Genomic DNA, 115343 nt, shown 5'->3' on the forward strand with positions numbered 1-115343 from the left:
TTTACTGAGAATTTTAAAAAGGTCAATATATTGTTGTTATGCAAAATGTGTTGGCTGTTCGTGTCAGTTCAGATCGGGCTAGGTAGGCTATATGTTATACCGTAAAAAAGGTTGAACGACACGATTTTATTCTCAGGAGTCTGAACAGTACTTAAGGCCATAACTAGGAGCCTGGATAAAACAAAAGGATAGACGAAGGGGAATTAAGTCGATACGATCTAAATTCTTGATTATGGCTATTACAAAACAATCAGTTGGGATAGATATCTCACAAGCTACATTTACAGTATGTCTGTGTCAGCGTGCAGAGAATGGCGAATTAGCGTTCTCAAAAGTAGTAACCTTTGGCAATGATACTAAAGGTTTTAACCAAATGCTTCGCTGGGCCAAGGGCGCTATCGCCATCGGACCAGAGCTTGTGTTTCTAATGGAAGCCACGGGTGTTTATTACGAAAATTTGGCACACCATTTACATAAAGTAAAGAAAAGGGTTCATGTGGTGCTTCCTAACACCTCTAAACACTACTTTTCGAGCTTAAACATCAAGACCAAGACAGATGCTGTTGATGCAAGGATCTTAAGTCAGCTTGGAGTAGAGCGGACTCATAAGCTTTGGACTCCACCTCCTGCCGCCTTATTACAGCTGAGGAATCTAACCAGATATTATGTTCAGCTACAAGAACAAAAAACTAGCCTTGGCAACATCAAGCACAGTAAGGACGCTTCGCACGATGTTCAAAGCTTCATTCTCAAGAGTAATAAAAAGTTGATTGAAGATATCGACAAAGAAATTGCAAAAACGTTAAAAGAGATAAAAAGGCTTATAGAAACAGACAGCAACCTGAAAGAAAGAATAACAAAGCTGCTCACCATAAAGGGAGTAGGTTTGATTACCATAGCTACTATCCTGGCCGAAACTATGGGATTTGAGCATTTCAGGAATGCTAAACAACTGGTAAGTTATTCAGGCTATGATGTCGTGCAAAGAGAATCAGGAACCTCCATAAAAGGCAAGACCAGAATCTCTAAAAAAGGCAATCGGTACATCAGAAATGCATTGTACTTCCCGGCAATGGTCGCTTGCAGATTCAATCCTGGTCTAAAAGAAATGTATACAAGAATCAATCAAAACAAACCCTCAAAGATGATTGGACAAGTTGCCATTCAAAGAAAGCTATTAATATTGATCTATACTTTATGGAAGAATGATACGGAGTTCATTGAGGGCTATAAACTAAGTAGTCCCAACCCGAAAGTTGAGACTACGCTAGATAGTTCCATAGTCGAACTTCTTTGAAATACAAAAATACTTTTTTGTCTAAAATGTTTGCAATTTATAACAGTACCTTTTATGTTTTATGTCGTTCAGGAGGTCTTATCGTACAACCACATCCTCTGCTTGCACCGTGTGAGCGCTGAAGTAACCCAGCGCACGGTTGCTCCAATTGCTTGGCGGATTGGAAGGGGTAGTAACATCATTAGGGTTACCTGAGGCATACTGTTGTTCCAAAGTTCGCCAGTACGTGTAGATTGGTTCATCAATACTTTGCATTTCTACAGTAACCGCATCTCCGCTTTCGATCTCCAGATCTTCATAGCCCGAAAGAAACAGATCCCGTCTTACGTAACGGCCGTCAGTAAAGAAATCACTGTCTGAAAAGATCTGCCCCACTTTTTTACCATTGAGCACCATCTTGAAAAGGTAAAAGTTCTTCACTTGTGGGGGATCCTGAAAGTTTACTGCAATAGTTTTTCGCACCTCGCTGCCGAAGGTTTGTTCTGTAGCGGAAAGCGAGTCTAAGGGCACATTAGCGGGCATGGTTGAGCTGGCTGTATATTCCTGTTCTTCAATGGCGACCTTCAGCGTGTACCGCTCCCCTGCTGCCCCTGCTAAATCATAGGCCTCGTAAATACCCGGGCCGGCTTCTGTAAAGAAGATCACATTCCCCTTGCTGTCCTGCAGGCTAACGGTGGCACCGGATACCGCCGGAAATTCGTTAGAAGCGTCGAAAGGTACCGTTCTGGAAATCTTCACCGTTTGCACACCCGTGATGTTGGTAAGATTTCCTTCAATGACCAGCTGTGGCTCTGCCTCTTCCAGGTCCAGATCAAGAATTTTCTTACAAGAGGAGCAAACCGCGAGGCACAGGATAAGCATTACAGGAATAAATGCACTGAATCTTTTCATGTGATTAGAATTTGAAGTTGTAGGTTACCGAAGGGATGATACCAAATAGCGCCGTTTGTTCGGCTACCGTTCTGGTGGGATCATTTTCAGCATCCCGGAAATTTATTACATAAGGGTTTTTGTGGTTGTAGGCATTGTATAGGCCAAAGTTCCAGCTGGACTGATAACGTTTGCGTTTTTTGCCTTCAAGCGTTGCGCCAATATCCAGGCGGTGGGTGGCAGGCATCCGGGAGCCATTGCGATCAGAATAATAAAAACGGGTGATGCCATCCAACTGGTACTTGCCGGTTGGGAAAGTAATTGCGTTTCCGGTGCCATAGATGAACGTACCGGAGAAACTCCATCGGTCGTTAAGCTTGTAGATCCCAACCAGGGAGATGTCGTGCGTGCGATCCTGTCTTGATGGAAAGTACCGGCCCTCGTTGATTTCAGCGAACTTCCTTTCTGTTCTGGAAAGCGTATAGCCGATCCAGCCATTAAACCGGCCGTATTTCTTTTTCAGGAACAACTCCATGCCATACGCGCGACCGCTACCATACACCAGTTGAGATTCTACGTTCTCATTAGCCAAAAGCTGGGCGCCGTTCTTATAATCAATTTGGTTTTGTAGCCACTTGTAATAGAGCTCTACGGATAACTCGAATGCATTGTCTTTAAAGTTCCTGAAATATCCTGCCGACACCTGATCCGCAATTTCCGGTTTAAGGTTGTTGCTGCTCATGATGTAAAGATCGGAAGGTGAACTTGCCGTGGAGTTGGAAAGCAGGTGAATATTCTGCGTGTTACGCCCATAGGAGGCTTTTACGGAATTTTCGGGATTGAAGACATAACTGGCGGAGATCCGAGGCTCCAGGTACATGTATGATTTTACAACCTTGCCAGATTCGTAAGTTCTGGAACTGGAAACATCGCCTGCGGCATTGTAGGTATTGAAGGTTCCAGGACCGAACAGGTCGAAGCGGCTTAAACGAAGGCCATAGAGCAAGTTTAGCTTTTCTCCAATACGCCACTCGTCAGAGATATAGGCTGCCGACTCGAGCCCCTTCCGGTCTTCCAGGACCTTCGGATTGAAGCTTGAGTTTGATGTAGCGGAGATGCGGCCTGGCGTGATGGTATGCTGAATAGCGTTGACACCGAAGCGCAAAGTGTGATTGCTGCTGATGTAGTATTGCAGATCTTCCTTGAAATTGAAGTCGCGAATCCTGGATAGCACCCGGAAATCATTTCCCACATCATAGCTCTGCACGGTATAATCGTAATCGCTATAGATCAGCGAGGTATTAGAAAATAAACGACTGTTGAAGATGTGGTTAAATCTTAATGTTGCTGTGGTGTTGCCCCAGTTGGTACCGAACAGGTTCTTCAGCCCGAGTACATCCTTTCCAAGATATCCCGAAAAATACAAAGTGTTCTTATCGTTGAAGTGGTAATTTACTTTTGCATTGAGGTCATAGAAGTACAGCGATGCCTGCTTCAAAGAGGTGTCTGATGAAAGCTTTAAAAAAGCGTCCGCATAGGTCCTCCGGCCACTGACCATGAATGATCCTTTTCCCGAATCTATGGGCCCTTCGACCTTCAACCGGGAGGCAATTAAACCAATCCCGCCCTGCACAGTGTAGTCTTTTGCATTCCCATCTAACATACTGATGTCCAGCGTGGAGGACAATCGGCCACCATACTGGGCAGGCATTCCGCCCTTGTATAAATTAACATCTTTAATGGCGTCTGAATTAAAGGTTGAAAAGAAGCCAAACAAGTGTGAGGCATTATAAACCACCGCTTCATCCAGGAGGATGAGGTTCTGATCGGAGGAGCCACCACGTACATAAAAGCCGGTGTTGCCTTCGCCAGCAGTTTTCACCCCTGGTAAAAGCTGTAAGGTTTTCACCATGTCCTTCTCGCCAAATAAAACCGGAACACTGTTGATCTGGGCCATGTTTAACTTCTCCAGGCCCATTTGTGGACTGCTTACATTCTCATCACGACGACCGCCTGCAGTAATTACAACCTCCTGCAAGTTATTGCCCCCTTTAAGTGAAACGGTAAGCTGCCGGTTCTGGGAAAGATCTATCTCCGTGCTGAAGGTTTCAAAACCTACATAGCCAACCTGCAGGGTGTATTTACCTGCCGGAGCACTAAGGGAATAAAATCCGTAGGAATTGGTCATTGTGCCATTTGCCCTGCCCTCCCCCAGTTTAACCGAAGCGCCGATCAATGTTTCGCCGGTTGCAGCATCTTTAACTAAACCACTGATTGTAAATCGGGTTTGTGACTGCGCAGCGATATAGTTGAGCAGAATACAAAAGAGGATAAGAGGAATCTTCAATTTGGCCATACCAGGCAAACATACGGCTTTATATGAAAGGGTTAGCAGCGGCGCCTGAAAAAATAATCTCTTGATATCCATCGCAAATTGTATTAACAAGGAAACTATTTTTAGAAATCTAAGTTGATAATTGTGTTTATTCCCTAAAATTGCCTTGATGAAATACTTGTCGTTAAAGATTGCAGAAATCAGCCAGCAGCCAGGAGATAACCTGGTCATTAAATTTGAAAAGACAGCCGAAAAAATTGACTATCTGGCCGGGCAGTTTCTGACATTCATTTTCAACATCAAAGACAAAGAGATCAGGCGGTCTTACTCCTTATTTAGCAGCCCAGGGACGGATGAGCCACTTAGCATTGCGGTGAAACTGGTGGAAAATGGAGAGATCTCCAGGCACCTTCACCATAAAACCAGTATTGGTGACGTGTTGACCGCGGTGGAGCCAAACGGAATTTTCACTTACGTTCCTTATCGGAACATTAAGCGCAGGGTGTTTCTTTTTGCCGCTGGCGTAGGGATCACCCCGATATTCTCCATCATGAAGACGGCCCTGCTCGAAGAAAACGACAGCAAGATCGTCCTTGTGTACAGTAATCGATCTATAAATGATACGTTGTTTTATGAGGAAATTCAGGACTGGGCGGCCCGCTATCCTGAGCGATTGAAGGTCATTTACTTCTTTAGTGACGCAAAAAATATCATGAAAGCAAGGCTGAACAAGTTCATGATTGAACAAATCGTTGTAGAGCATATGGAGTATGATCCGCAGCAGGCACTATTCTACACCTGCGGCCCGATCGACTACATGGTAAATTGCCGTATCGTGCTGCTATCCTTGAAATACAGCATTGACCAGATCAAACGCGAAACCTATTATATTCCGGAAGATGAGCTGGACGAAGATGATACTACAGAAAAAAAGATCGCCGATAAAAACACCTACAAAGTCATCCTGGACTGGAACAAAAACACGTATGAAATAGAGGTTCCCTATTATAAACGAATCCTGGAGGTCGCATTAGATCAGAACATCAACATTCCATACAGCTGCACTGGCGGGATCTGTAGCACTTGTACCTCGACCTGTGTGTCGGGTGGTGTTCGTATGGACTACAATGAGGTGCTCACTGATGAGGAGATTGCAAACGGACGTGTGTTACTTTGCACCGGGCATCCGACAGCGAATAACACGAAGATTATCATTGGCTAGTTGGAACTGGCCAGTGTAGGTTGCTAGAGCTGTATTTGGGCAAACCATTTTGCAAATAGTTGCTGATAGACACCATTTTTACGGATGTTATGTAGTACTGCATTGATTTTGCTTTTCAACTTCAGGTCCCCTTTTTTCATCGCGATCGCATACTGTGTATCTGTTTCCGGCAGGAAGGTTCCAATTTTCAGTGTTTTGTGCTTTTTAAGGAAACCTCCGGCAATTGGAGAATCATCGATGAGCAGATCAATGTCGCCAGCAAGCAGGGCATCGTACATTTCACGGTTGGTGTCTAAATGCTTAAGTGTATAAGCAGGATAATGCTTCATCATGTATTTCTCTGCTTCTGCCGCAGCCCTTACACCAATAACCTTGTTTTTAAGTCTGCTCAGATCATCCAGATGATCCCGCTGGTTGATCACGGCACAGAGCCGGAACTGAAGGTAAGGATCGCTAAATTCCAGAATGCGCATCCGGGTTGGCGTAACGGAAACAGCCGAACAGATCAGGTCCAGTTCTCCTTTGTACAATTGCTCCAGTATATCTTTCCAAAGTGATACTTCATACTGAATCTCCAGATCAAGACTTTTGGCAATTATTCTCAACAGATCAACTTCAAAGCCTTCAAAAACTTCGGATTGATAATCTGTATGCATTGGAAAGGGTGCTGCGGAATCTAAGCCGACCTTTAATAATTGCTTCATGCCAATAAAGTTATCAGTTTAGCAGGGAATAGAGAACAAAAAACAACTTTGACTATTATCTAGTATAAAAGAGCTGAAATTACACCTGAATTAAACCGGATCGGCAACCTATCAGAGCAATTATGTCCAAAATATTAATTCTAACGCTGATTATAAACAAAGATGCCGATGAATATTTCACAGCATTGCGAAAACAGCACTTTCCGCAGCATCTAAATTATCTTCGGGCGCATCTTACCTTGATTCATAACCTGCCTGAAAATAAGGAGGTGTATGAATCTGTTAAGGCGTTTTGTGACAACCAGCAAGGCTTTACCATGGAAGTTTCTGAAGTTCGTTCCATTGGGAATGGCGTTGCATTTAAAATTCAGAGTGACACCCTAATGGCCTTACACGCGAAATTGCAGGTCAGATTTAAACCTTTGCTCATCCCCCAGGATCAACAACGCCTCTGGCCCCATATCACCATCCAAAATAAAGTTTCGGTTGCACTGGCAAATAGCTTGACAACACAGTTAAAGGAAGACTTTGTGCCATTTACCATTGAGGCGGAGGGGATCGCAGTTTGGGAATATTTAAGTGATCCCTGGTCTTTATTGCACAACTATCCATTTCAAAAAAAGCACTAAAAAGAAAAGACCCGCTCATTAAGCAGGTCTTTTCAAATGTGATCCATTGATCAGCAATCTACATGCAGATTACCAGATTTTAACACGTTTTTCAGGTGCAAGATATAGGGAGTCACCTTGCTTAACATTGAAAGCAGCATAGAACTCCGGCACGTTACGTACCACGCCATTCACGCGGAAAGTTGCCGGTGAATGTGGATCTGTGCTTACCTGATTTCTCAATGCCTCTGCACGTGCCTTGTGTTGCCAAACTTGTCCCCATCCGATCAGCACCCTTTGCTCCCCAGTGAAACCATCAAGCGTTGGTGCAGGTTTTCCATTTAGACTCGCCTTATACGCTTTCAGCGCAATGCTTAAACCACCAAGGTCACCAATGTTTTCTCCCAGGGTAAAGGCACCGTTTACATTTAGATCTGGAAATACTTTAAAGGAACTGTATTGTGCGACAAGTGCATTCGTACGCTTTTTAAACTCCGATTGGTCTTTTTCCGTCCACCAATTACGCATTACGCCGTTCCCGTCGAACGTACTGCCTTGGTCATCAAAACCGTGTCCGATCTCATGACCAATTACCGCACCGATGCCGCCATAATTTACCGCATCTTCTGCTTTTAAATCAAAGAATGGCGGTTGAAGAATGGCCGCCGGGAATACAATTTCATTCATCGGTGGATTGTAGTAGGCATTCACCGTCTGTGGTGTCATGCCCCATTCCGAGCGGTCTACAGATTTACCAAGTTTGTCAATGTTACGTTTATACTCAAACTCCGTTGCACGCAGGGCATTTCCGAACAGGTCATTTTTTTTCACCTCTAGTTTGCCGTAATCCCTCCATTTATCAGGATACCCAATTTTAGGCGTAAACTTGCTGATCTTATCTAAGGCTTGCTTTTTAGTGTCCGGGCTCATCCAATCCAGTTCTTTGATGCTAGACTCATATGCTTTCAATAAGTTATCAACTAAAGCAAGCATTCTTTCTTTTGCTTCAGGCGGGAAATGTTTTTCAACGTAAAGTTTTCCAACCATTTCTCCTAATGCACCATTTACACTGTTTACCGCGCGGCGCCATTGCGGCATCTGCTCTTCTACACCGTTAAGTGTTTTGCTGTAAAAATTAAAATGTTCTTTGTCCAAAGCCGATGTTAGCAATGTTGCGGATCCATTTAAAGCAGCCCATTTCAGATAGGTTTTCCAATCTTCAAGCGCTGTGTTTTTGATAATGGCATTCAGATCTTTGGTATATTGAACTTGTGTTACCACCAAGCTGTCTGCCTTGCCTACACCTGCTTCATCAAGCATCACTTTCCAATCAAAATCAGGCATTAAAGTATTGAGTTTATTCACCGCATACTTATTGTACAAGGCGACTATATTCCTGGTATCTTCTTTTTTCATGTGTTTAGAAGCCAGTGCTGTTTCCAAGGACATAATCCTGGCAGCTTTGGCCTTTGCATCCGGTATACCTGCAAGTCCAAGCATGTTTTCTACATGGGTCAGATATTTACTTCTGATTTCCGCAGACTTAGCGTCCTTCAACATATAATATTCACGTTCAGGTAAGCCCAGGCCGCCCTGCCAGGTTCCTAACATATAGTTTTTTGGATCTTTAAAATCCTCAGATACGGATAGGCTGAAAGGAACGCTGAAGCCGAGTTTATTAGCACGGGCAAAATAAGCAGCCAGATCAGTTGCATTCGCAATTGCGTCAATCTTTTTGAACTCCTCCTGAAGCGGCGCAAGACCAATAGAATCGCGGCTTTTCTGATTCAGGTATGATGCATAATAATCGCCGATCTTTTGTTCGTCTGAACCATCTTTTGCCTGTGCTTTGGCCGCATTCTCAATGATTGCACGAACATCATCCTGTGCTTTTTCATGCAGAATATAGGCCGCTCCGAATGCAGATTTATCTGCTGGAATTTTTGTATTCTTAATCCAGTTTCCATTCACATATTGCATGAAATTGTCACCGGGATTGGCGGTGGTGTCCATATTGCTCAGGTAGATTCCGGATCCTAGTTTATCAGCGGTTTTGTTGCCGTTACAGGAACCGAGCACAAGCATCGCAGCAGCCAGTGCAGGAAATAAGTGTAGGTTTTTATTCATAATTTCGATTAATAATAAAAGTTTAAGATTTTGATGGCTTTAAATCCGTTTACCTATGACATTGCAAAAGATATATCGTTACAAATGAATTCGATTTTGTCAGGTTTCCTGAATAGTTTTTAAGATTTAACACAAAGTGTTTTTATTTACGTTTATAATATTAACGAATTTAATCAGAATACAAAAAGCAGAAGCCAGGTATTTTTAACCTGGCAGAATGAAGACTGAATAACTGCTAAAGAAAATACAAATGGAAAAAATTGAAAAGCTATATACGGCAACGGCAAGTGCTACCGGAGGGAGAAATGGACATGTTAAATCGTCAGATGGTGTGTTGGATCTGGACGTAAGAACGCCACGTGAATTGGGCGGCAGCGGAGGGGCGCATACGAACCCCGAGCAGCTTTTCGCAGCAGGTTACGCAGCTTGTTTCGACAGTGCTTTAAGTTTAGTTATTCGCACCGAAAAAATACCCGCAGGTGAAACTAAAGTGACTGCAAAAGTCAGCATCGGTAAAAACAGTCAGGGTGGCTTTGGATTGTCAGTAGTCCTGGAAGTTTCGATACCAGGGGTTACGCCAGAACAAGCTAAATCACTGACTGAAAAGGCACATCAGGTTTGCCCATATTCCAATGCAACCAGGAATAACATTGAGGTTGAACTGCTGAACGTATAATTTTTAAAAAAGCTAATTAATTTTGTAGTAAATTACATTGTAATCTAAAACGCATCCTCCTGTTTAAATACTAACTTTGTTTCATTAATCAAGAATTATGGCACGTCCTAAAGCAACACCCCCACCAACAATAGAGGATACTATTGCAAAAAAAATCGAAAGCATTAGAAACGAGATTCAGGCCTTGCAGGAGCAGCTAGACCACTGGGAAAAGATCTCCAACGATTACCAGATTAACAAGTCTACAATCGAGACCATCCTGTCCGTGCACCAGGCGCCAGATCTTTCTGCAGGACATGGTAAATCATCAAAAAAGGCATCTAAATAAGATGCCTTTTTTCTTTTAGTTCAGTGCCGCTTATTGCTTGGAGTGTTCTATGGAAATCACGCCATCACCTTCAATAAGAAAACACAACAACCCAATTAATACAAAACTGGACAACCAGATTTCTGAATATGGTCTTGCAATATCTTCACGTAAGTTGACAAAGAAAACTGCACCGAATAGAATCAACAAGTTCAGCAGACAGACGATTCTGGTTTGGGTACCAACAGCAATCATCAGCCCCCCGAGAATGTGTAGTACGATGATGACATGTGCCAGTAAACTGATGGTTGCAGCTTTACCGAGGCTGGCATCTTTCATTAATGCGGTAAATGCATCTAAATTCGTGGCAAACTGAATTCCTTTCCACATCAGGATCAGGCCAAGAAGAATCCTAAAATAATCAAGCCACTTCGGGTGATGACGATCACCCCATCTTTGGATTTTCGCTATAAGTTCCATACGCTTCACATTTTGGTTTACTTAAATTTAAACAATTGAAATTACAACGCAAGCATAATTTCAATTAAAGTATCTCAAAGACAAACGCTTAGTCTCCAACCATCATAACAAACATCCATCTTACTGGTAAGTTTTCCTGTATTTAGACGAGAAAAAAAATAAAACAATGATTGTGAATTTAATCTTATCTTAATACAATAGCTTCTCCCTTTCTACTCTGCCGGCCCCGCACATTTTTAGCCTCCAAATCATCTGGTACATCATGGAAACAACCTCTACCTTAAATACCTATAAGGCCGTATTTTATCAGATTCCAGCTGCTTGTATTCTGCTAAAGCCAGACCAACCAAGGTTTACAATTGTCGATGTTAATAAACAATTTACAAATCTTCTGAAGTGGCCGAAAGACAACTACATCGGATGTGGTTTTTTTGATGTCCTGTTTTGTAATCCCGAGGATGCTGAAACAAGGGATAGCAGAGCGCAACTGAGCAGTTACTTTCATCAGGCGCTAGACACCGGCCTTGCTATAGATCATGGGACCTTGATACTGGACATTAAAGTAGCTGACTCGGGAACGGCAGCACGTAAATACTGGAACATCACAACTACACCGATCGTAAATGTAAAAGGTAAGGTGGAGTACCTGCTTTGCGTTCCGGTTGATGTCACTGAAAAGCAGGAACTATTTAATCGCGGCATGAAGCTCGAGCGGGCGGCAAAGATTCAGCGTGACTTCTACGAATCGGTGTTTATGCAATCTCCTGTAGGCATTGGAATTTGGGAGGGACCCAGCTTTATTACCCGGATGATCAATCCGGCCTTGGCCCGGTTCTACCAACGTGACAGTGCCTCTTTGATCGGCAAACCCATATTTGAAACCTTTCCAGAATCCAAACTGCTTTGGGAGACCATTATGACAAGTGTTTTCGAAAGCGGGCAGCCTTACACCGGTGTAGAACTGGCGGTGGACCTCCCTAAAAACGGGCATATACAAAGGTCGTATGTGAACTTTGGCATTGTACCTTACTATGAACCCGATGGCAGCATGTCGGGCGTACTAGGCGTCAGTATAGATGCTACCCAGCAGGTTACCTTGCGTAAGGAGCTGGAGAAAAGCGAGCTGATCATGAAAATAGCGGTTGAATCCGCCGGCTTAGGTATCTGGGATTTGGATTTGAGAACACGGGGTGTATTCTCTTCAAGCCACATCTGGATTGCAGGTTTTCCAATGGAGCGGTCGGTTTACCAGCTTGACGAATTCCTCGAACACCTGATTCCTGAAGACCGGAAAAAGCTAGATGATGCACTTAATGGGCCCGACACACATTTCAGCACCGTTTTACGGGCAATTTGGACAGACAAATCCCTGCATTGGATTCAGCTGACCGGAAACATTCTCAAGGACGAAAACGAGCAGCCCATCCGTGTTGTGGGCACAACAATGGACATCACCGACCGGAAAGAACTGGAACAGCGTAAGGATGAGTTACTCAGCACCGTTAGCCATGAATTAAAAACGCCTGTGACCTCGATTAAAGCCATAGCACAACTGCTGGAGCGAAAATTCGAGCCGCTTGGCGACCGCATCACTATCGACCTGATCCATAAACTCGTTAACCAAATCAAGCGGCTAACCAATCTAATTCATGACCTGCTTGATGCCAGCTTAATTGAGGGTGGTAAACTCCAGTTGAATAAGCATCATTTTTTGTTCAATGAACTGCTTGAAGAGGTGATCTCAGATGTTCAGCGCACCACCAACACCCATCAGATTGTATTACAGCAATGTGCCACCATCCAGAGTTTCAGTGACAAGGAACGCATCCGTCAGGTTATTATAAACATGCTTACAAATGCAATAAAATACTCACCTAATGCCGACCAGGTTTTGGTTAGTCTTGAACTAAATGGGAAGTGTATACGCTGCTGTGTAGAGGATTTCGGTATCGGTATTCCCAAAGAAAAAGAATCTCAAATTTTTGAGCGCTTTTACCGGGTTATTGACGACAAACATTCAGGATTTCAGGGGATAGGCATTGGTTTGTATATTTCCAAGCAGATCATCACCCGTTTGGATGGCAAAATATGGTTTGAGGGCAAATCTGATGGCGGAACGATCTTCTGCTTTGAAGTACCGCAGTTTTAGAAAAAACTGCGGTATAGTAGTTTATTCGCCTTGATTGAGGTTTTTCAGCATTGCTTTGAGCCGTTTTACATGCACTTCCAACTGCTCCGCCCTTTCGGTTTTTCGTCCACTGCTATCATGAATTGACACTAATAAGTTGCGTCGCTCTTCCATCATCCGGATGGCTGTCCACAACGATTCTTCAAGGCTTTTTATCTGAAGATCTTCCAGACAAGCCGCGGTGAAGGCATGCCCTGTGAAACAGCGGAAGCGCGGTATCACATCGTGTTCAATCTGATGTAGCGTACCACCACAATCCGGACAGGTCAGGTCTACTGCAGGTCCAAGTTTCTGAAGGTCTTCCGGGCTACTGCTCATTCTTCTCGTGATTTCAGCCTCTATTTTTACGTCTTCAGGAATTTCACCCATGTTACAAGATCTTTTCATAAGCAGGTTATTCAGCAGCGGGCCCATTTCATTAACATTGAGTTGATGGTCCACTTGCATGTTGTTAATTACGCTGAAAGGCATGTTCGGGAACTCCGCTTCCTCCGGACTTTGAACGATGCAAATTCCGCCGCTTCTTTTTATGGCGTACATGCCTGAGGTGCCATCATCGAGCATGCCGGTCAGGATAATTCCAGTAACACAAGCGCCGTATGCCGCTGCAGCAGATCGAAAGAGCACATCAATGGAGGGGCGATAGTGGTTTTCGTAAGCGCCTTTTTGAACCAGGATCTTACCGGTATCAACCATCATGTGGTGATCCGCAGGTGCGATATATACCGCGTGCTTTTCGATAGTCTGGCCGTCAACCGCAACCTGGCAGTGTAGTCTGGTCTGTTTCTGCAGCATCTTGCCAACGATATCCGCATCAGAGTTTCTGGAGATGTGAATGACGATGAAAATGGCTGCATTCAGGTCATCATCAAAGGTTGCGAGCAGCCGTGATACCGCTGCAAACCCACCCGCTGATGCGCCTATAACGATTATATTTAGTTGGTTAGAATCCTGCATGTTTTATATACCCGCAAGCCCTTAAAATTGTTTGAATTACTGAGAACTTACAGCAACAGCTACCCGGGAATCTGCACAACCATAATACAGGAACCACTTCGATTTATAGTAGACCAGGCCTTCGATAAACACAGTTCCATTAGCATACTGGCCTGCTTTTTCATAGTCCATTTCGGGCTTGAAGAATGGTTTATCAAGTCTTTCTTTAACTTTTGTGGGATCCTGAGCGTCGAAGAGCACTTGTCCCGCGCTATACGTTTCAGGTTTAAGTTCCGGATCTCCCACACCTGCTACCCCATTTTTACCGTTGTACAATAATAAAATGCCCTTATCGGTAAGTAAGGCTGGAGGCCCGCATTCGGTTAGTGCACTGTCGAAATATCCATTTCTGGGGGAAATCAGTTCTAATAACTCACCTTTATCATTTAAAAGCGGCTCCCAGTCCACCAAGTTTGTAGAGGTGGCAGCGTAGACATGGTTTTCACCCCAATACATCCAGTACTTGCCATTGATTTTGGTGATCTGTATTTTGTCGTCAACAAGTTTAGTCACGATAGACCCTGACTTGTGGAAGATATCACGGAACCGGCCGTCATAGGCTTTTTCAAATGCGGGACCATGCTTTTTCCAGGTCAGCAAATCTTTGGAAGTTGCTACAGATAGTCGGGCTACTTTACGGTTCCAGGAGGTGTACATCATTACATAGGTGCCATCTGCGGCTACCGCTACTCTAGGATCCTCACAGCCTCCAGGCCAGTCATTCTCCTTCTGATCATCATTGCCGGGATAAAACACGGGTTTATCCCGACGCTTCATGGTCAGCCCATCCGTACTTTCAGCATATCCAATCCGGGAGGTTCTATAACCAATGCCGACGCCAGATTTATCCTCTGCGCGGTAGAGCACCACGATCTTACCATCTTTCACAACTGCAGCTGGATTAAAGGTGTCATTACTTTCCCAGGCTACATTCTTGTTGTCAAGCACGGAATAGAATGAGGTTGTCGAATCTGGAGAGATGATCGGGTTCTGATCCACCCGTTTAAATCCCGACATGGCCCAGTACGGGAGCTGGTCATGCTTCTGGGCAAAGCTGTCTATTCCAGTAAAAAGTGTAAATAAAATAGGCAAGACAATGCCTGATTTAGCGGTTAGTAACATAGTTTATATCGGTTAGATGGCTAGGAACCATCAAGATACAAATCTACTTGTTAATTTTGGACAACAATTTCAGCCTGCAACCTGCCCTTATTGAACTTTTTTGAAATAAATGCGCTCAGGTAACCCTTTAAAAACAAAATTGGTTACTTCGCAGAGCCACAAACGCAGTAAAGTTGTTTCGCCTTCAAAGTTGTGAAGCAGGTAATCGCCTCCCCCACCAAGGTTCAACTCGCGTGCGTGCTCCAAATCCAGCAACTCCGCATGGTCAAAGGGCACATCAGATAACTTAAGCAAACATTCATTGGCAGTTCCGCTAATCAGGTCTAACATGGTGTCGGCACCTTGCACCATTTCAAGGTCTTCCTTGGGGCCTTTCCATCCGGGAAGCTCTACATACCACCGCCCATTCAGTTCTTTATAAAATCTAAAGTTTTGCGTCATGCCCTAAATATAGAACTTGTAGGCATAAGTCAGACAAGCAAAAAAACAGCCCTGCCGGCATTGTAGCAGACAGGGCATAATTGAGGCTTAGTTGATTTATTCGTACCCAGAATTCTGTTTCATTTTAACAGGGTCAAGTTTCACCTCATCAAATGGAATTGGGTAATAACGATCTTTCGTTGAAATATTTGCAAGTTTGGCAATCCCGTAGGAGGCTTGCGGCTTTGCCTTGAAGTAAGCAACCAGTTCAGTCGGTGTAAAAGCCCTAAGCAAGTCGAACCAGCGATGGTGTTCAAAGGCAAGCTCTACCCGGCGTTCATGTAAAATCGCCAACTTCAGTGTAGGATATTCTGCGCTATACGCTGGATTTAAACGGGATGTTGCATAATCAGGCATGCCCGCCCGCTGTCTCACCATATCCAGGTACTGGATAGCAGCAGCATCATTGCCCATCAAGTTGTTCACTTCTGCAAGCATCAGGATCACATCTGCGTAGCGCATTAAGATCCAGTTGTTACCGCCGTAGCCATTAACACCCGCAGCTGCACTGGCGTCACGAAATTTGGTAATAAACCAATCTTTAACACTTGCAGCATTTGCATATTTAATCGAGTAGTCTTTGCGGAGATCCGCAAGCTCATAGTCATTTACAAGATCCAGCTTAACGTTACCCCCAATTCCGGTAGTCACTTTCAAAGAGTTGATCGTTTCCCCCACGGGCTGATTATTGGCGGCAATACTTGAACTGTAGTTCAGATCACCCTGCCTGTTTACGATTTCAAAAATCACCTCCCTGTTTGTGGATTTCTTTTCAACGTCGAAAACATCTGCATAAGGGATTTCCGACAGTGCGCCAAAGCTTTTCATGTTGTAAGCCGCGAGCAGGTAAGTATTCGCTTGTTGCAGGTGCTCCTGTTTGTTCTCCGCCAGGGTCGTTGCCATGGTCAGATAAACTTTACCTAAATAAGCATTAATGGCGGCTTTTGAAACACGTCCCGCGTTTGCAGCAGTTTGTAAGTTGGGAAGTGTGCTGTTCAGGCCGTCCTTCAAGTCGGCAACGATCTGCGCATAAACCTCAGCCTCAGGAACACGGAAGGTCCGTTCAGTCACTTCCTCTACGGTGTTCAACTGTTTGGTCACCATTGGTACATCTCCCCATTTCCGCACCAGCTCAAAGTACATGAGCGCTCGAATAAACTTCGCTTCAGCAGCATAATTTGCTTTGATATCGGGATTGCTGAAGGTGACCTCATCAATGTGGGACAATATCACGTTACACCGCGATATGGCTGCGTATAATGCCAGCCAATGGGTTCTGATATAGGAATTACTTGGCAGTAGAGAGAAGTCGTTGAACTGAAAAGGTTCACCTGCGTTAGACTGATTGTCGTTACGTCCAGTGTCATCAGATCTTTCGTCCGTAAACAACCCGCTGCCCTCGCCCAGCGTATTTCCACTACGTAAAGACTGGTAGGCGCCATTTACCGCAAGTAAAACGTCGTTTTCTGATTTAAAATATTCCCCAACAGCAATCGCATTTGGGTCTGTTTGTTCCAAAAACTCTTTCTTGCATGAGCCTGCAAGCAGGACAACACCCAATGCAAGAGTCGTAATGATATGCTTTTTCATTTTCTGATTCTTAAAAAGTAAGTTTAATACCCAGGTTATAGTTTCTGGCCAATGGATAATTTCCATAGTCTACACCAGGGGTCAGGTTTGAACCACCGTTGTAGTCTACCTCTGGATTGTATCCCTTATAGTTCGTAATGGTAAAAGCATTGTCTATACTTGCAAATACCCTGATGTTACTAACTTTCATCTTAGTGGTAAGTACCTTTGGCACATTATAGCCAAGCGTGATGTTTGTACAACGCAGGTAGGAACCATCCTGAATATAGAATGTGGATAAACGTGTGCTGTTACTCTGTGTCCCTGCTCTCGATGCCCGGTAAACCTCACCCGAACCTGGTTGTGCTGCTGAGCGGTACCGGTCTGCAGCTTCCGCATACTGGTTACCGGATCCTTCCATATTAAACAGGTAATAATCCTGTCCATCAAGCACCTGATTACCTTGCGAACCGTTGAACGATGCTCTAAGATCAAAAGATTTAAATGCCGCGTTCAAGCCAAATCCATAGGTAAAATCCGGATGTGGTGAACCAATTACCGTTTTGTCCGCATCATTCACGATGCCGTTACCATCCACGTCTTCAAAGTAAAGATCGCCCACCCTAAGCGGATTGGTTGAGGCGGAAGATGGTGCAACGGAACCGATATTCTCTTCGGTAACCAGCCCAAGTGCTTTAAATCCATAAAACATGCCCACCGGATAACCCTGCTGGGTAATATGCGTACGATAGGAACGTTCGGCACCATTGGTCAGGATGGTGCTCGCACCACCCATGTCCAGCACTTTGTTCCGGTTGATGGAAATATTTCCGCTCAGCCCTAAGCTAAAGTCAGCATTGTCAATGACGCGTCCGTCAAGCTGGAAGTCGAATCCGGCATTCCGGATCTTGCTGTCCTTTAAGTTTGTCAGGATCGAAGAAACCCCTGATACAGCTGAAATCGTTTGATTGAACAGCAGGTCATAAGAATGACTCAGGTAGTAATTTGCAATTACAGACAAACGGTTGTTAAATAAACCGATATCCGTTCCAAAGTTGAACTGCGAAGTTGATTCCCAACCCAGACGCTCATCCTTAATACCACCGCTCCAGATGGCAGTGGAAATTGCGTTTCCAAATACTACACCGCTTGGAGAATTCATAACCTGGATCGCATTGTAGTTACCAATGTTATTATTTCCGCTTAGCCCCCAGCTTGCACGCAATTTAACAGTTGATTTTTCCCCGATAAGATCGCGGTAAAAGCTTTCATCCGATACGTTCCATCCGGCAGCCAGGGAAGGGAAATTCCCCCACTTGTTCAAAGGCCCAAAGCGCGAAGAGCCATCCCGGCGCAAGGAACCTGTGAGGAAATATTTACCCGCGTAATTGTAACTCACCCGACCAAAATAAGACAATAATGTATTTGTTGACTTCGTAGCATCCTGCAGGGAGAAAAAGCTTGGATCGGCACCTTTGTCCGAAATCTCACCGATGTTATCGTTCTGAAATCCCCGTGCCTGAACTCTGATCAGGTCACTTTTCAACTGTTGAGCTGAGTAACCTGCCAGTACATTCAGGCTGTGCTCTCCAAAGGCTTTGTTATAATTTAAGGTGAATTCTGCAAGCTGATCCGTTTGATTCAATGTCTGTGCAATCGCATTTGCATCTGCAATCGCCTGTGCTGAATACGGCGCATTGTTTCCGCTGCTCAAGCTTGTGGGTTTGTAGTAGTCGTACTTCTCATTGTACGTCTGCATGCCTAAGTTGGTTTTAAAGTTCAGGCCTTCAAGAATCTTGTAAGTTCCATTGACGTTGTAGGTACTTCTATCGCCACGACGGTTTATCTTCATCTGTTCTACGGTTGCAAGGGGATTCTCGGGGTTTTGAACACCATATACGGCCGACATAGAAGCCATTCCAAACTGTATGGGATTACCGGCGGCATCACGGGCTGGAAGGTAAGGCAGATAAAGTAATGCCGACATCATCGGACTGAGGTTATATCGTCCTTCCTGCACTTCTTTATTGTTGTTTTGCGTATAGGAAAGGTTTGCACCAACAGACAATCGATCAGTTACTTTTCCATCAATGTTGCCTCTAAAGTTGATCACCTTTTGATTTGTATTGGTTACAATTCCATTGTTATCCTGATAACCGCCACTCAGGTAGTATTTCACATCCTTATTTCCATTGCTGAAAGAAAGTGTATGACGCTGAAATCCAGCATTTCGATATAGTTCATCTTGCCAGTCGGTGTTGTATTGTGCCGGACGAGCCTGCTGTGCGCCGAAATCGTAAATATCTTCCGGAATTACGACGCTGCTTCCATTTCCCACGTTGGCGATACGTGTGGCATTATTATCGGAGAACATGGCATCTGTCCAGGTCTTGCCACCATTAACCACAAGATCACGATAGGCATTATTCCTCCCATCGATCTGCAGCTGAATAAACTCATCAGCATTTAAAAGTTTAACCTTTTTAGCCAACTGGGACACGCCTCCCTGTACGTCATACTGGAATTTACCCTTACCTTCTACCCCACGTTTAGTAGTAATCATCACCACACCACCGGAAGCACGCGAACCATAAATCGCGGCGGAAGCCGCATCTTTAAGGATATCAATGGTCTCAATATCTTCAGGATTGATAGAAACATTGTTACCTGCAGGATATCCATCAATGACGTACAGCGGATCTGAACTTGCGTTAATAGATCCAATACCCCTTACACGTATTTTGGTTCCTGAATACGGTGCACCACTGGTCTGTGATACTTGTACCCCAGCTACTTTACCAACCAGTGCCTGCCCTACCGTAGGTGAAGTCAGGTTTAGCTCCGCAGCTTTTACGCTGCTGATCGCGCCAGTGACATCAGACTTTCTGATTTTCTGATATCCAATGACCACAACATCATCTAGGTCGTTGCTTTCAGAAGCAAGGGTAATGTTCAAAACCGTTTTATTTCCAACAGGAACCTCTTTGGTGGTAAAACCTACGTAGGAGAACATTAGGGTCGCATTATCCTGAACGGTAATCGAATAACGGCCGTTTGCATCCGTGACAACGCCCTTCTTTGTCTGCTTCTCATAGACGTTTACGCCTGGAAGCACTTGTCCCTGACTGTCGGTCACAATACCGCTAACGGTAATTACTGCCCGTACAGCATTAAAGTAGTTACCGGTGTCGCCTGTTGCATAAACAAGCAAAGGTGCATTTCCAATGGCAAGTATCCCCATTGGTAAAAGCAGCTTTTTGCAAATACGGTTAATATCTGCGGTTCGTAAAAGTGAAATCATCTTTGCATTGGATTTTATTATAACTGCGGCAAAACTAGCAGGCAAAGGTTAGGGGGATATTATTCAATGGTTAAGGCTCGGTAAGCTTACAGGGGGCTCATTGTTTAATTTTAATACAGGGATAACATTGAGCTGGCTACTTTGCATGCGTATGAAAAAAATGATGACACTGCTTTCAATGCTGCTGTTTTGCACGCAGTTGATGGCTCAGAAACCAGTTGCTAACTACCAGTTTGTTAAAGGAACCAATGTAGTACAATACAAAAACTACTATTTGCTAACGCTTTTTCAAGAGATTCCGGAGGTGCAGCGTATGCTCCGAAACGATAAAGAATTAAATGGGCTCTTAAGAACAAAGTTGGAGAAAGCCGCAGAGGCGATGAAGCAATGCGATCAGCGGATTTCATGCTACGCTGAAGCCATGACGATGAGTAATTTTGAAGTTACAACCGTGAGCCAACGACTTACTGAACTCTACAAACCAGATAATCCACTGGGTAAACTTGTTCAAGCGCATTTGATCCCCTCGGGGTGTTATGTATTATATGCAGATGCTGACCCCAGATCACTTCTTGTAAAAGCCTGGGAGCAGGACGCAGCAGCTTTGAATTTCGCTATTGGAGTTTATGTAGAAGGCAAAAAGCCCAACTATCCAAAGATTGACTCTGTAGGTTTTAACATTCACAGCAAGGGCTATACAGAGCTGGTGTCTGCAAACACCTACCTTACTTTAAACCAGGCACACAAGCTCTATTTTGAGCCCACGCTAACCTTTGCCCTGCAAGCAATGGAAATAGACGGGCGGAATAATGCCGCGGACTACGAGCCAATGGAATCTACAGTCAATAAAGCAGCATTTGATCAAGTGAAGAAAACCAATTGGAGTAAATATAAGTACAGCATTATCCTGGTACCAGGCGCAGGTCCGGATGATAAAGAAACGGAATTAAGTGCCGGCGGAATTTTACGTTGTCATCTTGCTGCACAGCAGTTTAAAAATGGAATGGCACCATTTATTGTTCTGTCTGGTGGGCGTGTTCATCCTTACAAGACCAAATTCAGCGAAGCTTATGAAATGAAGAAATTTATGATGAACACACTCATGATACCGGAGTCTGCTATCATCATGGAACCTCATGCAAGACATACCACTACAAACATGCGAAATGCCGCCCGGCTAATCTTTCGTTATGGTATGCCAATGGAAAAACCAGCCATAAGCTCCACCGTAAAATCCCAGAGTTTCTACATCAGTGACACCGTAGCTGAACGCTCCAGGAAAGAGTTGGGTTATTATCCTTACCGAAACGGAAAACGGTTAACTGAAACTGAAATAGAGTTCTATCCGCTGATCAGTTCTCTACAAATCGACTTTGATGAACCAATGGACCCATAATTAGCTTCGAGGCAAGTTCGATCAGGAATTGCGGCTGTACCGGATTAAAATATTCCTTGTTCAATAATGTAAATGCAGCCTTGGAATTACTAATAATATTAGCAATTTTGCAGATGAGAAGGAAATTTATGACAGGAAGCCGCAACAACAAGGACAGTGAAGCATACAAGATCAAGCGTGAGATTGCCATGAAAGCTTTCAATTTAGGCTGTGTGATCTTTTCGCATGATACCAAAAAAGTTTATACCCCAAGGGAATTTATGGAATCCGATGAGGTGGTCTCCGTGCAGAAGCTGGGTATGCAGGATTATAACAACTTCACCCTTCACTATGCAAAGTACGCGATCGCGAAAAAGCTGGAGGAACTTCGACACGCGCAGGAAGAATTTGATAAATTCATGCTGAAGATGCTGGATGCTTTTCAGCTGAATCCGCAACAAACAAAAAATAAAAAATAAGCCCTACTCTGGTTATGTATCCCTCAAGCAGTTTGAACACTGATCGGCCTGCCCGAAATCTAATCTATTAACTTTTACTCTTTGGTCTTTAGCAACAGGAGTTCTTTCAACTGCTGAAGTTCGCGCTTCAGCTGTTGAACTTCCGTCTTCAACTGGCTAATTTCTTCATCATGTTCCTGCCAGCCTTTTAACAGCGGTACAGTCATGGTCTGATAGTTCAGCGATAAGGTCTTGTTTGCATCGTTATCCACGCGAATTAAAGATGGAAAGTATTCTTGCACATTCTGGGCAATGAATCCAATCTGATGAAGGTTCATATCCTTACGATCATAGGACACGGCATGAAGTCTTCTGAGGCTCTCAGATACTGGCGGGATAGTCGCAATATTTTTCTTTAATCGTACATCCGAATTTGCAGTCACGTCACCTGTTGCGGTGATGTCACCAGAAACCATCACTTTGCCAGTCACCCGAAGTTCTGAATTCACATCCAGGATGGTAAACATACCTTCTGCAGGTGCCAACTTACCAATTAACGTTCCATCGATGGCTCCTTTTGTAATTTCCACGGCGTCTTTGTTTTGGATTGCCATTGTCCCGAGTCCAAGGTTAACCCTTGCTTCCTCTATTGTGGTAGCACCGGTTCCACCTTTATCGATGGTCACAACACCACCAGTGCTTCCGCCTGTCCCGGCGCCGAAAGCAATTTCAGCCCAGTTTGTATCTGCTACCCCGCCTTTTAGCTGGTACAGCTTTTCCTCGGAAATTACATAGACCAACATACCAACACTTCTTCTTGCCGGAGTAATACCATTCCGCGCAGCAATATCAGCAACGGAGCGAAAGCCTCCCTTACCATAAATTTCATTATGCGTCGGATATTTATCTGTCAGGTCATTCGGTTCTACAGCCCCGATCACCTTCACCTGCGCGGAGAGGCTGAAGCTGAAACCTGTTAATACGATTAACAATAGAGATGAAAGAATATTCTTCATTTGAATAGCTCTTATAATTGACATTTGTTTCTTTTTGAAATGAATTACTGTACCTGATTATTGAATACTGAAAGTCAGACCTGCAGCAGTGTTGTCCCGCTGCACGTAAATTACATAGGTTGTTGTGCCTCCACTTGCATTGGTAAATGATCGCGTTGTCCGCTCAAAAGCTCCAGTAGAATCGTTTACCCCAACAATAATCTTGTTTCCGCCCCAGGCAGCGGGATAGGCGATCACTAGCTTTTGCCTGCCGCTCGGGCTGGCTGACAAATTCGAAACGGCTGCAGAAGTTCCAAATGCACTGCCGGACAGCGCCAGGATCTGTGCGTCTGTTGGAGCAAACGTCTCGCCGTCCTCGCCGCCAGTAGCAAAACCCCAGTAGCGTTTTGATTGAAAATCAATGGTAGTGTTTGCGGTAGCTGTTTTATTATCTGCCGTCTTAACGGACATTGAAAACGTCGTTTTCTGATTGTTCGTTGCTGTTGCCGCCAGGGTTCCATTTACTGAGGCACCTGCGGCCGGTGTAGTTGTGAAAACATTGGTCCCATTTACCGTAATCCCGGTAATAGGCTCTGTTGCCGCAGCTCTTCCTGCAGTCCAGGCTAGGGTAATGCTCGTAGTTCCAGCAGATCCGAACTCTTGTACGCCCGATGGTGTTGCAGAAAGTGAGGCAGAAGGGCCAACAGAAGGATAAAATACGGCCTCGATCCATTTCGCCAGATCGTCAGTACCAGGATTAACATTTGTGTAATAAGCACCGGTTATGGGACGGTTACCATTGAAGGTCCCAACGGTACCGCCCGCCCCTGTACCCAAATCAGATTTATTGATCCAGGTTACCTGGCCTTCCACGTTGGTTGCCAGCACCTGATCGGCAGTACCCGGATTGATTTTTTCAACAGTAACGGCTTTTTCAGCAATTGATGGATTCGGAAAAGTACCGGTAAGGTCACCCGCAGCCGGGCCTGTAGGTGATGCTTGCAGCAGTAACACCGGCCAGGTGTCGTCCCCTTGTTTTGGACCATACAGCGTTTGTGTCGCGGTATGGACAAAGAAGTCGCCTGTTTTACCAGTGCTTGCATCAGGGACTGCGGCGCCATAGATCAGATTATTTCCCGCTGCTGTTCCCGACGAAAAAGCAACCCAGTTTGCATTTTCATTCAGTTCAGCAGGCACATCCTTGCAGATCAGCTGGAAGGTCTTAGCCTTCCCCGTACCATCGTCCATAACGGTACACAGCATACCTGGTTGACGCCGGTCAATACTGATGTTATTTCTTTCCGTAATTGTTGCTACCTGATGATGCCCACCTTTAGCGTCATTGGTATAAACGATCACTTTCCCTTCTTTAGGAATCAAGGGATTCCCAACAAACTGGGCTTTAGCATCCGTCGGATTAAAGCACCAGGTACTTAAAGCGAGCACCATAAACCTGATTAAATGGCTGCTCCATTTTTGTTTGATTATCATATGTCTTTATTTCTTAATCGTTTCCACCGAACCCTCTTCGGTAATTCTAAACACCACTTCGTTGCCATAGCTTACACCTGCTTGATTGATCGCGAAGGCCTTTACATGGTATTCTACGCCCACAATCAATCCACCCACAAGCACATGGCTGTCACCCGGGGTAGCAACATTAACTCTTGTATCTGCAATTGATGGATTTGAATCTGTGCTCCAGCAAACGCCACTTCCTGTAATCGCTGCACCACCTTTATTGAGTATTGTTATTCCTATGCTCACCTCGGTTTCATTTTTTAACGTTACCGCAGCAGTGTTCAGCAAGGCTTTCTTCAACGGTCCATACCCATACCAGTCGCTGAGCTTAAATGGTGCGGTCTTTCTGGTAAGATGACTGTTTTTGTTTAGTAGCGAAAGCGAAAACGGTGCTGCACGTTCTGCGGCACTCAATTCGTTTAAGTTTAACATGTAGTCCGCTATGGTACGCATGCTAAGCCCGCCCGAGTCAGGCAGTGAAGGTATCGTCCAGTCCGCATATAGAGTCATGGACTCGGTGATCGCATTGTCGAAATCAAATACTGTTTCCATACGCTGGTCGCTGAACCAGGTATAAAAGACCATTCCAGCTTTAGTTGTATTTACCATTGGCAGTTTAGTACCATCGGCCACTTGCACTGCAGCCAGAGCCGTTCCACCCATAGTTTCAAAGGTCACCGTATGGTTTAGATTGCTCACCCTTAGCAGCCCCGGTGCAAAGGTAAATTCATAGTTGTCAGCTTGCAGGGTCCCAGTGCTCAATGCTATCGGATATTCTCCCGCTGGGCTGCTTAAGTTTACACTTGTAGTGAAAGCCGGTTCCCCCTGCAACGTTCCCGCTGCGCGCTCCGTAGTATCTGTTTCACCGTATTTAAATCCACTGATCTGGTAGCTGAACTTTGGATTCTCTTTTCCGAAGTATCTCGCTAAGGTATCTCCCGAAAGGGTTAGCATTGCCTTGTTGATTTTGAAAGTCTGTTGTACTTCAACCGGAGCAAAAAAGGCGTTACCAGCCTGTGAAACCTTTAACACGACATCACCTGCACCTTCAATCGTCGCAAGGGTACCATTGAGATCGAGCTTGCCATCAAGCAGTTCAAACGTCAGGGGCAATCCGGAAGAAACCGTAGCGATCAAGGCAAATGGTTCATCACCGTAGTTTTTATCCGCTATAGGCGGGAAAGTGATGGACTGTGCAGCCTTTTCGATAATGATCTTAACTTTTGCCACTTGGTCAGTGGTATTAAAAGTATTTTCTGATAAGGCAAGCGCACCTGTAAGATCCAGCTCCCCAATCAGAGCTGCCGTATATGCTGCCTGATCCCAGTCGATGTTTAAAAACGCCTTTGTCCCATCATTATAAGTTACCTGTACTGCAGTTGGCAATTTCAGATCCGCAAATGGAGTTCCATAGGTAACCGTTACCGGTGCGATCTCCTCAACCGTCAGCAGATCTTTCCAAAGTGTTACCTGGATCTGCGCCTGCAGGTTTAATGCATTTCCTACATCATCAGTCAACTGAACTTCTCCATGAAGCAGCTGAGGACTTAAACTGCTATCGTCGTATTCTGCTTCATCCCATAAAACCGGAAGGTTGGCAGTGGTTTGATCGTCAAAGGTCACCATCACAGTTGACGGTAAGTCTAGTGTTGAGAAGGATTTACCAAACACGTCTATTAAGTCAGCAAGTTTCTCTATAGCAACCACGTTTTTATTATCGATGATCACCTCTACTTTCGCGGTAATATCATCAGGGTTTTCAGCCTTCCCCTCCATGTCAAGTAGTCCTGTGAAATTATAACTTCCAGGATTCTTGCCGTCGAACAATGGTGATTCCCAATTTACAACTACGCTGCCCGTAGAACCATCGCTGAAAATCGCGTTTAGCGATGTACCAAGCTTAGCAAGCACCTGGGCCTCCGTGGTACCATATGGAAAGTGTAAAGGGGTATTCACCAGAATAGAATCCAACACGAGCAGCTTAGGCAGCACGGTAACTTTAATCGCGGTAGACTTATTATCTTTATTTTCATCCGGCATTCCAGGGATCAACCGGCCAGGCAGTATATAATCTCCCGCAAGCATTCCATTATACGACTGCCCATCCCATTCTACTTGTAAAGACTCCTGTTCGTTGTTGTTGTAGGTCACCAAAACAGTATCAGGCAACATCAATGTTCCGAAGGTCGTTCCGTAAGGAACAGTTAAAGCAATTGGATCCGCTACAGCAACAATATAGCGCTGAGCCACATTCACGTAAATTACTGCCTTCAAAGAATCAGGATTCTCTGTCAACATAGGCATTTCGACTTCAGCATTAAACTCGTACACACCTGGGTTTGTCGGGTCATATGCTGCATTCTCCCAAGTCGTAATATTGAGCTGCATGGTACTGCCATCATCGAACAGGCCGGTTACGGTGTTAGGAAGCGATAGTGCTGTCACGAGCGTTCCATAACTAACCTCAGTGGTGTCCTTTGTGATAGACATAAGCTTTCTGATCCGCTCTGCGACTGTAACGTTGACCGTCGGCTGTAACCCTTTCGGATTATCAGCATCATCAGAAATGACCATGGTTCCTTGAAGGGTATACGATCCGCTGGTTGAGCCATCGTAGCTGCCTTTACTCCATGTTACCGAAAGCAGGGCCTCCGAGTCATCATTGTAAGTAACCTTGATAGCTTCCGGTAAGGTCAGTGCATCAAAATCGGTGTTGTAATCCACCGTGATCCCCGGAAAGGCCTCTATGCTTTCAATTTGTTTACGCGCGACCACTACCACAACTTGCGCCTTCAGATCATTGGTATTCAATAAGCCTTGAGGCACGACGATATCCGCTTCAAAAAGATAAGCACCCGCTACATCGCCATTATAAAGCGCAGACCTGAAGGAAGTGTCCTGTACAGTGATATCCATTTGAGTATCATCGTCAAGTGTCGCTTTGCTGATAAAAGGAAAAATTATGTTTTCTATTGAAGTGCCAAATGGGACACTAATGGTATCTGTAGCTAAAGAAACAATAACTTTCTCCCTTGCTGATACGACAACTACGATCGTTGGGTTAATTGGCTTAGGGTTCTCGACCTCATCCGTTAAGGTAAAGTTTCCATTTAACACATACGATCCCGGCATGGTCCCATTATAAGAAGAGAGATCCCAGCTTACCTCTAAATCTTCATTGCCGCCATCTTCAAACTGAGCATTCAGCTGCCCTGGCAGGGTAACAGCTTGGGCACTCGTGCCAAAAACAACGGTAATGGTATCCGGGTTGGTGTAGTTAGCAATGAGGTGTTTGCCCACAGTAACATTTAACACTGGTACTACCTCGTCCGGGTTAAGGATGTCTTCAGGAAGTTGTAAAACCCCTTGCAATTTATACACGCCAGGTAGATCATCAATATAATCACCTTCTTCCCAGATCACGTTCAGCTTACCTGTGGTGCCATTATCGAAAGTTACGTTTACCTGAGCCGGCAACGATGACTGGGCTGCGTTGAAACTCGTACCGAAAGGCACAAGGGCTGTGCTTTCCTCTACATTCACTACTTCAAGTGGTTTCGGCCCTACAGTCACGCTGATCGTTGCGGTCAAGCTATCCGGGTTGTCAATATCGTCACCGCTAACCAGTGTTCCTTTAAATTCATATACTCCTGAAATTTGTGCGTTGTAGGTGGTAGAACTCCAGACAACACCTTCGGTACCTGCAGACTGATCGTTGTAGGTCACCTGTACAGTTTCTGGGAATGGAATGTCTTCCGTTGGTGTTCCATATTTCACAGAAATACTTTCGGGATTTTGGACTTTAACAACCTTTTTATTGGCAACCTGTATGTTGATTTCCGCAGCTATTGCGTCTTTATTTACAACACCAGGGATAAGTTCCGGAATACCAGAAAAGGTGTAAACATCAGGGCTAGTGGAATCATAACCCTCGGTGTCCCATGACACCTTGAGGCTGCCGGTGCTACCATCATCATAATTGACGATCACTGCTGCGCTCAATTCAGGAATTGCAGACAGCAAGGTACCATAGCTTACCCTAACCGTATCCAGCAGGGCGATACTTACAATGTTTCTTGGTTTTGGAAGTACCGTAAGTGTCAGCTGTGCCTTAACGTTGTTCTTATTGTCAATGCTCTCGTTGTGAAGCAGGATTCCTGTAAGGATATAGTCGCCACTTTTCTGCTTGTTATAGCTTCCGGGTTCCCAGGCTATGCCTACCGTATCCTGGCTTCCATCATCGAAATTCACCTTTACCGTTTCTGGCAGTTCTACTTCGTCAAAAGGCGTATCAAACGCCGTACTGGCCACATAGGTTCCCTGTACAGAAAGGATATTCTTACGAATGATAACCTTATTGTTTGCAGATAACAGGTTTGTGTTGGATATAAGATCCTTCAGCTGTAGTGATCCGGCCAGTTCATATTCCCCACCTTTGTCTTGGATGTAAGGCGTTCGGTCCCAATCCACGTTTAGGTATCCTGTCGTCTGATCATGATAGGTTACCCGGACTGATGTCGGTAAAGGTAAATTAACTGCTGGGGTATTCAGATCGACCGTAACATCCGCGAGATCCTCGACTGCGATAATATTGAGTTGAGCATAAACATCTACACTTGCTTCAAATCCTGCAGGATTAGCATGTTCCTCCTTGATACCCAAGGTAGCGTAGAGTCGATATACCCCTAACTTCGGACTGTAATTTCCGATGTTCCAGGTTAAGTTTAACATCTCTTTGGTAATTCCATCATCGTAGGTAACCTGAGCCTGTTTAGGCAACAATGGCAATAGGTCTGCAAAGGAGGTTCCAGCCAATACCTTTACCGGCGCAAGTGGCGCAACAGCGATGATGTACGGATAAATTGGTGTAATCACTGCAACTTTCGCGGTTGCTGTGAGATTGTTCCTGTTTACTTCCATATCAGGAACTGTTATTATACCTGTAAGATCATATATACCTTCCGTATTACCATCATAGTTCCCCGGCTGCCAGATCACCGGGAACATGGCATGGCTGTTATCGCTCATGATTACTTCTACCTGTGTGACCAGATTTAGCTGCTCGAAAGGTGTTCCGGTGTCTTTTTTCACAGGAACAGGATATGGTTTTAAAACTTCAATGATGTACGGTAACCTTGGATTTACTTTCATCTTTACCTGCAGGGAACCGCAAACATCAGCACCCTGAACGGCTAACGTAAATTCATAGTCGCCAGCAACCGTTGGTTCACCGGAGATCAGTCCAGTACTGCTTATGCCTAATCCATCAGGCAGTAAACCCTGGCTCAAGAAATAAGTATATGATCCAGATTCTTTCAGCGCTAGCTGATGACTATAACTTGTCCACTGATCGGCTGCAGGAAGTTCTTGTTCTGCATTTTCCAGATATACACCCTGGAACTCATAAGCCCCAAGATCAACTGAGTTGTGTTTTATCCTGTCGTTACCTGCAAGGTCCTTTGTAATGCCGGCAATTTTAGTGTTATCACCCATGTTAATTACAGGTGAGCAAGGTGCCAATGAAAGATCATCTGCGGCAGCATTGGCCAGTTGAGGATCCTTCGTTGCAATTTTCGTCCCTGTAACATACCCGTTTTGCACGGTACTTGTTGAAACCAGAATGCCGGCATTAAGCTGATCCGGAACTGCATTCCCGCGTGTGTTACCCCAGAAGATGCTGTTCGCAACGTTTACAGTTCCTGTATTCCGATATAAGGCCCCGCCGAATTTGGTGGTTGATGAGGTATTAACATAAGTAGAACTATTGTTGCTGAATGTTGCATTGATTAGGTTTGTCGTTCCCGAATGATGATAATACGCACCTGCACGATAACCGTTCGTTGTCGTTCTGTTCCGGCTAAATGCCACATTGTTCAGGTTAAACGTACCAGAGTAATGGTAAATAGCCCCACCATGTTGTGCGGCACTGTTACCCACAAACAATCCACCCGTTATGGTAGGTTTACCATTGGTAGCGTTGTAAAATGCAGCTCCGCTGGCCGTCGCAATATTGTTTCTAAATACCACGTCTGTCATCTGCATTGCAGCGGTGATGTGGTACATACCAGCGCCTTGACTTGCTTTATTACTGATGAATTTAATATTTCTGAAGTCGGCTGCAGCATTGTTGTATATCCCACCGCCGGACCTTGTTACCGTATTATTTTCGAGGGTGATGTTATGGAAAGTTGCAGCTCCACTGTTAAAGATTCCACCACCAGTATAATAGGCGGTATTATCTTTTACCCAGAGGTTTTTAAAGACGACTTTTCCAAGCGCGTTATATATACCGCCACCATTATAAACATCCGAGGTGCTGTTACCCGTGGCTGTTTTACCTCCTGATATGGTAAATCCATCCAGTACCGTTTCAGCGGTTAAGGCTAGCTTGTTAAACACCACGTGGTAGCTACGGTTCGCACCACTAAGGATCGTTTCATTAGTGGTCATGATGGCCGTTGAATCCCGGTCGGCCAGGTCTTTCTCCGTACCTGCAAAACCGCCGTAGATCTTAACCCCCTCTTTTAAGGTGAAGTAGTTGTTAGCCTTCAAACCAGGCAGGTATGTACCCTTAGCCACGAAGATCGTATCTCCCGCCTTTGCGGAACTAAGCCCCTTTTGCAGGTCCAGGAAGGCATGCGCCCAGCTGGCACTGTTGTTCATGCCTGAAGTTGCGGCCTGGTTTACGTAGATTCTCACCTTTCCATTGCCAGCTTTTACTTCAAAGGTGTACAGTCTGTTTCCACATAAAGTACCATCGCTGGCTGTGATATTGAAAGTGTACAAACCTTCATTAACCGGCCTTCCGGTCAACTGCCCAGAAGAGCTAAGGAGAAGTCCGTCCGGCAGGGAACCATAGCTTACCGCGTAAGTATATTGCCCGGAACCACCCGAAGACACCAGTTGGTGTTCATAAATCACCCCCCTTGAACCTTCGGGCAATATTGCAGGACCGACAATGATGCGATCCTGCTGATTTTCATAAGCACCCAGATCTACAATTTCAGCCTTGATCCTTGGCTGTCCGGAAAGATCTTTCAGGATCGCTGTAGAAAGGGAATTATCACCCATATTGATCGCCGGAGAACATGCCGACAGGGAAAGATCATCTTCATCGCTCAGGTTGAACATTGGGTCTGCATCTAAGATTACCTTTCCTGCTGCATAACCGCCGCGAATCAGGGTATTCACCGCTTTGATATTCAAGTTAAGCTCGTCTACTACCCCATTGCCACGGTTATTACCCCAAACAATACTGTTATGAAGATTCAATGTTCCTGCATTTCTGTAAATGGCTCCGCCATACTTGTTCTGGCTAGCATTGACGTAAGCAATACTGTTGTTGCTCATGGTTACGTTCACCAGGTTCGCGGTGCCGGTATAATGATACATTGCACCACCATAATAGGCAGCCGTACTGGTGACCTTATTACGGCTGAATTTCGCCCCATTGATCGTCAGCGTTGATGACCACTGGTATAAGCCACCCCCATGCTGCGTTGCTGTGTTTCCAGTAAATACCGCATCATTTAGGGTAACCTTGCCAGAATAACTGTACAAACCGCCGCCAAGGGTCGCCTTATTATCTTTAAACACAACATCATTCATCGATACTGCAGCCGTGGCTTGATACATTCCACCACCATAAGCCGCGGTATTGTTGATGAACTTCAGCCCACGAAGTGTGGCTGCACCAATGTTGTATAGTCCACCACCATACCGGTAGGAACCTGCACTGCTCAACGTTCCATTGTTCTCAAAAATGATATTGCTGAGTTGCCCGGTTCCGCCGTTGTACATACCACCTCCATAAGTGTTGGAGTTGTTATTCTTGATCCAGAGCTGGTTGAAGGTTGCCGCACCCGTTCTGTTGTAAATACCGGCGCCGATATAAGCTTCTGAAGTGCTTGTACCAGTAGGAACTGATCGTCCATCACTTACACTAAATCCATCAAGTACCGTGGCAGCTGTCAGTGCAGCACTATTGTAAATCACGTGCCTGCTGGTATTATTCCCTGTCAGGATCGTTTCATTATCCGTTCTGATTTTTAGAGAGTCCCTATCACTAAGCGTCGACTCGGTAGCTGCAAAACCGCCGTAAAGTTTAACGCCCTCCTTAAGGGTAAAATAGGAAGTCACCAACGCCCCCGGACTGTATGTGCCTTTTGCCACCCATATTTGGTCTCCTGGCAGGGAAACCTTAAGTGCATTCTGCAAATCGAGGTAGGCATTCTCCCAGGTACTACCATTGTTCTGACCGCCTGTTGCTGCTTGATTTACCAAGATTCGAACAACACCTGTACCTGCAACGACATCCATGTTGTAAACACGATTTCCGCATAGGGTTCCATCAGAAATGTTAACCACGAACGTGTAACTGCCAAGTACAATTGGATTGCCGGTAATGAGTCCTGAGGCATCCATTGATAAGCCGTCAGGGAGCTTACCAGAAATCACTTTGAAGCTGTAATTACCATTTCCGCCAGTTCCTTGTAGCTGCTGGTTAAATGCCGCACCACGGGGCACCTGTGGCAGGATGGCAGGCGTTAAACTTATCACTTGCCCCTGGTATTCCATCGCCCCAAGATCAACCACTTCAGACTGAAGTCTTGTGTTTCCAATTCTGTCTAAGGTCCCGCCGATAACAAGATTATTATCTCCGGTGTTTATTGCCGGAGAGCAGTTGGTAAGTGCAAGATTATCTCGGTCAGCATCCACAAACGCCGGATCTGCATTCAGAATATTCAGTCCCGTAGGATAGCCTCCGCCAATGAGCGTATTACTTGCCTTGATGTTTAAATTAAGTTGATCGGCAATTCCGCTTCCACGGCTATTTCCCCACAGAATACTGTTGTTTAATAGCACTGTTCCGGAGTTCCTGTACAAGGCACCGCCATAATTCACTGTACCGGTTTTATAATAACCAATACTATTTTTACTGAAAGTAGTGTTGCTTAAGGTTGCTGTTCCCGAGTATACATACACGGCGCCTCCATAATACGCTGAGGTGCTGCTGACGGTGTTCCGGCTGAAGATGGTGTTGCTGATATTCAGCGTTGCACTGCTTCTGATGGCACCACCGTGTTGTACCGCGGTATTGTTGAGGAAGGAGGCGCGATCTATATTTAGTGTTCCCGCAGCGAAGATTGCTCCACCTGCAGCGGTCGCGCTGTTGCCGCTGAAGTTAACATTCGTTAATGTTGCCGTTCCATTTGCAAGGTATAAAGCCCCGCCGTTTGTCGCCTTACTTCCATCAAAACTTGCATTAGTCAAGTTAGTGATAGCACCTGAATTGACATAGATGGCGCCACCCTGACCATTGGTGACGGTGTTATCTTCAAATATCACGTCGTTCAACTCAGAAAGACCAGTACTAAACATCGCCGCCCCATAACCTGGGTAGCTTGAGCTCTCAATAATTCTGTTACTTCGGAATACGCCTTTGTTAATTTTAAAACCTTTAACATTATACACCGCAGAACCACGTGCATAATAGCCGGTAGACCGGTTACCACTAAAAATTATATCGGTATAAGTAGCGTCGCCGCTGTGATACAATCCGGCTCCGTATACACCAAGGTTATTCTTGATCCATAGGTTACGGAATGTTACGGCACCCAGCGAGTTGTAGATACCACCTCCATAATAGTTCACGCTGTTATTTGAAGTATTTACAACGGATCCTCCACCTTGAATGCTAAAACCATCCAGTACGGTTGCATTGGATAAAGCGGCATTATTGTACACCACATGGTAACTTGCAACGCCCAGACTACCATCCAGAATAGACTCCTGCGTAGTCCTGATCTTTGAGGTATCCCGGTGTTCGAGACTGCTCTCTGTACCTGCAAAACCACCATACATTTTCAATCCCTCCTTTAGTTTGAACGTCGAGGTTGCAAGTGGTCCTGTGTAGTAGGTCCCTTTAGCTACCCATATTTCGTCTCCGGCACTTGCCAGATCTAAAGCCGTCTGCAGGTCTTTGAAGGCATTTGTCCAATCGCTACCATTGTCAGCACCTGTTGCGTTCTGACGCACATACATCCTGCCGACCCCATTTTGAACCGTCACTTTGTACTGCCTGTTGCCACTTAAGGTTCCGTCTGTAGCACCAACGACAAAAGTATAGGTACCGACAAGATTGGGAACACCGGTAAGCTTTCCATCGGCAGACATTAATACGCCTGGTGGAAGTTTCCCTGCCTGAAGGCTCCAGGTAACCGGTAGATTTGTTCCGGTGTAGCTGAATGGAAGATCTACAGCCGTTCCTCTGGTTAACGCTTCGATCGTAACCGGAGTAATTACAAGTCTATCCGTACGCTCATTTTCATAAGCACCTAGATCAATTGTGTTGTTGATGATCCTTGCGCTGCCGGCTAAATCCTTATCATAAGCTTGCCAACTGTTCTCGCCGCCATCGATAGCCAATGAACCGCCCTGAAGTTGCAGGTTATCCCCCGCAGCATCCAGGAATAAAGGATCTCCAATTTTCACATCTGTTCCGGTGGCATAGTCATGCTGTACAATGGTATTGCCTACCACGATCCCGGCATTAAGCTGGTCTGCAATGGTTCCCATTCTGGTGTTACCCCAAAGTATACTGTTGTGTATCGTAACCGTACCTGAATTCCGGTAAAGCGCGCCGCCATAACTTAGCGTGGCAGTGCCTTTCACATAGCCAATATTGTTCTTGCTAAAACTGCTGTTGTTGATCAGCACGTCATTGGAGCTGATGTAAATAGCACCACCATAATATGCGCCAGTGGAAGTCACTTCATTGCGACTAAAAATACTGTTGTCAATCTTCAGGTTACTGTTCGACCAAATCGCTCCACCATGCTGCAGGGCGGTGTTATGAATGAACGATGCCCGGTTAAGCATCAATACACCACTTGCGTAAATTGCACCACCTGTAGTCGCCGTATTTTCTGAGAAGGTCACATCCTCAAGTACCGGACTTCCACTAGCGACGAACAATGCACCACCTGTTGTAGCTTTGTTTCCGGTAAATGCGCCTTTTTTGATATTAATTATAGCACTGGAATTGCTGTAGATGGCAGCACCTTGTCCATTTAAAATCGTGTTGTTATTAAATTCAACTTCAGAAAGATCCAGAAGACCTGTAGTAAAGATTCCTGCTCCATAACCAGGATAACTACTGGACTCCAAAATTTTGTTGTTTTCAAAAATTCCGTTAACCAACTTAAAGCCCTTGGCATTGTAAACTGCCGCACCTCTGGCATTGGTTCCTTTCGCCTGGTTATTGCTGAACAATAAGTTTGTATATGCCGCATCTCCATTGTGATAGATACCCCCACCGTAGGTTCCAATATTGTTCTTAATCCACAAATTCCTGAACTGCACTGCACCCAGGCTATTGTAAATACCGCCACCCTGATAATTGTTACCGCTCATCAGTGTTGCACTACCACCCTGAATACTGAAGCCATCAAGCACTGTAGCATCGCTTAATGCCAGCGTGTTCGAAACAACATGGTAGCTCGCTACACCCTGGCTGCCATCCAGTATGGTTTCATTCACCGTACGTAAGTCCGCGATATTCCTATCGGAAAGCGCCGCTTCTGTTCCGGCAAAGCCACCGAATATCTTTACACCTTCTTTTAATCTGAATGTTGAAGTTGCCAGTGGTCCCGAATAGTAGGTGCCTTTTGCAACCCAGATTTCATCTCCTGCTCCTGCAAGTTCTAAAGCATATTGTAGATCAGTAAAGGCGTTTACCCAGTTACTACCATTGTTTTCACCTGTTGCGGAAGCCTGAACAAACAGACGGCTGGCACCATTGGTAACTGTCACGGTGTATTGCTTGCTGCTTAGAAGCAGGCCGTCCGTAGCATTAATGACAAAGGTATAAGTACCCACTGCTGTAGGAACGCCTTTCAATCTTCCATCTTCTGAAAAGGATATACCCGAAGGTAGCTTACCCGTCTGCAAGGTCCATTTAACAAGCGCTGTATTGCCTGTTGCAAGTAATTGCAGATCCATGGCCGTCCCTCTCGCAATAGGATTGATCGCAGCCGGGCTGATTAATAACCGGCCCGTACCGTCTTGCTCGTAAGCACCTAGATCAACCTTCTCATTAACGACCCTGGGATTGCCAGACAAGTCTTTATCAAACACCTGCCAATTGTTATCCCCTGCATCAATCGCCAATGATCCTGCTTTCAGGCGCAGGTTATCTGCTCCTGCATCCTCAAATAAAGGATCTCCAATGATAATTCCCCTGCCCTCGGCATAGTTACCCTGAACAATGGAATTAGCGACAATATTGCCTGAATTTAGCTGATCCAGGATGTCATTACCGCGTTTATTGCCCCAAAAGATACTATTGTTGATCGTGGCCGTACCGCCTGATCGATACAGGGCAGCACCGTAACTTAAGCTGGCAGAACCTTTATTATACCCAATACTGTTGTTACTGAAACTCGTGTTATTGATCACTGCATTCCCGGAACTCAGGTAAATTGCGCCACCATAATAGGCTGCCACAGCGGTAATACTATTGCGACTAAAAATGGAGTTGTCAATCTTCATGGTGCTGGAAGACCATAGTGCGCCACCATGTTGGCCAGAGGTGTTGTTAATAAAAGAAGCCCTATTGATATTCACAACTCCTGCAGCATACATGGCGCCAGCGGTACCCGTAGACTTATTGTCCATGAACGAGACATCTGTAAAAGTGCTGGTGCCGTTTGTCAGATAGACAGCTGCCCCTGAAGTGGCCCTGTTACCGGTAAACTCCGCCTTACTGATGTCAACTACCGCACCCGAATTCGAATAAATTGCGCCACCCTGTCCATTGCTTATCAGGTTATTTTCGAACTTCACGTCGTTCAGCGTTAATGCGCCTGAGTTGAATATGGCTGCGCCATATGCAGTACCACTGCCGAATTCTACCAACGAGTTTTGCTGAAATAAACCCTTGGTCAAGTTGAAGCCCTTAGCATTGTAAACCGCAGCACCCCTTGCATTTGTTCCTTTCGACTGGTTATTGCTGAAGATGATGTCTGTATATGTTGCATCCCCAGAATGGTATAATCCACCGCCATAGGCTGCCACGTTATTTTTGATCCATAACTGTCGGAAGATCGCAGCACCGTTGGTATTGTAGATTCCACCGCCGTAGTAGCTGGCTCCCGTACTGTTTGTGGCCGCCCTTCCACCTTGAACACTGAAACCATCTAGTATGGTTGCACTTGTCAGTGCCGCGGTATTATACACCACGTGATAACTCAGGGTACCTTGACTACCATCAAGAATAGTCTCATTCAGCGAGCGTATATTATCCACATTCCTTTCGCTTAGGGATTCCTCTGATCCGGAAAACCCGCCGTACATCTTCACGCCCTCTTTTAAGGTGAAGTAAGAACTTGCCAGCGGACCAGTATAGTAGGTTCCCTTGGCCACCCAAATCTCATCTCCACTTTTGCTCTGCGCTAGTGCCACCTGAAGATCCCTGAAAGCATGCAACCAGCTACTACCATTATTATTCCCTGTGGCGGCCTGTCGAACATACAATCGTGATGGCCCATCGGTAATCACTACACTGAACTGCTTACTGCCGACAAATGTCCCATCTGTCACAGACACCACAAAAGTAAAAGCTCCAGGAACAGTAGGTCTGCCAGTTATTAGTCCATCGGCTGTTAACACCAGACCTGTCGGCAATGCGCCGGACTGCAAGGTCCAGGTATAGGTTCCACTACCGCCTGTTACAGTCATTTGGAAGTCCGGATCAAGGCCCCGCATAGAAGCTGGGAATACCACAGGCTGAATCTTCAGCCCATTTCCACCTAAACTTTCATACGCTCCAAGATCAATAACTTCATTGGTGATCCTTGGATTTCCAGCCAGATCTATGCTGGCAGTATTTCCTGAATTATCACCGGCATCAATCGCTGGTGATCCACCCTTCAGCTGTAGCGCATCTTGTTCCGCATTTGTAAACAAAGGATCACCAATAAAAATGTTAACGCCTGTTGCATATCCACCCTGAACGATCGAGTTACGAACATTCTGACCAGCATTAAGCTGGTCGGGTACCCCGTTCGCACGGGTATTACCCCAGAAAATACTGTTGTTTACGCTCGTTACGCCAGCAGAGCGGTATAATCCTGCACCACCGATGGTAGCTGTATGTGTGAACGCAATTGTATTATTGCTGAAAGTAACGTTATTCAAGTTGGTTGTAGCTGCCGAATACATACCACCGCCATAATAACCTGAGCCGGCACTTGTGACTGCATTTCTGCTGAAGATTACATTGACCAGGTTCGCCGTTCCGGAGCTATTGAACATTCCTCCTGCCTGCTGACCAGCAGTGTTGGCGATAAATGACGCACGTTCGATGTTTATGATACCCCCATTTTGGGAAAGTCCACCGGAGTTTACTTTAGCACTATTCCCACGGAAGGTCACGTCAGTCATCGTGATGTTTGCACTCAGATTGAAGAAACCACCTCCAATGGTGTTTGCCACGTTTCCTTCAAACAAGATCTTTTCATAGCTGGCTCCACCCCTGTTGTAGATACCCGCACCTCTTTCTGCTTTATTATTTACAACTTTCAGGTTGCTGAAAATCGCGTTTACCGATGCATAATTGTAGATACCCGCACCCCTGTTATTATCAGAGTCTGAACCTGCAAGTCCCTGACCTCCGCTGATGGTAAATCCATCTAATAATGTGGCATTACTTAATGCAATATTGTTGAAGATTACGTGTCTGCTGGCCACACCTTGACTACCATCAAGTACGGTCTCATTCAGGGTGTGCATACCAAGGATATCGCGGTCGCCAAGCGTTGCTTCGGTGCCAGCGAATCCGCCGTACATTTTTACGCCCTCTTTCATCGTGAACCAGCTTGTGGCAAGCAAACCGGGGCTGTAAGTACCTTTGGCGACCCAGATCTCATCGCCTGCCAGCGCTTTAATGATGGCTGTCTTTAAATCCGTATACCCGTTAACCCAGCTGCTGCCATCATTCCTGCCGGTAACAGCCGCAGCATTCACGAATAACTTAGTCGCAGCGGCCTCGATGGTAAGCGTATATTGTTTTCTACCCACAAGCGATCCATCGGTAACACCCACTACAAAAGTAAATGTTCCCGCTTCCAAGGGCCTGCCTTTTAATACGCCCGCCGAATCCAAGGTAAGCCCTGGGGGCAACAAGCCTGAAGTAACATTCCAAACAAGATCACCGGCAGCAGGCAGCACCGTAAACGGCAGCTCAATCAGGTCTCCACGCTTATAGTCCTGAAGACCTGCCGGGCTGATGTTCAGACTTGCGGTACCCTGATTTTCAAAGGCCCCCATGTCAACAACATCATTATATATCCTCGGATTTCCTTCAACATCGACTGATGTAGTTACTTTAGCATTGTCCCCCATGTCAATGCCCGGAGATCCGCCTTTTAAACGAAGGTTGTCTGTTGAAGCGTCCGTAAATAGCGGATTGCCAATGGCGATATTCGTTCCAGTAGCAAAGCCATTTTGTACATTACTCCGGTCGATGGTAACCACGCCCTGAATTTGATCGGATACGCCTTCTGCCCTGGTATTGCCCCAGAATATACTGTTGCTAATGACAACTGTACCGGCAGCACGGTACAAAGCGCCCCCACCTGCAGCAGTACGGGAAATGCTGTTATTGCTAAAGGTTACATTCGTCAGTGTTGCAGAGGTACCAGCATACATGGCCCCACCGTATGCCGCTGCAGTTGCTGCAGACACGATACGATTGCGGCTGAATACCACGTTAATCAACTTCGCTACACCGGTAGTCTGCAATGCTCCGGCATGTTGCACCGATTCATTATCAATAAAATACACCCGTTCAAAGACCGGAGTGCCGGCAGAGATTACCGCGCCACCAATTGCCCTGGCGCGGTTTGACCTAAAAGTAACATCCCTGAATTCGGGTGCGCCCGAATGAATATAAACTGCGCCACCATTAAGTGCCTGGTTCCCGATGAAACTAGTATTAGAGATCTTTACTGCTGCGCCGGTATTACTGTAGAATGCTCCACCATAGGCGTAACTTGTGCCGTTTGTGATGTTATTCTTAAAGGTGGAATTACTAATTGTAGCTGTACCGTTGTTGAAGATTGCGGCTCCATAAGTGCTGGATCCTGCGGAAATTTCATTTCCTTCAAAAAGGACCCTATCGATGTTAATGCCGCCGGTATGGTTATAGATCCCAGCACCTCGTCCAAGATTGCCAATGGTGCTGTTTGTAATAAATTTAGTATTGGTAAAAGTTGCCAGGCCTGACAATACAAATGCACCACCGCCATATAAAGCCGTGTTCCCGGTGATGACCAGGTTGTTAAATATTGGTCTTCCAAGACTCGTATATATGCCTGCCCCGTAATAGTTAGGGCTCAGATCACCTACATTGGAATTGCTGGTGCTGGTGGTGGTTAAGGTACGTCCTCCGGAAATGGTAAAACCATCCAGAATGGTTTCTGCAGTAACGGCAGTTGTACTGGAAACCACATGGTAACTGGAGACACCCTGGCTACCATCGAGAATACTTTTATTGGTGGTATGTATCAGACTGGTATCTCTTGCCGCAAGGTTTTCTTCAGTGCCCGCAAAACCACCGTAAATTTTCACGTTTTCCTTCAAGGAGAAGGTGGAAGTTGCAAGTAGCCCTGGACTATAACTGCCTTTGGCTACCCATATCTGATCTCCTGCCGTTGCCTGAGCAATTGCCAGTTGTAAATCCGTAAAAGCATTAGTCCAGCTGCTGCCATCCTTACCTCCTGTGGAAGCGCCCTCCCGTACATAGATGTTCGTTGCAGCCGGGCTCACCACAACGTTAAATTGTTTTGCACCGGCAAATTCGCCGTCAGTTACAGATATCACGAAAGTATAACTACCCGGGAACATGGCCCTCCCTGAAAGCAGTCCATCCGGACCGAGACTCAACCCGGTTGGCAAGGTTCCAGAAGTAACACTCCATTGCAGAGACGTGCCGCCCCCAGTAGCGCTAAACTGTATATTTGTATTTGTACCGCGGATTGTACCCGGCAAGGTTGCCGGGGTAATTTGTAAACTCTCGCCGCCTTGGTTTTCATAAGCACCCAGGTCAACCGTTCCATTAACAACCCTTGGTAAATTCGCCAGATCGAGCGCGGTTCCGCTCGCGGCGTTGTCACCCACATCTATCGCCGGAGATCCTGCTTTTAACCTGAGATTATCTACTGCAGCATCTGTGAACATCGGATTGCCGATGGAGATTTTCGTCCCGGAGGCGTAGCCATTTTCAACGATACTATTGCCAACTGCTGCCGCGCCCATGATTTGGTCGGACACACCATTGCCCCTCGTATTACCCCAGAAAATACTGTTGTTTATGGAAACAGAGCCAGTACGGTAATACAGTCCGGCTCCTGCGGTGGCGGTAGCATGGGTATAGGCACTAGTGTTATTACTGAATGTTGTATTGCTAATCACAGAAGTACCTGAATAATGATACATGCCGGCTCCATACCCGGAGGCTGAATTTGCAGTCGTATTATTCCTGCTGAACACAACATTGTCAAGCCTAACGGTTCCCGAGTTATAGAGACCTCCTCCGACGTTCGAAGAGGTATTGCTTAAAAAGGAAGCCCGGTTTAGCGTAAGTGTTCCGCTATTCATCATTCCGGCACCAGTGGAGGTCGAGGTATTATTTTTGAACACCAGATCTTCGGCATTTAGCCCCGAAGTGACGGTTAAACCGCCCCCGGTTCCTACGGAAATATTCCCATCGAACGTACTTCTTTTCAGATTTAGCATACCACTATTATGGTATAACCCACCGCCACTTGTACTGGCTCTATTGCTCAAAAAATTGAGGTTTTCTGTAGTCAGATCGGCTATTGCGTTGTACATTCCACCACCGTAAACGGCTTCATTTTCGACAAAAGTGATGTTCCGGATTATTGCGAAAGCATTACGGTTATACATACCACCCCCGTAGCCCTGGCCACCAGCAACGATGTTTTTTTCCAGACGAATGTTTTCGAAGGTAGATGGACCCAGGTTGTAAATACCCGCACCGTGTGTATAGGCATTATTGTTCTTAACCCAGAGATTTCTGAACACAGCTTCTCCAGCAGTATTATAAATACCGGCAGCACTGCTGGTTATAGCTGTCGTTCCTGTCACAGTTCTACCGCCCGAAATACTGAAGCCATCTACGACCGTCTGGTTTGTAGACTGCTCGGTGTTGGTTATTACGTGATAGCTTTTATTGTTACCCGAAAGAATGGTTTCATTAAGAGCGTACAACTTATTCGCATCTGCCACCCGCTCTGCTAAATCATTCTCCGTGCCGGCAAAGCCGCCATACCATTTTACGCCCGACTTCATATTGAAGGTGCTGGCCACATCCGGCCCCGGGAGGTATGTACCTTTCGCTACCCAGATCTCGTCACCCGCTAGTGCTAGGGCCAATGCGGGCTGCAAATCCGGAAAAGCATCTTTCCAACTTGCTCCAGTTGCTGCTCCTGCAGCATCTTGCTTAACATAGAAACGAACTGGTCCTGGTACGGCATCAATGGTGTACTGCTTACTTCCGATAAGTGTTGCATCTGAAACGGCAATCACGAAAGTATCACCGCCCGGAGTCGCTCTTGTTATCCGGCCCTGAATTCGACCGTCTGGACTAAGGGCTAATCCTAAAGGAAGTTCGCCGGATAAAACACTCCATGTATAAGGCGCTTTTCCGCCTGAAACCGCCAGTGGAATATCAACCAGTGCACCTCTGGTGATTGAACCAAGGGATGCCGGGCTAATCTTGAGTGATGCGCCGCCCTGATTTTCATAGGCGCCATGATCCACAATGGAATTGTAAATTCTGGGGTTACCTTCAAGATCCTGGCTGGTTCCAAGCGCGCCGTTATCACCTTTATCAATTGCGAGGGAACCCGTTTTTAGCGTCAGAACATCATTGTCCGGATCGGTGAATAAAGGATCTCCAACCAGAATGGCGGTCCCTGTGGCATAACCCTCTTCAATCGTGCTATTTGCAACAACGTTGACACCGGTATTCAGCTGGTCGGAAACTTCATTTCCGCGTTTGTTACCCCAGAATATACTGTTAGCCACATTTACTACACCTGCCGCGCGATATAAACCGCCACCAGCATTGGCAGCGATCTGCGCTACACTGTTATTACTGACGGTCGTATTTATGATATTGATGGTGCCGGTACCGATGTACATCCCACCACCATAATAAGCAGCCGTAGAGGTTACGGCATTGCGACTGAAAGCCAGGTTTGTAAAAGTGGAAGCAACATTACCACCCGTATAGATTGCCCCACCATGCTGTACCGAGGTATTAGCAATGAATCTTCCACGGTCAATAGTAAGCGCACCAGTACTTGAAATACCACCACCCGTCGTACCGGCACGGTTAGACCGGAAGGTCACATCTGTTAAGCTCGCTGCACCTGAGTGAGAAAATCCACCACCTAGCCCAGCAGACTCATTGCTTTCGAAAACAACATTATTCAAGATCAGACCAGTGCTGTTGTTTATCAGACCGCCGCCCGTGGAAGTCGCAGTATTGCGCTCAAAAGTTACATTGTTGAGGCTTACATTAGCTCCCGAGTTGTACATCCCCCCACCTTGAGCAGCCTGGTTATTGCGGAAGGTTACGTGATTTAATACTGCATTTGCGCCGCCATTGAACAAACCTCCCCCATACCGGTTAGAAAGCGAAGCGTTATTGTTCTCAAAAAGGACCTTTTCCATCCGGATCGCTGTCGCTAGATTGTACATTCCGGCACCCCGGGTTGATCCGGTATTATTTTTAATGATCAGGTTTTTGTAGGTCCCATTTACGGCAGCTGCAAGGATGTAAATTCCGCCTCCATAGGTGCCGGTAAGAGTAGTATTTGCGCCGGAAATGGTGAAGCCGTCTAGTAGTGTTTCAACCGACATCAAGGTCGTACTGGAGACTACGCGTTTGTTTATCAGGGAGCCATGAAGTTCTGAGTCGTTGATGCTGAATTTTCCATTTTCATCTGCTACACGTTGGGACAGGATCGTCTCTGTTCCGGCAAAGCCACCATATAATTTCACGCCCGACACCATGTTAAAGGTAGAATCTGCATGAAGAGCGGGTGTATAGACACCTTTTGCCACCCAGATTTCATCACCATCTCTGGCCATGCCAAGCGCTGACTGCAATTTCGTTAAACCATGGGTCCAGCTGGCACCGTTGTTTGCACCAGCGGCATCACCTTTAACATGCCAGCGAGCAGCGCCCTCATTCACCTGAAGATTATATTGTCTTGTCGCCATCGTTCCATTCTGAACGGCTTTAATGACAAAGGAAAAAGCGCCCGACTGCATTGGCACACCGCTAAGTTTTCCGGTTTGCTTGTCAAAGAGCAATCCCAGTGGGATTGTACCTGCAGTATGCTCCCAGGTAATGGCGCCAGTGTTTGCTGAGGTACTGAGCTGTTGGGTGTAAGCTGCACCCCGACGGGATACAGGCAGTGCGATTGGCAATATTGCCAAAGATTCGCCGCTGGCATTTAAATTTTCGTGAGCACCAAGATCAACAACGCCATTAATAATCCGGATATTTCCCCCTAGGTCATGCTGTGTACCGACATAAGCGTTGTTCCCGGCATCAATGGCTACGGAACCATTTTTCAAACGGAGATCATGCGTTAGTGGATTTTCGAATTCAGGGTCACCGATGAGATTGTCCGAACCATAAACATAACCATCTTGAATAAGGTTATTGGACAGGTTGGTTGCCGTTCCTCCAATTTGATCGGCGACGTCGTTGCCTCGTTTGTTGCCCCAAAAAATATTGTTGTAGATCCCGACCGCAGCTGGCGTTGCATATAAGCCCGCACCAACCGTTGCTGAACCGGGAGCCACAATGTAGTTCATCTTGTTATCGCTGAACGTACAGTTGGTAATAGTTGCAGTTCCATTGAAGTACATCCCGGCGCCGTTTGTTACCGTGCCAGATGATGCAGCTGTTATGCGGTTTGAACTAAATACAGAATTATTGATCGTTATAGTACCCGAACCATAAATACCAGCACCATGACTGATCGTACTGTTATTAATGAATGATGTCTGGTTAATGCTGATTGCACCAGTAGAATACAGTCCACCTCCTGTTGTTGCAGCATTCCCTTCAAAAAGAGCTTTGGTCATGGTGACACCAGCAGCATTGTTCCACATCCCGCCACCGTTTACGGCTTGGTTCCCCTTAAAAGTCACCTCCTGCAGGTCCAAATTAGCGCCGGTATTATAAAGTCCGCCACCACTTCTGCTAGATGTGACGATTATGTTATTTTCAAACAACAGATTCCGGAGGCGAATGCCGGCAGAAGCATTATACATACCTGCCCCATAAATGTTAGCGTTATTATTCTTGATTATAAGATTGCTATACGTTCCATTCGCAGCGGCGGCGGCAATATAAACACCAGCACCATATCCGCGGGTGCTGGTTGAACTAGCGGATCCAGCTGTGATCGTAAAGCCATCCAATGTTGATTCTACAGTTAGGGCAAGGGTGCTGGACACCACGTGGGCATTTACATTACTACCACTCAGAATGGATTCATTGATGGTATATCTTCCCTTTGCATCCGCAACGCGTTGACTTAACTCGGTTTCTGTACCAGCGAAGCCCCCGTAGATTTTTACGCCGGAAACCATATTAAAGGTAGAATCCAGGTGCTGAAAAGGCGCGTAGGTGCCTTTGGCAACCCAAATCTCATCACCACTTTTTGCGAGCTCCAGGGCAGACTGCAATCTGAGGTATGCGTTTGCCCATCCCGTACCCGTGTTTGTCCCGGAAGTAGAAGCGGCCCACACGTGTAACCTGGCCGGAGCAGCAATTACATTCATGGTGTACTGCCGACTGGTTGTTTGCCCCGATTTTGTTGCACGCAGCACAAAGGTATAGTCGCCGCTTACCATCGGAATTCCACTTAACACCCCTGTCTGGCTATTAAATTCGATTCCCGGAGGCAAGTTCCCATTGATTCGCTGGTAGGTTGCTGTCCCAGTCCCCGTTGTTGTTAGCTGTAGATGATAGGGTATTCCCCGGCTGATATTACCGATAGCCTTCGGTTCGAGTATGATGGACGCCGGGCCCCCGATCGGGTGTTCATAGGCGCCAAGATCCACTACACCATTGATCGTCCTGGTCGCACCAGTGACATCCTCGGCAAATTTAACCTGGGCATTTGTGCCGGCATCAATCGCTATAGATCCATTTTTAAGACGAAAATCATGATTCAGGGCATCTTCAAATTCCGGATCAGCGTCGATTGTATTTTCCGAATTTGCCATTCCGCCTTGAATGATATTATTGTATAAGCCCAGTCTTGTCGAAACATTAATTTGATCGAGCACCTCAGCACCGCGTTTATTATTCCAGAAAATGCTGTTATAAACATTAAAGGTCGTAACGGCGGAATAGAGCGCAGCGCCGTAGGAAGTTTCATTGTCTACTGCATAGGCGATGGAGTTGTTGCTGAAAGTTGAATTATATACATTTCCTGTACCCGAAGCAAAATGTATTCCCGCTCCGAGGTAGCCAGCATTTACAACGCTAATCACATTCTGGCTAAACACACTGTTACTTACGATAATCCCGGTTCCTGTTACACTGTATATACCTGCACCGCGCTGGCCGGCCACATTGCCGATAAACGATGCCCGGTTCATGGTGAAGGTACTGCCACTGTTATATACCCCTCCTCCGTTGGTAGTAACACTATGATTTTCGAACGTGACATCGGTAAGTGTGACATTGTTGGCTGTGTTGTAAAATCCCCCCCCCAAAGAGGCACCTTTATTGTTTCTAAAAACAAGTTTCTCGAAAGTTGCTCCCGCCGCCACATTGTAAATGCCCGCTCCTGCACTTAGGCGCTGAAGATTGTTATTCTCGACAAGTAAATTCTTAAATGCTGCGGAGGTTCCTCCATTGTAAATTGCCCCTCCGGCGTTTAAGGCCGTATTTTCTTTGAGCCAGATATTCTGGAATACTGCCGCACCACTGGACACATAGATTCCGGCGCCGATATAAGATGTGCCGAGAGACGTTGTAGTTCCACCAAGTGTTTGCCCGCCAGTTATAGTAAATCCGTCAAGTAAGGTAGTGTTGGTGTTTGCAGAAGTAACCACATGATAATTTACACCTTGCCCATGTAATATACTTTCATTCACCGTGAACAGATCGTTCCCCGCAACAAGGCGTTGGCTCAGTAGACTTTCATTCCCTGCAAAGCCTCCGTAGATCTTAACACCTGTTTTAAGGGTAAAGGTTCCGGAAGTTGTAGCCGCGGAAACATAGGTCCCTTTCGCAACCCAAATTTCATTGCCGCTTACAGATTTGGTGATCGCATCAGTCAGCGACGTAAAAGCATCCTGCCAGCTTGTACCAGTGCCAGACCCCGATGCAGAAGCATTTACATAATACCTGGTTTGAGCCTGAGTGCTGAAGGCAGCAGAAAAAATAAAAATTAGAAGTGTGAAAAAGCAGTTGAGAAAAATTCGGATCATGTTTTAAAAAGAGGTGCAGCAAGACTACTGGGATGGTCTTATATAGAGTAAATACAGGTGATTAAAATTGAGCGTACGAGGCATACAACTCAACATAGGTGGACTAGATCATCAGGACAGCATTCTTTTTTGATACATCATCTTCAGCATCAACTGTGAGATTCAAAGCATTTATGTAAACTTCTAAAGTAAACAGGAAGGGTATTTTGAGCATTATCATCTTCAATACGTAGCCGGCTCAACAAGTAAGCCTTATGTAATTTACTGCAAATATGGGGTTTTTCCCAGTAATTAACTCAACACTAATGACATCGACCGCAATAAATATGAGTATATCACGTACTTTACGCAGGATTTTTACGTTCCACTTGAGTTTCCGTCGAATAAATGTATTCAGCTATATTATCTTCAACATCCCAAAACTAAAAAGCCTTAAACTTGTAATTTGTCGAAATGTGCGCACGATATACACTAACCAGAGCTGAAAAAGAAATTCAAAAGCTGTACGAAGTACAGCTGAGAGAGGGCTTTGCACCGAATTACAATCTTGCCCCCACGCAAGAGGGATTGGTGATCACCGCAGATGAGCCGGGTATCGCACAAAAGATGCACTTTGGACTGGTGCCTTACTGGGCTGAAAGCACCAAACTCAATATCAGTACCTTAAATGCTAAAAGCGAGGAAGTTTTGGAAAAGAAAACCTACCGTCCGCTAATCCATAACCATAAAACTTGCCTGGTCCTTGCCGATGGATTTTATGAATGGGACAGAAAATCGGGCAAGTCTCTCCCCTATCGTTTTATTGTGAAAGACAGACCTGTGTTTGCATTTGCAGGGTTATGGAGTCAATGGAAAAGTGCTGATGGCTCAGTTATTTACCGCTCCTTTACCATCATGACTACCGCCGCGAATAAAACCGTTGGCAAGGTTCATGATCCTAAAAACAGGATGCCTGTAATTCTGCCTAAACACACGGAATCGGCTTGGCTTTCAAAAGACATCTCCCCTGCTGATCTGCTGAGCTTGTGTGTTCCTTATCCCGATGAAAATATGGATGCCTATCAGGTAAGTACTGCCGTTAATGCTGCGGCAGTTAAAGGTGTAATCAATAATAAACCCGAGTTGATGCTGCCCCTGAATAGTCAGTAGGCAGCATTATACCTTGAGTTTATAAATTTAATTTAAGGCGTCGACCTTTGTTTCAATGACATCTTGAACCGACTGCGGCAGATTAGAAAGCAAATTGTATCCAGTTGCTTTTTCGATATCACGAACCGATACGCGGTATCTTTTCCAATCTTTATCAACGGCATTGATGTTCGGCGTATTGACAGCGACCACTCTGGTTGTAGAAGTGATTCTGCTCAAATCGGCCTCACCTGCAGGTATAATTACGGCAATCTTCCAGACATTTGACGGCACCGCAATTTTACCACCCGCAATAGTTGCAGCACTGCCGTTGTTTCCTACACCGCCAGATCCATAGCTGCCCATGATCACATACACTTCGTTCCCTTCCAGCACTTTTGTACGCAGATAAGATTCTAACTGTTCCCAGGGGCCCTGATTATTTTGAGGTGCCTGAGGAATCATGTTTGTCATCAAGAAGGTCGCACTATTGGCCTCGGTAGAACTGGTACGATCTCCTGAAGGCACGTTGTGCCCTCTGTCAAAGCCAGAATTCTGATAACTCGTACTTTGAACAGCGAAGGCAGCTGATGGAAGACCTGAGAAAGCTGCAAAGTTATCTTGACGTTTAGCAACGCCTGTGATCGTAGTTGCATCTAAATGCCAGCTAACCCAGTTGGGCGTGCTGCGGGAAGTGCTATAGGATTCCACATAATAGCGCTGGTCCAGCAGATAATTCTCCGGAGTAAGTGTCGTAGCGTTGGATGGATTACCAAACAAGGAATTGCTATTATCGCCAGCAACCGGCTGCGCGTCAGGGCCTGCATTGATTCCCCTTGCAGCGCTTGGCGTTCCACCCGTTGACGTAGAATCTATGGGATCTGGCGCTGGTGTCTCTAATGAAATTCCAGGATCACCGGTGCCCTTAAAGGTAATATCATCGATATTGATCCTTGTTGTTCCAGCCTTTCTGAACTGAAAGCGTACTTTCGCATCCGTGGAGACCTTAAATGAATCCAGCTTTAAGGTGGTGTTGTCTTCAACAATGTCAGACCCCACCTGAGTGAAGGTTGATCCACCATCGGTAGACATTAATAACTGCCAGGTTGAGTTCGCATCTTTTCCAAACTTACCATGTTTAATATACAGCATATTGACACCAGCTACGTCAAAGTTCATGGTTAGCTTACCAGCTCTAAGTCTTACACTCTTTAGCCCATTTTTCAGGTCCGTATCTAAGTTACCGACCAGCGCATCGTCCAGATTCCAGGTTCCCGTTGGCATGCTCACTTCAGCTGCAACATAACTGGTTTTAGCAGCGGAATTCTCAAAATCTTCAATGATGGTATAAGTAACCGGGGGGAGGCCAGGTTCAAGATCCTGAGTGGTTTTCTTTGAACAGCCGGCAAGCACAACCAGGAGGTTGCAGAAAAGTAATAATTTTTTCATGGGGGATGATGTAAATAAATAGGGCTGCAAATATGAAGGTTCTATGTTAACTTCATATTAAAGTCTATATTATTTTGACGATTCACACCCGTTGAAATGTGCAACTTGCTTTTCCTTTCTTGACTTATCAGAAAATCTAAACGACCGATCATAGCCGGTTTATACCTGATGTTTGAGCTTGCCAAACCCTCTGAATTGTTTATTGAATCTTCAGTTTCGAAATAAAGGTGGATGGATTTTTCAGCCCATTAATATTACCCTCAGGAGAATTAAAGCATGGCAGGCTCCTTTCACAACTACTTATTCTGCAAGTTGGTACCGGATATTTGCTAAGGCTATTCCTTCGGGATTAATCAATGGATTCCCTTCACCTCTAGGATAAAAACTGATGGTGACAACGTTAAAGGAAGCATTTTTCCCTATTGGCTGCAAACTATAGAGCACTGCACCGCCAGGAGACTGTACAGGGTGGTCGAACGCCCCTCTAGAACCATCTCCTGCAAATTGCCCCCAGTAAACTACACAATTTAGCACCTCATTCTGCAAGTTGGGCGACAGCTCAAACCCGAATTTGATACATGGTTTAGATAAGACAATAATTATAGACTTTTCAAATCTAGATGTAAAGAGCACCTCTGGATGCTCATTTTCCACCAGGGGCAACGTATTCCAAATAGGTGTCCAACCATAGGGCGCTGGAGTTGTCGGCTTCAGCCTTCGAATAAACATGGGCTCCTGATCGCCGTCGCCACTATAAAAAGCCATATTGATGTTTTTATTATTGATTTGATGATAGGTACTTCCTTCTTCTAAATGAGAGATTTTCAATAAACAGGTACCATCTATGTAATCTGCACTCGGACCTCCCCAACTTACTGCATATCCATCAAAATCCGTCGGAGTTTTCGGAGGTGGAAAAGGAATCGGATTACCCGGCTCTATTGCCGGTTTAGGGGTGTACCCTGGAACATCAGGTATGGTCAAAGTTGCTGCAGCGATTTCTACTGCCGCAGTTTTGATATCCGTTTGAACTAACTCATGATCGTTTTTTGCACAGCTGGTAATTGCAGCAAAGTAAAAGATCGCCAGGTAGATAAGCTTTTTCATCAGATTTGCTCCTTCCAATTTAAGCAGGTAAATTAGGTAAGACACACGGGTCCATCAATAACTACCTATAGTGGTTTTTGCCGGATCGATTGTGGCACAAGGAGGATTGTAGTATGGCAACAAAAAACAAAACGGTCTATAATGAACTAAGCGTCATTGATTTTATAGATGCTTACGTCGATAATGATCAGAAGAAGCAGGATAGCTTGCAGCTCATTGAACTAATGGAGAAATGGTCCGGTTTCAAGCCGAGAATGTACGGCTCAACGATAGTGGGTTTTGGAACTTACCATTACAAGTACGCTAGTGGCCATGAAGGTGATGCACCGCTCATTGGCTTCTCACCCCGGAAAGCTGAATTTTCACTATATGTGTATGCACCGGAAGCTGAGGACAAAAAACTACTTAATGAATTAGGGAAATATAAGATGGGCAAAGCCTGTATTTACTTCAAGAAGTTGGCTGACCTTAACCTGGATGTACTGGAAAAGCTATGTAAAACGACAATTCGCTACCTGCAAACCATTACTAAGAAGATCTGAGACGCTCCATCTCCAAAAATCAATGAGCTCAAATTGCTCTTGCTGACCATCAACAAGTACACTTTCTTTTCTAGATTTTAATGTAGCAGGTACTTTATCAAAGGTATTTGTCGTATTCCGAATGCTGATTTATTCTCGGACACACAATCTCTCCTGGCTTTAAGGTATATCTCCTGGTTTTTGTAGCTGAAACATGTCAATCACTTTTTCTGTTATTGCATACAGGATCATAGTTTAACACTCGACTTTTAAGCACTTCGATCACAAGCAGGTGGCACTTAAATACAGCCGTCAAACACGAAATTTCAAGATTAAAAAATTAATCTATTGATTTAATTAATTATATTGAACTAACATAAATGTTAACACATGAAAACACGCTTCCTCATTGCTTGTTTAACGATTGGATTGTTAAACAGCACCCTCGCTCAAGAAAAAGATCTGATTTCTGATCTTATTAAATCCAGAAAGTTTGCCTTTGTAGTCACCAAGGTGGAAAACAAGCCAGGATTTAGAGGAACATCTGCTTTTGCAAATTCTGCTAATTTCGAGCTGATCAACCCGAGTACGGCAAGTATTGAAACGAGTAAACGGCTGACAACTGATGCGCCGGTAAGTTCATATTTCCTGAATCAATACTATCGCTTAGCTTTCGGAAGCGGAAGCTATTTCGAAGCTTATAATATCAGACAAAATGAATACAACCCGAGGGCTAAAGAAGTTAAAAGTTCCATATTTCTGGTTCAACAACCTGATGAATTGTTACTGAAAGGAGCAGAAGATCAATATAATTTCTTCAACATCGGGTCTGAGGAACTACATGCCTACACCATGGAAGACTACAAACTGGTATCCACAAAGAAAAAAGATAACCGCTGGCTCTTGAAGTATAAGGTTGGTAAGAATAAAGAAAAAAGAATATTTTATTTAGAGGTTGCAGAAAACGGAAATGCTATTTTACAAGATCAACCAAGCTTAGATAATACGTCCGTGATGTATGGAAACATCTTACGCACTTCAAATAAGGAAAGTATATAGTACTTCTGTTATTGTAATTGAAGTACACCATTGAAGAACCTGCTGAATAGCAGGTTTTTTTTTGACCTGAATTCAGTTAGTGAGAGGCTATGGATCGCTTTACCGCTGGCGTACAGTTAACGAATATTTTAGGAGAGTTGAAGAATCTTTAAAGAACTCCCAACGGCTTTTTCATAATAAATTTGCAACTCTTCCAAATTTAACTACTTTTGCGACCGATCGGGGGATTAGCTCAGCTGGCTAGAGCGCTTGCCTGGCAGGCAAGAGGTCAGCGGTTCGACTCCGCTATTCTCCACTCTGATTATGAAGCACTTACATTTAAACATGTAGGTGCTTTTTTCGTTTGCACGTACTTTAACACACAAATTATTTTTATTAGTCCTAGTCAGTCAAGATTGAAAACGGGACCTCTCCTAGGATTGTTCGTCATTTTCTGCAGCGATCAACCGAGAGTCTCTAAGCTCAAGGCAATGCTGATACCATGCTTTGAACTCTATTAGGTGTTTAAAGGAGTCGAAACCATTGCTGGTATCTTCCGACCAGGACCAAGAGCAAACCGCAAGCTTTCACGATATCTTTCTCGCTATCAACCAAAAGTAACGTTCAATGCAACAATAATTTACAGACACGATTAATCAACGGAATTTGGTTTCGAAGTTGCACCAAATCGCAAAAACAGCGATCACGAAATTACGGCGCAATATGGAGATTGGTTGTTTGATAATGCGAAGGGGGTCTTGAGTAGTTTCTAGAAGTCCGAATGGGGCTCAACTGATCGCAGTAAAAGCAACAAAGCCTTTTACTATGGTTATGGTTACCCTGGGTGATCCTCAAACGTAGGATATTCCGGAAAGAGGTATTGCTCTTGCAAACTTCAGATACAAGCTGGCAAAGTAAGTTCCAGCACCTCGCAGTGGTTTCACGATAATTTTCACAGTTATTTTCACAGGTAACAAGCAACGTAACAATAATTTACGCCTTGATATCACTCACATGATTATCTCCTACTTTCGCTGAATCAAAAACCAATATAAACATGAAAAAACATTTCCTTAAAGCTCTTGTCGCAGTAGGTCTGATCACAACATTAAACTCCTGTACCAAAGATGACGAAATCCAACCGAAAGAGAAAAACATCTTACAGACAAGTCTAAATGATGACTTGCCCCCATACAACCCATTAGATCCGAATGGCTTCGGATATATCCCTGGTGAAGATGGTGAGCTTTATTATTACAGAGATTCAGTAACAAGTTTCGGTCAAGCTGAAAACAGAAAATATCTTGCTTTCAAACCGCTAAGCTTGGCGAAATACAAGAATGGCGAACTACTGGATTCCGTCTGCAATAAAGATCTAGCACTTCGGTTTGAAAGTAAAGCCCGAAAAACTCACAATAAAGAAGTTAAATGGGGAAATAAACCAGTTGTAGCTGATGAGTTCGCGCCTATTATCACGTTAAGTATGGGAAACACCATGACCATCAAGTTTTCAAAAATGGTGACCGCTTTTGGCTTCGAATTTAATTCTCCATTTAAAGGTTTTGGATATGGGATAACTACGGCTTTTCGGAATTCAAAGCTTAATAAACAATTACGACCATCTTACACTAGTTACTTAACTGAAAGCTCAGTTACTAAGCCACTGATCGGAATGACAGGAGGAGCTACACTGCGAGCTAGCGAGAGTCAAACACCTTTTGATGAGATTACCATCACCTTTGGAACAGGTTTTTCAGCACCTACGCTAAATCCTCCATATGACATTTCTCTTGGTGGTTTTAGATATAAACTTGCTAAGTAAGGACGTTGACCAAGATTTATCGTTCTCAATCGGATAGTTCATGAAAACACCGACAATTCTCCACCAATAGAAAAAAGGCTTTTAGCATCATGCTGAAAGCCTTTTTATTTAACCCCATGATCTGCATTCTTAACCTCATGCTGGAAAGCTAAGGTCTTCTCATTTCCACTCTACACGCAATCTCGGTTCTTGAGCCTTAAAGACTTTCAAAGGCCATTACCCCAGCAAAAGGAAGTAAGGTCAGAAACCAGTTAAAAAGTGCTTCAGCCAAACCGATACTTCCACTACAAGTAGACTCGGAAAACAACCAGATCCAAGCCACAAGTAAATCACACCTGACAAAGACCATACACACACATTTCGTGTGTACGATGTGGGTGAGGTGTGGGCGAGGTCTGGATCAGGTGTGTCTAAGGTCCCTTGCTGAGGCGAAAAAATCCCGCAGCTTCCCCGACGCAGTATACCTGTACTTGTCGCGCATTGAACTTGAAATATTACTTTAAATTTTGATCATTCCTGTTGAGCTTCCACAGGTAATAATACGCCAGGCGATCATCGGAGATGACGTTGCATTTGAGGTTCTCCCTCAGAGACTATCCACGAGTTTTATATCTGCTAAATGAACATGCTCAGGAAGCTAAATGGCTTTAGCCAAAGTCCCATCTGAATTAACTTGTAGATTGTCATTATACTGCTCCAGCCAATGATAAAGTACTGGATTTTTCAATGTGATCTTGAGTTCCCTCATCTTACTTTCGGAAAAGCCACCTGCAGACTCGATTTCAACCAAAGCTTTCCTTGCTGCAATAAGTTCAAACACCAGGGTGCCGGGAATTACACCCAACCGTTTAAGAACAGGCTTCATATAGTCTGCCTCCTGCAGCTCGATGTGCTTCCTAAAGCCCACGTACATACTTTCAATGGCTTTTGCATCATTGATCTCCACGTCGGCATTGTGGCTGTGCCCCATTGATTCTGGCCCATGAACAAAAAGTACAACATTATCTCGCAGCATGGCTTCCTGCTCCGGTGTAAAGTTTTCTCCTTGGGATTTCGCAAGCTTGATAACCGAGTCAATTGTAGGTGCCTGAAGTACCAGATCTTCAGCAAACAACCCGCTACCCAGGTCCTTTAGCACTGATGAGTATGCAGTGGTTACCAGGCTAACTTCATCGTTCAATGGCAATGCTTTCAAAAAATCAAAATATTCAGGTTTGAGTTGTTGTTTGCCATTCGCCCACCGGTAACTTAACAATTCTTTAGCCGACTGATATCTGATAAAGGCGTTGAAATATTGACTAAACTTTTTGCCTGGATGATGGTGATGATTATAACTTTTTAGAGAATCCAGCATCTGATTCATGACCTTTAGTTTGTTCTTTTTATACGCGAACTGCTCCGTCTGCTTCGGATCTTCATCACCGCCCAAAAACTGCATCCTTCTTAACCGGTACTGAAAGTCATTGAAAGCCGTGTTAAACACTGCCTGATCTCCCATATACAGTCGATTTTGTTTGGTGATCATGTACTGTTGCTGTTCCACATTATCCAGCGGCTTGGTCCACAGATCTATACTTACCATCAGCTTTTGCCCTGGCCCCAAGTGCAGTTCTGTCAGCTCGTCTCCAAACCTGATCATGACTTCCTGAGGGTTTAACAGGGGAAAGTCTGTTTCAAACCGGCCCAGACTGTCGACCTTCACCGTAATTATTTTTTGTACATCTGCCAGTAACTGATTATACAGGATCATGATGTATCCGTAGCCAGTCCGCTTTGGATCATAACCATTTAACACACCTTTTAGCTGTACCGCTCCGGTTTTTAGAACCGGTTTAGCATAGCCAAGATCACTTCCTCCGTATTTGGGATTGCCGTTAACTGTTGTTGTAAACAAGGCCCGCGTGTTTTGGCTATACCCGATCAGTGCGGTTTTTGGACCTGCCGGCGTGATATATAAATTTTTTTTCTGGATTCCATCAGACATCGACAGCACGAGCAAGTCTGGCTTGTTACTTAATACTTCATATTCCCAAAAAGCTCCTTCTGCCACTACGTAGTGCTCCGTAATACCAAATTTCCAGGCATTCGTTTCCGGAACAAGCCAGTTTCCCAGAAGTCTCGCGGGTACTTGCTCTTTTGCAAATATGCTGATGGACGATATCAAGCTATAAAGAATGAATAACGTGATTTTTTTCATTTTACTTCTCAGTTAATTTACTAACTTACAACTACATACCAAATTACTAAAATACCGGAACCAACCTCATGAAAACCTTTAGCACTATGCTTCTTTTAGGTTTCGCTGCCACCCTTGGCACAGCCTGCAACAACACTTCCGCTACCAGCGACAACAACAACGCTTCCAAAGCATCACTCCCTTACACGAAAAATGCAAAGTACGACTGGCAGTTTAACCCGGACAAGAATAATGAGGTAATCGTATTAAACGTCTTTAAAGCCATGGAAAGTCTGGATCATGAAACCATAGGCAAATACACGGCCGACAGCATCGAATCTAATATAGATGGTGTGAAATTTAACGGTACGCGTGAAGAGATCATGCAGCTGAATAAGGATTTTTTCGCCAGCCTAAAAACCCTTAAAGTCGTACCCCAGGATTGGCGAAGCGTAATCAACAAAGACAAGTCTGAAGAATGGGTAAGTGTCTGGTTCAGCCAATATTGGGAGGACAGGAAAGGCAAGAAAGACAGCGTAAAAGTTTTCAACGACATCAGACTTTCCGACGGTAAAATAACCGCCTGGAACGAATACCTCCAACACTTCCCAAAGCCATAGTGCTCGAGTTGTACTGATATTTTTACCAAAGCAGCCTGGCCTGTTACCCACTCCTTCTTTTTTAATTCCTTATTATTGCATTTTTTTCAGGCTTTTCGGAGCTCAATTCATACCTAACACGCAATAATGGAAAGTATAATTTCGGGAATCAATGACATCGTTTGGAGTAACGCACTGGTTTTTTTATGTATGGCAGCAGGGATCTACTTTTCCGTGGTCACGCGGTTTCTCCAGATCCGGTACATCAAGGAAATGTGGCGATTACTCTTCGACGGAAAAAGTTCTGAGCAAGGTGTAAGTTCTTTCCAGGCGTTTGCCATTGCCATTTCTGGTCGTGTAGGAACGGGTAACATTGCCGGTGTAGCTACTGCCATTGCGATGGGTGGTCCGGGTGCTATTTTCTGGATGTGGCTGATCGCCTTTTTAGGTAGTGCATCTGCCTTCATCGAGGCAACATTGGGCCAGATCTATAAGCAGGTAAACAACGGACAATATCGAGGCGGGCCCGCTTACTATATCGAAAAAGGTTTAGGCATTAAATGGTATGCGACCCTGTTTTCAATAGCAACCATCATCAGCATGGCTTTTTTGTTACCAGGAACGCAGAGCAACAGTATTGCATTGAGCATGCAAAATGCTTTTCATGTACCAGTTGTTTATTCCGGAATAGGTGTTGCGATCCTTCTGGGTTTAATCATTTTTGGTGGTGTTAAACGCATTGGTAAAGTCGCTGAAATTGTTGTCCCTTTTATGGCTGGCGCTTATATCTTAATGGCCATCATCATCATGGCCTTAAACATTACTGAGATTCCGTCTGTGATTTCATTGATCATAAAATCAGCCTTCAATCTGGAGCCCGCATTTGCAGGTGTATTCGGTATGGCGATCGCCTGGGGCGTGAAACGCGGTATTTACTCCAATGAAGCAGGACAAGGAACGGCGCCACATGCTGCCGCAGCAGCAGAGGTTTCCCACCCGGTTAAACAAGGATTGGTACAAGCCTTTTCCGTTTACATCGATACCTTGTTTGTGTGTACAGCAACAGCTTTCATGATCTTGTTCACCGGCCAATATAATGTGGTGAACCCGGAAGGTGGCTTTTTGGTTGAAAATCTGCCTGGTGCGAAACTTGGTGCTGAATATACCCAATTAGCCGTGAGTGCGCACTTTCCTTCCATAGGAAGTGGTTTCGTTGCAGTATCCTTATTGTTCTTTGCGTTTACAACCATCATGGCTTACTACTATATCGCTGAAACTAACCTCAGTTATCTGGATAAAAAAGGCAATAAATGGCTGTTGAACTTGTTGCGTGTAGTGATGCTGGCGGCAACGATTTTGGGTGCCGTAAAAACGGCCGAAGCAGCATGGATGCTGGGAGACATTGGCGTTGGTGTAATGGCCTGGCTTAACGTAATCGCAATTCTTCTATTGCGTAAACCAGCGTTAAAAGCGCTGAAAGACTACCAGGAACAACGCCGTGCCGGCAAAGATCCGGTATTCGATGCGGAAGCATTGGGTATTAAAAACACCGATCAATGGGCAAATGGTAGTTCTTCTTCCAAATAGGTATAAGCATTCAACAATACTGCCCCTCCGCCCCTGTCTTGCTGAAAGGAATAGCCTGTTTTTGCGATAAAACTGGATTCAATTTCAAAGGATAGACAACTTTCGTGAAGATCAATAATGCGTTTCCCCGTTTCGGCAACAACCAGATCAACGAAGTAACTCCCTTTTGCGAGATATGGTGGATCCAGGCGAATCACCAGGTTATGTGTGCCGACCTCCAGTTCATGCTCCCGGTTGTGCATCAGTCCTACAGGTCCGAAGAGAATAGGCAGGCCATTCTGGTTCCTAATCTTCGCTTCTAATGATACCTTGATGGGAAAATTGCACTTTAAGCTGCAATGTATGTCGATCGCTGAATCATTAAAAAGATGGTTTGTCTCCAGCCCTTTTTGCTTCAGATGTGCTGAAGCCAGAAAGACCTCTTTGTTACCACTCAGATTACGGTTCGTAAACCTGCCACCTTCATCGCCCTGCCGCTGTTGCAAATAAATGTTTATGGCTTCCGAGAGATCCCGGCATTCGTGCATTCTTCCGTTTACCAGCAGTATTGCGGTGTTGCAAAGCGCCTTTACCGATTCCAGGTTGTGACTTACGAAAAGCACGGTGCGTCCGTTTTCTTTGGTCACCTGCCCCATTTTGCCCATACACTTCTTCTGAAACTCGGCATCTCCCACCGCGAGCACCTCGTCTACGATCAATATTTCTGCTTCCAAATGCGCCGCAACAGCAAAAGCGAGGCGTACATACATGCCAGAGCTGTACCTTTTCACCGGGGTATCAATATAGCGCTCCACGCCTGCAAAATCTACGATCTCATCAAAGCGCTTTTTGATCTCGGCTTTACGCATGCCCAGGATGGCTCCGTTGATGAAGATGTTTTCCCGGCCAGTAAGTTCCGGATGAAAACCAGTACCGACCTCCAGCAAGCTGGCAATGCGGCCACGACCTTTAATGATGCCCGAGGTTGGTGAGGTTACACGGCTGAGTAGTTTCAACAGGGTACTCTTGCCCGCGCCGTTTCTGCCGATGATGCCTACCGCAGAACCTTCTTCCACTTCAAAATTGATGTCTTTAAGACTCCAAACCAGCTTGCTATCTGACTTTTTAGTTCGGTCATTTACCTCACCGATCTTTAAGAAGGGATCCTCTTTGCCCCGCATCAATGCCCACCAGCGTTCCAGATCACGACTGATCGTGCCAGTACTAAACTCTCCCAACTCATAGGCTTTCGATATATTCTCGGCTTTAATTACAATATTGCTCATGGAAAGGGCTGCTGCTAAATGTACTATATACCTGATTTACTGTCAATTTGTTTTAACGGGACTTCCTCAAACCCAGATTCAGGTAGTCCTAGTTTTTTCTTCAAAAAGACTGTCAGATCCTTCGCAGCATGTCCATTGTAATTTCCCCAGAAACGCTCCCGGATCTCTTCCATATCGTTGATACTGTCCAGCGCTTCGCTGGAAGCCAGTGCGGCATAAAATGCTTCAAGATCTTTCACCAGATGTCCTGCTACATTTGGCAGGAAAGGATAGTTGAATTCGCGTTCAGACAGATATTTCTCCATATCATAGACAAACAGGATGACTGATTTAGCGGGTAAAAGTATGTAGTCGTACAACACGGAAGAATAATCTGTGATCAGCGTGTGGGTGTAGGGAAATATGGTGTAAACATCCAGGCACCAGGGCAGGATCCAGACGTTAGACAAGCCCTCTGCGGGAATGTTCGCCGTATTGACATGCATTTTCAGAATCATCACAGCATTTTTAGCTTGCATGAGCTGGTTAATCCGCGCAACGTCAAGTCCAAGATCAGCCAGGAAAGTTGGCGAATCCCTCCAGGTAGGCATATAAAGATATACCTGATCGAACTTACGCAGTTTATCGATATATGGGATCGTATCCGGATGTTCGTATTTGCGGATCAGCTGCAGTCGTACCTCCTCGGGCATCAGCATGACGTCATTACGAGGATATCCGATGTTCAGACAACGTTCTACAGGGATGCGGAAGGCTTTGGCGAAAGGAAGGGATTGGAAAGGACTTGAGGAAAGCAGGTAATCTGGCCGCTTGAAACGCCATGGCATATGAAGGCGATAACTCAGCTGTTTTTCTTGATAGCATGCCGCAAGGGTGCCACTGGTAATGCTGAACTCGATGGTCTTAAGGCCGACACCATGCCACATGTTGAGCAGCAACGCGCCACCTGATGTGAAATAATTAACGTCTTGAGGAAAGGTGTTGTAGATATATACTCCGGCAGTGAGGCAATGGTAAAAGCCGCGGATGCTGCACTTCTTGTGTACTTCCAATCCTTTTTGCCGAAGTTCCTCATAGATCTGGTTATCCTGGGTAATCCAAATGGCACGGAGATCGGGATGGTATCTTTTTACATATAGAAACAGGTATTTTGGATTATCACCAAATTGATCAATGATATAATTTCCAAATACCCACTTGCGCTTATTGCGTGGGAAAAGAAAAGAGAGGACGTATAAGAGATAGTTTAAGCAAAGTTTTATCTGTTGACGCATAAGCTAAGCCTCAAAGAGATTGGTTAAACCATGATCGTTAAGTTTTACATCGATAACCTGGCCGGAGAACCTGGCCTGCAGCGTGGAGAGTGTTACTTCCGCGACTTCTTCAGGTTTCAACAAGGTTGACGCTTCTTCGTTTCCGAAGTTGCGGCTGCGCATAGGCGTTCGCGTCCGTTCCGGGTTGATACAGTTTACCTTGATGTCGAACTTATCCCATTCCTGGGCTATCGCCTGAACGAAGTTGACCACTGCAGCCTTGGATGACGAATAAAGACTATAAAAGGCTCTGCCACGGGTGTAAGAACTGGAGGTGAAGAAAAGGAGGTGCCCCTGGCTTTCTTTAAGGTACTGAAAGCTCTCCAGCGCAATGTTGATGACGCCTATGTAGTTGGTGCGGATACTTTCTTCGATATCTGCAGCTTCCATATTGACCAGTGGTTCCTTCTTTAAGATCGCCGCGGTGTTAATGATGTAATCTATCGAGCCTTCCACACTGGCTACGCTCTGCATGGCCGCAGCAACCTGTTCCCGGCAACAAATGTCAATGCCGCTGCTCCTGGAGAAACTATATGTCTTCATCCCATACCTGTTTGCCAGTTCGATAATGCTCTCCCCAATGCCATAGCTGCCACCAAAAACCACCATGCCTTTCCCCTGTAAGGCTTCCCGGTTGGCGGAGCGTTTGCTTTTCATTTCAGCAGAGCGTAGTTGGAAAAGTTTATCCAGCAGGTAAAGGTCCTCCTTGTAGGTGAGCTTCATATTCGCTTCCTCCCCCCTGACAATGAAGATCGGTTCTTCTGGCAGGTATTTTTTAACAACGCCACAATCGTCAGTGGATTTAAAGTCCGGGTCATCAAAAGCGATCAGGTAGGCTTCCCGGATCAGCGACAGCCTGAAGCCTTGTGGCGTTTGTCCGCGCATGAGTGCTGCTCGGTTAGGGATCGAGCTGATCTCGTTCTTTGAGGCATCTACAGCAATGATGGTATCGGTAGCCGGCACGGCCACATCAATCGCCCGGTAGCGCCCTTGAAGATTGGCAATCACTTCATCAATGATCCGGTCGGAAACCAGAGGCCGAACAGCATCGTGAAAGATCAGGTTACAGTCGCCCAGATCTTCATAGGCCTTTATGGCGGTCCAGCTGGAAAGGTAACGTTCTGCACCACCAGCAAGGATCTTCTTTACCTTACTAAAACCATTCTCATTTACGCTGTCTTCAATCCTAGGGATGTAAGCGGCCAGGCTGACGATTGCGATCTCATCAATATTAACGTTCTTCTGAAAGGTACACAGCGTATGTTCCAGCACGGTCTTACCGGCGACCTTAAAAAACTGTTTGGGCAGTTCCAAACCCAATCTACTTCCAACTCCGCCGGCTAGTATTACTCCAATATTCTTCATAGCATCTGAAAATAAGGGGCAGCAAACATCCTCCCCTCCTATAAAATCAGGTTAAATGCTTGTTTTCTAATTGTTTAAATATCGTTAAAACTAACTGTAACAAAAAAGGTTTATTTAAAGGAACCGGATATTCTAATCTATTGTTTACAGATTTTACAATTATTAATAAGCTGATCATTAACATATAAAGCTAAAGAGGATGCTGTTTTCTAAAATGTTAACCAACATCAAAGCTCGTGTAAGCACAAAGGTCTTTGAAGCACTTTACCGCAGGATGGGCAGGTTTTACATTGAAGATTATCCGGAACTCAGCGGAACAGCCTTCAGCAGGATCTATCCGACACTGCTATGCCACAATATTGAGATCCTGAACTATGATGCCGGCGCTAACCTGGTGTATTTACAGAAAGATGGTCTTTGTTTCTGCAGCACGCCGGATTATCCCTGGATCTTAAGAGAGGTTTTTGCACAGCACATTTACTTCATCCATCCGAAGTACCTGAAAACACAGGAATATGTGGTGTTCGACTTCGGCATGAACCGGGGCTATGCGAGCCTCTATTTTGCGTCACAAAGCTGGTGTAAAGCCGTTCATGGTTTTGAATTGAATGAATATACCTTTGCACTGGCCCAGGAGAATGTTGAGCTAAACCCCAAGCTTGCAGAGAATATCAAACTTTATAACTATGGGCTTGGCAACAAAGACGAACAGCTGGAATGCTACTACCTGCCGCACCGGGATGGAATCTGTACAACCTCGTACGATTTCCTGAAAGATTATGCCCCCGAGGAACTGGATAAGGTGGTGAAAAAGGCCATCAGCATCCGGAAAGTCAGCACTGTGCTGGAAGGGATTTTAGAGGGCATGGACCCGGCGCAACGTATTGTGCTGAAGATCGATGTGGAAGGTGCGGAATATGATATCCTGGGGGATCTCACGACTACGCTTCCTGCCTTCATGGAGCGCGTGGATGTGATCATCGGAGAAGCACACATGGGCTTAAAGCCCATTACAGAAGCTCTTGCTCCATTCGGCTTCAAGGAGGTAAGCCAAAAGAACTACAATCCAAAGACACAGGACTTCCTGTTTATTAGCGCATAAGTTCCATTTAAACGGTATCTACAAAGCTTTTTTGTACCTTATTGAAGATGATCACGCCGAAGAACAGGACAATAACCGTGACCAGCGTGGTGTAGCCCAGCATTTCCCAGCTAAAGGTTCCGGTGCCAAGAAAACCTTTGCGGAAGGTTTCAATGATGGGCGTCATGGGGTTGAACTTAATAAGGTTTACAAAGCGCTCGGGTGCTGCCGACAAGGGGAACACGACCGTGGTGGCATACATCAACAAAGGCACACCAAAGGTGACCAGAAAAGCGAGATCGCGGTATTTAGTGGTTAGTGCGGAAACCACCATGCCCAGGCCAAGACCTAGACAGGCCATCAGCAGCATTAAAAAGGGAAACAGCAACACATACCAGGTAAGCTCAAAGTAATCACCTTTAAGCGCATAAAAGATCATCATGCCAAAGAAGAGCAGCAACTGTACACCGAATTTCACCAGGTTGGAGAAAACGATGCTTAAAGGCATGATCAGCCTGGGAAAATAAACCTTTCCGAAGATGTAAGCATTATCCCTGAACACCGAAGAGGTTTTGATGAAACAATCGGAGAAATAGTTCCAGGTCACAACACCTGCGAGATAAAACAGGGGTTTTGGCAGCCCATCGGTTGAGATGCCCGCCACATTGCCAAAAATGAGCGAATAGATCAGTACCGTAAAGATGGGCTGAATAAAGAACCATACCGGCCCCAGGATGGTCTGTTTATAGAAAGATATAAAGTCCCGCTTAACCAACAGCCAGAGTAGATCGCGATACTCATAGTTTTCCTTTAGTTTGACGTCAAGCAATGAAGTGTGCGGTTTGATCTCCCAGTACTTATCGGATTCGTGCATCATATAGGCTGGACAGTTAGTTACGTCTTAAGTTACGGCTTTTATATAATTTTAAGAAAACGTCGGGTAGACCAGCAGCTTTTGCTGTAGAAATCCTGCACTTCCGGCCGAACAGGTGTATGCACCAGTTGTTTGCGCAATTTAAAGAACTCGGTTAATGCCTGAAAATACCAGGGTAAGGACCTTAAGCCGAGCCGGTAAACACCTTTAAGGTTATTCAAATAAACCCGTGCAACATACTTTGTACGATCTTTTTTGTCGAAAAACTTGTACACGATCGCCATCTCATTGCGTACGGAAAAGACCTTTAATCTTCGTGAACTCCGGTTGATCACGCTGGTACGGTGGTCTACAAAGCAATTTGCGAAGTAACGGATGCGGTAGCCAGCATCGAGGCAACGGATGGCATATTCCCATTCGTGGGTGTATATAAACAACCATTCGGCGAAGCCACCGATCTTGTCGAACAATGTTTTTCGGATGATGGCACCACAGCCAATGAAGTCGATGTTGTCTTCCATATGGATCAGGTAATCTGTCGGGAACGCACCACCCGTAACGTTGAGCGCCAGAATGCCAATTTTACGATCGTCATCCAGCACAGCAATGGCCTCATCCAGCCCGCTTACAATGTTGCTGTCATCATCAAGCACCACCATATACTCGCCTTTAGCGACTGCAAAGCCATCGTTCCAGCCGGCGATGCCGTTGTTTTTGGTACGCTGGATGAGCCTGACCTGCGGAAAAGTTGTACTTACAGATGCGACCGACTGGTCTGACGAAGCATTGTCTACCACAATGATCTCATAGTCACTGCGCCCAGCCATAAGATCCAGGGTTTTTGCGATGGTGATCAGCAGTTCTTTTTCCCGGTTATAGTTCAGGATCACAAACGAGATTTTCATTTTCGACTACAGGTTTAGGTTTATTTAAGTTTGTTCTGCTGCTTTGGGCAGGTTTTTTGAATAAGCGGGTAAGATTAGAAAAGTCTCTTTTCAGGAAGGCGAAGACAGGTCTGGTGGCTTCAAAAAGTTCCAGGAACAGTTGCTGCGTATAGGGTGATACTGGTGTGTAGCGTAGTGTTTTTCTGTGTTTATAAAATTCTTTCATCCCTATGATATTGTACCAGGTATCTTTGAAATGTAACTGCCGAATGCCTTTGAGGTTATTTAGTGCCACCCGCCAGAGGTACTTACTGCGATCTTTAGCCAGGTACTTATAGACGATAGACAGCTCATGCCGGGTTACAAATACCCGCAATCGTTTGCTGCTGCGGTGCAGTGTACTGACGCGGTGGGTAACCTCACAGCCTGCGAAATACCGCACCTGATAGCCCGCATCAACAACTCGCAGGCCCAGATCCCATTCGTTAACATAAAGGAACATCCAATCTGCATAGCCTCCCACTTTGTCATACGCTGCCTTTCTGAAAATGGCGCCACAGCCGATAAAACCGACGATCTCTTGTCCGTCTTTCCATTTCCAGCCTTCGCTGGTATAGGGTCCGGACACCACGTTTAAAGCGAGAATACCAATGTTGGGGTGCCTGTCCAGGTGTTCAAGGGCTGCTTCCAGGCCAAAGTCGATATGGCTGTCATCATCCAGGATGATGAAATAATCGCCTTTGGCTTGTTTAAACCCCAGGTTCCAGGCAGGTGCTCCCGTGTTTACAGGATTTTCGATGAGCACAACATCTGGGTAATGTACCTTCACTGCCTCGGCACTGCCGTCTGTGGAGGCATTATCGACGATGACGAGTTCAAAGTCGGGACTGTTCTTAATGAGCGCTTTTGTTTTGGAGATGGTGATCAGCAGCTCAGCTTTTCTGTTGTAGTTTACGATGACGAAGGATGCGCGCATAGGGGTAAATCTTTAATCTTTAATTTCTTTCTCGGAGATCATCAGGGCCCTGGCAATGACCTGATCCATATTGTAATATTTGTAATCTGCAAGCCGGCCGCAGAAGATTACGTCTTCAAGCTGATCACCTTCCTGTTTATATCTTTTGAACAACTCATGGTTTACATCCCGTGGAATGGGATAGTACTTTTCCTGATTCGCTCCTGCCGCTACGGAATACTCGCGGGTAATGGTCGTCAGGTGACTTTTCTGCCCTGTTGCATGTTTCCATTCCACGATGCGCGTAAAGTCGTATTCATTCGGGTAATTAACCTGCTGATAGGGCTGGTAAAATTCCTGATTTAAGGTTTCATGTTCAAACCGGAGTGAGCGGTAGGGAAGTTTTCCAAACTTGTAATCAAAAAAGGAATCTATTGGCCCGGTATAGATCATTTTACGGTAGGACATGGTATCCAGGATTGAACGATAGTCGGTCTGCAGCATGATGGAGATGTTGGGATGATCAAGCATCTTCTTAAAAAGTGCTGTATAGCCCTGTTTCGGAATACCCTGATAAGTGTCGGTGAAGTAACGGTCGTCGCGGTTGGTTCTTACCGGTATCCTGGCAGTCACACTCGCTGCCAGATCACGGGGATGAATCTCCCATTGTTTGAGGGTATACCCTTTGAAAAACTTATTGTACAACTCCTCACCTACCTGGCTGATTACCATTTCTTCGGCATTTGCTGGATTTGGAATATCGGCTTTCACACTGTCGTAATAGCGTTGTACAGCTGCTGGTTCATTGAGTTCCAGTCCATACAGCAGGTTTAAGGTATCCCGGTTGATCGGTAGGGGTACCAGCATCCCGTCTACATAGGATCTTACGCGATGATAATGGTACCGCCATTCAGTGAATCTGGAGAGGTAATCAAATACTTTCTTGTCGTTGGTATGGAACCAATGTGGGCCATACTGATGGATCAATATGCCATGTTCGTTATGATAATCGTAGGCATTGCCGCCAATGTGATTGCGTTTATCTACAATCAACACCTTTTTGTTGTATTGGGAAGCAATACGCTCCGCCAAAACACTCCCGGAAAAACCTGCGCCTACTATCAGATAATCGAACATATATGCGTGCTAAAACTCCTGTATTTGTTGTATCACTTTCAGAGAATACCGCAAGGGCTATACCAACAATCTCCTAAATTACAGATAGTTACCAGCGAAGGTTTTAAAAAGTTGCAGTTGCCGTATAAAAACCTGCAAAAAGGAAAGCCCCTGCAATTTTAACGCAAGGGCTTTTCGGGCATTTTGATGTATTTAGCTTTGTCTTTGATGTTAATTACCTGCAAAAACGAGCAAATGCACTGTTGTACAGGTCATTACTTACCAAACATCGTTTTTAGTGAAGTTTAGGGAGTCTTTAACGAAAGTTGCAAGTTCATCATCTTCAGTCGCAGTTTGTACCCTTTGTTTTAAAGCTGCTTTCCAGGCTTCAATGGCGGCTTCAGCCGTGTCGCCTTTTCCGAGGATGCCCTGCTCCATGTTCGGACCCAGGTGACAGCAAAACTGTTCCCCTTCCTGGAATACCACGGGTTGCAGGGTCTTTAAGGTTCTATCTACATCAGCGGCGGTAAAATCAATGTCTACAATTGCCGCCTGATCAATTATCATTTGTTCCATATGTTGTTCATGTTTGGTTTATCTGTTAGCCATTATCTACAAAACCGGGATATAAGGTCATGCCGCCATCTACGTAGATCGTGGTTCCGGTAACGTAGTCACTATCATCGGAGCCTAGCCAAAGTGCAGCTTTGGCAATATCTTCCGGCTTCCCGATCCTTTTGTAAGGAATTAGCTTGAGCAATGCTTTCCGTTGTTCCTCATCGCTCCAGACTTCCTCATTGATGTCTGTTGCAATGGCTCCTGGCGATATTGCATTTACGCGGATCTTTTTGGGCGCTACTTCGAGTGCAAGGGATTTCATGAGCATCAGAATTCCACCTTTGGAAGAGGCATAATTCACGTGCCCTGCCCAAGGGATAATATCGTGTACGGAACTCATGAAGATGATATTGCCCTTAGCCATTTCCTCTGGTCCTGGCTGAGCCTGCTGCTCGAAATGCCGGATGGCTGCACGGGCGCAAAGGAACTGCCCAGTGAGGTTGGTATGTATGACTTTGTTCCATTGTTCAAGGCTCATGTCCGAAAAGCTGCTGTCCTGCTGTATACCAGCATTGTTGATCAGAATGTCGATCCGCCCAAAGCTTTCTTCTGCCTTGCGGTACATTTCCTCTACCTCGGCTTCATCACTAACGTCTGCTTTATGAATAAACCCTGAACCACCACCTTGTTTGATGCGGTCCAGGGTTTCATTTGCACCTTCTTCGTCGCTATGGTAGTTGACGACCACATTGGCAGCTTGCTGCCCAAATGCTATGGCGATACCTTGTCCAATACCAGAGCTTGCTCCGGTAACAACAACGGTCTTTTTCTTTGCTTCTGCTGACATCATTTTGAGTTTGAATGAACACTAAAAACAAATAATCAGGCTAAAGGTTTCCTTTTAGAGTAGCGTAGGCTTACGTCTGTAAGTATTGGACAGGTTGATTTTCAAATTCAATTCGATATCTGTTCCTGTAGACTGAAGTTTGCCTCCCATCTCGCTGGTGTAAAATAAGTTCAGTTGATATTTTTCAACATTAATCCCCAATCCAAGTGTAGAACTCTTATCGCTATGGTACATGCCCATTACGGAGAGAATATTGTCGAAGGTCCTTAGATTTGTTCCAATATCTACAATGCTCTTGATATCTTTAGCACCTCTAACACTTATTTTGGGTTCAAAAGCAAACATGTCGTTTGCTGCGCCCAGCTTATAGCTCATCGCCGCAAAGTATGTAGAGCCGTCGATCGTGTTTTGCTCGTCCTTTTGAAAGAATTTCTTTAGGTTAGGCAATGCACCCTGTAACGTTAGACCGTTACTTATAAAAGCGACACCAAAGTCGCCATCAAGAAATGTTTTGCGTGCATTGAACCGCTCGGGAAGCACATCAGTTGGATCTGCAATAATACTCGCATTATCCAGTTTCTGATTCATTGCTCCAAATGAAATACCGAAGTGTAAACTGCGGCCAAAATCATCAAGGGTTAAGTGGTAAGCGTATGTCCCAACGATACGTGTACGTCCGATCAGGCCAGCTTTTTCATTATAGATATTTAACCCCAACCCAATGTTTTCATATCGGTAGTCACCAGTTGCAGATACAGTAACAGGTGAACCTGGGATTGAACGCCATCTGTTTCTATAATTCATATTGAAGATAAAGCCTTCGGAGGCGCCTGCAAAAGCGGGATTACTGAGGTACTGATTGTCATAATATTGCATACCTGCGGATCTTATCTGAGCACTTACACTATGTCCGATAAGAATGTAGAATATGGTAAGCGCGTATTGCAGGATACAACGCCTGGATGGTAAAGTTGTCATTGTCTTGATATGTTATTGCTCTTTCACTATGGTTATAAAACCCTTTTTCACCAACTTCCCGGAGTCGAAGGTTAGAATGTAATAGTAGGTGTCTTCAGGCAGCGGATTGCCATTGTGTTTTCCGTCCCAGGAGTTGTCGTAACCGATCATAGAAAAGACCAGTCTACCATCACGGTCATAAATCTTCACTTCATTATTGTTGTACAAATGAATCTTTTTCACCAACCAGGTATCGTTTACTCCGTCTCCATTTGGCGTAATCATGTTGTTTATCTCTAACTCCTTGTAGATATCGGGGGTTACCTCAGGGGTCACAGCAGTTAGATCAGCGATTGTAACCGGACTTGTAAGAAATTGACCAACAAATCTGAGGTTTGGGTCAGCGACACTTTCCTTCATCAAAATGAAATCCTGATATTTATTGCTTGTGGCTTTAGAATATGCTAAAGTTAGTTTCTCCGGCTCGTTCCCATTTAATTCCGTGTTCATGTAATTTATGGACAATTCACCTTGAAATTCTACAGGGCTGCTGAATCTATACTTTCGAAGGATACTGTTATACTTTGGCCAAATCACGGTAGAATAATCTCTCGATATGGTCAGGTTTGACATGGCCCAATTATCAGCAGGAACAAGCATAAGCCCTTCCGTGAAAAACACGGTTTCTTTTTGAATAAAGATCCCTTCTGAACCAACCTTCATTTGTCCGCTGGATTCCTGGACATTGAAAAGGAGAATGGTTAGTAAAAGGTAAAGTGATATTTTTTTCATCAGTATTGACTGTTTTTACTGCATTTTTCTAAGGATACCATCGATCTGTTCCTGTTGCTTTTTCAACTGCAATTTAATTTCCGCCAGCTCTTCCTGCTGTTCTTTTACTGCCTGAATAAGCATTCCGGTAAGCTGCGTGTAATCAACTTTCAGATAGCCATCTTTGCCAGTGGTAACCATTTCTGGATATACCTTTTGCAACTCCTGAGCGATCACACCGATCTTTAATCCGGAGGCATATTTGTGCTCGTCTTTGTACGTAAACTTCACGCCCCTGATCTGATTGATTTTTTCAAGCACCCCGCTTAACGTAGCAATCCGGGTTTTTAGACGGTAGTCTGATGGTGTATAGAAGTTGCCATTGATTGTCACATCCTGAGCAAAACCGGCATTCCCAGAGAGGTCAAAGCTTAGACCTTTGCCTGCGAGCCCATCATTACTTATGGAATAAGTAGACATTTTAAGATTTGCATCTGCCTGATGATTACCAAGGTTATCCTTGCCAGCGGCAGTTGCCGTTGCCAAGCCTACATCAACATAGTTTTTTGTTGCTGCCTCTTGTCCCGAAGTGGGATCAGAAAGGTTGATCAGCTTGAAATTGCCCATGGAAACATCAGCCTGTGCAGATCCGAATCCGCTTAGTGGGACAACGTTTTTTGGGGTAGAAACCGCAACATTGGCGTTATTGCCGATGTACAAATGCCCATCCGAAAGTTTGTTGTCTAGCGGTACCCAGCTTGTCCCATTGTATACGTACAGACGGTTTTCCGAAGTGTTAAAGTAAGTGTCTCCAGCATTTGGGTTTGCAGGTGCCGTGGTCCCCGTTGGTGTTTTTGATGATTTTGAATCTACATATTTCTTTGTAGCGGCATCCTGCTCGTTTACTGGATCTGCAAGGTTGTTAATCGGAAAGTTTGTGGTACCATCACCCAAGGCTATTGCTGCTTTTGCAGCCCCGAAATCACTTAGCGCAAGTGCGTTTTTCGCTACAGCATAAGCTTTGTTCTGCGGGTCGCCAACCAATAGATGATCGGTTTGCAAGGTTAGCGATTCAGGGGTTGAAAGTTTGTTGTCGACGTAGTTTTTAGTGGCTGCGTCTTGAGGAAATAAAGGATCCGCTAAGAAGCTGATGTTGTATTGTGTTGTTGCATCACCCAAATACAAGTTATCAGTAGCTTTGCCAAATCCACTGAGCGGAATAAGGTTCTTTGCTAAAGCCTCCGCAGTGCCGGAAGTGTTTCCAACAAACAGGCTGCCCTTAGGTAAAGTCAAAGCGGTTGAAGGACTTTTGAAAAGATCATCTACATATTTTTTTGTCGAAGCGTCCCCATCAGTTGTAGGTGCTGCGAGTTGGTTGATCTGAAAACCACCCATAGAGATGTTTTCGGCCGCCGCCGCGAAACCACTGAGCGGGATACTGTTCTTTGTAGCGTCTACAGCCTTACCCTCAGCATCTCCGATAAACAAGTTGCCTTTCGAAAGGGCAATATTTGCTGCCCCGACCACCTTGGTATCTACATACTTCTTGGTTACTGCATCCTGGTCCGTTACCGGATCTCCAAGGTTATTTAATTTGAAGCCGCCGATAGAAAGATCAGCTATAGCCGGACCAAAGCCACTAAGCGGAATAGCATTCTTCAAAATCGGAGCAGCGGTCCCGATCGTGTTGCCAATAAGAAAGTTTCCGGTAGGTAACGACAGGTTCCCTGCACTTACGACCCTGGTGTCGACATAGTTCTTGGTCGCCGCATCTTGGGCTGCCACCGGATCCGCCATGTTGATTATCTTGTAATTTCCACCGGCCAATCCTGTTCCCATGGAGATGTTCGCGTTGGCTTTGTCGAAACCGCTTATTGGAATTAGATTTTTAGCAATACCTACGGCCTTATTCGAAGCATTTCCAACAAACAAGCTGTTATTTGATAAGCTTAGTCCTGCGGGATTTGAAAACATGGCGTCCACATAACTTTTGGTCGTAGCATCGGAAGGTGCAGAGGGGTTCGCAAGATTTATGATCTTGAAATTGTTAACCCCGTCTCCAAAAGAAACATGGTCATTCGGGTTCGCAAACCCATTTAAAGTAATGTTCGCCTTGTCTAGCTTTTCTTCAGTGATCTTAAGCGGCTGAATCGTTAAGGCTCCAGTATTGGAAATGATTGCGTCTCCGGATAACGGCACAGAAACCGCTATATTGGAGGGATTCCCTACAAAGATATTCCCGCTGCGAAGTGAATTTTCAACAGGAATCCAGGTGGTCCCATTGTAAACGTATAATTTATGATCTGAAGTGTTGTAAAATAGCGATCCTTCCAAGAGCTTTTCAGAAGCTGGATCTGGGTTTACAGCGCCTTGAGGGGTAGAACCATTGGTTGAAATCTCTACCCATTTGAGGTCGTTATTATAGACATACAACTTGTTCTCATCGGTATTGAAAAATACATCGCCGGGCTTTGATGATGTTGGGAGCTCCGTAGTTGGGCCGCCCGGAATGGATGCAGAACTGATGGGTGCCCATTTCGAGTCATCCCCCATCATGTACAACTTTTTCTCTCCGGTTACAAAAAAGACGTCGCCAAATTTTGCGGATGTTGGTAAGGCGGACACATTGGGTGGAGCAGTCCAAGTAGATCCATCGAAAACATAAACCTTGTCGTCCCAATACGAAAGGAGCATATCTCCTTTTGTACCTGGAGGTGCTGATGTGACTGGACTTGAATAGTCGGTCGGTAAAGTTCCAGCAGCTACAGATATCCAGCCTGAACCTGTTAACTTATAGATTTGGTTATCTCCAGTATTGAAAACAACATCTCCAATCGACCCTGCAGAACTAGGGAGCGATGATCCCGAACCATAAGATGGCATGGTCGAGTTAATGTTAATCATTGCGGTATTCAACGCAGTCGTTAAGACCGTCGGAGGGGTGTTTACCGTTGTAAGTGGAAATCCGTTTGCCGTCGGCCTGTATATTACGCCCATACCAATGCCTGGAGGTGTTGGATCGAACCCCTTGGAGGTTGTGCTGATCAGACTTCCATTTACGCTTACAGTCAATATCTCAAAGGTATTCCCAGCAGGATCAATTATACGATCCCCAACTTTAACCTGATTCGCACTAAAAGTATTTGCCCCATCAGAGAAAGTTCCATTGATATCATAATTCATCCCGCCGTTTGCGTTGATATAGGATATCGAGAACTGGCCATTGAACTGTTTCAAGCTCTGTCCGCTTGATATTGTTGTATGTAGGACTAAAGCCAAGCTTAAAACGTAGAAAAGGTATTTTCCCATTACTAAGGTCTTATCGTGATATAAAATCCATTAGTTCCAGAATGATTACCCAAACTATTTGTTTGAAGTGAGATGGTTCCGTTCGAGTATCCCGTCACGTTGAGCAAGAAATTGGTTGTTGCAGGGCTCTGAATATTATTAATTACTGGGTTTAAAACATTCATATCTACAATCTTGACCTCTGGAACAACAACGTCGTCTATACTATTATTCCATTTCTTATTTGCGTCAATGATTTTGATGTCTAAAAAGTTTTGGCTTCCCAAAGCTGCATAACTGGTTGATGCTTTGAAGTAGTTAAGTTCAACGCCAAGAGGGATATTTACAGTTAAAGTATGACCATCAGAAATGGAAGCAGTTACACCAGGACCTGTTGCCCTTACAAAAAAGCTTTTATTGCCTCCAGGGTGATAGCCCATGAGCGCTCCCCCACCTCCTCCTCCAGCAGCGGGAGCTGGGGTAACCCAGGCAGCTTCGGTACCCGCAGCATTCACGGTTAAGACCTTATTAGCGTCTGCAGTAGTGAATTCACCAATCTTATTCAGTTTTACCTTATCTGTTGACGACATCAAACCTGCCACGGTGCTTGTTGCACCAGGGATAACCGCAGCAGCACCAGTACTCGAAGTTATTGTACCCTGTGCAGCAGCTCCTGTATATCCTAGATCAGTAGCAGTACCGCCTCCCCCGCCTCCGGCGGTTCCGTTAGAAGCTGAGGTAATTCTACCAGTAGCATCTACCGTAATGTTTGCAGCACTATAGGTGCCTGGAGTGACCGCAGTGTTCGATAATGCAATCGCGGTGTTACTCGACCCACTCGTTACGGTGATACCATTACTTCCTGTAATTGGCTGACCAGGAATTGTAATGTTAGCAGAACCGTCGAATGCTACGCCGTTGATTGTTCTTGCTGTTGCGAGCTTGGTTGCAGAAGTTGCGTTCCCAGCCAGAGTACCCGTAATGGTCCCAGCAGAGAAATTACCCGAAGCGTCTCTCTTCACCAAAGTATTTGCTGTATTAGCGCTCGTACCGCTATTTGCTGTTGCAATTCCCGTGGCGATATTTGCCGCGGTCACCCCACCCACCGAGTTCACGACAGGTAAATCCGCGGTACCGCCTAAGTCACCTGCAAGCTTTAAAATTCCTCTAGCTGTTGTTGTTGCTAATGGTGCGCCCTGCGTTACCGTAGCATCTACATATGTTTTCACCGCTTTTGCAGTTGGATATTTATCGTCTGATGCTGCGTCGATTGCAATATCTTTGGTTTTATTGGTCTTATCTTCTTTACCAGCCAATGCCGTGGTAGTAGCTGTACTAAGCGGCTTTGCAGCATCGCTGGTGTTATCTACATTCCCTAAACCAATGTCTGCCCTTACTTGTGTAGGACTGCGTTGTTCTAAAGTAGTGGCGGAAGCTGCGCGCAGGTAGTTCAACGGTGTATAGCTGTTTAAACCAGTTCCACCATTTGCAGGACTAATCGTTCCGCTGATCGAGGTTGCTGTAGAGGCATTACCGATCAGATTTCCAACGATATTACCTGCGGCATCCCTTTTAACGATCGTGTTTGGCGTACTTGCTGTTGTCGCTTCATTTGCGAGCTTTGCTCCCGCGCTAATCTGTGCTGCTGGTAATCCCCCGACTGTAATCACCGTTGGTGCAGCGGCTGTACCGCCAAGGTCATTTGCAAGTTGTACAAGACCTTTATTCGCGGTTGTCGCATCTGGTGCTCCGGAAGATGTCAGATTGTCCACATAAGACTTAATGGCTTTTACGGTTGGATATTTTAAATCCGAATTTGCGTCGGCAGAAACATTTGTACTCTTATTGGCTTTGTCTTCTTTCAAGGCTAATGCTGCTGCTGTCAACGTACTTACCGGTTTGTTTGCATCAGAAGTATTGTCAACATTCGACAGTTGCAAGTCGGTTTTGGTAAGCGAAACTATACCTGTCTGCCCATTTACGGATTGGACACCACTTCCAGGAGTTAAAATTTCCTTCCAATTATTGAGATCTGAACCCGGGGTAGCTGCTAACACATAACTTCTATTCTCATCTGATCTGATAACCGTACTTCCAACCTGCGGGTTTGCTAAGGCAAGCATAGCTGCCTGACTGTTCACCACGTTAACTGATGCGAAGGATATCGCAGGGATCTGATTGGATGGAATTTTACCATTGGCATCCAGGGTCGCTACACCGTTAATAGCCGCTTTTTCGCTCTTGCTGATTTTGTCGTTTAACGCAGTTTGGGTAGCTGTACTAACCGGCTTATCTAAATCGCTCGTGTTACTAACGTTGTTTAGACCCAAATCTTCCTTCACCTGGGCTGGGGTTCTTTGTTGCAAATTGTTCGCATTTAATGCGGTTAAAAAGCTGCCAGCTGTATATTTATCTATTCCCGTTCCGCCCTTACTCACCGGTAGTACTGTAATGAGGTTTTCTTTCAAAAGTAAACCAGGTACCGTTGGTGCTGACGCGATTCCACCCAGGTCTCCTGCAAGCTGTATCTTACCCAAGATGGTTGCTGTTGCATCTGGAACACCCCCAGCAGCAATTACGGCGGTTCTTACTTTTTCATCGACATAAGTTTTTGTAGCTTTTTCAGTTGGGAATTTCTCATCAGAATTGGTGGTGAATGTCCCGTCAGTACTTTTATTGATTTTGTCTTCTTTCTTATCTAAAGCATTTTGTGTAAGCGTACTAATTGGCTTATCTAAATCACTGGTGTTATTTACAAGGTTTAGCCCAAGGTCCTGTTTAACTTCAGTCGGAGTAATTTGCTGCAATGTAGATTCCGTAGCTGCTTTAATGAAGTTTCCAGGGGTATAAGACGTGATACCCGTTCCTCCGTTTGGAACCATCACCGTTCCGGTTACAGTTCCCGCAGTGGTGGCCGTTGTTGCATTTCCAAGCAAGTCACCGGTAACTTTGTTAACAGCAATATTACCGCTGCCATCTCTCTTTACGATTGTTCCTAAAATGTTATCTGATTCGACCGTCACGCCACCAACCGTTAACACCACGGGAAGGTCTGCTGTACCGCCTAAATCGCCTGACAACTTAATCTTACCTTTTGAGCTGGTTGTTGCATCCTCCACACCATTTTGTAAATCGATGTATGTTTTTACTGCCTTTACAGAAGGATATTTCTCATCCGAATTAGCATCTGCAACCAGATTGATACTTTTATTCGCTTTATCTTCTTTTGAGTTCAGCGCAGTCTGCGTCGCTGCACTTACAGGTTTCATAGCGTCGCTGGTATTATCAACGTTGCCTAAACCCAAATTAAGCCTGGCGTCTTCCGCATTGTTCGCACCAGTACCGCCGTTAGCAACCCCGATCACTCCAGTTACACCCCCGGGTCCGCCGCCGGACGCACCGTTTGTAGCTGCAGTAATTCTACCCGTAGCATCAACTGTAATATTTGCTGAGGTATATGTCCCAGGTTGAACACTAGTATTTGCTAAACCTAGTGGGCTTCCTGTTGTTCCTGAACCCGTAAGGGTTGCGTCATGAGCTACTACTCCGGAGCCAGTTCCAGTGCCTGTTCCTAAAAGCCCTTTAAGATCTACCTTACTGTTCCTTGGTCCTGAAATGGATAGGATACCGTCTGCCAGGCTTAATGATTGATTAAGATCTGCAAGACTTACTAGATTACTGCCCAGAATGGATAGGTTATAATTTGCATCGAAGCTTAATTTTGGAAGTTCAGCACTTCCGCCACCTACACCAAGAAGCTTATCATCTACATATTTTTTAGTCGCCGCATCTTGGTTGTTCGTAGGATCTTTAAGGTTTGTAATTTTATTTCCCGCCATTGCAATGTTTGCAACTGGCTTTCCAAAACCACTAAGTGGAATTGCTGTCTTATTTAAATCTGAATCTGTAATCGTTCCATCAGCAATCTTCGCTGAAGTAACTGCATTGTTCGCGATTAGAGGTGCGCTTGCTGTACCACTGAGATCCCCGGCAAGCATAACCTTACCTTTTTCGGATGTTGTCGCATCAGGAACAGTTTTCGCCTGTAGCGCATCGATAGCAGCTTGTGTAGCCTTACTTACCGGTTTTTCTAAATCGCTTGTGTTATTAACATTCCCTATACCAAGGTTTATCCTGGCGGTTTCAGCATTGTTTGCACCAGTACCCCCGTTAGCTAAGGCTACAATTCCGGTCACATTTCCAGCGGTTCCTGTAATATTACCTTTTGCATTCCCAATATCAGGTGTGATTAGCGTTGGTGAATTAGACATCACAACTGCCCCACTACCCGTAGTTGGAGCTGCAGTAAGGGCACCGGCATTACCTGCTAGGATACCTTGCACGGAAGTACCAAGTGATAACACCGGGTTAGTTGTTGGACTTGTGACCGTCCCCAAAAATCCGTTTCCTCCGAGGAATGATAGTGAACTCAGACCTCCAGTTCCATTTCCTGTTCCCAAAAGCCCTTTAAGATCTACCTTACTGTTCCTTGGACCTGAGATAGATAGTATACCGTCTGCAAGGCTTAAAGATTGGTTAAGATCTGCAAGACTTACCATATTACTGCCCAAGATGGATAAGTTATAGTTTGCATCGAAGCTTAACTTTGGAAGTTCAGCACTTCCCCCGGAGGTGCCCGGCGCCCCCTGAGGACCTACTAACAAAACACCCGTTGAAGGCCAGCTTCCCCCGTTTTTCGGTCCGTAAAGCGTGTTATTCGCGGTGTTTAAGTAAAAATCTCCATTATTACCCAAATTCGAAGAAGGGCTAACCGTACCATTAAGTATCGTGTTTACCGTGCCTCCGGTGCCCGTACCAGTCAGATCGGTGCTATTTACAAGCTTTATCCATTGTCCATTGTTGTAGTAATAAAATCCTGGAGAATTAACCACCTGGTAAATCAACAATCCATTTGCCGGACTTGGAATTGCATCTCTTTGACTGATCGAAAGTCTGGGAATTAGTAAACCCTTAGAAGTAGATAAAATTTCGAGCTGTGCACTGGCATCTGGAGCATTTGTGCCAATACCCACTTGAGCTTTGGCTTCAAACATAAACAGCATTGAGATCAGTATGACTAAATGCTTTGGTAAATTATTCATGATTGGTATTCTATAAGTTGTGGTCGGATGAGGCGTAAAAGGATGGGCAATGTCTCATAAGAAGAAACGGCAAACAGTAACTAAAGCGATAATTTTTCTCATATGAGGCATATTTACAAATCTAATCTGTGCCAAATAGAGGTCTATCAAACTGATACAAAGCTATATATTAAAAGACTGATGCAGCCGACCAAAAAGAAAAAAGTACACAATATTTCACATTTTTTCACGTTCCCATCTGATTATCAGGCGGTTTAAATTCGAACGAGGGATTTTAATACCCAAAAGACCTAAGGCAAAATCGCTACGAAGTGGGTATTTACACCACGGTAGATGGAATAAATACGCTATATTTTGATCATGCTTTTGGGTTTAGACATTACAAGCTAAACCATACACTAGCGAATTGATTTCATGAGAATAAAAACGTGTTCTTTTGAAGAAAACGGCGCGACAACTATGGTGATCACTTAAACCTCCATTCTCATTTGATGGATGTTTATGTAAGCTGCTGGTCTTTTTCTCCTTCCAAACCTGCTTTTAGTAGCAGAATTTGGATACCTTAGGGCTATTTTAAACTTAATTCACAACATGATCCATTTCATTATCCGACACGCTGTCCTATTTACAAGTTTAATGCTCTTTGCTAATATTGCCCTTGCCCAGATTGGAAACGGTGGTTGGCTAAACCTCACACACACCCAGAAGCTATCTCCTAAGTTCGACCTGCTTACCGATTTCCAGTTCCGGTCAGCCAATAACTTCGACTATCTGGGTACCCGCCTCCTACGTGGTGCATTCAGTTACAATCTCAATAAACAGCACTCCGTAGCTTTGGGTTATGGCAACATCACCGACTGGGAAATGATCAATGAAGAAAGGATCAGCACACTGGAACACCGCTTATTTCAGCAGTACATCTATAAAAATGTGGTAGAAAGACTTCGCCTGAACTTCCGCATGCGCTTTGAACAACGTTTCCGCGGGCCTGATGCAGATTTTTCGCAACGCCTGCGCCTGCAGTTCGGCGCCGTTATTCCGCTCATTGCGAATGAGCAATTCAGCAAGGGGATGTATTCGCTGCTACAATCAGAAGTGATGTTCAATGTACAGCACAAGGAGCGCATTAACAACAGCTTCTTCGATCAACATAGACCCTTAGTCGCATTGGGATACCGTTTCAACAAGCATGTGGATGCCGAAATGGGTTACATGCGCTTGCAACAGCGTAGAAGAACCGGCGATATCGAACGCGATCTGGTACAGTTCAGAATTCTGACGAACTTCTAAGCTGCGTTAGCTCAGGTTCACACTAACAATGAGGAAAACGATACACAGCAGCAGCAACATCAGCAGCAGCGGACGTATAAACTTCCACCAGGCTTTGGGACTCACATTTACCAGCGCCAGTGATGGCAGCAGCAAGCCTGTTGGTGTAACCATGCCCATGATACCCATGCCGAAAAGATAGCTGTTCACAATCTCGCGACCTGGCACCCCAGCGATCACGGCTAAAGAACCCATAATCGGCATGGTCACAACGGCCATGCCGGAAGTGCTCGCAATAAAAAGCGTGAAGATCATGTAAACAAAAAGCATGATCACGATAAACAAAGACGGCGGCAGTTGATCCACCATGTTGGCAGCGTAGTATAGAATACTGTCGCTGATATTCCCTTCATTCAGCATGATGGTCACGCCCCTCGCGGTTCCGATAATAAAGGCGACAGAAAGCAGTTCCTCGGCACCTTTTATAAAAAGGCTGATGAACTTCTTCTCGCCCATACGGGTGATCACCGCCACCAGAATAGATGAAGCCAGAAACAAGGCCGACATCTCTGGAAGCCACCAGTTGAATAACACCACGCCGGCAATCAACACCAGAAAAGTACTAAGGAATATCAGTAGCAGCAGATTGGTTTTACCACTAGCCTTGCTTTGTTCCTCCTCTTCAACTTTCATCGTTGCAAAGGGGCTCTGCACCAAGCCATCACACTGCAAAACATAGGATGCTTGTGGGTTAAGCTTCACCCGCTGTGCATACCGCACCACATACCAGATGAACAATCCTGTAGAAAAAACGAACATGGCAAGCCTGCCGTAGATCCCGTCGGTCCAGTTGATGCCTGCCGCATTCGAAGCGATGATCGTCGAAAATGGATTGCTGAAAGAAGATAATGTTCCCAGCTGCGTACCTCCAAATAAAACAGCTACCGGAACCAGCAGGTCATAACCTGCAGCTAAAAACAAAGGTACCATGATGGGATAGAACGCGAGTGCTTCCTCCGCCATTCCGAAGGAGGCACCGCCAAAGGAGAACAGAAATCCAAGAATTACGATCAACCAGGCTTCGCGTCCATGCATCCTTGCAGAGAGATTTCGCAGCCCGGCTTCCATTGCGCCCGTGGCGTAAAACACACTGATAAAGCCTCCGGTAACTAAGATGAAAAGTATAATGTCTATGGTATCGTAGATACCTTTTATGGGTGCCGTTAAGATTTCTACGGGGCCTTCCCTGTTCGCCTCAATCCGCTCATAAGTACCAGGTATAGACACTGGCTTACGGATGCTGCCATCTTTGAACTTGTCGAGCGAAATCTTAATCTCCATCGCGTCCAGCGTTTCCTGCGTAAGCGGCAAAGGCTGCTCCCCTTCCGGACTGCTATACGTAAAGCTCGTAGAGCCCTCCTGGTAAGATAGGGTATGATATTTTCCTGCTGGAATTAACCAGGTTGCTGTAGCAGCGATGATGATAACCAACATCAGGATGGTTATCGGTGAAGGGAGTTTTTTGATGGCGGCCATTTGTTGGGCAAAGTTGAAATTAATAATCGTGGAATTCAAATTATGTTAACTTTGGTTAGTTACTAACCATATACCAATAAGCATACATGAAGAAATTAATTTTAATGTTTACCCTCCTGCTGTTTACATTCGCTGCCTTCGCTCAAGGCGTAGTTGCTTTGATGAACCGCTCGGGAGACTTTTTTGATACTTTAACTGCCGGCAAGTTCGACGCTGCAACAACCTTTTTCGACCCTAGCTTGCAGGCACAAGTGAAAGCTGAACACCTGCAAGGGTTGTGGGAAAAGCTAAACGCCCAAATGGGCAAGTACGAATCTGCAGAGATCATTCAGAGTAAAACCGAAGGCGAGTTCTTCGTTGTTGTTGTAGAAGGCAAATTCGAAAAAGATACCCAGCGCTTTGTCCTCGCTTTTAACAAGGCTGAAAAGATGGTCGGCTTCTACCTGCAGCCTAAAGCAGCCGCTACGGCATACACCTTGCCTGCATATGCAGACACTGCAAACATCAAACAAACAGAAGTTAAAATCAAAGGAACTAAGAATGACCTGGTTGGCATGCTTACCACACCTAAAACCGGCAGCAACTTCCCAGTGGTAATCCTGGTGCATGGCTCCGGCCCCGGCGACATGGACCAGAGTGTCGGCGCAGTAAAACCCTTTAAAGATATTGCACTCGGCCTGGCAGCTAAAGGCATTGCCAGCATCCGTTACGTGAAGCGCACTTTGGTTTTTCCACAGGAATATACTGGTGCATTCACCGTAAAAGAAGAAGTAACCAATGATGCCGTTTCCGCGATTAACTTATCTAAGACCATCCCGGAAATTAATAAAAAGCAGATCTATGTCTTCGGCCTAAGCCTTGGTGGTATGCTTGCGCCGCGTATCGCAACGTTGGCACCGGACCTTAAAGGCATCATCCTCGCTGCAGCACCGGCAAGGAAGTTTACAGATCTGATCATCGATCAGAACAAATACATGTTCGGTCTTGCAAATGACACCACGCAAGCCACAAAGGAAAGGTTCGATAAAGGCCTTGCCATGATTGAGACTACCCGACTGAACAAACTGGGCAACATCAAACCTGACTCTCTGATCCTGAGTTTACCAGCATCTTACTGGGTTGATCTGAACACCTATGATCAGGTTGCAACCGCGAAGAAGCTCTCACAGCGGATTATGATCATCCAGGGCGGCATGGACTTCCAAGTGTCTGAAGCAGATTATAAGCTTTGGAGCACTGCTTTAGCTAAAAAATCTAATGTTAATCTGAAGTTCTATCCTGAGCTGAACCACCTGCTGACGCCACAAACCGAGAAAGGTACCGCCGACCAGTACAAGAATCCGGCTAACGTTGCGGAAACCTTCATCAATGATCTGTCAACCTGGATCAAGGCAGGCAAATAATTATTGCCAGCCGCCTCCCAAAGCACGATACAAATCCACAACCGCCTGTAGTTTCTGCAGGCGGTCACTTACACCACTTAGCTCCGCCTGGAGCAGCGCCTGCTCTGAAGTCAGCACATCCGTGTAATTGGTCGCAGAACTATAACGTAACAGCTCTTCGGTGAAAGACACAGACTTTTGCAGGGCTTCAATCTGACGAATTCTGGAAAGCTCCTTTTCTCCTGCCGCCTGATAGGCGTATAAGGCGTTTGAAACTTCCTGCCCTGCATTAAGCAACGCAAATTGGAAATTATTCAATGACTGTGCCTGTATGGACTGGGCGCGGGTTAAGCGCGCTTTGTTCGCCCCTTGTGCAAAGATGGGCTGTGTAAGGCCACCTATGACATTGTAAAAAAGAGAGTTTTTAAAGAAATCCTGCAAGCTGAGGTTTGAGAATCCACCTGAAGCGGTAAGTGTTATGGCGGGATAGAAGAATGATCTTGCCACATTAACATCTTCCAGCGAAGCACGCAAGGCATATTCCGCAGCCTGCACATCAGGCCGGTTCTGCAGCAACTGTGCCGGTAAACCAATGCTGATATTGCTGAAAGGCTGCTGGTCTGAAAGTTTGTTGCGTTTTATCGTCCCAGGCGCCCTGCCAAGCAGCACGGATAGTGCGTTCTCTGTCTGCCGGATATTCAATTTAAGGTCGGGGATGGTCACCTCAGCTGCATAGCGGTTTGCTTCGGCCTGAACAACCGCAGCACCGGTAACTACGGCACCCTCCTTCAGTTCCCGCAGCGTTTCCACACTCTCCATCCGTTTCTTCAGGGTGAGTTCGGTAATCTCAAGCTGTCTATCCAGCGCCACTAACGTATAGTAGGTATTTGCAAGATCAGCAATGAGTTGCGTTTGCACAGCGCGTCTGGCTGCATCGCTCTGCAGGTAGCTATTTAATGCGGCACGTTTTGCGCTGCTTAGTTTTCCCCAGATGTCTGCCTCCCAGGAAGTACTGAGCTGCAGCCTGTGGGTAGTGGTCATGGTCCGGATGTTCACACCATTGCGGAAGTTCAAACTGGCTTCGGAAGTCTTTGTCTCCGTGACGCTCGCATTGGCATCCAGCGTAGGCAATAATGCCAGGCGACGTTGCCGCAGGATCGCTTCCGCCTGAACGATATTCTCGATCGCATTTTTAAGATCCAGATTATTTTGCAAGCCCTCCTGAATGAAACCTTTTAGCACAGGATCATTAAACATGCTTTGCCAGGTTCGTGTCGCCATATTCAAGCTGTCTGTACCCTGCTGATTTCTGTATAGGCCATCCTTGATCAGATCAGGACGCTCATAGGTCTGGCTAACCTTGCAGGCGCTAAATAAGGTAAGCACCGCTGCTGCAGCGAACACTCCTTTTTTATAACCGCGATATCTTATATTATTCATTTCTTCTTTAAACAAAAGCTTCCGTTATGTATTAGGTTGTCCGATCCGTTTCAAGTTCATCTTCTTCTGCATAGTGGTTTTTGGCCGGACCACTGATCCGCTCTTGCAGCGTCTGGAAGATCACGAATAGTACCGGAATGATGAATACACCGAGCACCGTTCCAATGAGCATACCGCCAACTGCACCTGTGCCTATAGACCTGTTACCCACTGCACCTGCTCCACTAGAGAACATCAAGGGCAGTAAACCAAAGATGAAAGCAAAAGAGGTCATTAAGATGGGCCTGAAACGAGCTACAGCACCTTCAATTGCCGATTTCACGATCGGCAAACCATTACGCCTTCTTTCCAAGGCAAATTCTACAATCAAGATACCGTTCTTCGCCAGCAAACCGATCAGCATGATCAAAGAGATCTGCAGATAAATATTGCTGTTCAAACCAAAGATGATCGAGAAGAAATATGCCCCGGCAAGTCCGAATGGCAGGGAAAGAATCACGGCAAAAGGCAGGATATAACTTTCATACTGTCCACTCAACAGGAAGTAAACGAATACCAGACAAAGGATAAATATGAAAACGGTCTGCCCGCCGGAAAGCAGTTCTTCCCGGGTCAAACCGGAGAAATCATAACCATATCCTGTCGGCAGGGTCTCGGCTGCAACCTCCTGAATGGCCTTGATCGCATCACCAGAGCTATAGCCATCATTTGGATTCCCAGTAATACCGATGGAGCTAAAAAGGTTAAAGCGGGAAATAGATTCCGGACCATAAACACGATCCATCCGGATAAACGTGGTGATCGGCGCCATCTGCCCGTTGTTCGTGCGAACAAATATCTTGTTTAAACTCTCCGGGTTGGCGCGGAACTTTGCGTCCGCTTGTACCATAACCCGGTACTGCTTGCCAAACTGGTTATAGTTGGAAGCATATACACCACCAAAATAGCCCTGCATGGTGCTCAGCAAGGAACTCACACTTACCCCCGCCTCCTTGCATTTCTCCAGGTTTACATTCATCATGTACTGAGGAAAGTTCGGGTTAAAAGAAGTAGTGGCAAATTGGATTTCAGGGCGTTTCGTAAGGACCTCCAGGAACTTGTTGTTCACGCCGAAGAACTCTTCCGTGGTATGGGCTGTTTGATCCTGCAGTTGAACTTCAAAGCCGCCACTGCGACCGAATCCGGAGATGGTCGGCGGTGCGACGAAAACGATGGATGCATCCCGGAAGCCGCGGGTTTTCTCCGTCAGATCACTGATCACCTTATCTACACTTCCTTTCCGGTCATCCCAGTGTTTAAGCTTAATAATAACCATACTATAAGCACTACCTGCGCCCGCAAGGTGATTTTGTCCTACAATCCGCAAGGTATTGCGCACTTCAGGTAAGGTATGGGCAATGCTGTCCACCTGATTGGCTACAATGGTGGTTCGTTCCATGGATGATGCCGGAGGCAGACTGATGTGCGCATATAAACTTCCAAGGTCTTCTTTTGGCACAAAAGAGGTCGGCGTAGTCTGCATCATATAATACAATCCTCCGGTAAAAACCAGGATGGAAACTACAGCAATCCACTTTTTAATCGTCAGAAAAAGTACCATACGTTTATACCGGTTGGTCATTCTTGTAAAACCAACATTGAAGGCGGTGTAAAAGCGGTTCAGAAAGTTTTTATGTTTTTCATCTGCGACATGTGGCTTCAGCAGTAACGCACAAAGGGCCGGACTGAGGGTTAACGCGTTAATCGCTGAAAGGATGATCGCCACGGCCAGAGTGATACCGAACTGCTTATAGAAAACTCCGGTAGAGCCGGTAATGAAAGTCACTGGTATGAACACGGCCGACATCACTAGGGTGATGGAGATAATGGCACCTGAAATTTCATCCATCGCATCAATGGTGGCTCTTCTGGCCGACTTATACCCATGGTCCAGCTTTGCATGTACCGCTTCGACAACCACGATCGCATCATCCACCACAATCCCGATAGCAAGGACTAGCGCAAACAGCGTCAACAGGTTGATGGTGAAACCGAAAAGATTGAGGAAGAAGAAGGTGCCGACGATGGCCACAGGCACAGAGATTGCCGGAATCAGCGTGGAACGGAAATCCTGAAGAAAGATAAACACCACAACGAATACCAGGATAAAGGCTTCGACCAGGGTATGTACCACTTTTTCAATAGAGGCATCCAGGTTTTCATTGATGTCCACCAGTGTGGTATATTCCACCCCTGCCGGAAAGTTCTTTGCAGCAGCTTCAATCAACTTCTTAGATTCGTTGATCACATCACGGGCGTTTGAACCCGGCGTCTGACTAACCGCAATCCCCACCGATGGCAAGCCGTTGGTGGTATTACTGGACGTATAATCCAGTGAGCCCAGTTCCACACGGGCGATGTCTTTAAGCCTTAAGAGCTGTCCGTTTGGCGCAGCTTTAACGACAATGTTCTGGAACTCCTGCTCCGTTGTTAATCGTCCTTTGTATTTGATTACATACTGAAATGCCTGTTCACCACTTTCCCCGAATTTACCTGGTGCAGCTTCAATATTTTGCTCTGCAAGCGCAGCTGAAACATCTTCAGGGATCAGCCCATATTGGGCCATCACATCCGGCTTCAGCCAAATGCGCATGGAATAATCCCGCGAACCGAAGGCTCTTGCCTCGCCCACACCGGTAACCCGCTGAATTTGCGGAATGATGTTGATCTTGGCATAGTTCTGCAGAAAGGTCTGGTCGTATGTAGGCACCTTGCTGTAAATGGAGAATACAAGCAGGTTGGTGCTCTGACTCTTGGTTACGGTCACCCCCGCGCGGGTAACCTCCTGCGGAAGTAAACTTGTTGCACGGGAAACCCTGTTCTGCACGTTTACTGCAGCAAGATCGGGATCTGTACCCACCTTAAAAAATATACTGATCGTTGCGGTACCTTCGTTGGTGGCTGAAGACGTCATATACGTCATGTTTTCCACCCCGTTGATCTGCTCTTCCAGGGGAACAACCACGCTCTTCAGCACTACGTCGGCATTTGCCCCCGAATAGCTGGCACTTACCTGCACGGTTGGTGGGGCAATATCCGGATATTGGGAGATGGGTAAAGCGATGAGCCCTAATAAACCAAGAATTACGATGATAACAGATATTACCGTTGATAATACCGGGCGTTCTATGAATTTCTTAAACATTCTCTATTTTTTTAGATCTGCATAAATCGTTTCCGCAGGGGCGGCGACTGGTTTGATCTTTGTCCCATCCTTGAGGTTTGACACGCCTTCCAGCACGATCCGGTCACCAGGCTTTAAGCCTTTATCCACCACAAAGAAAAGTCCTGCAGTATTCTGACGGATCGTAATCTGAACATTCCTGGTGATGCTATCGGGACCGACAACGGCTGCAAAACGCTTATCCTGCAGTTCAAATGTTGCACTTTGTGGTACAAGTATGCCATTCTTAACCTGGGTCGGGATACGCACCGTGGCACTGCTGCCACTACGGATCAAGCCATTTGGATTTGGAAAGCTTGCACGGACATTCACCGAACCAGTAGCCGTATTGATCAGCCCGTTTACCGTCTGAATACGTCCTTTAGGTTCATAAAGGCTGCCGTCTGCAAGCACCAGTGAAACTGGAGGCAATTGCTTGATTCGCTCCGCAAAAGAACCTTTTGTATCCTTGTTGAATTCCAACAGCATTTTCTCATTGAAAGCAAAATAGGCATACACATTTCCAATGCTGGAAACCGTTGTCAACGGTTCTGCATTCGAGCCACTAACCAAACTACCTAAGCGAAAAGGAATGGAGCCTACCACGCCATCAACCGGGCTTCTTACCGCAGTATAGCCCAGGTTTGTCCTGGCGTTAGCCAGTGCAGCCTGTGCCTGCGCCAGGGTGGCAAGTGCAGCCTGGTAGTTATACGTTGCAGATTCAAGCTCGTATTTGCTGATGATGTCTTTTTCGACAAGGGGTTTAACTTTAGTGACCGCCATCTTTGCGGTGCTAACTTCAGCTTCAGCGCTTTTAATGCTAGCCGTTGCGGTGCGTACTTCCTGTTCGTACTGTGGTGCATTGATCTTAAATAACAGCTGACCGGCTTTTACCACGGCACCTTCATCCACATAGATCTGTTCGATATACCCGTCTACGCGAGGACGAATTTCTATGTTCTGCTGACCCTGGATACTTGCGGGGAAGTCGGTATTTAACGTAGCATCTGTTTGTTGGATTTGTAAAACCTTGTAGGCCTTGACTTGATTTGCCGCAGCAGCGGCCTTTGCAGCCTTTTCATCTTTACCGCCACAAGAGCTGATTAGGGCACCTGTAATGACCAGTAAAGCGAGCTGAATAGATCTTTTCATTGAGGGTTATCTTTGCGAATGTTCGATTGTTAATTTATCGCAGCAATTTTGCCTCCAACATCAGGCAGTATTTACACTTATAAACCTATATTACAAGGCAATACCCTTGGTTTACTTCAAAGTAAAAGAATCGGACAATGCGGGAGGCAGATTGATTGCGTACATGTAAATATATTACCTATTAAGCCAAAAAAAATCATGCGTAACTAACAGGTTACTTAGCCTTTCAATGGATTTTTAAGGAAATCTAGGATCAATGCTGCAGTTCGTTCTGAGGCGCCCGGAGTACCCATAACTTCTGCCAGTGCCTTGTAATCCAACAACATGCTTTCACGTACCGGACCTTCCAGGATATCTCCCAAGGTGGAGGCCAACAGTTTGGGGTTACAGTCTTCCTGAATAAGCTCTGTAACAACCTTTTTATCCATGATCAGGTTAACCAGGGAAATGAATTTAATTTTAACCACCATCCGGGCGATGGCGATCGAAATGGCACCACCTTTATAAACCACCACTTGGGGCACCTTGAACAATGCCGTCTCCAGCGTTGCCGTACCAGAGGCCACGATTGCGGCATGCGCCTGGTGTAACAGGTTGTAGGTTTGGCCAAATACCAGGGCCACCTCATGTCCGCCGCTGAACTGCGCATAATAGTCGGGCGCAAAACTGGGTGCACCAGCAATGACGAATTGGTAGTCCGGAAATTGACTTTTTGTGCTTAGCATCACAGGCAGCAATCGCTCGATCTCCTGCTTACGACTTCCAGGAAGCAGTGCAATGATCTTTTTCCCGCTAAGCTGATGTTTTTCCCGGAACGCTGGATCAGGATTAAACTGGGCAATTTCATCCAGCAGCGGATTGCCGACATAGTCGATCTCCATGTCCCAACCTTTGTAGAACGCCACTTCAAAAGGCAGGATACAGAACATCTTATCCACAATCTTCTTAATCTTCAACACCCGCTTCTGGTTCCATGCCCACACCTTAGGCGAAATGTAGTAGCACACTTTGATGCCCTTGTTCTTTGCAAATTCCGCAATCTTCAGGTTAAATCCGGGAAAATCGATCAGGATCATGGTATCTGGCTGAAATTCCAGCAGATCCTGCTTGCAGCTCTTCATGTTTCGAAGAATGGTGTTCAGGTTCATCACCACTTCGGTGAAGCCCATAAAAGCCATGTCGGCATAGTGTTTTACCAACGTTCCACCCTCCTGCTGCATCTTATCACCACCAAAGTACCTGAATGAGGCATCCGGATCTGCCGCTTTCAGCGCGCGCATAAGATTGGCGCCGTGTAAATCTCCGGATGCTTCACCAGCTACAAGGTAGTATTTCATGCTTTGGATACTTTATAATAAAAGAATGCCATGGCCCAGAGAAAGGTTGCACTGATGAGGCCACGGCCAAAATTATCTTTGTTTTGCCGGAACACAATCTTCAGCATCACGGCATTCACAGCGATACAGCCAATTAGGAGCAGGTCTGCTTTGGCAAGGAAGGAAACCTTGTGCATAATGTACCAGGTGATACCGATCAGTATTCCAGGTGCCAGAATACCGATGCCAAATCCAGTCCAGACCGTATCTTTAAATTCTTTAAACATTAAAATTCCAGGTATTAAGTACTGGTATTGCATGATGCGCGGTCAGGTCAAACTGCACCGGAACAACGGACACATAATTATGCTCCAGCGCCCATACATCGGTATCTTCCCCTTTGTCGAAATTCTGGAACACACCAGTTAACCAGTAGTAAGGACGCTGATAAGGGTCGTTACGCTCGTCAAACTCCTCCGCCCATTTGGCATTCGCCTGGCGACATACTTTAATACCTTTCAGGTCTGCACCTTTAGGGAAATTTACGTTCAGTAAGGTTGCAGGTGGCAAGCCATTAGCCAACACTTCTTCACAGATCACTTTGATGAATTTCTTAGCATGGCTGAAATCAGCTTCCTGCGAAAAGTCATCCAGAGAAAAACCGATGGAAGGGATCGACTCAATAGCACCTTCTACTGCTGCAGACATGGTACCGGAATAGATCACGTTGATGGAATTGTTCAATCCATGGTTAATGCCCGACACACAAAGATCAGGCTTTTTGCCTTTGAAGATCTTGTTCACCGCAAGCTTTACACAATCTACCGGGGTACCGGAACACTTGTACATCTCTACACCCGGGTAAAGGTCTACCTTATCAAAGCGCAATGGTTTGCCGATGGTAATGGCATGGCCCATTCCAGATTGCGGTCCATCTGGTGCAACCACCACGACGTTTCCGATTTCCTGCGCCACTTCAATCAGGTTTTTGATGCCTGGTGCAGTAATTCCGTCATCATTTACAACAAGTATATTGGGTCTGTTGGCTTGTTTTTTCAAAGTAATAGGGTTATATGGTTATTTGCTCCAAAAGTACAAGAATTCAATGCAATGTGTAAGCATTAATGTGGAATGAGGTTATATTTGGTTATAACTTATATTAATGAAACATAAAATAATCCTCTTAGCAGGACTACTGTTTACCGGCTCAAGCCTGATGGCACAAAGCGGGTACCAATGGAAAACTGCTTCTTCCGCTGGCTATACCTTTAAGTATGTAACCAATGACCCAATTAAAACCAGATTTTACACGCTTAAAAACGGACTCACCGTAATCCTCTCGCCAAACACGAAAGAACCGAATATTGAGTACCGCATGGCCGTCCGCGCGGGCAGTAACACTGATCCGCGTACCAACACCGGACTGGCACACTACCTGGAGCACATGTTATTTAAAGGCACCGACAAGTTCGGAACCACAGATTTCGCTAAGGAGAAGCCTTATCTGGACAAGATCGATGCACTGTATGAAAAGTACAACCTGACCAAAGATTCGGCTGCCCGTAAAGCGATTTACCGGGAGATCGATAAAACCTCTAACGAAGCGTCTAACATCTCCATCGCAAATGAATACGATAAGATGATGATGAGTATCGGCGGACAATCGACCAATGCCCATACCTGGTACGAAGAAACCGTTTACAATGAAGATTTCCCTTCCAATGCCACAGACAAATTTTTAGCCTTACAGGCAGAACGTTTCCGTAATCCTATCCTGCGTATTTTCCATACCGAGCTTGAAGCGGTATACGAAGAAAAGAACCGCAGTCTGGATAGTGACGGCAATAAACTGGATGAAGCCATGTCAAGCCTGTTGTTCCCTACCCACAACTATGGACAGCAGACCACCATTGGTACCATTGAACACCTGAAAAACCCTTCACTGCTGGAGATCCGGAAATATTACCAGAAATATTATGTACCGAATAATATGGCGGTGATCATGTCCGGCGATTTCAATCCGGATGAAATGGTTAAAAAGATCGACCAAGCTTTTGCATACATGAAAGCTAAGCCGCTGGAGCTTTATAATCCTGCACCGGAAAAACCACTTTCAGCGGTTCAAACGGTTGAAATTTATGGACCGAGTGCAGAGAATGTAGACCTCTACTATCGCGGTTATGCACAGCACAGCAGGGAAAGTCTGATGCTGCACCTGATCTCCAGGATCTTCGCGAATGGCAAAGCGGGATTGCTGGACATCAACCTGAACAAACAGCAAAAGGTACTGAAATCTACCGCTGGCTATCAGCAGATGAAAGATTACGGCATGTTCTATTTCAGTGTACAGCCGAAAGCAGCACAGACCCTTCAGGAAGCAAAGGCACTGTTGATGGAACAAGTAGAACTGCTTAAAAAAGGCGAGTTTGATGAGTCATTGATCAATGCCACCGTAGCCAACACTAAACTCAGCCTCCTGCAGGCTTTCGACAGCAACAGCTATCGTGCAGAGGCTGCAAGTAATGAGTTCATCATGAACCGTGGTACCGATTGGAATAAAACCCTGGAGCGTGCAGATGCCATGGGCAAGATCTCCAAACAGGAACTGGTACGTTTTGCAAATCAGTTCTTTGGCGAAAATTATATTGTGGGCTTTAAATACAAAGGTGAAGACAAAAATCAACCTAAAGTAGAAAAACCACTCATTACGCCGATCAATCCAAATGCAAATGCAACTTCAGCCTTTACCAAAAGCATTGTCGACATGCCGGTGAAACCTGTTGCACCTAAATTCCTGGATTACAAAAAAGACCTGAACTTCGGTAAATCGGGTATCGCGGAAGTGGTAAGCGTTCAGAATGTGGAGAATGAAATCTTCAAAATGTCTTACCGCTTTGACATGGGCACTTACAACTATAAGTTGCTACCCTATGCGGCACAATACCTGAACTTCCTGGGTACAGATAAATACACCGCCGAGGAAATCAGTAAGCAGTTCTACAACATCGCTTGTAGTTACAGCATGAATGTGGGCAATGAACTTGTAACCATTAACATCAGCGGTCTGCAGGAAAACTTTGACAAGGCTGTTAGTCTGGTGGAACATATCTTTTTGAATTCAAAGCCAAATGAAGCTGCTCTGGAAGAGTTGAAAAAGAGTATTCTGAAGAACAGACAGAACACTAAGATGAACAAATCTGCGATTCTGGGTGGCCTGGTTGCCTATGCACAATATGGACCGAAAAACCCGCTGAACAATGTGCTTAGCAATGAAGAAGTGAACAAGATTACCTCTGCTGAGCTGATGTATATTATTCATAACATCTTCAACTATAAACATGCGATAACCTACTACGGTCCACAGCCGCTTGTGAAGTTCGAGCAGAACATTGCGAAGTTACATACACTGCCTTCTGCCTTTACGCCAGAAGCCCCTGCAGAAAAGTACACATACACCAATACAGCCTCCAATCAGGTGCTTTTTGCAGACTACGACATGGTACAGTCTGAAATCCGTTGGTTCCGTAACGAAGGTCCATATGATCCGGCCATGATCGGGAAGATTGCCCTCTTTAATAGTTACTTCGGTGGCGGTATGGGTTCAGTCGTTTTCCAGACCATCAGAGAGTCGAAAGCATTGGCTTATTCGACCAACGCTTACTTCTCCGCGCCGGATAATAAAGATAAACAGTATGGCATGATTGCCTATGTTGGTAGTCAGGCAGACAAGATGAATGATGCGGTTGCAGGTATGAATGAACTGCTAACCAGCTTGCCGCAGATCGACAAGTCTTTCGATGGTTCAAAGAGCAATGCCCTGAATTCCATAGAAACCGAGCGCATTACCAAGGATGCGGTGATCTACAACTACTTTGCCGATAAAAAGCTGGGTATTGACCACGACTCCAGAATGGACAGCTACAACAGCTTGAAAACACTAAGCTTCAATGATGTTAAAGACTTCCATAATACACATATTGCAAACAAAGCATACAACTACTGTATCGTTGCTTCGGAAAAGAAGGTAAAACTGGAGGATATGGAGAAATTTGGTCCTGTTACAAAACTTAGCCTGGAGCAGATCTTTGGATACTAGGTGTAGAACCAAGCACACTCATTTTATAAAGGTTGATCAAACCTGAATGCAAGAGCCCGATGAAAACATCGGGCTCTTTTTGTTTTATGGCCTTTCCGGAGGCATGCACTTGAATCACCAGGTGTTAACAAGGCTTTGGCGGGGCGTTAACAAGGTGTTAGCCTTGTCAAGGCCCTGTCAACCCCCTGTCAACCCCTTGTTAACACCTTGCTAACGAAATAAACAACTGGGCACGAAAGCAACGCCATCTGCAGTGCTCCTTGGTTTAATTTTGCTTGTATTTTGCACAAAAAAAAGAGCGGCTGCACAAATGAATGTACAACCGCTCTTAATTTTCTATTCTAGTTTACAACGATTTCAACCAGTCTACAACTTCTTCCCTGGTTTTACCGGTTTTCTGTTGTAATCTTCCGTAAAGTTCATCGCCTTTACCATCTTCGTATTTTAGATCATCATCGGTCAGATCAGCATAAGCTTGTTTCGCTTTTCCTTTGATTTCGTTCCATTTACCTTTTAATTCTAACTCATCCATAATGATATGTATTAGGTTTTAAAATTCTGTTTGTTGATAATAGAACAGCGATGCGGCCGATTTGTTTTAACTTAACTTCCCTGCAGCTTCAACAATCTCCTCCACAACTGCCGGATCTAATAACGTCGAGGTATCGCCGAGGTTGGCTGTTTCGCCTTCGGCAATTTTCCTTAAAATTCGGCGCATAATTTTCCCTGATCTGGTTTTCGGCAGGCCGGAAACAAAAAGGATTTTATCTGGCTTTGCAATGGCCCCGATTACACGGGTAACCGTTTGCAGGATATCACGTTTGTTCAGATCCGAATCATGTTGGGAATTGGAGAAAATCACAAAAGCATAGATGCCTTGGCCTTTTACCTCATGCGGGAAACCGACCACAGCGCTTTCCACCACCCCAGAGTGCATGTTAATGGCGTTTTCAACCTCTGCGGTACCGATCCTGTGACCAGATACATTGATCACATCATCCACCCTGCCAGTGATCTTATAATAGCCATCCTGGTCACGCAGGCAACCGTCACCGGTGAAGTACATATTCTTATAGGTAGAGAAATAGGTCTGCCGGCAACGTTCATGATCACCATAGGTGGTTCTCAGGATACCTGGCCATGGGAATTTAATGCATAGATTTCCACTTACACCATTACCTTCAATTTCGTTTCCAGCTTCATCAACCAATACCGGCTGGATTCCCGGAAGTGGCAGGGTTGCGTAACTCGGCTTTGTAGGCGTCACAAAGGCAATTGGTGAGATCATGATACCACCATTTTCGGTCTGCCACCAGGTATCGACAATCGGGCAGTTCCCTTTTCCGATCTCTTCATCATACCAGTGCCATGCCTCCTCATTGATTGGTTCGCCAACAGAACCGAGCACACGAAGGCTGCTCAGGTCATTGCCTTCAATCGGCTCCTTGCCAAAGCTCATTAAGGAACGGAGGGCCGTCGGTGCCGTATATAAGATGTTCACTTTATGCTTTTCTACGATTTGCCACAATCTGGAGGCATCCGGGTATGTTGGGATACCTTCAAACATCAGGGTTGTTGCGCCCTGCGACAGCGGTCCGTAAACGATGTACGAGTGACCAGTGATCCAGCCGATATCTGCAGTACAGAAGAACACTTCATCAGGCTGATAATTGAACACATTGGCGAAAGTATAACCTGCGTAGACCATGTAACCACCTACGGTATGTACCACACCTTTTGGCTTCCCGGTAGATCCGGAGGTGTAAAGGATGAAAAGCATATCTTCCGCATCCATCTCTTCTGCAGGACAGTTGGCGTCAACAAGTTTAACTTCATCTTCCCACCAGATGTCGCGGCCTTTGATCATGGAAACCGGGGTGCGGGTATTGGTTAATACGATCACCTTCTCTACCGTAGGGCATCCGATCAGCGCATCGTCAATAACCTCTTTAAGTTGTATTTGCTTATTGCCACGGAAAGACCCATCGGCAGTGATCACCAGTTTGCATTTGGCGTCGTTGATCCTCTCAGCGATGGACTGGGCGGAGAAACCACCAAAAATTACAGAATGCACCGCACCGATACGTGCACAGGCCAGCACTGCTACGGCGAGCTCAGGTACCATCGGCATATATATACATATACGATCGCCTTTTTTTACGCCGTTCTTCTTTAGTACATTGGCAAAGCGGCAAACCTGCACATGCAGGATGTTGTAGGTAATGGTGATGGCGTCTCGATCAGGATCGTTGGGTTCCCAGATGATGGCAGGCTTATCGCCATTTTCTGCAAGATTCCTGTCGAGGCAGTTTTCGGTGATGTTGAGTTTTCCACCTTCAAACCACTTGACGTTAGGTTCGGAAAAGTTCCATGACAGGACCTTGTCCCACTTCTTCTTCCAAAGGAAATTATCGGCTATGCCAGCCCAGAATTCCTCAGGTTGTTCCACACTGTGTTTATAGGTTTGCTGGTACTCTTCAAAGGTTTTAATTTGCATCATATTTAAATTCTAGTAGGTCTATTCCAAATTTACATATTCGAAATGAAAATTCGGATGCTTGTTGTATAGTTTAAAAACAAGGAATTACATATATTGTGCTTTACATTTCTAGATTATAGCACGATGAAAGATATTAGATCAACGTTTTTCTCCATGGTCTTTGCAAGCCTGGTTTATAGCGCGGGCTCTCCCCTGCCGGTATCTGCAATGCAAACACAGGAAAATGCAGATAGTACTGGTTATACTTTGATTAAGAAGTCGCCAGGCATTAAAGGTATAGAATTTAAAAGAGGCAAGAAGAAAGGCAGCGGCCTGGTGATCACGATCGGCGAGAAAGTCACCGACCTGCAAAGCAATAATATCACTGCTGCGAACGTTACCGGTAATACAAAATCTGCAGATAAACAAAAGGCCACAGGTCCTGTATTCGACCGGATCGACATTGTAGAGGGTAAATATGGCGACATCAAAGTAGACAAGAAATCAGGCACACAGAACGTTTATACGCTTACGGAGCTGAGTTTTCCTTTAAGATTGCTGATGTATTCAGGGACTGAGTTTGTGGAGTTTAGACTTACCGAACCAGCAAAATGGAACCTTGACGTGAATTATAAAAAATAATTGCGCACCCTATTGCCATTCAAATTTATTTTTATGATATTTGCACACTCTTAAAAGAATTAAGCGACTTATATTTAACACTATATTTAAAGGCATGTCAAGAGTTTGTGATTTAACCGGAAAGATGGCAATGAGTGGTTTTAACGTTTCTCACTCGAACGTTAAAACTAAACGTAAGTTTTATCCCAACTTACAACTTCAGAAATTTTATATTCCTGAAGAGGATCGTTGGATAACATTGAAGGTATCTACTTCAGCTATCAAAACCATCAATAAAATTGGTATTAATGAAGCGATCAACCGTTTCATGAAAAAAGGATATTTGTAATAACATTAGCTGGGTAATCCGGCTTTAATAATAAAAAAATGGCAAAGAAAGGTAACAGAGTACAAGTTATTCTAGAATGTACTGAACATAAGACTAGTGGCATGCCGGGTATGTCTAGATATATTTCTACCAAAAACCGTAAGAACACTACAGAGCGTTTAGAGTTGAAAAAATTCAACCCTGTTTTGAAAAAAGTTACAGTACACAAAGAAATTAAGTAATACATCGGTATTAAATTAATACAATCTATTAGATCATGGCAAAAAAGGTAGTTGCAACCCTTAAAACGGGTAAAGGTAAAGAATATTCAAAAGTTATCACGATGACTAAATCACCTGTGACAGGTGCGTATTCTTTCAAAGAAATCATCGTTCACAACGATCACGTTAAAGATGCTATTACTCCTCAAGCAGGCAAGTAATTTTAATATTTAATCATATTAAAGCCGTCCCTTTTAACCGGGAGGGCTTTTTTATTTTCGTATAAGTTCATATGGGTCTATTCGATTTTTTTAAGAAAAAAGAAGCCGCTCCAGAGGCTAAGGTCGCGCTGGACAAAGGGTTAGAAAAAACCAAAGAGGGCTTTTTGAGTAAAATCACTAAAGCTGTTGCCGGAAAATCTACCGTTGACGACGATGTATTAGACAACCTGGAAGAAGTTTTGGTGACCTCTGATGTTGGGGTAACCACAACGTTGAAGGTTATTGAACGCATCCAGGCACGGGTGGCGAGAGATAAGTATTTGTCGACCTCTGAACTTAATGGCCTGCTGCGCGACGAGATCCAACTCCTGCTGGCAGAGAACAATAGTAATGATTTCCGCAACTTCGAGTATGGACAGCACAAGCCCTATGTAATTATGGTGGTTGGTGTGAACGGCGTGGGTAAAACCACCACGATCGGCAAGCTGGCCCATAAGCTTAAAGCAGAAAACCTGAAGGTTGTACTGGGTGCGGCGGATACTTTCCGTGCAGCTGCAGTAGAGCAAATAAAACTTTGGGGTGAGCGTGTAGGCGTTCGTGTGGTTGCACAAGCCATGGGCTCCGACCCTGCTTCTGTGGCTTACGATACTTTACAATCTGCTGTTGCCAACCAGGAAGATGTGGTTATTATTGACACTGCCGGACGATTACACAACAAGGTTGGGTTGATGAACGAACTTGGTAAGATCAAAAATGTAATGCAGAAGGTTGTGCCGAATGCACCACATGAGATCCTGCTTGTACTTGACGGCTCTACCGGCCAGAATGCCTTTGAACAATGTAAACAGTTTACCGAAGCAACCGACGTTAACGCACTTGCCATTACCAAACTTGATGGTACTGCAAAAGGCGGCGTGGTGATCGGTATCTCTGATCAATTTAAAATCCCGGTGAAATACATCGGCGTAGGTGAAGGGATGAACGACCTTCAGCTATTTGATAAAAAAGCTTTTGTGGACAGCTTGTTTAGCTAGTCTGCATTTTTGCAAGGAAACAACACATGAACACTAAAATTATCCCCTCCATTAAGCCTGTTAAAAAACCTAAAGTGAACGTGATTACTTTAGGCTGCTCCAAGAACATCTACGATTCTGAGGTGTTGATGGGCCAGTTACGCGGTAACCAAATGGAGGTTGTACACGAAGCGGATCAGGTAAATAAAGATGATATCATTGTTATTAACACCTGTGGCTTCATTGATAATGCAAAACAAGAATCTATTGATACGATTCTTCAATATAGTCAACTGAAAGATGAAGGTAAGGTAGGCAAGGTGATTGTGACCGGATGTTTATCTGAGCGCTACAAGCCTGAACTTGAATCTGAGATCACTAACGTTGACGCTTTCTTCGGTACGAACGACCTGAATAACATTCTGCACTCCCTTGGTGCGAATTATAAACACGAGCTGATCGGCGAGCGTTTGTTGACAACCCCTTCCCATTTTGCATACTTCAAAATCGCTGAAGGTTGCAACCGTCCCTGTTCATTCTGTGCCATCCCGCTGATGCGTGGTAAACACGTTTCCAGGGATATGCAGGAGCTGGTGAATGAGGCGAAAGTGCTTGCTGCAAATGGCACCAAAGAGTTAATCCTGATTGCTCAGGATCTGACTTATTATGGACTGGACATTTACGGTAAACGTAATCTTGACGAGTTGTTGAGACGTCTTTCTGATGTACCCGGAATTGAGTGGATCAGGTTACAGTATGCTTACCCTTCCGGTTTCCCAATGGAGATCCTGGATGCCATGAATGAACGCGAGAATATTTGCAAGTACCTGGATATGCCGTTACAGCATATTACAGACCGTATGCTTAAATCTATGCGCCGTGGTATTACGAAACAAAAGACTATAGACATTGTTAATCAGATTCGGGACAAAGTACCGGGAATTGCAATGCGTACAACCCTGATCACCGGCTACCCTGGTGAGACGGAACAAGACTTTGAAGAGATGTTGAACTGGGTTGAAGATACCCGTTTTGACAGGCTTGGCTGCTTTACCTACTCTCACGAAGAGAAAACCCATGCACATAATCTTGTAGACGACGTACCTGAAGAAGTAAAACAGGAGCGTGTTGATGCTATTATGGAACTGCAACAGGGAATTTCTTTTGAGATCAATCAGGAGAAAGTTGGCAACACTTACAAAGTACTTGTAGACCGTAAAGAAGGTGATTTCTTTATTGGTCGTACAGAGTTTGACTCTCCGGAGGTTGATAATGAAGTGCTTATTGATGCGGCTTCGCACTATGCTGCTCCAGGTAGCTTTGTGCAAGTGAAGATTGACCGTGCGGAAGACTTTGACCTGTATGGACAGATTGTAAAATAAAACACGAGCCGGGCAGGAATATGCTTTAATAACTTAATTTCGTTTCAAATGCAGGCAAAATACATTAGTTATCAGCAAACGAACTCCTTCTCTCCTATTGTATTAGATTATATTCAGGGAAACGAAACCTTAAAACCGTTCTATAAGTATTCCGTTGATTTAGCGGGCTTTGCTACTGCGATCAATGAGCGGCCAGTTTTAGCTAACAGAGCATCTCTGGTTGAGGCACTTAAAAGACAATACACTTCTATTGAAACAAGCAGCCTGGTTCAAAGTCATATTGAGCTGCTTGCAGATGAAAAAACATATACCATAACAACGGGCCATCAGTTAAATCTGTTTACTGGCCCCTTGTATTTTATATATAAAATCGTAACTACGATTAACCTGGCAAAGGAGCTCAAGGCGGCTTATCCGGACTATAACTTCGTTCCGGTTTACTGGATGGCAACGGAGGATCATGACTTCGAGGAAATCAACCACATTAAACTTGAAGATAAGAAGCTGGTTTGGGAAACCAATGCAGCGGGTGCTACTGGAAGGATCAGCACTGCGGATCTTACCGATGTACTTTCAGCATACCAGGGCTATCTTGGTATTGGAGAGAGCGGTGAAAAGCTTGCTGCGATTGTGGAAGCAGCATATAAGCATCATGACCGCCTGGCTGACGCGACAAGAGCACTTGTAGATGCTTTGTTTAATCATACCGGTCTGGTTTGCATTGATGCTGATGAACCTGCTTTAAAGCAGCAATTCGCCCCGATCATCCTTCGGGACATTCTGGAGCAGAACAGCTTTGATCAGATTCAAACATCCAACGACGCGTTAGAAGCTGCAGGTTATAAACCGCAGGTAAATCCACGTGAGATCAACTTTTTCTATATGAAGGAAGGTCTGCGCGAACGTATTGTTTTTGAGAATGGCACCTTTCAGGTGCTTAATTCCGACATCTCCTTTGATACCGAAGCACTGAAAGCTGAAGTAGCAGCATACCCTGAAAGGTTTAGTCCGAATGTGGTGATGCGCCCGATGTACCAGGAGATCATTCTCCCCAACCTGGCCTATATTGGCGGTGGTGCAGAGGTTACCTACTGGCTGCAGCTAAAAGCTAATTTCGACTTTTACGATGTGCCTTATCCGGTGCTATTGCTGCGTAATTCGGCTATGGTAATCGATAAACGTAGTGAACGCAAGATGCAGATCCTGGGGATCAGTCATGTAAGTTTGTTCAAAGAAAATGAACAGCTTAAAACGGAATGGGTGAAGTCACATGTAAATACTTACCTGTCCCTGGCAGATGAAGAACGCTCTATTGCCGCAGTGTTTGATCACATCAAGCTTAATGCTTATAAAATCGACAAGACACTCTCCCAGTCCACTGATGCAGCGAAAAAACGTGCATTAAGGTTAATTGAGAACCTGGATAAAAAGATGATGCGCGCAGAAAAACGTAAACATCAAACTTCCCTGAACCAGATCGATGGGCTAAAAAATAAGCTTTTCCCTTCTGGCGTACTGCAGGAACGTGTGCTCAATTTAGCACCGCTATACGTCTTGTATGGTGATGGATTTATTGATGCACTTTTACAGACCTTCCGGCCTTTAGACCATAAATTTACGGTGCTTTTCGCATCCTGATGATACGCTGAATTGCCGCTCTCCTGTTTTATGATAACTCTTTTTGATAATGACTTTTCTTACTTTTCCCGAATCTAAATTACGCTCGTTTACAGAACAGGTATTCTTAAAGATGGGCTGCCCGGAGCAGGATGCCAAACTTGCTGGAGATGTTCTATTACGATCAGATCTTCGGGGGATAGATTCGCATGGTGTAGCCAGGCTTGTGGGCTATGTTCGGCTTTGGGAGAAGAAGAGAATCAATGCTACCCCAAATATCAGGGTGGTGCATGAAACAGCAACCACGGCTACCGTAGATGGTGATGCAGGCTTGGGACTTGTTGTTGCACCCTTTGCCATGCAGGTAGCCATTGAAAAAGCAAAGATCTATGGCAGCGGCTGGGTATCTGTAAAAAACTCCAACCACTTCGGCATTGCAGGCTACCATTCCCTGCTGGCAACGGAACATGACATGATTGGGATCAGCATGACGAATGCCAGTCCCCTGGTAGCCCCCACCTACTCCAATGAACGGCTTCTTGGTACCAATCCGATGTGTTATGCATTCCCTGCGGGGAAGTATCCGCCGGTAGTCGTAGATATGGCGACTTCCGCAGCTGCGAATGGCAAGCTTGAAATTGCGCAACGCGCGGAGAAGCCTATCCCTGAGGGCTGGGCACAGGATAAAGATGGTAAGCCATCTACAGACCCCAATCAATTGAAGGCCGGTGGATCATTACTACCTTTGGGTGGTGACAAAGACCATGGCAGTCATAAAGGCTACGGACTGGGTGCCACCGTTGATATCTTGTCTGCAGTGCTTTCAGGCGCGAATTACGGCCCCTGGGTGCCACCATTTGTTGCATTCCTGGAACCCCCGGCAGATCCTGTTGGCGCAGGTATTGGCCATTTCTTCGGCGCCATGCGCATCGATGGCTTCCGCCCGGCGGCAGATTTCAAACACCATCTGGACAATTGGATTGAAACGTTCCGCAATTCTAAACCGGTGGATCCCGCGCAGCGCGTGATCATTCCTGGTGAGCCTGAGACGGCCTTTGAACAGGAAAGAAAGTTGAATGGTATTCCTTTGATCGATGCGGTGGTGAATGATTTGAACAATCTCGCAGAGAAGCTTGGTGTTGAGCAGTTGGTTGAATAGAACAAAAAAGCCGTTTGATAGATCAAACGGCTTGTACCTATTCGTAATTTCTTCTACTGCTTTCCTAAATTTTCTAGTGAATTCCTTTGAATATTCTACTCCAGCGTATTTTATTCAAGAAAGATCCCTGATCTTTAACACTCATCCAGATGAATAAGGCTTTTCCAACCACGTGATCTTCCGGCACAAAACCGAAGAACCTGGAGTCTAACGAGTTATGCCTGTTATCACCCATCATCCAGTAGTAGTCCATTTTGAAGGTGTAGGAATCCGTTTTCTGACCATTGATCAACCAGCCATCAGCAGACTTTTCAAGTTTATTGCCCTCGTAGATGCGGATTGCACGCTCATATAGTGGCATGGTGACGCTGTCGAGCTTCACGGTCCAGCCTTTCTTAGGAACGGTGATTGGTCCAAAGTTGTCGACATTCCAGCTCCTGTTTTTGTCCTGTGGAAACACGCTGATGTCTCCGTAATCTGCAGGTGCTGTATCTTCCTCAACCGAAAGCACGAAATCAAGCTTTTTTACCTCAGCCATCATTTCTTCTGTACCTACAAACTGGAACATATTTTCTTGCCCCAATGAGGAAATGTCGGAGTTGATATCGAAACCTAGTTCGGTAAATACATCGAAGTTCACATCAGAAGATTTCATCTTCACCGCATAGGTGATCTGTCCTGTAGGCACTAGTTTTTCGGGTTTTCCGTTTACCGAAACTAACCCGCCTTTCATGGTAATGACATCGCCACCGATACCGATACAGCGTTTGATATAATTTTCACGTTTATCGACTGGTCTGCTGGTAACTGTAAACTGGCTATTTACTGCGGCATGGCCCATTGAACGAACCAGGTTGTAATAGTTCTGGTCTTGTGCCTCAAGCGCTACAGTATCCCCTTCAGGGAAGTTGAAAACCACAACATCATTTCTTTTGATATCTGATAGTCCTGGCAGGCGACGATATTTCCATTGTACCCCTTCCCAATAAGCTTTTCCACCGGTTACCGGCATGGTATGATGGGCAAAAGGGAAGGCAACTGGCGTCATTGGAATCCTGGCGCCATAGTTCACTTTACTCACAAACAGGAAGTCACCGATCATTAAGGACCGCTCCATGGATCCTGTGGGGATGGTATAGGCTTCAATAAAGAACACCCTGATGATGGTTGCTGCGATAACAGCAAAGATGATGGCATCTGCCCACTCTCTGGTTTTAGATTTCTTTTTCGTATTTGGATCTGTAGCTTTCTTCTTCCAGAACTTATAGTTCATATCAGTTTATTTAAAATTAAATATATCGGCAATATTGAAAAAGCCATGTTTATCCTGCAGCCATTCTGCGGCAATTACGGCACCTAAGGCAAAGCCAGCCCTGCTGTGTGCAGTATGCTTGAATTCGATCTCGTCAACCTCAGAACTATACACCACGGTATGCGTTCCGGGTACCTGGTCTACTCTTTCAGAAGCAATAAGCAGCTGTTCCTGCTTCAGGTTTTCTTCAGGTGCATCGCCATCCAGGATGTTCACCCATTCTTCTTTACGGTCCAGATTGTCAATGATGCCTTCTGCAATGGTCATTGCTGTACCACTTGGTGAATCCAGCTTTTGGGTATGATGGATTTCTTCCACCTGCACATCATAAGCAGGGAAGTTATTCATCAATTTAGCAAGTACCTTATTTACATGAAAGAACACATTTACCCCAATGCTGAAGTTAGACCCATAAAGCAAAGTATTGTTACTGCCAAGGCAATCATTTTTTACTTTTTGCAGTTCGCCATACCAACCTGTGGTACCAACCACTACAGGGATCTTGGCATCAAAGCAGGTGTAAATGTTTGTGATTGCAGCATCGGGAGCACTGAAGTCGATGGCTACATCGGCTTTCGAGAGATTCTCGGGCGTAAGATCCGCTTGGTTCTCCAGGTTAATTTTCAGGACCACTTCATGTCCACGTTCTAAAGCATAACGTTCTATAATCAGGCCCATTTTACCGTAGCCCAGCAATGCAATTTTCATGTTAAAGGAATAAATAAGGTTATAAATGCGGTTCCGGATGCCATTTAAAGATTAGAGTTTAAATGAAACTTTAACAGCCGGAACATAAGATTGGTAGCCGAAAAGGGTCCCTGAGTTGATGATGGATGGTTTGATGCTGATGGCAAGATCATCACCGACATCGAAATACTTCAATCGGGCGTCAACATAAGCTTCAACCACCTGAATACCATATAATCCGATCATCGAGAAGATAACCACCTCGCGGTTCCTCCGGTAGGTATCCTTTGCGGAGGTTAGCCCCGCGGTTTGGACACGGTAGTAAGGACTACCGATCACCGCCTTTCCGCCATTGGCCTGGCGGTCACGTAATTCGGCGAGAAATTCTTTGTACCTGTTATTGTTGTCGATGTAAGAAAGTGTCAGCAGGGTGGCGCCGGTGTAAATAGCGGCGATCTTCACGCCGCGGTACACGTTTAAGCCATTACCAAACTGGCCCCAGCCTGGAATGATCGCCGATCGAAGAATGGCCCGGCGTGCTGCAATCTTACCTACATTCACGTAGTTCGATTTAAGCGTATCTACCCTGGCCACTTTCACGCCGCTGCTATCAGCCTTTATGGTTATTGGATCCTGCGCTTTCACCGTCAACGATGCAAGCGCAAGAACTACGATAAACCATATTCTACCAGCCATTACCAATCTAATAATTCTAAAATTCTGCTCAGGTCATCATTGGACACAAAAGGAATCTCAATGGCGCCCTTACCATTCTGACCCACTTTCAGTTTTACCTTCGTGGCGAATTTGGAAGCCAGGTCTTTCTGTAGTTTCTGGTATTCGAAAGAACTGGCTGCAGGTTGTTTTACTGCCTTAGGCTTAACCTGCAGCGCATGAATGCTTCTGGCCATCTCTTCCACCCTTCTTACCGACAAACCTTTGTCAATAATCTCCTGATGGATGAATAGCTGCTTTTCTACGTCATCAACGTTGATCAACGCACGAGCATGCCCCATAGAGATCTTTTGGTCGCGGATGGATACCTGAATTTCAGGCGGCAGTTTAAGCAGTCGTAAGTAGTTGGTGATGGTGGTACGGTTTTTACCGACACGTTCGCCCAGCTGCTCCTGTTTAAGGTTACATTCTTCCATCATACGCTGGAAACTCAGCGCAACCTCAATGGCATTCAGGTTTTCACGTTGAATGTTCTCAATGAGTGCCATTTCCAGCATCTGCTGATCATTTGCGGAACGCACATAAGCAGGTATATCATCAAGGCCGGCAAGTTTTGCCGCACGGAACCTTCTTTCACCGGATATCAGCTGATATTTGCCAGTGTCCAGTTTACGTACAGTGATGGGCTGAATAAGACCTTGCACACGGATAGACTCCGATAGCTCATGCAGCGATACCTGGTCAAAGTCAGTACGGGGCTGGTATGGATTGATCTCGATGTCCGCGATAGCAATGCTACCAATGCTGCTTTCTGGACGTGGTTCAGGTGCAGCGGCGGCAGGCGTTACGCTTTTCTTTGGCGCATGTGCAGTTTCGGTATCATCCAAAAGCGCACTTAATCCTCTGCCTAAACCTGTTTTTCGCTGGAAAGATGTCATTAAATATTTTTGATTTTTGCCGTTGTCAATTCTTCAGGCTCGGGAACAAGTCCGTTTTTGCGGACGATCTCGCGTGCCAGATTCAGATAGTTTATTGCGCCCTTACAGTTTGCATCGTGCATAATTACAGATACACCATAACTTGGCGCCTCACTTAAGCGGGTATTTCGTTGGATGATCGTGTCGAACACCAGATCATGGAAATGTGTTCTCACCTCTTCCACCACCTGGTTAGATAAACGTAAACGAACATCATACATCGTTAACAGGATACCTTCAATTTCCAGCTCCGTGTTTAAACGGGTTTGTACAATCTTGATGGTGTTTAGTAATTTACCTAACCCTTCCAATGCGAAATATTCACATTGTACCGGAATAATCACAGAATCTGCAGCAGTAAGCGCGTTGATTGTGATTAAACCTAAAGATGGGGAGCAGTCAATGATAATGAAGTCATATTGATCGCGCACTTTCCCCAGGACAGACTTCATTTTAAACTCGCGGTTGGTCAGATTGATCATCTCAATCTCGGCACCTACCAGGTCAATATGTGCAGGTAAAAGATCCAGGTTTGGCGTTTCGGTTTTCTGAATCGCTTCTGTTGGTTCTATATCATTGATTATGCACTCGTAAATACTGTTCTTGATGTTTCTTGGATCAAACCCTATTCCTGATGTAGAGTTGGCCTGCGGATCAGCGTCGACCAATAAGGTCTTGTATTCTAATACGGCTAAACTTGCGGCAAGATTAATGGCTGATGTCGTTTTACCTACCCCACCCTTCTGATTTGCCAACGCAATAATTTTACTCATCTATCTATTTAAATTTACCTGTTAAGTGTATGAGGCTCTTGAACACTAGCGTTTATTTGGCCTGAAAGTACTATTTTTGTACGTTTCAGGGGCTTTTTAACAAATAGCTAAGATACAAACTAAATAGCAATTATACTGTTAAAGCCACAAGTGTTTTGCACATCTTACTAACAAATTACAAGCTATGATCACCATCATTTCCGGCACCAACAGACCCAATAGTAATACGCTTAAAGTGTCCAGATATTATCTTAAAACACTTCAGCAACTTGGGGCCGAGGCACAACTCTTCAGCCTGGAAAGCCTGCCGGAAAGACTTATCGCTACCGACCTTTACGGTAAACGCAGCCCCGAATTCGAGCCCATTCAGCAAATGGTGGCGAACACAGAAAAATTCTTGTTTATTATCCCCGAATACAATGGAAGCTTCCCCGGGGTGCTTAAAACCTTCATTGATGCCTGCGAGTTCCCCGATAGTTTTTACAATAAAAAGGCAGCGCTAACCGGCATATCCTCCGGGAAGTATGGAAACATCCGGGGCATAGATCATTTCTCCGGCATCTGCGGATATCTGCATTTGAATGTGCTGCCCTTACGACTGCACATTCCTGCGATAAAATATGAGTTGAATGAAGCGGGAGATTTCTTCAAGGAAGATACGCTGAAGTTCACAAATGATCAGATCAACAAGCTGATCAAGTTTTAGAAACCGTCAGCCGATCTCCTGTTAAACGCCGAATGAAGTCCAGGTCCGGCCTTCATTGCCGAACACGAAATATCCAGGGTACATCAGCTCTGCGATGTCTTCCATGGCAGCAACAAGTGCAGGTGCATCCATGTCAGCTACATCAAGTTCATCAAACAAGTAAACGCGGTTGTAAGTAACCGCCGGCCAGTCTTTCTGTAGCAAGCCAGGCACGATGCCCATGAGCTCCAGCATGCCTTTTCCGGGTTCCTCATAGATCAATACCCTGGCTTCAAGCGGGTCGATCTGCATAATGCCACCTGCTGCCTCCACCAGTTCTTTCAACCTGGTATTTAGCTGATTCAGTGAATTCAGGCAGATTACATGTACCTTTTCCATGAACTTGATTTTATGTAAGACGAGGTCTACACGCTCCTGAAGCGTCTCTCTTAACACTTCATCTTCAACATTATTTATCACTTCATTTAAAAAAGACATACTATTAAATTGGTTACTTTGTGCAAAATTAGTATTCCTAAACAGATGCGCCGTATTATTCAATATATATTTTGTGGATTGCTTTTCCTGAGCTGCAGTGCCTGCAAGACCAAATCATCCAATGAAAACAAGACCGTTTTCAACTTGAATATCGACCAGAACCTCACTTCCATGGACCCGGCTTTTGCCAGGAACCAGAATGCGATCTGGATGATCAACCAGGTTTTCAATGGGCTGGTGCAGGTCGACAGCAACCTCAATACCGTTCCTGCCATTGCAAAATCCTGGGAAGTTTCTGAGGATGGGCTACACTACACCTTCCACTTGCGGAATGATGTTTATTTCCATGACGACCCGCTGTTCAAGGATGGTAAAGGTCGCAAGGTGGTTGCTGAAGATTTTACTTACAGCTTTTACCGCCTGATTGATCCAAAGGTTGCTTCTTCAGGTGGATGGATCTTTAACGACAAAGTCAAAGATATCAACAGCTTTAAAGCCATCAATGATACCACCTTCCGCATTGCACTTAGCAAACCCTTTCCGGCATTCCTGAACCTGCTCACTGCGCAGTACTGCTCCGTGGTTCCTAAGGAAGTTGTGGAACATTACGGCAAAGATTTCCGCAGCCATCCGATTGGAACCGGTCCTTTTAAGTTCAAGTACTGGAAGGAAGATGAAATCCTGGTCCTGTTGAAAAATGAAAAATACTGGGAGAAAGATGGGGACCAGCGCTTGCCCTACCTGGATGCCATCAAGGCAACGTTCATCAGCGACAAACAAAGTGCTTTCATGAACTTCATCAAAAAAGATCTGGACTTCTTTGACAAGGTTGATGGCAGCTACCGCGATGATATTCTCAGCAAGAGCGGCAGGATGACACAGAAATATGAGGGCAAGTTTCAGCTCCTGAAGCGACCCTACCTCTGTACGGAGTACATTGGCATTCTGGTAGACACCTCGAAATCAATTGTAAAGAACTCGCCACTGAGAATCAAAAAAATACGCCAGGCGATCCAGTACGCCATAGATAAACCCAAACTTATCAAATACCTGCGCAATAGTGTGGGTATTCCGGCTACTGCTGGCTTTGTACCGCTGGGTATGCCGGGCTTCGACAGCACCGTTGTAAAAGGCTACCATTATGATCCTGCGAAAGCATCCAGGCTACTTGCTGAAGCTGGATATCCTAACGGGAAGAACCTGCCCTTGATTAAGCTAAGTACCTCGACGACCTATAAAGATCTGATCGAATTTGTACAAGGTGAGTTAAATGCCATCGGCATAAAGGTAAAAGTAGATGTAAGTCCGAATGCAAGTTTACGCGAGTTGATGGCGAAAAATGAAGTAAACTTCTTCCGTGGCTCCTGGATTGCCGATTACCCGGATGCGGAAAACTACCTTTCTGTGTTCTATTCGAAGAACAAGGTGCCTTTCGGCCCTAATTACACCGGTTATTTCAACAAGGAATTTGATAAGCTTTTTGAGCAAAGCTACTATGAGAATGATGCGGAGAAGCGCTACGCGCTTTACCACCAGATGGATAACATGATCATGGAGCATGGCTCCATGATCATGTTATTTTATGATCAGTCGGTCGTGATGCTGCAAAACAACATCAGCGGTTTTCCGTTAAACCCGCTTAATCTCATGATCCTTAAGCGGGTTAAAAAAGGCTAAGGTTTATCCCTGACCCGGGCCGCCCATTTGGCCACCCATCTGTTGTTCACCTTGTTTCAAGTCGTCATTTTTAATAGACTTCTTCTTTGGTTTTGCATTGAAGTTGATCTTTCCAAAGTTGTAGCTGAAGTTTACACCAAAGGATCGGATTGGGTAATAGATGTTTGTGCTCTGCAAGAACTCAGGCGTTTCATTGCGTGTTTCAATATGCAGATCTCTCGCAAACACGTTGAAAACGTTCAGACCCACGGTAGCCTTCTTGTTCATGATGTCCTTTTTCAAGGCACCGCCATAGAAGGCCATCGCACCTGTTGTACCCTGGAAGGATCTCCGTGAACCATTGTAAACACCGAAAATTTCTGTATTCCAGCCGCCTTTAATGCTCAGTGCAGATCTTAAGAATACCGAATAGTTGGCATAAACACCTGTACTTGAATTCGTACTCGGGTCCAAAACCTCATAGCTGTTGATGTTGAAGTTACCCATGAGTGTCCATTTTGGAACCGGGTTATAGCTTGCAAAGGTGTTAAAACCGAAAGACTTGCTGGTTCCGACGTTGAAATATGTAGTCAGCCTTTGTGAGGGATTGAATACACTTTCAATCACATCCTGTGTGTTTCTGTAGAATACTGAAGCATTGATCACTGAACCTTTTACGTAGGTCGAATAACCAAGCTCAATGATGTCTGTTATTTCAGGGCTCAAGGCAGGGTTACCCTGACGCTGATTCTCCGGATCGCTTTCATCTAAGAAAGGGTTCAGGTAGAACAAACTCGGACGCTGCATCCTTTTGTTATAACTCAGCTTCAAGGTTGTCCTTGGAGAAAAAGCCTGAGACAAGATTGCACTCGGGAACAGGTTGAAATAATCATTTTTGAAGTCGAGCGAAGATCCTGCGGTACCATTGATGTTCGTATACTCCGCACGTAAGCCACCTTTGAAAGATAACTTCTTGGCCAGCTTGAAGCTGATCACACCATAGGCTGCACCCACATCCTGACCGTAGTCAAAGTCCTGCTCGGTATCCTGGTACTTACTTTCAATACTTCTGAAGATACCTTTTAACCCTGTTTCTAAAACAACAACCTTTGAAAACGGATATGTATAATCGGCCTGCAGCGTATACTCATTATTTTTACCCGTGTTGTCACCATTTACTTCCATAGGGTTTTCATCTGGATAAAGATATCTTGTCACAAAGTCATTCACATTTCGGCCAAAAGACGCCTGACCGGAAACACTGAACTCCTCACCTTCTCTTTTTGTTGTCTTGCGGTAATCTGCAGTCCAGTCGAAGTTGCTCATGGAAGCTTCACTATTTGTCTCCCGTGAAAATGCAGACTGCAGGTCAGCTACCCGGCGTAAAACAGCCAACATACCGTCATTGCCGGTTTCAAAGCGGTTATACTTTAAGTTGGTTGAGATGTTGTTGTAGTTGTTAATGTCGTAATCCACACCAATATTACCATTACCGCCCCAGCGCTTGGACTTTGTAAAACCCTCCTGAGCTAACGAAGAAGCAGGATTATAGTTTTCATTTAGTAGCACTACACGAGTATCCTGAGGAATAGCATACTGAACCCCCAGGTTGCTGGTCACGCCCAACCGGCCCTGGCGGGTATTCAGGCTGAAGTTTCCATTATTCTGACGAGTACCGGCAGAAGCGTTTACAGAACCACTTACCCCCTGAGCGGTTTTCTTTTTGGTGATGATGTTGATGATACCACCTGATCCTTCAGCGTCATACTTGGCAGAAGGACTGGTAATGACCTCAACGCTTTTAATCTGCTCCGCAGGAATCATTTTCAGCGCATCGGCAACACTGTTGGCCATGGTTCCTGAGGGCTTACCATTGATCAACACCCGCACCTGTGAGCTTCCGCGAAGGGAAACATTACCATCAATATCAACCGAAAGCATTGGCACCTTACGCATCACATCACTTGCATTTCCGCCAGCAATGGTTACATCCTGCTCTGCATTATATACCACCTTATCAATCTTCGTTTCTACAAGGGCCTTCTGACCGGTAACGGTTACTTCCGCAAGGTTGTTTGCTGTAGAAGCCAGCCGAATGGTCCCGAGGTTTAAATCTGGTTTTTCTGGTGTTGTGGTTACGTTTAACACCTTGGTGGTATAGCCGATAAATCCTATGGTCAGTTTGTATTTACCCGGACTTACATTCTGGATAGAGATCTTTCCCTTCTCGTCTGAGACGGCACCGTTTACGGCTTTGTTATCGGAGATCCTTACTAGGGATGTACTGGCGTAGTCTACAGGTTTGTTGGTCAGGGAATCAATAATTGTTGCAGAGACCTTCCCTACAACAGTAACCCTGGTGGTAGCTCCAGGAATTGGGAATTGTGCTTTCGCTTGTATAAAGGTCAGCACCGAAAAAAATAAGAGTATCAATCTTTTCATAAAAAATCTTAATGTATGTCCATTTAGTATGCAAAGGTGTTTATTTGTTACAGGCCGCAGCAAAACTTTCTCAGGAAACAATATGAAGAATGCAGGGTTTATAGTGCAGAAATAACCATTTTTCAAGGTTATTCCCCATATTTACCTATTATGAATTATCTTGAAATCTTAGACGACGTAAAGACCCATGTTGAACACTTATTCCAGAGCGGAAGCAATGAACAGCTGGTGTACCACAACCTTCAGCATACCGAACATGTCATTAAACACGCTGTAGAAATTGCAAACTTCTACAAACTGTCAGACCGGGATTTCTTCATTGTACAATGCGCCTGCTGGTTCCATGACGTCGGCTATTTGGAAGGGCGTGAGCAACATGAAAAGAAAGGCGCAGAGATTGCAGCCAGTTTTCTCCGCAGCGTAAACGTGGATGAGGCGAGTATCCAGGAAGTGCAAGGTTGTATTATGGCAACTAAGATGCCCCAATCCCCGAAAAACCTCCTGCAGCAGATTGTGTGTGATGCCGACCTGTACCACCTGGGAAGTGAAGATTTCAAGGAACGTAATAAGTTAATGCGCAAAGAGACCATTGCCGTTTGTAATAAAGAGATCGATAAAAACATCTGGCGGCTTGGGACACTACAGCTGCTTGAGTCACATCATTACCATACGCAGTATTGCATTGATAAACTTACTGCAAGGAAAAACAAGAACATGCGAATGTTGAAAGCACAACTGCAAGGGTCCTTCCAGCTGGATGCCCCTGAAAATACTTCTACGAACACGATGCAAGACAAACCCGCCGCTAAAGAAAAAAAGAAGAAAGACGCTAAAGATAGCAGACCGGAAAAAGGGATTGAAACGATGTTCCGGATCACCTCCAACAACCACCAGCGTTTGAGTGATATGGCGGATAATAAAGCTCACATCATGATCTCCATCAACTCCATCATCCTTTCTGTAGTGCTCAGTGTTTTACTCAGAAAATTGGAAGACAACGAACACCTGATCCTGCCGACTGTTACCTTGTTGTTGATCTGCCTGGTGACCATGGTATTTTCCATCCTTGCTACCCGGCCTGCTGTGCCGCCTGGACGGTTTACGCCGGAAGAGGTGCTGGAGAAAAAGCCCAATCTACTCTTCTTTGGGAATTTTTATCGAATGAGCCTCCATGACTATAATGCAGCTATGGAGAAGATGATGGACAACCGGGA

At 45.2% G+C, this 115343-nt stretch carries 74 protein-coding genes and 1 tRNA gene (1 of these 75 running past the window's edge); 30 read left to right on the forward strand and 45 right to left on the reverse strand.

Going from position 1 to position 115343, the window contains the following annotated elements:
- The first annotated feature begins 232 nt into the window (after window positions 1-232).
- Window positions 233-1297, forward strand: a complete 1065-nt coding sequence (locus tag AC5WJX_RS09475; RefSeq protein WP_494483982.1) for an IS110 family RNA-guided transposase — start codon at window positions 233-235, stop codon at window positions 1295-1297.
- Between the two features lie 78 nt (window positions 1298-1375).
- Here AC5WJX_RS09475 and AC5WJX_RS09480 read toward each other — a convergent pair whose 3' ends face one another.
- Entirely contained in the window at window positions 1376-2188 is an 813-nt protein-coding gene (locus AC5WJX_RS09480; RefSeq protein ID WP_494484312.1) for a DUF4249 domain-containing protein, read from the reverse strand.
- A 4-nt stretch (window positions 2189-2192) separates the two neighbouring features.
- A complete protein-coding gene (locus AC5WJX_RS09485; protein WP_494484401.1) occupies window positions 2193-4523 on the reverse strand; it encodes a TonB-dependent receptor in 2331 nt (776 codons plus the stop codon).
- 148 nt (window positions 4524-4671) lie between these two features.
- Between AC5WJX_RS09485 and AC5WJX_RS09490 the strand changes: the two genes are divergently transcribed.
- Complete coding sequence (locus tag AC5WJX_RS09490; RefSeq protein ID WP_494484313.1) at window positions 4672-5724, forward strand: 2Fe-2S iron-sulfur cluster-binding protein; 1053 nt, start codon at window positions 4672-4674, stop codon at window positions 5722-5724.
- A gap of 23 nt (window positions 5725-5747) precedes the next feature.
- Here AC5WJX_RS09490 and AC5WJX_RS09495 read toward each other — a convergent pair whose 3' ends face one another.
- The gene (locus tag AC5WJX_RS09495; protein ID WP_494484314.1) at window positions 5748-6428 is read right to left on the reverse strand and encodes a substrate-binding periplasmic protein; all 681 of its coding nucleotides are present in this window, start codon (window positions 6426-6428) and stop codon (window positions 5748-5750) included.
- 122 nt (window positions 6429-6550) lie between these two features.
- On the opposite strand from AC5WJX_RS09495, the gene AC5WJX_RS09500 reads away from it, so the two are divergent.
- Window positions 6551-7057 (forward strand): 2'-5' RNA ligase family protein, encoded by a 507-nt coding sequence (locus AC5WJX_RS09500; protein WP_494484315.1) that lies wholly within the window; start codon window positions 6551-6553, stop codon window positions 7055-7057.
- 69 nt (window positions 7058-7126) lie between these two features.
- Here AC5WJX_RS09500 and AC5WJX_RS09505 read toward each other — a convergent pair whose 3' ends face one another.
- Window positions 7127-9163: a M13 family metallopeptidase gene (locus tag AC5WJX_RS09505; RefSeq protein ID WP_494484316.1), complete on the reverse strand. Its 2037-nt coding sequence runs from the start codon at window positions 9161-9163 to the stop codon at window positions 7127-7129.
- Window positions 9164-9413: 250 nt separating this feature from the next.
- Here AC5WJX_RS09505 and AC5WJX_RS09510 point away from each other — a divergent pair, with 250 nt between their 5' ends.
- Window positions 9414-9839 carry an organic hydroperoxide resistance protein gene (locus tag AC5WJX_RS09510; protein ID WP_494484317.1) on the forward strand — a complete coding sequence of 142 codons (426 nt, stop codon included), beginning with the start codon at window positions 9414-9416 and terminating at the stop codon, window positions 9837-9839.
- A gap of 97 nt (window positions 9840-9936) precedes the next feature.
- Entirely contained in the window at window positions 9937-10167 is a 231-nt protein-coding gene (locus AC5WJX_RS09515) for a hypothetical protein (RefSeq protein ID WP_440431245.1), read from the forward strand.
- A gap of 30 nt (window positions 10168-10197) precedes the next feature.
- On the opposite strand, the gene AC5WJX_RS09520 is transcribed toward AC5WJX_RS09515, so the two are convergent.
- A complete protein-coding gene (locus tag AC5WJX_RS09520; RefSeq protein ID WP_494484318.1) occupies window positions 10198-10626 on the reverse strand; it encodes a DoxX family protein in 429 nt (142 codons plus the stop codon).
- A gap of 262 nt (window positions 10627-10888) precedes the next feature.
- Between AC5WJX_RS09520 and AC5WJX_RS09525 the strand changes: the two genes are divergently transcribed.
- Window positions 10889-12775, forward strand: a complete 1887-nt coding sequence (locus tag AC5WJX_RS09525; RefSeq protein ID WP_494484319.1) for a PAS domain-containing sensor histidine kinase — start codon at window positions 10889-10891, stop codon at window positions 12773-12775.
- 21 nt (window positions 12776-12796) lie between these two features.
- Here AC5WJX_RS09525 and AC5WJX_RS09530 read toward each other — a convergent pair whose 3' ends face one another.
- The 5 genes from AC5WJX_RS09530 to AC5WJX_RS09550 all read right to left on the reverse strand — a co-directional run bounded on the left by AC5WJX_RS09530 (window position 12797) and on the right by AC5WJX_RS09550 (window position 20282).
- Window positions 12797-13771, reverse strand: a complete 975-nt coding sequence (locus tag AC5WJX_RS09530; RefSeq protein WP_440431251.1) for a chemotaxis protein CheB — start codon at window positions 13769-13771, stop codon at window positions 12797-12799.
- A 36-nt stretch (window positions 13772-13807) separates the two neighbouring features.
- A complete protein-coding gene (locus AC5WJX_RS09535; protein WP_494484320.1) occupies window positions 13808-14932 on the reverse strand; it encodes a beta-1,2-mannosidase in 1125 nt (374 codons plus the stop codon).
- 87 nt (window positions 14933-15019) lie between these two features.
- Entirely contained in the window at window positions 15020-15373 is a 354-nt protein-coding gene (locus AC5WJX_RS09540; RefSeq protein WP_494484321.1) for a DUF6717 family protein, read from the reverse strand.
- A gap of 96 nt (window positions 15374-15469) precedes the next feature.
- Window positions 15470-17002, reverse strand: a complete 1533-nt coding sequence (locus tag AC5WJX_RS09545) for a RagB/SusD family nutrient uptake outer membrane protein (protein WP_494484322.1) — start codon at window positions 17000-17002, stop codon at window positions 15470-15472.
- A 10-nt stretch (window positions 17003-17012) separates the two neighbouring features.
- Window positions 17013-20282: a SusC/RagA family TonB-linked outer membrane protein gene (locus tag AC5WJX_RS09550; protein WP_494484323.1), complete on the reverse strand. Its 3270-nt coding sequence runs from the start codon at window positions 20280-20282 to the stop codon at window positions 17013-17015.
- A 151-nt stretch (window positions 20283-20433) separates the two neighbouring features.
- On the opposite strand from AC5WJX_RS09550, the gene AC5WJX_RS09555 reads away from it, so the two are divergent.
- On the forward strand, window positions 20434-21678 hold the full coding sequence (locus tag AC5WJX_RS09555; RefSeq protein ID WP_494484324.1) for a YdcF family protein: 1245 nt from the start codon (window positions 20434-20436) through the stop codon (window positions 21676-21678).
- Between the two features lie 113 nt (window positions 21679-21791).
- Window positions 21792-22136 (forward strand): hypothetical protein, encoded by a 345-nt coding sequence (locus AC5WJX_RS09560; protein WP_494484325.1) that lies wholly within the window; start codon window positions 21792-21794, stop codon window positions 22134-22136.
- Window positions 22137-22210: 74 nt separating this feature from the next.
- Here AC5WJX_RS09560 and AC5WJX_RS09565 read toward each other — a convergent pair whose 3' ends face one another.
- The 3 genes from AC5WJX_RS09565 to AC5WJX_RS09575 are packed head-to-tail and all read right to left on the reverse strand — an operon-like array spanning window position 22211 to window position 48187.
- On the reverse strand, window positions 22211-23155 hold the full coding sequence (locus tag AC5WJX_RS09565) for a tail fiber domain-containing protein (RefSeq protein ID WP_494484326.1): 945 nt from the start codon (window positions 23153-23155) through the stop codon (window positions 22211-22213).
- A 33-nt stretch (window positions 23156-23188) separates the two neighbouring features.
- The gene (locus AC5WJX_RS09570) at window positions 23189-24601 is read right to left on the reverse strand and encodes a hypothetical protein (protein ID WP_494484327.1); all 1413 of its coding nucleotides are present in this window, start codon (window positions 24599-24601) and stop codon (window positions 23189-23191) included.
- A 6-nt stretch (window positions 24602-24607) separates the two neighbouring features.
- Window positions 24608-48187 (reverse strand): choice-of-anchor Q domain-containing protein, encoded by a 23580-nt coding sequence (locus tag AC5WJX_RS09575; RefSeq protein ID WP_494484328.1) that lies wholly within the window; start codon window positions 48185-48187, stop codon window positions 24608-24610.
- Window positions 48188-48640: 453 nt separating this feature from the next.
- Between AC5WJX_RS09575 and AC5WJX_RS09580 the strand changes: the two genes are divergently transcribed.
- Window positions 48641-49336: an SOS response-associated peptidase gene (locus tag AC5WJX_RS09580; protein WP_494484329.1), complete on the forward strand. Its 696-nt coding sequence runs from the start codon at window positions 48641-48643 to the stop codon at window positions 49334-49336.
- Between the two features lie 27 nt (window positions 49337-49363).
- On the opposite strand, the gene AC5WJX_RS09585 is transcribed toward AC5WJX_RS09580, so the two are convergent.
- Together AC5WJX_RS09585 and AC5WJX_RS09590 are read right to left on the reverse strand one after the other, a co-directional pair.
- Window positions 49364-50764, reverse strand: coding sequence for a DNA/RNA non-specific endonuclease (locus tag AC5WJX_RS09585; protein WP_494484330.1), 1401 nt, complete (start codon window positions 50762-50764; stop codon window positions 49364-49366).
- A 300-nt stretch (window positions 50765-51064) separates the two neighbouring features.
- A complete protein-coding gene (locus AC5WJX_RS09590) occupies window positions 51065-51871 on the reverse strand; it encodes a hypothetical protein (RefSeq protein WP_494484331.1) in 807 nt (268 codons plus the stop codon).
- Window positions 51872-51984: 113 nt separating this feature from the next.
- Here AC5WJX_RS09590 and AC5WJX_RS09595 point away from each other — a divergent pair, with 113 nt between their 5' ends.
- From AC5WJX_RS09595 to AC5WJX_RS09610, 4 genes are all read left to right on the forward strand, one after another.
- Window positions 51985-52413, forward strand: coding sequence for a DUF1801 domain-containing protein (locus tag AC5WJX_RS09595; protein ID WP_494484332.1), 429 nt, complete (start codon window positions 51985-51987; stop codon window positions 52411-52413).
- A gap of 369 nt (window positions 52414-52782) precedes the next feature.
- Entirely contained in the window at window positions 52783-53451 is a 669-nt protein-coding gene (locus AC5WJX_RS09600; protein WP_440431271.1) for a hypothetical protein, read from the forward strand.
- Between the two features lie 221 nt (window positions 53452-53672).
- Window positions 53673-53746 (forward strand) — tRNA-Ala (locus AC5WJX_RS09605).
- 741 nt (window positions 53747-54487) lie between these two features.
- Entirely contained in the window at window positions 54488-55252 is a 765-nt protein-coding gene (locus AC5WJX_RS09610) for a hypothetical protein (RefSeq protein ID WP_494484333.1), read from the forward strand.
- A 637-nt stretch (window positions 55253-55889) separates the two neighbouring features.
- Here AC5WJX_RS09610 and AC5WJX_RS09615 read toward each other — a convergent pair.
- Entirely contained in the window at window positions 55890-57449 is a 1560-nt protein-coding gene (locus tag AC5WJX_RS09615) for a hypothetical protein (protein ID WP_494484334.1), read from the reverse strand.
- Window positions 57450-57535: 86 nt separating this feature from the next.
- Here AC5WJX_RS09615 and AC5WJX_RS09620 point away from each other — a divergent pair, with 86 nt between their 5' ends.
- Both AC5WJX_RS09620 and AC5WJX_RS09625 read left to right on the forward strand, forming a co-directional pair.
- Complete coding sequence (locus tag AC5WJX_RS09620) at window positions 57536-58048, forward strand: nuclear transport factor 2-like protein (protein ID WP_494484335.1); 513 nt, start codon at window positions 57536-57538, stop codon at window positions 58046-58048.
- Between the two features lie 126 nt (window positions 58049-58174).
- A complete protein-coding gene (locus AC5WJX_RS09625; protein ID WP_494484336.1) occupies window positions 58175-59614 on the forward strand; it encodes an alanine/glycine:cation symporter family protein in 1440 nt (479 codons plus the stop codon).
- Here AC5WJX_RS09625 and AC5WJX_RS09630 read toward each other — a convergent pair.
- From AC5WJX_RS09630 to AC5WJX_RS09640, 3 genes are read right to left on the reverse strand one after another with little or no spacing between them, the layout of a single operon-like run.
- Entirely contained in the window at window positions 59581-60879 is a 1299-nt protein-coding gene (locus tag AC5WJX_RS09630) for an ABC transporter ATP-binding protein (RefSeq protein WP_494484337.1), read from the reverse strand. The two genes, AC5WJX_RS09625 and AC5WJX_RS09630, sit on opposite strands and share 34 nt — an antisense overlap.
- 23 nt (window positions 60880-60902) lie before the next feature.
- Window positions 60903-62153: a CDP-glycerol glycerophosphotransferase family protein gene (locus AC5WJX_RS09635; protein WP_494484338.1), complete on the reverse strand. Its 1251-nt coding sequence runs from the start codon at window positions 62151-62153 to the stop codon at window positions 60903-60905.
- Window positions 62154-62156: 3 nt separating this feature from the next.
- On the reverse strand, window positions 62157-63557 hold the full coding sequence (locus tag AC5WJX_RS09640) for an SDR family NAD(P)-dependent oxidoreductase (RefSeq protein WP_494484339.1): 1401 nt from the start codon (window positions 63555-63557) through the stop codon (window positions 62157-62159).
- A 199-nt stretch (window positions 63558-63756) separates the two neighbouring features.
- Between AC5WJX_RS09640 and AC5WJX_RS09645 the strand changes: the two genes are divergently transcribed.
- The gene (locus AC5WJX_RS09645) at window positions 63757-64659 is read left to right on the forward strand and encodes an FkbM family methyltransferase (protein ID WP_494484340.1); all 903 of its coding nucleotides are present in this window, start codon (window positions 63757-63759) and stop codon (window positions 64657-64659) included.
- 7 nt (window positions 64660-64666) lie between these two features.
- Here the strand turns inward: AC5WJX_RS09645 and AC5WJX_RS09650 are convergent, their stop codons facing one another.
- From AC5WJX_RS09650 to AC5WJX_RS09695, 10 genes are all read right to left on the reverse strand, one after another.
- A complete protein-coding gene (locus tag AC5WJX_RS09650; protein WP_440431288.1) occupies window positions 64667-65515 on the reverse strand; it encodes an ABC transporter permease in 849 nt (282 codons plus the stop codon).
- A gap of 38 nt (window positions 65516-65553) precedes the next feature.
- Window positions 65554-66417, reverse strand: coding sequence for a glycosyltransferase family 2 protein (locus AC5WJX_RS09655; protein WP_494484341.1), 864 nt, complete (start codon window positions 66415-66417; stop codon window positions 65554-65556).
- Window positions 66386-67372, reverse strand: a complete 987-nt coding sequence (locus AC5WJX_RS09660) for a glycosyltransferase family 2 protein (RefSeq protein WP_494484342.1) — start codon at window positions 67370-67372, stop codon at window positions 66386-66388. Before AC5WJX_RS09660 ends, AC5WJX_RS09655 begins: the two co-directional genes overlap by 32 nt.
- A gap of 12 nt (window positions 67373-67384) precedes the next feature.
- Window positions 67385-68488, reverse strand: a complete 1104-nt coding sequence (glf, locus tag AC5WJX_RS09665) for a UDP-galactopyranose mutase (protein WP_494484343.1) — start codon at window positions 68486-68488, stop codon at window positions 67385-67387.
- Window positions 68489-68746: 258 nt separating this feature from the next.
- Window positions 68747-69043 carry a hypothetical protein gene (locus tag AC5WJX_RS09670; protein WP_494484344.1) on the reverse strand — a complete coding sequence of 99 codons (297 nt, stop codon included), beginning with the start codon at window positions 69041-69043 and terminating at the stop codon, window positions 68747-68749.
- A 25-nt stretch (window positions 69044-69068) separates the two neighbouring features.
- Complete coding sequence (locus AC5WJX_RS09675; protein WP_494484345.1) at window positions 69069-69875, reverse strand: SDR family oxidoreductase; 807 nt, start codon at window positions 69873-69875, stop codon at window positions 69069-69071.
- A gap of 51 nt (window positions 69876-69926) precedes the next feature.
- Complete coding sequence (locus tag AC5WJX_RS09680; RefSeq protein WP_440431300.1) at window positions 69927-70850, reverse strand: PorP/SprF family type IX secretion system membrane protein; 924 nt, start codon at window positions 70848-70850, stop codon at window positions 69927-69929.
- 12 nt (window positions 70851-70862) lie between these two features.
- A complete protein-coding gene (locus tag AC5WJX_RS09685; RefSeq protein ID WP_494484346.1) occupies window positions 70863-71621 on the reverse strand; it encodes a T9SS type B sorting domain-containing protein in 759 nt (252 codons plus the stop codon).
- Window positions 71622-71636: 15 nt separating this feature from the next.
- A complete protein-coding gene (locus AC5WJX_RS09690; RefSeq protein WP_494484347.1) occupies window positions 71637-74909 on the reverse strand; it encodes a tail fiber domain-containing protein in 3273 nt (1090 codons plus the stop codon).
- Window positions 74910-74911: 2 nt separating this feature from the next.
- Complete coding sequence (locus AC5WJX_RS09695; protein WP_494484348.1) at window positions 74912-79990, reverse strand: beta strand repeat-containing protein; 5079 nt, start codon at window positions 79988-79990, stop codon at window positions 74912-74914.
- Window positions 79991-80626: 636 nt separating this feature from the next.
- On the opposite strand from AC5WJX_RS09695, the gene AC5WJX_RS09700 reads away from it, so the two are divergent.
- Window positions 80627-81280 (forward strand): DUF2490 domain-containing protein, encoded by a 654-nt coding sequence (locus tag AC5WJX_RS09700; RefSeq protein WP_494484349.1) that lies wholly within the window; start codon window positions 80627-80629, stop codon window positions 81278-81280.
- Window positions 81281-81286: 6 nt separating this feature from the next.
- On the opposite strand, the gene AC5WJX_RS09705 is transcribed toward AC5WJX_RS09700, so the two are convergent.
- Window positions 81287-82834: a YfcC family protein gene (locus tag AC5WJX_RS09705; RefSeq protein WP_494484350.1), complete on the reverse strand. Its 1548-nt coding sequence runs from the start codon at window positions 82832-82834 to the stop codon at window positions 81287-81289.
- Between the two features lie 47 nt (window positions 82835-82881).
- On the opposite strand from AC5WJX_RS09705, the gene AC5WJX_RS09710 reads away from it, so the two are divergent.
- Complete coding sequence (locus AC5WJX_RS09710; RefSeq protein ID WP_494484351.1) at window positions 82882-84198, forward strand: alpha/beta hydrolase; 1317 nt, start codon at window positions 82882-82884, stop codon at window positions 84196-84198.
- Here the strand turns inward: AC5WJX_RS09710 and AC5WJX_RS09715 are convergent, their stop codons facing one another.
- From AC5WJX_RS09715 to surE, 6 genes are all read right to left on the reverse strand, one after another.
- Window positions 84199-85617, reverse strand: a complete 1419-nt coding sequence (locus AC5WJX_RS09715) for an efflux transporter outer membrane subunit (RefSeq protein WP_494484352.1) — start codon at window positions 85615-85617, stop codon at window positions 84199-84201.
- A gap of 31 nt (window positions 85618-85648) precedes the next feature.
- Window positions 85649-88801: an efflux RND transporter permease subunit gene (locus tag AC5WJX_RS09720; protein WP_494484353.1), complete on the reverse strand. Its 3153-nt coding sequence runs from the start codon at window positions 88799-88801 to the stop codon at window positions 85649-85651.
- Between the two features lie 3 nt (window positions 88802-88804).
- Window positions 88805-89971, reverse strand: a complete 1167-nt coding sequence (locus AC5WJX_RS09725; protein WP_494484354.1) for an efflux RND transporter periplasmic adaptor subunit — start codon at window positions 89969-89971, stop codon at window positions 88805-88807.
- 218 nt (window positions 89972-90189) lie between these two features.
- Entirely contained in the window at window positions 90190-91308 is a 1119-nt protein-coding gene (gene lpxB / locus AC5WJX_RS09730) for a lipid-A-disaccharide synthase (RefSeq protein ID WP_494484355.1), read from the reverse strand.
- Window positions 91305-91574 (reverse strand): stationary phase survival protein SurE, encoded by a 270-nt coding sequence (locus AC5WJX_RS09735; protein WP_440431322.1) that lies wholly within the window; start codon window positions 91572-91574, stop codon window positions 91305-91307. The genes lpxB and AC5WJX_RS09735 overlap by 4 nt, the downstream gene beginning before the upstream one ends.
- Window positions 91567-92346 (reverse strand): 5'/3'-nucleotidase SurE, encoded by a 780-nt coding sequence (surE, locus tag AC5WJX_RS09740; RefSeq protein WP_440431323.1) that lies wholly within the window; start codon window positions 92344-92346, stop codon window positions 91567-91569. Before surE ends, AC5WJX_RS09735 begins: the two co-directional genes overlap by 8 nt.
- Before the next feature lie 103 nt (window positions 92347-92449).
- Here surE and AC5WJX_RS09745 point away from each other — a divergent pair, with 103 nt between their 5' ends.
- Window positions 92450-95383 (forward strand): M16 family metallopeptidase, encoded by a 2934-nt coding sequence (locus AC5WJX_RS09745; RefSeq protein WP_494484356.1) that lies wholly within the window; start codon window positions 92450-92452, stop codon window positions 95381-95383.
- Window positions 95384-95729: 346 nt separating this feature from the next.
- Here the strand turns inward: AC5WJX_RS09745 and AC5WJX_RS09750 are convergent, their stop codons facing one another.
- Window positions 95730-95915 carry a CsbD family protein gene (locus AC5WJX_RS09750; protein WP_440431326.1) on the reverse strand — a complete coding sequence of 62 codons (186 nt, stop codon included), beginning with the start codon at window positions 95913-95915 and terminating at the stop codon, window positions 95730-95732.
- A 66-nt stretch (window positions 95916-95981) separates the two neighbouring features.
- Complete coding sequence (gene acs / locus AC5WJX_RS09755; protein WP_494484402.1) at window positions 95982-97880, reverse strand: acetate--CoA ligase; 1899 nt, start codon at window positions 97878-97880, stop codon at window positions 95982-95984.
- A 126-nt stretch (window positions 97881-98006) separates the two neighbouring features.
- On the opposite strand from acs, the gene AC5WJX_RS09760 reads away from it, so the two are divergent.
- From AC5WJX_RS09760 to AC5WJX_RS09795, 8 genes are all read left to right on the forward strand, one after another.
- Window positions 98007-98504 carry a hypothetical protein gene (locus AC5WJX_RS09760; protein WP_494484357.1) on the forward strand — a complete coding sequence of 166 codons (498 nt, stop codon included), beginning with the start codon at window positions 98007-98009 and terminating at the stop codon, window positions 98502-98504.
- A gap of 94 nt (window positions 98505-98598) precedes the next feature.
- A complete protein-coding gene (gene rpmB, locus AC5WJX_RS09765) occupies window positions 98599-98832 on the forward strand; it encodes a 50S ribosomal protein L28 (protein ID WP_440431330.1) in 234 nt (77 codons plus the stop codon).
- 38 nt (window positions 98833-98870) lie between these two features.
- Window positions 98871-99053, forward strand: coding sequence for a 50S ribosomal protein L33 (rpmG, locus tag AC5WJX_RS09770; protein ID WP_008242799.1), 183 nt, complete (start codon window positions 98871-98873; stop codon window positions 99051-99053).
- A gap of 35 nt (window positions 99054-99088) precedes the next feature.
- The gene (locus AC5WJX_RS09775) at window positions 99089-99253 is read left to right on the forward strand and encodes a DUF4295 domain-containing protein (RefSeq protein ID WP_188624814.1); all 165 of its coding nucleotides are present in this window, start codon (window positions 99089-99091) and stop codon (window positions 99251-99253) included.
- Between the two features lie 71 nt (window positions 99254-99324).
- Window positions 99325-100287, forward strand: coding sequence for a signal recognition particle-docking protein FtsY (gene ftsY, locus AC5WJX_RS09780; protein ID WP_440431333.1), 963 nt, complete (start codon window positions 99325-99327; stop codon window positions 100285-100287).
- 26 nt (window positions 100288-100313) lie between these two features.
- Complete coding sequence (gene rimO, locus AC5WJX_RS09785) at window positions 100314-101648, forward strand: 30S ribosomal protein S12 methylthiotransferase RimO (protein WP_440431335.1); 1335 nt, start codon at window positions 100314-100316, stop codon at window positions 101646-101648.
- A gap of 48 nt (window positions 101649-101696) precedes the next feature.
- Window positions 101697-103286, forward strand: coding sequence for a bacillithiol biosynthesis cysteine-adding enzyme BshC (gene bshC, locus AC5WJX_RS09790; protein ID WP_494484358.1), 1590 nt, complete (start codon window positions 101697-101699; stop codon window positions 103284-103286).
- A gap of 49 nt (window positions 103287-103335) precedes the next feature.
- Window positions 103336-104424 carry an Ldh family oxidoreductase gene (locus AC5WJX_RS09795; protein WP_494484359.1) on the forward strand — a complete coding sequence of 363 codons (1089 nt, stop codon included), beginning with the start codon at window positions 103336-103338 and terminating at the stop codon, window positions 104422-104424.
- A gap of 73 nt (window positions 104425-104497) precedes the next feature.
- Here the strand turns inward: AC5WJX_RS09795 and lepB are convergent, their stop codons facing one another.
- From lepB to AC5WJX_RS09820, 5 genes are read right to left on the reverse strand one after another with little or no spacing between them, the layout of a single operon-like run.
- Window positions 104498-105697 carry a signal peptidase I gene (gene lepB / locus AC5WJX_RS09800; protein ID WP_494484360.1) on the reverse strand — a complete coding sequence of 400 codons (1200 nt, stop codon included), beginning with the start codon at window positions 105695-105697 and terminating at the stop codon, window positions 104498-104500.
- Between the two features lie 6 nt (window positions 105698-105703).
- Complete coding sequence (gene dapB, locus AC5WJX_RS09805) at window positions 105704-106444, reverse strand: 4-hydroxy-tetrahydrodipicolinate reductase (protein ID WP_494484361.1); 741 nt, start codon at window positions 106442-106444, stop codon at window positions 105704-105706.
- Window positions 106445-106495: 51 nt separating this feature from the next.
- Window positions 106496-107119, reverse strand: coding sequence for a DUF5683 domain-containing protein (locus AC5WJX_RS09810; protein ID WP_494484362.1), 624 nt, complete (start codon window positions 107117-107119; stop codon window positions 106496-106498).
- The gene (locus AC5WJX_RS09815; RefSeq protein ID WP_440431346.1) at window positions 107119-108036 is read right to left on the reverse strand and encodes a ParB/RepB/Spo0J family partition protein; all 918 of its coding nucleotides are present in this window, start codon (window positions 108034-108036) and stop codon (window positions 107119-107121) included. Before AC5WJX_RS09815 ends, AC5WJX_RS09810 begins: the two co-directional genes overlap by 1 nt.
- Window positions 108036-108848 carry a ParA family protein gene (locus AC5WJX_RS09820; protein WP_440431348.1) on the reverse strand — a complete coding sequence of 271 codons (813 nt, stop codon included), beginning with the start codon at window positions 108846-108848 and terminating at the stop codon, window positions 108036-108038. Before AC5WJX_RS09820 ends, AC5WJX_RS09815 begins: the two co-directional genes overlap by 1 nt.
- A 184-nt stretch (window positions 108849-109032) precedes the next feature.
- On the opposite strand from AC5WJX_RS09820, the gene AC5WJX_RS09825 reads away from it, so the two are divergent.
- A complete protein-coding gene (locus AC5WJX_RS09825; RefSeq protein WP_440431350.1) occupies window positions 109033-109554 on the forward strand; it encodes an NADPH-dependent FMN reductase in 522 nt (173 codons plus the stop codon).
- Between the two features lie 21 nt (window positions 109555-109575).
- Here AC5WJX_RS09825 and AC5WJX_RS09830 read toward each other — a convergent pair whose 3' ends face one another.
- A complete protein-coding gene (locus AC5WJX_RS09830) occupies window positions 109576-110031 on the reverse strand; it encodes a hypothetical protein (RefSeq protein WP_494484363.1) in 456 nt (151 codons plus the stop codon).
- A 45-nt stretch (window positions 110032-110076) separates the two neighbouring features.
- On the opposite strand from AC5WJX_RS09830, the gene AC5WJX_RS09835 reads away from it, so the two are divergent.
- On the forward strand, window positions 110077-111708 hold the full coding sequence (locus tag AC5WJX_RS09835; RefSeq protein WP_494484364.1) for an ABC transporter substrate-binding protein: 1632 nt from the start codon (window positions 110077-110079) through the stop codon (window positions 111706-111708).
- Between the two features lie 3 nt (window positions 111709-111711).
- Here the strand turns inward: AC5WJX_RS09835 and AC5WJX_RS09840 are convergent, their stop codons facing one another.
- The gene (locus tag AC5WJX_RS09840; protein ID WP_494484365.1) at window positions 111712-114129 is read right to left on the reverse strand and encodes a TonB-dependent receptor; all 2418 of its coding nucleotides are present in this window, start codon (window positions 114127-114129) and stop codon (window positions 111712-111714) included.
- A 150-nt stretch (window positions 114130-114279) separates the two neighbouring features.
- Here AC5WJX_RS09840 and AC5WJX_RS09845 point away from each other — a divergent pair, with 150 nt between their 5' ends.
- A protein-coding gene (locus AC5WJX_RS09845) for a Pycsar system effector family protein (protein WP_494484366.1) crosses the window boundary here: on the forward strand, window positions 114280-115343 show its 5' portion. Its footprint extends 154 nt past the window's final position; the window shows 1064 of its 1218 coding nt (coding positions 1-1064); it begins with the start codon at window positions 114280-114282; its stop codon lies beyond the right edge, outside the window.

It is taken from the genome of Pedobacter sp. NEAU-ZC8, assembly GCF_059278965.1.

What these genes read in the sequence shown, in the direction of transcription:
- AC5WJX_RS09575 (WP_494484328.1), bottom strand. Translation starts at nt 48,187, where the DNA reads ATGATCCGAATTTTTCTCAACTGCTTTTTCACACTTCTAATTTTTATT.
- AC5WJX_RS09510 (WP_494484317.1), top strand. Translation starts at nt 9,414, where the DNA reads ATGGAAAAAATTGAAAAGCTATATACGGCAACGGCAAGTGCTACCGGA.
- AC5WJX_RS09585 (WP_494484330.1), bottom strand. Translation starts at nt 50,764, where the DNA reads ATGAAAAAATTATTACTTTTCTGCAACCTCCTGGTTGTGCTTGCCGGC.
- AC5WJX_RS09615 (WP_494484334.1), bottom strand. Translation starts at nt 57,449, where the DNA reads ATGAAAAAAATCACGTTATTCATTCTTTATAGCTTGATATCGTCCATC.
- AC5WJX_RS09650 (WP_440431288.1), bottom strand. Translation starts at nt 65,515, where the DNA reads ATGATGCACGAATCCGATAAGTACTGGGAGATCAAACCGCACACTTCA.
- AC5WJX_RS09640 (WP_494484339.1), bottom strand. Translation starts at nt 63,557, where the DNA reads ATGAAGAATATTGGAGTAATACTAGCCGGCGGAGTTGGAAGTAGATTG.
- AC5WJX_RS09580 (WP_494484329.1), top strand. Translation starts at nt 48,641, where the DNA reads ATGTGCGCACGATATACACTAACCAGAGCTGAAAAAGAAATTCAAAAG.
- AC5WJX_RS09830 (WP_494484363.1), bottom strand. Translation starts at nt 110,031, where the DNA reads ATGTCTTTTTTAAATGAAGTGATAAATAATGTTGAAGATGAAGTGTTA.
- AC5WJX_RS09590 (WP_494484331.1), bottom strand. Translation starts at nt 51,871, where the DNA reads ATGAAAAAGCTTATCTACCTGGCGATCTTTTACTTTGCTGCAATTACC.
- dapB (WP_494484361.1), bottom strand. Translation starts at nt 106,444, where the DNA reads ATGAAAATTGCATTGCTGGGCTACGGTAAAATGGGCCTGATTATAGAA.
- AC5WJX_RS09795 (WP_494484359.1), top strand. Translation starts at nt 103,336, where the DNA reads ATGACTTTTCTTACTTTTCCCGAATCTAAATTACGCTCGTTTACAGAA.
- AC5WJX_RS09565 (WP_494484326.1), bottom strand. Translation starts at nt 23,155, where the DNA reads ATGTCAATTATAAGAGCTATTCAAATGAAGAATATTCTTTCATCTCTA.
- AC5WJX_RS09550 (WP_494484323.1), bottom strand. Translation starts at nt 20,282, where the DNA reads ATGATTTCACTTTTACGAACCGCAGATATTAACCGTATTTGCAAAAAG.
- AC5WJX_RS09750 (WP_440431326.1), bottom strand. Translation starts at nt 95,915, where the DNA reads ATGGATGAGTTAGAATTAAAAGGTAAATGGAACGAAATCAAAGGAAAA.
- AC5WJX_RS09515 (WP_440431245.1), top strand. Translation starts at nt 9,937, where the DNA reads ATGGCACGTCCTAAAGCAACACCCCCACCAACAATAGAGGATACTATT.
- AC5WJX_RS09820 (WP_440431348.1), bottom strand. Translation starts at nt 108,848, where the DNA reads ATGAGTAAAATTATTGCGTTGGCAAATCAGAAGGGTGGGGTAGGTAAA.
- rpmB (WP_440431330.1), top strand. Translation starts at nt 98,599, where the DNA reads ATGTCAAGAGTTTGTGATTTAACCGGAAAGATGGCAATGAGTGGTTTT.
- AC5WJX_RS09680 (WP_440431300.1), bottom strand. Translation starts at nt 70,850, where the DNA reads ATGACAACTTTACCATCCAGGCGTTGTATCCTGCAATACGCGCTTACC.
- AC5WJX_RS09595 (WP_494484332.1), top strand. Translation starts at nt 51,985, where the DNA reads ATGGCAACAAAAAACAAAACGGTCTATAATGAACTAAGCGTCATTGAT.
- AC5WJX_RS09700 (WP_494484349.1), top strand. Translation starts at nt 80,627, where the DNA reads ATGCTCTTTGCTAATATTGCCCTTGCCCAGATTGGAAACGGTGGTTGG.
- AC5WJX_RS09505 (WP_494484316.1), bottom strand. Translation starts at nt 9,163, where the DNA reads ATGAATAAAAACCTACACTTATTTCCTGCACTGGCTGCTGCGATGCTT.
- AC5WJX_RS09600 (WP_440431271.1), top strand. Translation starts at nt 52,783, where the DNA reads ATGAAAACACGCTTCCTCATTGCTTGTTTAACGATTGGATTGTTAAAC.
- AC5WJX_RS09655 (WP_494484341.1), bottom strand. Translation starts at nt 66,417, where the DNA reads ATGAAAATCTCGTTTGTGATCCTGAACTATAACCGGGAAAAAGAACTG.
- AC5WJX_RS09745 (WP_494484356.1), top strand. Translation starts at nt 92,450, where the DNA reads ATGAAACATAAAATAATCCTCTTAGCAGGACTACTGTTTACCGGCTCA.
- AC5WJX_RS09475 (WP_494483982.1), top strand. Translation starts at nt 233, where the DNA reads ATGGCTATTACAAAACAATCAGTTGGGATAGATATCTCACAAGCTACA.
- AC5WJX_RS09625 (WP_494484336.1), top strand. Translation starts at nt 58,175, where the DNA reads ATGGAAAGTATAATTTCGGGAATCAATGACATCGTTTGGAGTAACGCA.
- AC5WJX_RS09685 (WP_494484346.1), bottom strand. Translation starts at nt 71,621, where the DNA reads ATGAAAAAAATATCACTTTACCTTTTACTAACCATTCTCCTTTTCAAT.
- AC5WJX_RS09660 (WP_494484342.1), bottom strand. Translation starts at nt 67,372, where the DNA reads ATGCGCGCATCCTTCGTCATCGTAAACTACAACAGAAAAGCTGAGCTG.
- AC5WJX_RS09520 (WP_494484318.1), bottom strand. Translation starts at nt 10,626, where the DNA reads ATGGAACTTATAGCGAAAATCCAAAGATGGGGTGATCGTCATCACCCG.
- bshC (WP_494484358.1), top strand. Translation starts at nt 101,697, where the DNA reads ATGCAGGCAAAATACATTAGTTATCAGCAAACGAACTCCTTCTCTCCT.
- AC5WJX_RS09825 (WP_440431350.1), top strand. Translation starts at nt 109,033, where the DNA reads ATGATCACCATCATTTCCGGCACCAACAGACCCAATAGTAATACGCTT.
- lepB (WP_494484360.1), bottom strand. Translation starts at nt 105,697, where the DNA reads ATGAACTATAAGTTCTGGAAGAAGAAAGCTACAGATCCAAATACGAAA.
- AC5WJX_RS09555 (WP_494484324.1), top strand. Translation starts at nt 20,434, where the DNA reads ATGAAAAAAATGATGACACTGCTTTCAATGCTGCTGTTTTGCACGCAG.
- AC5WJX_RS09495 (WP_494484314.1), bottom strand. Translation starts at nt 6,428, where the DNA reads ATGAAGCAATTATTAAAGGTCGGCTTAGATTCCGCAGCACCCTTTCCA.
- AC5WJX_RS09530 (WP_440431251.1), bottom strand. Translation starts at nt 13,771, where the DNA reads ATGCAGGATTCTAACCAACTAAATATAATCGTTATAGGCGCATCAGCG.
- AC5WJX_RS09560 (WP_494484325.1), top strand. Translation starts at nt 21,792, where the DNA reads ATGAGAAGGAAATTTATGACAGGAAGCCGCAACAACAAGGACAGTGAA.
- AC5WJX_RS09525 (WP_494484319.1), top strand. Translation starts at nt 10,889, where the DNA reads ATGGAAACAACCTCTACCTTAAATACCTATAAGGCCGTATTTTATCAG.
- AC5WJX_RS09610 (WP_494484333.1), top strand. Translation starts at nt 54,488, where the DNA reads ATGAAAAAACATTTCCTTAAAGCTCTTGTCGCAGTAGGTCTGATCACA.
- AC5WJX_RS09570 (WP_494484327.1), bottom strand. Translation starts at nt 24,601, where the DNA reads ATGATAATCAAACAAAAATGGAGCAGCCATTTAATCAGGTTTATGGTG.
- AC5WJX_RS09810 (WP_494484362.1), bottom strand. Translation starts at nt 107,119, where the DNA reads ATGGCTGGTAGAATATGGTTTATCGTAGTTCTTGCGCTTGCATCGTTG.
- AC5WJX_RS09670 (WP_494484344.1), bottom strand. Translation starts at nt 69,043, where the DNA reads ATGGAACAAATGATAATTGATCAGGCGGCAATTGTAGACATTGATTTT.
- lpxB (WP_494484355.1), bottom strand. Translation starts at nt 91,308, where the DNA reads ATGAAATACTACCTTGTAGCTGGTGAAGCATCCGGAGATTTACACGGC.
- AC5WJX_RS09675 (WP_494484345.1), bottom strand. Translation starts at nt 69,875, where the DNA reads ATGATGTCAGCAGAAGCAAAGAAAAAGACCGTTGTTGTTACCGGAGCA.
- glf (WP_494484343.1), bottom strand. Translation starts at nt 68,488, where the DNA reads ATGTTCGATTATCTGATAGTAGGCGCAGGTTTTTCCGGGAGTGTTTTG.
- AC5WJX_RS09545 (WP_494484322.1), bottom strand. Translation starts at nt 17,002, where the DNA reads ATGAAAAAGCATATCATTACGACTCTTGCATTGGGTGTTGTCCTGCTT.
- AC5WJX_RS09535 (WP_494484320.1), bottom strand. Translation starts at nt 14,932, where the DNA reads ATGTTACTAACCGCTAAATCAGGCATTGTCTTGCCTATTTTATTTACA.
- AC5WJX_RS09840 (WP_494484365.1), bottom strand. Translation starts at nt 114,129, where the DNA reads ATGAAAAGATTGATACTCTTATTTTTTTCGGTGCTGACCTTTATACAA.
- AC5WJX_RS09620 (WP_494484335.1), top strand. Translation starts at nt 57,536, where the DNA reads ATGCTTCTTTTAGGTTTCGCTGCCACCCTTGGCACAGCCTGCAACAAC.
- AC5WJX_RS09710 (WP_494484351.1), top strand. Translation starts at nt 82,882, where the DNA reads ATGAAGAAATTAATTTTAATGTTTACCCTCCTGCTGTTTACATTCGCT.
- AC5WJX_RS09695 (WP_494484348.1), bottom strand. Translation starts at nt 79,990, where the DNA reads ATGAATAATTTACCAAAGCATTTAGTCATACTGATCTCAATGCTGTTT.
- AC5WJX_RS09760 (WP_494484357.1), top strand. Translation starts at nt 98,007, where the DNA reads ATGAAAGATATTAGATCAACGTTTTTCTCCATGGTCTTTGCAAGCCTG.
- AC5WJX_RS09690 (WP_494484347.1), bottom strand. Translation starts at nt 74,909, where the DNA reads ATGGGAAAATACCTTTTCTACGTTTTAAGCTTGGCTTTAGTCCTACAT.
- AC5WJX_RS09540 (WP_494484321.1), bottom strand. Translation starts at nt 15,373, where the DNA reads ATGACGCAAAACTTTAGATTTTATAAAGAACTGAATGGGCGGTGGTAT.
- acs (WP_494484402.1), bottom strand. Translation starts at nt 97,880, where the DNA reads ATGCAAATTAAAACCTTTGAAGAGTACCAGCAAACCTATAAACACAGT.
- AC5WJX_RS09485 (WP_494484401.1), bottom strand. Translation starts at nt 4,523, where the DNA reads ATGGCCAAATTGAAGATTCCTCTTATCCTCTTTTGTATTCTGCTCAAC.
- AC5WJX_RS09500 (WP_494484315.1), top strand. Translation starts at nt 6,551, where the DNA reads ATGTCCAAAATATTAATTCTAACGCTGATTATAAACAAAGATGCCGAT.
- AC5WJX_RS09835 (WP_494484364.1), top strand. Translation starts at nt 110,077, where the DNA reads ATGCGCCGTATTATTCAATATATATTTTGTGGATTGCTTTTCCTGAGC.
- AC5WJX_RS09735 (WP_440431322.1), bottom strand. Translation starts at nt 91,574, where the DNA reads ATGTTTAAAGAATTTAAAGATACGGTCTGGACTGGATTTGGCATCGGT.
- AC5WJX_RS09720 (WP_494484353.1), bottom strand. Translation starts at nt 88,801, where the DNA reads ATGTTTAAGAAATTCATAGAACGCCCGGTATTATCAACGGTAATATCT.
- AC5WJX_RS09815 (WP_440431346.1), bottom strand. Translation starts at nt 108,036, where the DNA reads ATGACATCTTTCCAGCGAAAAACAGGTTTAGGCAGAGGATTAAGTGCG.
- ftsY (WP_440431333.1), top strand. Translation starts at nt 99,325, where the DNA reads ATGGGTCTATTCGATTTTTTTAAGAAAAAAGAAGCCGCTCCAGAGGCT.
- rimO (WP_440431335.1), top strand. Translation starts at nt 100,314, where the DNA reads ATGAACACTAAAATTATCCCCTCCATTAAGCCTGTTAAAAAACCTAAA.
- AC5WJX_RS09725 (WP_494484354.1), bottom strand. Translation starts at nt 89,971, where the DNA reads ATGAAAAGATCTATTCAGCTCGCTTTACTGGTCATTACAGGTGCCCTA.
- AC5WJX_RS09630 (WP_494484337.1), bottom strand. Translation starts at nt 60,879, where the DNA reads ATGAGCAATATTGTAATTAAAGCCGAGAATATATCGAAAGCCTATGAG.
- AC5WJX_RS09715 (WP_494484352.1), bottom strand. Translation starts at nt 85,617, where the DNA reads ATGAATAATATAAGATATCGCGGTTATAAAAAAGGAGTGTTCGCTGCA.
- AC5WJX_RS09645 (WP_494484340.1), top strand. Translation starts at nt 63,757, where the DNA reads ATGCTGTTTTCTAAAATGTTAACCAACATCAAAGCTCGTGTAAGCACA.
- AC5WJX_RS09480 (WP_494484312.1), bottom strand. Translation starts at nt 2,188, where the DNA reads ATGAAAAGATTCAGTGCATTTATTCCTGTAATGCTTATCCTGTGCCTC.
- AC5WJX_RS09775 (WP_188624814.1), top strand. Translation starts at nt 99,089, where the DNA reads ATGGCAAAAAAGGTAGTTGCAACCCTTAAAACGGGTAAAGGTAAAGAA.
- AC5WJX_RS09635 (WP_494484338.1), bottom strand. Translation starts at nt 62,153, where the DNA reads ATGCGTCAACAGATAAAACTTTGCTTAAACTATCTCTTATACGTCCTC.
- AC5WJX_RS09490 (WP_494484313.1), top strand. Translation starts at nt 4,672, where the DNA reads ATGAAATACTTGTCGTTAAAGATTGCAGAAATCAGCCAGCAGCCAGGA.
- rpmG (WP_008242799.1), top strand. Translation starts at nt 98,871, where the DNA reads ATGGCAAAGAAAGGTAACAGAGTACAAGTTATTCTAGAATGTACTGAA.